Source organism: Psychroflexus halocasei (assembly GCF_900107595.1).
GTDB lineage: Bacteria > Bacteroidota > Bacteroidia > Flavobacteriales > Flavobacteriaceae > Psychroflexus > Psychroflexus halocasei.
Genome location: NZ_FNQF01000002.1, coordinates 115344 through 230686, shown reverse-complemented (window position 1 = coordinate 230686; position 115343 = coordinate 115344). Strand labels below are relative to the sequence as shown.

General features: G+C 33.3%; 93 protein-coding genes (1 of these 93 only partly in view). 50 read left to right on the top strand and 43 right to left on the bottom strand.

The window, feature by feature from the left end; genetic code table 11:
• Window positions 1-114: 114 nt before the first annotated feature.
• From fmt to BLV84_RS03060, 3 genes are read right to left on the bottom strand one after another with little or no spacing between them, the layout of a single operon-like run.
• Window positions 115-1065, bottom strand: coding sequence for a methionyl-tRNA formyltransferase (gene fmt / locus BLV84_RS03070; protein WP_093239375.1), 951 nt, complete (start codon window positions 1063-1065; stop codon window positions 115-117).
• Complete coding sequence (locus tag BLV84_RS03065; protein WP_093239372.1) at window positions 1062-2951, bottom strand: RecQ family ATP-dependent DNA helicase; 1890 nt, start codon at window positions 2949-2951, stop codon at window positions 1062-1064. The genes fmt and BLV84_RS03065 overlap by 4 nt, the downstream gene beginning before the upstream one ends.
• Complete coding sequence (locus BLV84_RS03060; protein WP_093239369.1) at window positions 2951-3484, bottom strand: AAA family ATPase; 534 nt, start codon at window positions 3482-3484, stop codon at window positions 2951-2953. The genes BLV84_RS03065 and BLV84_RS03060 overlap by 1 nt, the downstream gene beginning before the upstream one ends.
• Window positions 3485-3558: 74 nt before the next feature.
• Between BLV84_RS03060 and BLV84_RS03055 the strand changes: the two genes are divergently transcribed.
• From BLV84_RS03055 to murA, 3 genes are all read left to right on the top strand, one after another.
• Window positions 3559-3852 carry a DUF493 family protein gene (locus tag BLV84_RS03055; RefSeq protein WP_093239366.1) on the top strand — a complete coding sequence of 98 codons (294 nt, stop codon included), beginning with the start codon at window positions 3559-3561 and terminating at the stop codon, window positions 3850-3852.
• Between the two features lie 62 nt (window positions 3853-3914).
• Window positions 3915-4553, top strand: a complete 639-nt coding sequence (locus BLV84_RS03050) for a DUF4290 domain-containing protein (RefSeq protein WP_093239363.1) — start codon at window positions 3915-3917, stop codon at window positions 4551-4553.
• Between the two features lie 5 nt (window positions 4554-4558).
• On the top strand, window positions 4559-5872 hold the full coding sequence (murA, locus tag BLV84_RS03045; protein WP_093239360.1) for a UDP-N-acetylglucosamine 1-carboxyvinyltransferase: 1314 nt from the start codon (window positions 4559-4561) through the stop codon (window positions 5870-5872).
• Here the strand turns inward: murA and BLV84_RS03040 are convergent.
• From BLV84_RS03040 to tsaD, 6 genes are read right to left on the bottom strand one after another with little or no spacing between them, the layout of a single operon-like run.
• The gene (locus BLV84_RS03040; protein WP_093239357.1) at window positions 5869-7071 is read right to left on the bottom strand and encodes a THUMP-like domain-containing protein; all 1203 of its coding nucleotides are present in this window, start codon (window positions 7069-7071) and stop codon (window positions 5869-5871) included. The two genes, murA and BLV84_RS03040, sit on opposite strands and share 4 nt — an antisense overlap.
• A gap of 4 nt (window positions 7072-7075) precedes the next feature.
• Window positions 7076-7591, bottom strand: a complete 516-nt coding sequence (locus BLV84_RS03035; protein WP_093239354.1) for a TrmH family RNA methyltransferase — start codon at window positions 7589-7591, stop codon at window positions 7076-7078.
• A complete protein-coding gene (locus BLV84_RS03030; RefSeq protein WP_093239351.1) occupies window positions 7588-8229 on the bottom strand; it encodes a DUF4159 domain-containing protein in 642 nt (213 codons plus the stop codon). Before BLV84_RS03030 ends, BLV84_RS03035 begins: the two co-directional genes overlap by 4 nt.
• Window positions 8226-8936: a 16S rRNA (uracil(1498)-N(3))-methyltransferase gene (locus BLV84_RS03025; RefSeq protein WP_093239348.1), complete on the bottom strand. Its 711-nt coding sequence runs from the start codon at window positions 8934-8936 to the stop codon at window positions 8226-8228. Before BLV84_RS03025 ends, BLV84_RS03030 begins: the two co-directional genes overlap by 4 nt.
• The gene (locus BLV84_RS03020; protein ID WP_093239345.1) at window positions 8936-9565 is read right to left on the bottom strand and encodes a peptidylprolyl isomerase; all 630 of its coding nucleotides are present in this window, start codon (window positions 9563-9565) and stop codon (window positions 8936-8938) included. Before BLV84_RS03020 ends, BLV84_RS03025 begins: the two co-directional genes overlap by 1 nt.
• Before the next feature lie 6 nt (window positions 9566-9571).
• Window positions 9572-10606, bottom strand: coding sequence for a tRNA (adenosine(37)-N6)-threonylcarbamoyltransferase complex transferase subunit TsaD (gene tsaD, locus BLV84_RS03015; protein WP_093239342.1), 1035 nt, complete (start codon window positions 10604-10606; stop codon window positions 9572-9574).
• A gap of 106 nt (window positions 10607-10712) precedes the next feature.
• On the opposite strand from tsaD, the gene BLV84_RS03010 reads away from it, so the two are divergent.
• The gene (locus tag BLV84_RS03010; protein WP_093239339.1) at window positions 10713-15185 is read left to right on the top strand and encodes a translocation/assembly module TamB domain-containing protein; all 4473 of its coding nucleotides are present in this window, start codon (window positions 10713-10715) and stop codon (window positions 15183-15185) included.
• Here the strand turns inward: BLV84_RS03010 and BLV84_RS03005 are convergent.
• The 3 genes from BLV84_RS03005 to BLV84_RS02995 are packed head-to-tail and all read right to left on the bottom strand — an operon-like array spanning window position 15175 to window position 19934.
• Window positions 15175-16905: a sodium:solute symporter family protein gene (locus tag BLV84_RS03005; RefSeq protein WP_093239336.1), complete on the bottom strand. Its 1731-nt coding sequence runs from the start codon at window positions 16903-16905 to the stop codon at window positions 15175-15177. The two genes, BLV84_RS03010 and BLV84_RS03005, sit on opposite strands and share 11 nt — an antisense overlap.
• Before the next feature lie 7 nt (window positions 16906-16912).
• Window positions 16913-17296, bottom strand: a complete 384-nt coding sequence (locus tag BLV84_RS03000) for a Rid family detoxifying hydrolase (RefSeq protein WP_093239334.1) — start codon at window positions 17294-17296, stop codon at window positions 16913-16915.
• Window positions 17297-17300: 4 nt separating this feature from the next.
• Complete coding sequence (locus tag BLV84_RS02995) at window positions 17301-19934, bottom strand: putative LPS assembly protein LptD (RefSeq protein WP_234953083.1); 2634 nt, start codon at window positions 19932-19934, stop codon at window positions 17301-17303.
• Between the two features lie 153 nt (window positions 19935-20087).
• On the opposite strand from BLV84_RS02995, the gene BLV84_RS02990 reads away from it, so the two are divergent.
• The 7 genes from BLV84_RS02990 to bshA all read left to right on the top strand — a co-directional run bounded on the left by BLV84_RS02990 (window position 20088) and on the right by bshA (window position 28945).
• Window positions 20088-21185 (top strand): N-acetylmuramoyl-L-alanine amidase family protein, encoded by a 1098-nt coding sequence (locus BLV84_RS02990; protein ID WP_093239328.1) that lies wholly within the window; start codon window positions 20088-20090, stop codon window positions 21183-21185.
• Window positions 21186-21234: 49 nt separating this feature from the next.
• The gene (locus BLV84_RS02985; RefSeq protein WP_234953082.1) at window positions 21235-22170 is read left to right on the top strand and encodes an MlaD family protein; all 936 of its coding nucleotides are present in this window, start codon (window positions 21235-21237) and stop codon (window positions 22168-22170) included.
• A 12-nt stretch (window positions 22171-22182) separates the two neighbouring features.
• Window positions 22183-23532 (top strand): 4Fe-4S dicluster domain-containing protein, encoded by a 1350-nt coding sequence (locus BLV84_RS02980; protein WP_093239322.1) that lies wholly within the window; start codon window positions 22183-22185, stop codon window positions 23530-23532.
• Between the two features lie 29 nt (window positions 23533-23561).
• Window positions 23562-24353 (top strand): (Fe-S)-binding protein, encoded by a 792-nt coding sequence (locus BLV84_RS02975; RefSeq protein WP_093239320.1) that lies wholly within the window; start codon window positions 23562-23564, stop codon window positions 24351-24353.
• 3 nt (window positions 24354-24356) lie between these two features.
• Window positions 24357-24842, top strand: a complete 486-nt coding sequence (locus tag BLV84_RS02970) for an ABC transporter ATPase (protein ID WP_093239317.1) — start codon at window positions 24357-24359, stop codon at window positions 24840-24842.
• Window positions 24843-24846: 4 nt separating this feature from the next.
• Complete coding sequence (locus BLV84_RS02965) at window positions 24847-27747, top strand: serine hydrolase domain-containing protein (protein ID WP_093239314.1); 2901 nt, start codon at window positions 24847-24849, stop codon at window positions 27745-27747.
• Between the two features lie 67 nt (window positions 27748-27814).
• Entirely contained in the window at window positions 27815-28945 is a 1131-nt protein-coding gene (bshA, locus tag BLV84_RS02960; protein ID WP_093239311.1) for an N-acetyl-alpha-D-glucosaminyl L-malate synthase BshA, read from the top strand.
• Here bshA and BLV84_RS02955 read toward each other — a convergent pair.
• The 3 genes from BLV84_RS02955 to BLV84_RS02945 are packed head-to-tail and all read right to left on the bottom strand — an operon-like array spanning window position 28942 to window position 30695.
• Window positions 28942-29877, bottom strand: coding sequence for a mechanosensitive ion channel family protein (locus BLV84_RS02955; RefSeq protein ID WP_093239308.1), 936 nt, complete (start codon window positions 29875-29877; stop codon window positions 28942-28944). The two genes, bshA and BLV84_RS02955, sit on opposite strands and share 4 nt — an antisense overlap.
• An 18-nt stretch (window positions 29878-29895) precedes the next feature.
• A complete protein-coding gene (locus BLV84_RS02950) occupies window positions 29896-30366 on the bottom strand; it encodes a Dps family protein (protein WP_093239305.1) in 471 nt (156 codons plus the stop codon).
• Window positions 30367-30380: 14 nt separating this feature from the next.
• The gene (locus BLV84_RS02945) at window positions 30381-30695 is read right to left on the bottom strand and encodes a phosphoribosylpyrophosphate synthetase (RefSeq protein WP_093239302.1); all 315 of its coding nucleotides are present in this window, start codon (window positions 30693-30695) and stop codon (window positions 30381-30383) included.
• Window positions 30696-31041: 346 nt separating this feature from the next.
• Here BLV84_RS02945 and ychF point away from each other — a divergent pair, with 346 nt between their 5' ends.
• From ychF to BLV84_RS02920, 5 genes are read left to right on the top strand one after another with little or no spacing between them, the layout of a single operon-like run.
• A complete protein-coding gene (ychF, locus tag BLV84_RS02940; RefSeq protein WP_093239299.1) occupies window positions 31042-32136 on the top strand; it encodes a redox-regulated ATPase YchF in 1095 nt (364 codons plus the stop codon).
• Between the two features lie 12 nt (window positions 32137-32148).
• The gene (deoC, locus tag BLV84_RS02935; RefSeq protein WP_093239296.1) at window positions 32149-32811 is read left to right on the top strand and encodes a deoxyribose-phosphate aldolase; all 663 of its coding nucleotides are present in this window, start codon (window positions 32149-32151) and stop codon (window positions 32809-32811) included.
• A gap of 5 nt (window positions 32812-32816) precedes the next feature.
• Entirely contained in the window at window positions 32817-33515 is a 699-nt protein-coding gene (gene deoD / locus BLV84_RS02930) for a purine-nucleoside phosphorylase (RefSeq protein WP_093239293.1), read from the top strand.
• Between the two features lie 3 nt (window positions 33516-33518).
• On the top strand, window positions 33519-34358 hold the full coding sequence (locus tag BLV84_RS02925; protein WP_093239290.1) for a DUF1853 family protein: 840 nt from the start codon (window positions 33519-33521) through the stop codon (window positions 34356-34358).
• A gap of 42 nt (window positions 34359-34400) precedes the next feature.
• The gene (locus tag BLV84_RS02920; RefSeq protein WP_093239288.1) at window positions 34401-35033 is read left to right on the top strand and encodes a nitroreductase family protein; all 633 of its coding nucleotides are present in this window, start codon (window positions 34401-34403) and stop codon (window positions 35031-35033) included.
• 55 nt (window positions 35034-35088) lie between these two features.
• On the opposite strand, the gene BLV84_RS02915 is transcribed toward BLV84_RS02920, so the two are convergent.
• The 5 genes from BLV84_RS02915 to BLV84_RS02895 all read right to left on the bottom strand — a co-directional run bounded on the left by BLV84_RS02915 (window position 35089) and on the right by BLV84_RS02895 (window position 45684).
• Window positions 35089-36186 carry a Glu/Leu/Phe/Val family dehydrogenase gene (locus BLV84_RS02915; RefSeq protein ID WP_093239285.1) on the bottom strand — a complete coding sequence of 366 codons (1098 nt, stop codon included), beginning with the start codon at window positions 36184-36186 and terminating at the stop codon, window positions 35089-35091.
• Window positions 36187-36579: 393 nt separating this feature from the next.
• On the bottom strand, window positions 36580-39369 hold the full coding sequence (locus BLV84_RS02910; protein ID WP_093239282.1) for an alpha-amylase family glycosyl hydrolase: 2790 nt from the start codon (window positions 39367-39369) through the stop codon (window positions 36580-36582).
• A gap of 168 nt (window positions 39370-39537) precedes the next feature.
• Window positions 39538-40869, bottom strand: coding sequence for a SusE domain-containing protein (locus BLV84_RS02905; protein ID WP_159429385.1), 1332 nt, complete (start codon window positions 40867-40869; stop codon window positions 39538-39540).
• Window positions 40859-42751: a RagB/SusD family nutrient uptake outer membrane protein gene (locus BLV84_RS02900; RefSeq protein ID WP_093239977.1), complete on the bottom strand. Its 1893-nt coding sequence runs from the start codon at window positions 42749-42751 to the stop codon at window positions 40859-40861. The genes BLV84_RS02905 and BLV84_RS02900 overlap by 11 nt, the downstream gene beginning before the upstream one ends.
• Window positions 42752-42762: 11 nt before the next feature.
• Window positions 42763-45684, bottom strand: a complete 2922-nt coding sequence (locus BLV84_RS02895; RefSeq protein ID WP_093239274.1) for a SusC/RagA family TonB-linked outer membrane protein — start codon at window positions 45682-45684, stop codon at window positions 42763-42765.
• A 192-nt stretch (window positions 45685-45876) separates the two neighbouring features.
• Here BLV84_RS02895 and BLV84_RS02890 point away from each other — a divergent pair, with 192 nt between their 5' ends.
• From BLV84_RS02890 to BLV84_RS02835, 12 genes are all read left to right on the top strand, one after another.
• Window positions 45877-46932 carry a LacI family DNA-binding transcriptional regulator gene (locus BLV84_RS02890; RefSeq protein WP_093239271.1) on the top strand — a complete coding sequence of 352 codons (1056 nt, stop codon included), beginning with the start codon at window positions 45877-45879 and terminating at the stop codon, window positions 46930-46932.
• Between the two features lie 106 nt (window positions 46933-47038).
• Window positions 47039-48397 (top strand): MFS transporter, encoded by a 1359-nt coding sequence (locus tag BLV84_RS02885; protein WP_093239268.1) that lies wholly within the window; start codon window positions 47039-47041, stop codon window positions 48395-48397.
• Window position 48398: 1 nt separating this feature from the next.
• Complete coding sequence (gene pgmB / locus BLV84_RS02880; RefSeq protein ID WP_093239974.1) at window positions 48399-49061, top strand: beta-phosphoglucomutase; 663 nt, start codon at window positions 48399-48401, stop codon at window positions 49059-49061.
• Window positions 49062-49084: 23 nt separating this feature from the next.
• Window positions 49085-51379 (top strand): glycoside hydrolase family 65 protein, encoded by a 2295-nt coding sequence (locus BLV84_RS02875; RefSeq protein WP_093239265.1) that lies wholly within the window; start codon window positions 49085-49087, stop codon window positions 51377-51379.
• Between the two features lie 62 nt (window positions 51380-51441).
• Window positions 51442-53304, top strand: coding sequence for a glycoside hydrolase family 13 protein (locus BLV84_RS02870; RefSeq protein WP_093239262.1), 1863 nt, complete (start codon window positions 51442-51444; stop codon window positions 53302-53304).
• 14 nt (window positions 53305-53318) lie between these two features.
• Window positions 53319-55709: a TIM-barrel domain-containing protein gene (locus tag BLV84_RS02865; RefSeq protein ID WP_093239259.1), complete on the top strand. Its 2391-nt coding sequence runs from the start codon at window positions 53319-53321 to the stop codon at window positions 55707-55709.
• Between the two features lie 9 nt (window positions 55710-55718).
• Window positions 55719-57155 (top strand): alpha-amylase family glycosyl hydrolase, encoded by a 1437-nt coding sequence (locus tag BLV84_RS02860; protein ID WP_093239256.1) that lies wholly within the window; start codon window positions 55719-55721, stop codon window positions 57153-57155.
• A gap of 105 nt (window positions 57156-57260) precedes the next feature.
• Window positions 57261-58250, top strand: a complete 990-nt coding sequence (gene pfkA / locus BLV84_RS02855) for a 6-phosphofructokinase (RefSeq protein WP_093239253.1) — start codon at window positions 57261-57263, stop codon at window positions 58248-58250.
• A gap of 18 nt (window positions 58251-58268) precedes the next feature.
• On the top strand, window positions 58269-59267 hold the full coding sequence (gene gap / locus BLV84_RS02850; protein ID WP_200796250.1) for a type I glyceraldehyde-3-phosphate dehydrogenase: 999 nt from the start codon (window positions 58269-58271) through the stop codon (window positions 59265-59267).
• Window positions 59268-59333: 66 nt separating this feature from the next.
• The gene (locus BLV84_RS02845; RefSeq protein ID WP_093239248.1) at window positions 59334-60194 is read left to right on the top strand and encodes an N-acetylglucosamine kinase; all 861 of its coding nucleotides are present in this window, start codon (window positions 59334-59336) and stop codon (window positions 60192-60194) included.
• A 1-nt stretch (window position 60195) separates the two neighbouring features.
• Window positions 60196-61818, top strand: a complete 1623-nt coding sequence (pgi, locus tag BLV84_RS02840; protein WP_093239245.1) for a glucose-6-phosphate isomerase — start codon at window positions 60196-60198, stop codon at window positions 61816-61818.
• A gap of 123 nt (window positions 61819-61941) precedes the next feature.
• Window positions 61942-63480, top strand: a complete 1539-nt coding sequence (locus BLV84_RS02835) for a YifB family Mg chelatase-like AAA ATPase (RefSeq protein ID WP_093239242.1) — start codon at window positions 61942-61944, stop codon at window positions 63478-63480.
• Between the two features lie 13 nt (window positions 63481-63493).
• Here the strand turns inward: BLV84_RS02835 and BLV84_RS02830 are convergent, their stop codons facing one another.
• Window positions 63494-65335 (bottom strand): mucoidy inhibitor MuiA family protein, encoded by a 1842-nt coding sequence (locus BLV84_RS02830; protein WP_143521313.1) that lies wholly within the window; start codon window positions 65333-65335, stop codon window positions 63494-63496.
• A gap of 74 nt (window positions 65336-65409) precedes the next feature.
• Here BLV84_RS02830 and pxpA point away from each other — a divergent pair, with 74 nt between their 5' ends.
• Genes pxpA through BLV84_RS02815 form a run of 3 tightly spaced genes read left to right on the top strand, consistent with a single transcriptional unit; the run spans window position 65410 to window position 67711 of the window.
• A complete protein-coding gene (gene pxpA, locus BLV84_RS02825) occupies window positions 65410-66117 on the top strand; it encodes a 5-oxoprolinase subunit PxpA (RefSeq protein WP_234953081.1) in 708 nt (235 codons plus the stop codon).
• Window positions 66118-66137: 20 nt separating this feature from the next.
• On the top strand, window positions 66138-66857 hold the full coding sequence (gene pxpB / locus BLV84_RS02820; protein ID WP_093239234.1) for a 5-oxoprolinase subunit PxpB: 720 nt from the start codon (window positions 66138-66140) through the stop codon (window positions 66855-66857).
• Between the two features lie 2 nt (window positions 66858-66859).
• Window positions 66860-67711 (top strand): 5-oxoprolinase subunit C family protein, encoded by an 852-nt coding sequence (locus BLV84_RS02815; protein WP_093239231.1) that lies wholly within the window; start codon window positions 66860-66862, stop codon window positions 67709-67711.
• On the opposite strand, the gene BLV84_RS02810 is transcribed toward BLV84_RS02815, so the two are convergent.
• On the bottom strand, window positions 67694-69076 hold the full coding sequence (locus tag BLV84_RS02810; RefSeq protein ID WP_093239229.1) for an aldehyde dehydrogenase: 1383 nt from the start codon (window positions 69074-69076) through the stop codon (window positions 67694-67696). The genes BLV84_RS02815 and BLV84_RS02810 overlap by 18 nt on opposite strands.
• A 94-nt stretch (window positions 69077-69170) precedes the next feature.
• On the opposite strand from BLV84_RS02810, the gene BLV84_RS02805 reads away from it, so the two are divergent.
• The 3 genes from BLV84_RS02805 to BLV84_RS02795 all read left to right on the top strand — a co-directional run bounded on the left by BLV84_RS02805 (window position 69171) and on the right by BLV84_RS02795 (window position 73810).
• Window positions 69171-70889: a TonB-dependent receptor gene (locus tag BLV84_RS02805; protein ID WP_093239226.1), complete on the top strand. Its 1719-nt coding sequence runs from the start codon at window positions 69171-69173 to the stop codon at window positions 70887-70889.
• A 91-nt stretch (window positions 70890-70980) separates the two neighbouring features.
• Window positions 70981-72138: a hypothetical protein gene (locus tag BLV84_RS02800; protein WP_093239223.1), complete on the top strand. Its 1158-nt coding sequence runs from the start codon at window positions 70981-70983 to the stop codon at window positions 72136-72138.
• A 10-nt stretch (window positions 72139-72148) separates the two neighbouring features.
• On the top strand, window positions 72149-73810 hold the full coding sequence (locus BLV84_RS02795) for an amidohydrolase (RefSeq protein WP_234953080.1): 1662 nt from the start codon (window positions 72149-72151) through the stop codon (window positions 73808-73810).
• Here the strand turns inward: BLV84_RS02795 and BLV84_RS02790 are convergent.
• Window positions 73802-74530 carry a class I SAM-dependent methyltransferase gene (locus BLV84_RS02790; protein ID WP_234953079.1) on the bottom strand — a complete coding sequence of 243 codons (729 nt, stop codon included), beginning with the start codon at window positions 74528-74530 and terminating at the stop codon, window positions 73802-73804. The two genes, BLV84_RS02795 and BLV84_RS02790, sit on opposite strands and share 9 nt — an antisense overlap.
• On the opposite strand from BLV84_RS02790, the gene BLV84_RS02785 reads away from it, so the two are divergent.
• Window positions 74530-75024: a YkgJ family cysteine cluster protein gene (locus BLV84_RS02785; RefSeq protein ID WP_093239217.1), complete on the top strand. Its 495-nt coding sequence runs from the start codon at window positions 74530-74532 to the stop codon at window positions 75022-75024. The two genes, BLV84_RS02790 and BLV84_RS02785, sit on opposite strands and share 1 nt — an antisense overlap.
• On the opposite strand, the gene BLV84_RS02780 is transcribed toward BLV84_RS02785, so the two are convergent.
• Window positions 75014-76396, bottom strand: a complete 1383-nt coding sequence (locus BLV84_RS02780) for a pyridoxal phosphate-dependent decarboxylase family protein (RefSeq protein ID WP_317041000.1) — start codon at window positions 76394-76396, stop codon at window positions 75014-75016. The two genes, BLV84_RS02785 and BLV84_RS02780, sit on opposite strands and share 11 nt — an antisense overlap.
• An 84-nt stretch (window positions 76397-76480) precedes the next feature.
• Between BLV84_RS02780 and BLV84_RS02775 the strand changes: the two genes are divergently transcribed.
• Genes BLV84_RS02775 through BLV84_RS02755 form a run of 5 tightly spaced genes read left to right on the top strand, consistent with a single transcriptional unit; the run spans window position 76481 to window position 80557 of the window.
• Complete coding sequence (locus tag BLV84_RS02775) at window positions 76481-77008, top strand: cysteine dioxygenase (RefSeq protein ID WP_093239213.1); 528 nt, start codon at window positions 76481-76483, stop codon at window positions 77006-77008.
• Between the two features lie 11 nt (window positions 77009-77019).
• Complete coding sequence (locus BLV84_RS02770; RefSeq protein ID WP_093239210.1) at window positions 77020-77850, top strand: 1,4-dihydroxy-2-naphthoyl-CoA synthase; 831 nt, start codon at window positions 77020-77022, stop codon at window positions 77848-77850.
• 35 nt (window positions 77851-77885) lie between these two features.
• Window positions 77886-78491, top strand: coding sequence for a hypothetical protein (locus BLV84_RS02765; RefSeq protein WP_093239207.1), 606 nt, complete (start codon window positions 77886-77888; stop codon window positions 78489-78491).
• The gene (locus BLV84_RS02760; protein WP_159429384.1) at window positions 78484-79032 is read left to right on the top strand and encodes a PH domain-containing protein; all 549 of its coding nucleotides are present in this window, start codon (window positions 78484-78486) and stop codon (window positions 79030-79032) included. Before BLV84_RS02765 ends, BLV84_RS02760 begins: the two co-directional genes overlap by 8 nt.
• Window positions 79007-80557: a PH domain-containing protein gene (locus tag BLV84_RS02755; RefSeq protein ID WP_093239196.1), complete on the top strand. Its 1551-nt coding sequence runs from the start codon at window positions 79007-79009 to the stop codon at window positions 80555-80557. Before BLV84_RS02760 ends, BLV84_RS02755 begins: the two co-directional genes overlap by 26 nt.
• Window positions 80558-80623: 66 nt before the next feature.
• Here the strand turns inward: BLV84_RS02755 and BLV84_RS02750 are convergent, their stop codons facing one another.
• The 7 genes from BLV84_RS02750 to BLV84_RS02720 all read right to left on the bottom strand — a co-directional run bounded on the left by BLV84_RS02750 (window position 80624) and on the right by BLV84_RS02720 (window position 93760).
• Complete coding sequence (locus BLV84_RS02750) at window positions 80624-83032, bottom strand: alpha-ketoacid dehydrogenase subunit alpha/beta (protein ID WP_093239193.1); 2409 nt, start codon at window positions 83030-83032, stop codon at window positions 80624-80626.
• A 272-nt stretch (window positions 83033-83304) separates the two neighbouring features.
• Window positions 83305-86109, bottom strand: a complete 2805-nt coding sequence (locus BLV84_RS02745; protein WP_093239190.1) for a gluzincin family metallopeptidase — start codon at window positions 86107-86109, stop codon at window positions 83305-83307.
• Between the two features lie 9 nt (window positions 86110-86118).
• The gene (locus BLV84_RS02740; RefSeq protein WP_159429383.1) at window positions 86119-87273 is read right to left on the bottom strand and encodes an endonuclease/exonuclease/phosphatase family protein; all 1155 of its coding nucleotides are present in this window, start codon (window positions 87271-87273) and stop codon (window positions 86119-86121) included.
• An 86-nt stretch (window positions 87274-87359) separates the two neighbouring features.
• Window positions 87360-88046, bottom strand: a complete 687-nt coding sequence (locus tag BLV84_RS02735) for an LOG family protein (protein ID WP_093239184.1) — start codon at window positions 88044-88046, stop codon at window positions 87360-87362.
• A 6-nt stretch (window positions 88047-88052) separates the two neighbouring features.
• Window positions 88053-90911, bottom strand: a complete 2859-nt coding sequence (uvrA, locus tag BLV84_RS02730; protein ID WP_093239181.1) for an excinuclease ABC subunit UvrA — start codon at window positions 90909-90911, stop codon at window positions 88053-88055.
• A gap of 262 nt (window positions 90912-91173) precedes the next feature.
• Entirely contained in the window at window positions 91174-91587 is a 414-nt protein-coding gene (locus BLV84_RS02725) for a thiol-disulfide oxidoreductase DCC family protein (protein ID WP_093239179.1), read from the bottom strand.
• Window positions 91568-93760 carry an endonuclease MutS2 gene (locus BLV84_RS02720; protein WP_093239177.1) on the bottom strand — a complete coding sequence of 731 codons (2193 nt, stop codon included), beginning with the start codon at window positions 93758-93760 and terminating at the stop codon, window positions 91568-91570. The genes BLV84_RS02725 and BLV84_RS02720 overlap by 20 nt, the downstream gene beginning before the upstream one ends.
• A gap of 41 nt (window positions 93761-93801) precedes the next feature.
• Between BLV84_RS02720 and BLV84_RS02715 the strand changes: the two genes are divergently transcribed.
• Window positions 93802-94467, top strand: a complete 666-nt coding sequence (locus BLV84_RS02715; protein WP_093239174.1) for a uracil-DNA glycosylase — start codon at window positions 93802-93804, stop codon at window positions 94465-94467.
• A gap of 1 nt (window position 94468) precedes the next feature.
• Here BLV84_RS02715 and BLV84_RS02710 read toward each other — a convergent pair whose 3' ends face one another.
• The 4 genes from BLV84_RS02710 to BLV84_RS02695 all read right to left on the bottom strand — a co-directional run bounded on the left by BLV84_RS02710 (window position 94469) and on the right by BLV84_RS02695 (window position 97235).
• Window positions 94469-94648, bottom strand: a complete 180-nt coding sequence (locus BLV84_RS02710; protein WP_093239172.1) for a hypothetical protein — start codon at window positions 94646-94648, stop codon at window positions 94469-94471.
• Window positions 94649-94989: 341 nt separating this feature from the next.
• Entirely contained in the window at window positions 94990-95862 is an 873-nt protein-coding gene (locus BLV84_RS02705) for a nucleoside phosphorylase (protein WP_093239169.1), read from the bottom strand.
• Window positions 95863-95932: 70 nt separating this feature from the next.
• On the bottom strand, window positions 95933-96271 hold the full coding sequence (locus BLV84_RS02700; RefSeq protein ID WP_093239166.1) for a translation initiation factor: 339 nt from the start codon (window positions 96269-96271) through the stop codon (window positions 95933-95935).
• 7 nt (window positions 96272-96278) lie between these two features.
• Entirely contained in the window at window positions 96279-97235 is a 957-nt protein-coding gene (locus BLV84_RS02695) for an isopenicillin N synthase family dioxygenase (protein ID WP_093239163.1), read from the bottom strand.
• Window positions 97236-97374: 139 nt separating this feature from the next.
• Between BLV84_RS02695 and BLV84_RS02690 the strand changes: the two genes are divergently transcribed.
• Genes BLV84_RS02690 through cdaA form a run of 4 tightly spaced genes read left to right on the top strand, consistent with a single transcriptional unit; the run spans window position 97375 to window position 101543 of the window.
• Window positions 97375-99351: an alpha-ketoacid dehydrogenase subunit alpha/beta gene (locus BLV84_RS02690; protein ID WP_093239160.1), complete on the top strand. Its 1977-nt coding sequence runs from the start codon at window positions 97375-97377 to the stop codon at window positions 99349-99351.
• A gap of 41 nt (window positions 99352-99392) precedes the next feature.
• Entirely contained in the window at window positions 99393-99932 is a 540-nt protein-coding gene (locus BLV84_RS02685) for a hypothetical protein (RefSeq protein ID WP_093239157.1), read from the top strand.
• 4 nt (window positions 99933-99936) lie between these two features.
• Window positions 99937-100761 carry a dihydropteroate synthase gene (folP, locus tag BLV84_RS02680; RefSeq protein WP_093239154.1) on the top strand — a complete coding sequence of 275 codons (825 nt, stop codon included), beginning with the start codon at window positions 99937-99939 and terminating at the stop codon, window positions 100759-100761.
• Window positions 100762-100766: 5 nt separating this feature from the next.
• Complete coding sequence (gene cdaA, locus BLV84_RS02675; protein WP_093239152.1) at window positions 100767-101543, top strand: diadenylate cyclase CdaA; 777 nt, start codon at window positions 100767-100769, stop codon at window positions 101541-101543.
• Window positions 101544-101555: 12 nt separating this feature from the next.
• Here the strand turns inward: cdaA and BLV84_RS02670 are convergent, their stop codons facing one another.
• Both BLV84_RS02670 and truA read right to left on the bottom strand, forming a co-directional pair.
• On the bottom strand, window positions 101556-103340 hold the full coding sequence (locus tag BLV84_RS02670) for an ABC transporter ATP-binding protein (protein WP_093239149.1): 1785 nt from the start codon (window positions 103338-103340) through the stop codon (window positions 101556-101558).
• A 10-nt stretch (window positions 103341-103350) separates the two neighbouring features.
• Window positions 103351-104082: a tRNA pseudouridine(38-40) synthase TruA gene (truA, locus tag BLV84_RS02665; RefSeq protein ID WP_093239147.1), complete on the bottom strand. Its 732-nt coding sequence runs from the start codon at window positions 104080-104082 to the stop codon at window positions 103351-103353.
• An 83-nt stretch (window positions 104083-104165) separates the two neighbouring features.
• Here truA and BLV84_RS02660 point away from each other — a divergent pair, with 83 nt between their 5' ends.
• On the top strand, window positions 104166-104663 hold the full coding sequence (locus BLV84_RS02660; protein WP_093239144.1) for a metallophosphoesterase family protein: 498 nt from the start codon (window positions 104166-104168) through the stop codon (window positions 104661-104663).
• A gap of 83 nt (window positions 104664-104746) precedes the next feature.
• Here BLV84_RS02660 and BLV84_RS02655 read toward each other — a convergent pair whose 3' ends face one another.
• From BLV84_RS02655 to BLV84_RS02640, 4 genes are all read right to left on the bottom strand, one after another.
• Window positions 104747-104974, bottom strand: a complete 228-nt coding sequence (locus BLV84_RS02655; protein ID WP_093239964.1) for a hypothetical protein — start codon at window positions 104972-104974, stop codon at window positions 104747-104749.
• A 51-nt stretch (window positions 104975-105025) separates the two neighbouring features.
• Window positions 105026-106561, bottom strand: coding sequence for a cryptochrome/photolyase family protein (locus BLV84_RS02650; RefSeq protein WP_093239141.1), 1536 nt, complete (start codon window positions 106559-106561; stop codon window positions 105026-105028).
• A 2-nt stretch (window positions 106562-106563) separates the two neighbouring features.
• Window positions 106564-107874 carry a DASH family cryptochrome gene (locus BLV84_RS02645; RefSeq protein ID WP_093239139.1) on the bottom strand — a complete coding sequence of 437 codons (1311 nt, stop codon included), beginning with the start codon at window positions 107872-107874 and terminating at the stop codon, window positions 106564-106566.
• A 75-nt stretch (window positions 107875-107949) separates the two neighbouring features.
• Complete coding sequence (locus BLV84_RS02640) at window positions 107950-109050, bottom strand: alkene reductase (RefSeq protein WP_093239136.1); 1101 nt, start codon at window positions 109048-109050, stop codon at window positions 107950-107952.
• A 117-nt stretch (window positions 109051-109167) separates the two neighbouring features.
• Between BLV84_RS02640 and BLV84_RS02635 the strand changes: the two genes are divergently transcribed.
• Window positions 109168-110373: an NAD(P)-dependent oxidoreductase gene (locus BLV84_RS02635; protein WP_093239133.1), complete on the top strand. Its 1206-nt coding sequence runs from the start codon at window positions 109168-109170 to the stop codon at window positions 110371-110373.
• Window positions 110374-110461: 88 nt separating this feature from the next.
• Window positions 110462-110851: an acyl-CoA thioesterase gene (locus BLV84_RS02630; protein ID WP_093239130.1), complete on the top strand. Its 390-nt coding sequence runs from the start codon at window positions 110462-110464 to the stop codon at window positions 110849-110851.
• On the opposite strand, the gene BLV84_RS02625 is transcribed toward BLV84_RS02630, so the two are convergent.
• Complete coding sequence (locus BLV84_RS02625; RefSeq protein ID WP_093239127.1) at window positions 110848-111126, bottom strand: DUF3817 domain-containing protein; 279 nt, start codon at window positions 111124-111126, stop codon at window positions 110848-110850. The two genes, BLV84_RS02630 and BLV84_RS02625, sit on opposite strands and share 4 nt — an antisense overlap.
• Window positions 111127-111243: 117 nt before the next feature.
• Here BLV84_RS02625 and galE point away from each other — a divergent pair, with 117 nt between their 5' ends.
• On the top strand, window positions 111244-112266 hold the full coding sequence (gene galE, locus BLV84_RS02620) for a UDP-glucose 4-epimerase GalE (RefSeq protein WP_093239961.1): 1023 nt from the start codon (window positions 111244-111246) through the stop codon (window positions 112264-112266).
• A 73-nt stretch (window positions 112267-112339) separates the two neighbouring features.
• On the opposite strand, the gene BLV84_RS02615 is transcribed toward galE, so the two are convergent.
• Window positions 112340-113926 (bottom strand): peptide chain release factor 3, encoded by a 1587-nt coding sequence (locus BLV84_RS02615; RefSeq protein WP_093239124.1) that lies wholly within the window; start codon window positions 113924-113926, stop codon window positions 112340-112342.
• A gap of 117 nt (window positions 113927-114043) precedes the next feature.
• Here BLV84_RS02615 and BLV84_RS02610 point away from each other — a divergent pair, with 117 nt between their 5' ends.
• Window positions 114044-115343 carry the beginning of an SdrD B-like domain-containing protein gene (locus BLV84_RS02610; protein WP_143521312.1) on the top strand. 3200 nt of this gene lie beyond the right edge of the window, so only the first 1300 of its 4500 coding nucleotides appear in the window; it begins with the start codon at window positions 114044-114046; its stop codon lies beyond the right edge, outside the window.

Sequence of the window (115343 nt, the reverse complement as noted above, 5' to 3'; positions counted from 1 at the left end):
AAATTTATATGTAAATTCTAATTATGCAAGTCTTTTGGCTATAAATCCTATTGAATAGGGCGAATTTCTTTGATTTTAGCATTTTTTTTGAGTTATAAACCGTTCAAGATCTTCTCAAAGCTCCATTTTGTCAGCATTAGCTTGATTATAGCCATTAAGAAAATCTTGAATTTTTAGCATTTTCTTACCTGGATATTTTAATTCTTTAATTGAGATCCATTTAGTTCTTGACTTGATTAATAATTTATTTTTTTTTAAAATGAGTTCACCAACATGAGCTTCTTGGTCAATTTCATTTTCGATTTCCACACATCCAATCTTTATCTGAACTGTTTTTCCTTCCTCAATAAGTGAAGCCCAGGCTAAAGGATAAGGATTTAGTCCATTGACGAAATTGATAATTTGATCAGCATCATTATTCCAATTAATTTTTGTATTTTCTTTAGTTAATTTTGGAGCTTCTTTATAGTCTGAATCTTTGATTTGTTTTTTTGCTACAGCAGAACCTTCAGAAATCGCTTTTGCAGTTTCAACTGCTAGATCAGCACCTAAAACCATCAATTTATCGTGCAAACTACCGGCGGTTTCATGTTTCTCAATTTCTACTGAACGTGAATCGATAATTGCTCCAGTATCAATTTTTTCATCTAAATAAAAACTTGTGACACCTGTTTCCTTTTCGCCATTCATTACAGCCCAATTAATGGGTGCCGCGCCTCGGTAATTAGGTAGGAGTGAAGCATGGATATTAAATGTACCGTATTCAGGAAAGCTCCATACTTTTTTGGGAAGCATTCTAAATGCAACGACAATTGCTAAGTTGGGATTTAAACGATTGAGATCTTGCTGAAATTCATCAGACTTAAGATTTGTGGGCTGTAAGACTTCTAAATTCTTCTCTAACGCGTATTTTTTTACAGCAGATTGATTTAGCTTTCTACCTCTCCCTGAAGGTTTATCTGGAGCTGTGACAACACCTACGATTTCAAAATGCTGATGAAGCTTTGAAAGTGTTTCAACAGCAAAGTCAGGCGTTCCTAAAAAAAGTATTTTTAATTTTTTCATTTGGTTTTATATTTATTGTCTGCTGTTATTGTGATTTTCTCTAACTTAAGAAGTTCTCTTAAACTTGATAAAACAGCTTGATCTTTATTTTTGTATTGTGCTGATAATTCTTCAACAGAAGCAGAATCAACATTCTGGAGATATTTGTAAACGTCTTTCTTCAAGTCTAATTTCTGACCTTTATTATTTGAGCAATTCTGGCAATGGCCACAGTTTTTATAAGTTGCTTCACCAAAATAATTAAGAATTTGATTTTGGATGCAATCCTTTTGATTAAGTATTAAGTCAATGACGGATTCAATCTGATTAACTTTCGCTTTCTTGAGTGACTCGATACTTTTTTTATGTGGGTTTATCGATCTATCATTTTCTTTAGGGACAAGAAATTCAACATTCACATCATGCTTAAAATTTTCATAAGTCATCATGTCCTTCTTTTCCAATTCACTTAAAAGCTTTTTGATATTTTGTTTAGCAATACCGGTTTTGTAACTAATTAAATCTAGATTGATATTAATTTCTTGTTCATAAAGTCCGCCATAAGTTCTTAAAATGCTGTTGACAACATTTTGATAATTGATATTTTTATCTAAAAAATTAATCAGGTGAGCACTCGAAACAATAAAAGTAATTCTGATTTTCTCCTTAAAATTTTTGCTTAAACGAATCACACCTAAATTGTCTAAAACTTGCAGTCCGGCATAGGTTTGATTAAAGTTGAAATGATTGTGTTTGCAAAACTCACTGAAATTAAAATCAAAAACTTCATTTTGACCTTCGCCATAAGCGACACCAAAAAATTGATTTAAATTTTTATAAAGTGTCTTTATAAAAGAGAAATCAGGAATTTGATTTGAAATATAAGATCTTAAAATAAAGATGTCATTTTTATTGTAAAAAAGAAATGCATCAGCAGGCTTTCGATCTCTGCCAGCTCTACCGGCTTCTTGATAGAAGCTTTCTATGCTTTCTGGCGGATGATAATGCAAAACAAATCTGACATCGGATTTGTCAATCCCCATTCCAAATGCAGTTGTGGCGACAATAATTTTAGTTTTGTTGGCAATCCAATTTTTAAGAATTTTCTCTTTTAATCGAGTTGATATTCCAGCATGATAAGCTTCTGATTGAAAACCGATTTTATTGAGATAAGCAGAAATATCATGGCTAGATTGTCTTTTCCTTACATAAATAATACCGCTGTCATCTGAATGCGATTTGAGGTATTTAGCAATTGCGGCAAGTTTATCAGAAACCTTGAAAAAGCCAAAATTGAGATTTGGTTTTTTAAAACTACGTTGATAAGTTTTAGGTTTTTCCAAAGCTAAATTCTCTTTGATGTCTTTTAAAACTTCAGGTGTAGCCGTTGCAGTTAATGCTAGAAAAGTCAGATTTGGTAAATAGTCTTTTAAAATTCGAATTTGGCGATAAGCGGGTCTAAAATCGTGTCCCCACTGTGAAATTGAATGCGCTTCATCAATGGCGACAAAAGAAATAGGCAGCTTGATTAAATGCTCTAAAATTTCTTTATTTTGAAGGCGTTCTGGTGATAAATATAAAAGTTTATATCGACCATAAACACAATTATCAAGCAACTGATGTATATCTTTCAAAGACATACTACTTTTGATGTAATCCGCTTTAATACCTTTAGATTTAAGATTCTGTACTTGATCTTCCATCAAGGCTAATAAAGGAGAGACAACTAAACAAATACCATCTAAAGCGATGGCAGGAACTTGAAAGCAGATAGATTTTCCACCTCCAGTAGGTAATATTGCACAGCAATCTTCTTGGTTTAGAACACTTTTGATAACATCTTCTTGACTATCCAAAAAGTGATCAAAGCCCCAATATTTTTGAAGAATTTGCTGAACATCAGTCATTATAAATGCGCTAAAATAAAATCTATACGTCTGTTGATATCTGTTTTTGGGACTTCAATTAAATTATAACCAAGTGATTCATAAGTTTTCCTAAGAGACTTTTGCAGACCCTTAGCCAAATCAATTCCTTCAAAACGCTCACCGTCTGTTGTGTAAATCTCATCCCAAATAGGCAAGATAAAAATTTTATCGTAAATATACTTTTTGTTAGCCTCACTAAAAGACTCAGGATATTCTTGACCAAAATAATCCATATAAGCTGTGACATCAGGAATTCCTCTATCTATAAAAACATATTTACTGCTTAGCGTACTTGCGGCTTTAAATTGGTTAATTCTACCTTTTAATAACAACTCGCTGAATTTCAAGGGATCTGTCAAAAAAAGCTGTTCGATGCCATCTTCCTTTGCTCTACGTGTCACTTCACGTGAGATTTCTGGCATACATTGGTATTTGCAATGTGTTAAACTTTCAATAATAGATGATTTCCCAGTACTAGGTCCACCAATTAATACTATTTTTTCACTCCCCATAAGTGGTTTTTAATGTTCATTTCAGTAATTGTTATCGTTTTACCTAATAACTTTTATATTTGTAAAAAAAATTGATGCAAGATAAACAACAAGATGAATTCTACAACAAACTAAGACGCCAACTTGAAAAATTAGACAAGTGGCCTGGCCCTTATTTGTTCAAATTTATATTACCTACAACACACGAAAAAGAACTTCAAAAATTGAGCTCTTTATTTGATGATATGGGTGCTGTTATCAAAACAAAACAATCTTCAAAGGGCAAATATACAAGCGTTTCTATTCATGTAAAAATGAAATCACCTGAAGATGTTGTTGAGAAGTATAAAGAAGTCGGTCAGGAAGTTGACGGTGTAATTTCTTTATAAGTCATTTAGACTGCATTTTTTTATGTATTTTGCAATTCTCTTTTTAAATTAAAAATATCATTTTGACAAATTCACTAGAGTACAATTCAGAGCGAACTCAATTACGCATTCCTGAATATGGTCGTAATATTCAAAGAATGGTTGAACATGCGATCACCATTGAAGACAAACAGAAACGAAACAACACTGCTAAAGCCATTATTGATGTCATGGGCAATATGCAACCGCATTTAAGAGATGTGACTGATTTTCAACATAAATTATGGGATCAACTTTTTATTATCAGTGATTTCAAACTAGATGTTGATTCTCCTTTTCCTAAACCAACAGCTGAACTTTTGGCAGAACGTCCTGAACCTCTTGCTTATCCTCAAAATTTTCCGAAATACAGATTTTACGGAAACAACATTAAAAGGATGATTGATGAGGCAATAAAAATGGAAGATGGTGATTTAAAAGAGGCCTTGACTTTAACGATTGCTAATCACATGAAAAAATGTTATCTCAATTGGAACAAAGACCATGTTGATGATCAAGTCATTGTGAAACACTTAGCAGAATTAAGTGAAGGGAAATTGAGTTTAAAAGAGATAGAATCTAATTTAAGTGATGCTTCTGATTTGGTGAAACATAAACAACGTTACAAATCTTCTAAGAAATCGCATAGAAGTCATCACAGAAATAATCGTAAACGTAAGTAATTTATATGGCAACTTTTCAGATTGAAGGCGGACATCAACTCAAAGGTGAAATTCGCCCACAAGGCGCTAAAAATGAAGCTCTTCAGATATTGTGCGCTGTTTTAATGACAGATGAAAAAGTTTATATAGACAACATTCCTAACATTAGAGATGTTAATAAACTGATCGAAATTCTCAGTAATCTGGGTGTCAAAATTCAAAAATTAGGACAAGGAAGCTTCTCTTTTAAAAGTGACGCCCTTTATCTTGATTATTTAGAAAGCGAAAAATTTAAAGAAGAAGGCAGTAGCCTTCGTGGTTCGATTATGATTGTCGGTGCGCTTTTAGGTCGATTTGGAAAAGGATATATTCCTAGACCTGGAGGCGATAAAATTGGTCGCCGTCGATTGGATACGCATTTTGGCGGATTTATCAAGCTTGGTGCGAAATTTAGATATAATAAAGAAGAACGCTTTTATGGTGTAGAAGCGCCAAATGGTTTGAAAGGTGTTGATATGCTTCTTGAAGAAGCCTCAGTTACCGGAACTGCTAATATTTTAATGGCTGCGGTTTTAGCTAAAGGTAAAACCTCAATATACAATGCGGCATGCGAACCTTATATTCAACAACTTTGTAAAATGTTGAATTCGATGGGAGCGAAAATTAAAGGCATTGGCTCAAACCTTCTTCATATTGAAGGTGTTGAAAAACTATCTGGTTGTAAACATACCGTTTTACCAGATATGATTGAGATCGGTTCATGGATTGGTTTAGCTGCCATGACAAAAAGTGAATTAACCATTAAAGATGTGAGTTGGAAGGATTTAGGGATTATTCCTGAAACCTTTAGAAAATTAGGTATTACAGTTGAGAAAGTCGGTGATGATATCCATATTCCAGAACATAAAAGCGGTTACGAGGTTACAAGCTTTATTGATGGTTCTATTATGAATATTAGCGATGCGCCTTGGCCAGGGTTTACACCAGATTTACTGAGCATTATTTTGGTTGTTGCCACACAAGCTCGTGGAAGTGTTTTGATACATCAAAAAATGTTTGAAAGCCGTTTATTTTTTGTAGATAAATTAATTGATATGGGTGCAAAGATTATTCTTTGTGATCCGCATAGGGCAACGGTCATCGGTCATGATTTTGAGTCGCAACTAAAAGCGACAACGATGTCAAGTCCTGATATTCGTGCAGGTATTTCATTATTAATTGCAGCACTTTCTGCTAAAGGCGTTTCTACAATTCACAATATTGAACAGATAGATCGAGGTTATGAAGATATCGATGGAAGGTTGAGAGCAATCGGCGCTAAAATAACACGTTTTGATTAATTGATTTTATCACAAATCAAAATGATTTTTCTTTGAGAGATGGTGGTTGTTAAAAACGCATAAGTTTTGCCACCATCTTTTATTTTATATTTCTTTTTGAAGTCTTCCACTTTTATCGGAAAATTTCTTGCACTCAAATTTAGTTTTTTACCGCCCAATTCTTTCTTAATCAGCTTGGGTTTGTAGTCTAAAATTTGATTGATTTTAAATAGTCGTCCTGGAAAATTTTGATCTTTTTTAGATGTTGTATATAAATGCGAATTCACTTCAAGCTTCCTAAGATTAAAGTACTTTGAAATATATTGAAAAGCGCCAGACTTCATTATGCTTGCGTTAGGCTCATATAGATAATCATTTTTTTGAGGTTCAGCATAATTTGAAAATTCGATAGATTTATCTGACCTATTAAAATCAAAACTTTCTTGAGTTCCATTTGTTTTGATGTTAACCGTTTTTATGTTGATGTCTTTCTGACTTTCTTGACCAACCAACCACAATAATTCTTTAACTTCATTTTGCACTGCAACGATAGTGATGGATTCGACATTTTCTAGTTGTTGAATACCCAATTCAAGATCGAGAAGTGGAGAGGTTTTGATATAAACTTTTTCTGATTTTGAAAGATAGAAATTAAGCTCTCTTGATAGGTCTGGCTCGCAGTCTTGGAGTTTGAACACTTTGTTTTGAGAAGCATCACGCCGAGATGGATCAATAAAAAGGTAATCAAATTTTTCATGTTGAGTCTTTAAAAACTCCTCAGCTGTTGCAGCGTGACATTTAACATTAGTAACATTCAGCGAATCCATATTGTGCTGAACTATTTCAGAGAGTTCCGAGTTTCTCTCAACATGATCAACCTTAGAAAAAGATTGAGAAAAAGCATAAGTATCAATCCCGAATCCACCGGTTAAATCAGCTATTCTTTGTCCATTGATTTGTTTGGCTTTGTAATTTGCAGTGAGTTCAGAAGAACTTTGTTGTAAATTAATATTCTTCGGATAAATGATTTTTTGAGACTTAAACCAAGATGGTAGTTTTGATTTTGCTTTGCGTTTAGCTTCAACCTGTTGTGCTAAAGTCTTTGAATCAACATCAGTAAAAGGAGGTTTTGATAAAACGATACGCGTGATATCTGCATTGATGTTGGCATCAATATAATCTTGAACTTCTTTTTTTAAAATTGATTTTAAATTAGCCATCAGTCTAACTATTAAGTTGACGTGTTATTTCATACAGCCCAATTCCACAACTTTGAGCGACATTGATGCTGCTATTTTGACCGAATAAATCAATATGTAAACATATATCAAGTTGGGTGAGAACTTCATCTGAAATACCTAAACGTTCGTTTCCGAAAATCAAAATATAAGCTTCATTTGCATTAAACGAATAAGTGTTGATACCTTGACTTTCCGAAGTTAATTCAAGACCAATAAGCTTTTTGTTTTTAGATTTTAATTCTAAAATTTTTTCAGTGATATTTTTAAAGAAACAAGTCTCTACATATTTTTCAGTGCTACGACTTGTTCTTTTAAATCTCGTACTTGATTGAGTTTCTTTTAAATCTTCATGAAGGAAGATTTTTTGCACACCAAAAGCATCAGCTAACCTGAATATTGACCCCAAGTTTGCAGGACTGGCGACATCATCTAGTAAAATATAAATCTCAGCTTTAGAAGCTTTGTTTTTTAATTCAGTATGTGTGAGTTGATGGCTCATTTTGTAAATATGTAAAAAAGAATATTCGCACCCATTTTCAAGGCTTTTTGCCTAACTTCTTCAGGATCGTTATGGATATTTTTGTCTTCCCAACCATTACCTAAGTCACTCTCGTAGGTGTAAAGCAATAACAATCGATCACCTTCATAAATCCCGAAAGCTTGAGCAGGCTTACCATCGTGCTCATGAATTTTTGGCAACCCATTTGGAAATTTGAAATAACTTGAAAATATCGGGTGGCTTGCAGGTAACTCTTCTAATTTTTTATCAGGAAAAATTTTTTCTAATTCTTTATGAATATATTCATCAAGGCCATAATTATCGTCGATGTGGAGAAACCCTCCAGATAATAAATATTCTCTCAAGTTTTCAACGTCATTTTCCGAAAAGAAGACATTGCCGTGTCCCGTCATATAAATATAAGGGAAATCAAAAATCTCAGGATCATCAGGTGCAACTTCTTTAACTTGAGAAGAAATCTTTGTTTTAATGTTTTGATTTGAAAATGAAATTAAGTTTGGGAGAGCTGTTGGGTTGCTATACCAATCACCGCCGCCTTTATATTTTAAAGTCGCAATCTCTTGTCCGTAATTAAATTGCACAAAAAGCAAACATAAAATAATAATGAAGTTTCTCATATAATTTGCTTTAAAGAAACGATATGTGTTGCAACAATAGCTGCGGTTTCCGTGCGTAAACGCTCAGATGATAAACTGATTTCTTGATAATTATTTTGAACTGCAAGCTCAATTTCTTCTAAATTAAAATCCCCTTCAGGTCCAATTAATATTCTATAATTTTGATGAGAATCAATAGCGTTAAAAAGGAATTTTTTCTGATTGCTATCCTCACAATGCGCAATACACTTTTGTCCAGAAAATTCTTCTCTAACAAAATCGTCATAACTCGTTAAAGCATTGATTTTAGGTAAATGATATTTCAGTGATTGCTTCATTGCAGATTGAACAATTCTTTCGGAACGCTCTAAGTTAAGCTTTTTTCTTTCACTGTTTTTAGTCAGAAGTGGTGTTATTTCGTGAATGCCAATTTCTGTTGCTTTTTCCAGAAATGTTTCAAATCTATCATTAGATTTTGTAGGTGAAATAGCAATATGCAAATGAAATTTTGATTTTTCTTGATAGTCAAATTCAAGAATCTTGGCTTCACATTTTTTTTGATTGATCTGAAAAAGTTCAGCTTTTGCAGCTAAACCTTTTCCGTTAGTAATCCATAGAATATCTCTACTTTTTTTTCGCAGAACTTTGACAATATGTTTGCTTTCTTGAGGATCAAAAACGATATTTTCGTTTGATTTATCAAAATGTGGCTGATAAAACAATTGCATTATTCAACAGTTTTTAAAACTAAAATTTCTTTGATGTTTTTAGGCGTGTGACTTTTCTTAACTAAATAATACCAATCTCTTTCTGGAATGTCAACTCTAAAAACTTCATTGGCGTAATACATTGTATTTGTGATTGCATTTCCAAAATCTGGCATCACACTACCAAATTTAAACCAACCAGAATCGCCACCTTTATATTTGTTTAAATCCATAGAGTATTGACGTGCTAGGCTTTCAAACTTATAATTGCTGTCAAGTAACTTGATCATCTTTTCACGTTGTTCTTCTATCTGTTCGTAACTTTTTTTATTCCCGTCAAAAAAAATATAGTTGATTCTGTAGTGTTTGTTTTCAGCCTCAGCAATAACTTTATATTCTATTTTTCCTTCATGGTTTTTATTTTTTACTGATTTGCCTACTTTCTTGTTAAAAAGTTTTATTGCGAGTTTTGTGTTGTGTTTTTCTTTATTGAATACACTTAAAGAGCCTTCTTTTTGGTAGGCTTTAGCCTCACTTTTAGAAATACCGAAATCTTTATATTCGTCAAAACTATTTTTAAAAAGATTTCTCTGCGCATGCAGTGAATTAATACTGATTATTACTAAAATGAGTAAGCTAATTTTTTTCATAAAATTTTAATGTTCTGTTATTTTAAATCTCGCTTGTGCTATTGATGTTAAGTCTGAAAAATAACTGTATTTGTATTTGAAATAAGCCACAATTGCAATCATTGCAGCATTGTCAGTACAATATTCAAACGGTGGGATAAAAACATTCCAATCACGCTTTTCAGCATCTTCTTTCAGCTTTTCTCTGATGCCAGAATTCGCAGAAACTCCTCCGCCAATCGCGATTGTTTTGATTTGTGTTTGTTGACTTGCTTTTTTGATTTTGTCTGTTAAAATTTTGACAGCCGTGTATTGAAATGATGCACAAAGATCGTTAAGATTCTCTTTGATGAAATCAGGATTCTTTTTTATTTCTCTTTGTAAAAAATATAACACGGATGTTTTGAGCCCGCTAAAACTGAAGTCTAAATTTTTAACTTGCGGTTTAGCAAAAACAAACTTTTTAGGATTGCCCTCTTTTGCTAATTGATCAATTTCAGGACCTGCTGGATATGGTAAACCAAACATTTTTCCACATTTATCAAAGGCTTCTCCAATAGCATCATCTAAAGTTTCGCCAATCACTTCCATTTCAAAATGATTCGTCACTTTGACAAGTTGCGTATGTCCGCCACTAATTGTCACACCTAAAAAAGGAAAATCAGGAGAGTTTTCTTGATTTTCATCTTTAATGAAATGCGCCAATAAATGTCCTTGCATGTGATTGACTCCTATAAGTGGAATATTTAGACTCAAGGATAGTGATTTGATAAAGCTATTCGCAACAAGTAAAGATCCCATTAATCCTGGCCCTTTAGTAAATGCGACTGCGTCAAGATCTTGTAAAGTAATGCCTGCTTTTTTTAAAGCCTGATCGATAACAGGCACAATATTTTGTTGATGAGCGCGCGATGCTAATTCAGGAACAACACCGCCATAAATCTCATGAATCTCTTGTGTTGACACAATATTACTTAGTTTATGCTCGTTTTTAAAAACTGCTGCAGAGGTGTCATCACATGAGGACTCAACTGCAAGAATAAAAATTTCCTTTTTGAGCATAAGATTAGAGGCGAATATTGTTTTTTATACGGCAAATCTAAATAAATTTGTTGCTTTATAAAATCATTCTAATTGATAATTAATTATCTTTTGTAAAATTCAATAATTGAAGGCATTAAGAACACTTTTTTACTACCTCAAACGATTCGTCGTTTTGTTATTGATTCTAATAGTGATCTTGCTTGTCTTTTTCTCAATTCCAAGTGTACAAACGCGCATAGCAAAAGAGTTGACAACATCTCTGAATGACAATTACGGAACTGATATTAACATCGAAAAATTTAAAGTTGGTTATAACGGACGCTTTAAACTGGATAAGGTTTTTATCAAGGATCATAAAAAGGATACGCTTATTTATGCGGATCAACTATCGTCTTCGCTATTAGATTTAATCAATTTAGATTTTACACATTTGAATTTTTCAACCACAGAAGCAGATTCACTGGTTTTCAAATTGACACAATATAAAGGTGAAGATTTTTCAAACTTAGATTATTTTATCGATCAGCTTGATGACACTACTTCAACCTCTGAAAGCTCAACAATTATTGAGTTTGAAAGAATTTTGATGACAGATAGTCGTTTCCAAATTTTAAACGAAAACCTAGAAAATCCGAAAGCTTTAGAGCTGAACTATCTCAACCTAAACGCGTCTGATTTAGTGGTTGATGGCCCAATTGTAACTGTTGATATCAATCGTTTATCTAGCGTGATGGGACGAGGAATTGTGATTGAGGATATGCAAGCGCAATTCAGTTATACTTTGGAAGAAATGCAAGTCAAGAATTTAAATCTTTTAACGTCAAATTCATCGGTTATAGCCGATGTTCAGATGACATATGAAAGAGAAGACTTAGCTGATTTTGAAAACAAGGTGAACTTTAATGCACAAATACATTCATCTGAAATTTCATCATCAGATTTAAGGCGTTTTTATGATCAATTCGGTTATGGAAATAAGCTTTATGTGCAAGGAAATATGAATGGAAGTCTTAATGATTTTACATTGACCAATTTTTATTTGGATGGCTTGACTGGAACAAAATATCGAGGTTCTATTGATTTAAGAAATAGTTTTTCAACTGAAAATGGTTTTAGAGTTGAAGCAAATCATTCAACATTTCAATCCAACCGAAATGATATTATCAGACTTTTACCACCTTTATTGGAGGAAAATTTACCTGAATTTTTGGATCAGTTTGAGAATGTCAATCTCAATGGACAAACCATTTATGACAACGATAATTTGGCATTAAACTTTTATGCTAAAAATAAATTTGGAGACATTAGAGTTGACGTCGACTTTGAAGCTATCAGTGATCCTGAACAAGTCACTTATAAAGGAAGTTTAGGACTTATCGAATATGATTTATCATCAATACTTGATACGAAATTAATCAGAAGAGTCAGCTTGTCTGCCTTTGTGAATGGGAAAGGCTTTACACAAGAATCACTCAACACGCGTGTCAATGCCAAGATAAGTTCGATCAATATCAATAAATATGAGTACCAAGACATCGAAGTCTCAGGAAATTTAAAAGCGCCAATTTTTGACGGACAAATTATTAGTCACGATGATAATTTTGAATTCGACTTTAATGGCGTTATTGATGCTTCAAAAGAACTAAATAGTTATGATTTTGATCTCGATATAAAGAAAGCTCAACTTAATGAAATGAATATTGTTGATCGTTCTGAAAAATCAGAATTCTCTGGAAAAATTCAAGTTGATTTAAAAGGAAATACGATTGATGAAGCCGTTGGTGAACTTCGGTTTATTGATTTTGCTTATCAAGAAGAAGCAGAATCATATCAATTTGATACTTTGACTCTGAAATCGATTAATAAAAATAATAAGAAAATCATCACGGTTAAATCACCTGACATTATTGATGGTAAAATGTCTGGTGAATTTAGGATTACTTCATTGCCTCAACTTTTTGGAGATGCAATTCAAAACCTTTATTTCAGGGAAGATGATTACAACCAAAATAACTATCAGTATGTTGATTTTAATTTTAAAATTTACAATAAAGTAGTCGAAGTTTTCTTTCCTGACATCAGGCTCTCAGCTGATACTTATTTAAACGGAAGTTTGGTGGCTAATCAAAATGAGTTTAAGCTGAATTTTAAAACGCCATTACTTGAAGCTTTCGGAAACAGATTAGAGAATGTTAATCTTCAAATTGATAACAAAAACCCGCTTTATAATAGTTTTGTGAGGGTCGATAGTTTATCAACATCCGTTTATAATATCTCAGACTTTAGTATGATTAATGTGACGCTTAATGATACGTTATATATGCGATCAGAGTTTAGAGGAGGTCAAAATAATAAGGATAAGTTTAATTTGAGTTTATATCAAACCTTAACAGAAGATAATAAATCTGTGTTTGGATTTAAGCGATCAAGTTTGAAGTTTAAAGATAAATTATGGTGGATTAATAAAGATAATAATGAGAATAATCGCGTTTTGGTTGAGCGTGGTTTTCAGAATTTTGAATTTGATTCAATTTCGATGATTAACGAAAATCAAATCATTGATTTAGAAGGAGCTGTTAGAGATTCAACATACAAGAATGTCAATCTTAACTTCAAAAAAGTAGATTTAGCCAGCGTGACGCCTTATATGGATAGCTTAAATCTTGATGGAGAAATTAACGGAAAACTTCAAATTTTACAAGAGCGAAAACTCTATAAGCCTAATTTAGATATTAAAATAGACCAATTTAAATTAAATGATTTTGATTATGGTCAATTGATATTGGAAGCAGATGGCAATAAAGATTTGAATGAATTTTCAGTCTCTGCTAAATTATTGAAAGAAGGAACTTATCTCTTTGATATCGGTGGTCAAATTAAAAATAAGAACCAGAAACAAATTGCAGATTTAGATATTTCTTTTAAAGATTTTGATGTTCAAGCGCTGAGTCCACTTGGGGATGAAGTGATTAATAATATGCGAGGAACGCTTTATGGAAATGCAAAATTAACCGGTGATTTACAATCTCCTGATTTAAACGGCGAAATTCAATTATACAAAGCTGGTTTGGGTGTTCCTTATCTGAATGTTGATTATGCTTTTGCAAATGATGCCACAGTCAAATTTAATGATAAAGACATTGTTTTTAGCGATATCAATATTCAAGATACCAAGTACGATACAAAAGGTGTTTTATCTGGATATATAACTCATAATACACTTTATGATTGGGAACTTGATCTTGATATTTCATCAGAAAACTTAGTTGTTTTAGATACTGATTTTGAAAGAGGCGCTTTGTATTATGGAACTGCTTTTATCGATGGAAATGCACAAATTTATGGACCAATCGATGAGTTGAGCATTGATGTCAATGCGAGCACGCAACCCAATACAGTTTTTAAAATTCCGCTTGATGATACAGAAACAGTTGCTGATAATTCATTTATCTACTTTCTTTCTCCAGAAGAAAAAGCAGCACAATTAGAAGGTAAACAGGTTCAAATAAAAGATGTAACAGGTTTAAAATTGAATTTTGAACTTGACATCACAAGAGATGCTGAAGTTGAAATTGTTGTTGACCAAAGCACAGGAAGCCGACTCAATGGGCGAGGTGCAGGAACAATTTTGATAGAAATAAATACCAACGGAAAATTCAATATGTGGGGAGATTTCGTTGCTTATGAAGGATTCTACGATTTTAGATATGCAGGAAATTTAGTCCAAAAGAAATTTGAGCTTATTCCAGGTTCTAACCTAACCTGGAATGGTGATCCTGTTCAAGCAAATATGGATGTTCAAGCAAAATATACAACATCAGCAAATCCAGCTGTTATTCTTGAGAACCCAAGCATTAATCGTGAAATTCCTGTTGAAGTCATCACAAATTTAAGAGGTCAACTGATTCAACCAGACATTAGTTTTGAATTGAATTATCCGAATCTAAGTTCAGTGGTTAAAAGTGAACTGGAATATAGAATTCAAGGTGAAGAAACAGAATATCAAGCCTTGAGTTTAATTACGCAAGGAAGTTTTTACAGTCAAGAATTATTGGGACAAAATGCTTTAACAGGAAACTTAATTGAAAGTGCATCAGGTATTTTTGATGATATTATTTCAAGTGATGATAGCAAGTTTAAATTAGGCTTAGACTACGTTCAATCACAAAGAACGCCAACGCAAGATCAAACTGGCGATCGTGTAGGATTTACTTTACAAACACAATTAAGCAAACGAATTTATGTTAATAGTAGATTTGGCGTGCCTGTTGGAGGAACAACTGAATCTGTTGTGTTTGGTGATGTTGAAATTAGCTTTCTGCTCAATGAAAAAGGGAATTTAAGAGCGACAGCTTTTAACCGTGAAAGTGATATTCAGTTTATAGGTGAAGACTTGGGTTATACGCAAGGCGTTGGAATTTCTTACACAGTTAATTTTGGTTCTTTTAAAGAATTAGTGAAGAAAATTTTCGATGAAAACTATAAAGCAAAGGCAACTCGAAAAGAAATTGAAGACCTCGAAGATAAAGATAAAATCAAAATTCCTTCTTATATCAAATTTCCAAGATCAACAAGAAGTCGAACGATTAAAGAGTGATTTTTTTCCAGTATTTAATCAGAAAAATGCTTGATAATATTGCAATGACAAAAGCGATACTACTCAAAATATAATTGGCATAAAGCCAGTAACCAGTTCCAAAAAGTACAGCATAGATTCCTATTGTTGCAATAAAGAAAGCGGCTAATTTGTACTTTAAATAAATCAGTTTTTGACCTCCATCAAATATCAACTCGTTAAACTTTGTAAGTGTTTTTTGTTTAGGTTTCGATGTTAATAGAGTTGTGATAATCCATACCAACGTTGTGATGATCACGCCAATCACTAATTCCCAATAAGTAGGAATAGAAAACCAGGCTTCATCTAATTTTGAATTGAGAAAGAACAAACAAGCGATTGCAAAAGAAGAAATCATCGCCGATATTTCACTATACGGATTGATGCGTTCCCAAAACCATCTGAGGATAAAAAGCAAACCAGTTCCAGCACCAATTTGTAATAGCAAGTCAAAAGCTTCTTTTGCTTCTTCAAGTTTTAAAGCAAGTAATCCCGCCAAAACCATCATCACAATCGTTGATAATCTCCCAATCATAACTTTCTTTTTATCACTTGCGTTTGGATTGATAAAGCGCGCATAAAAATCATTCACAACATAACTACTTCCCCAGTTAAGGTGTGTTGAAATTGTACTCATAAATGCAGCAATGAGCGATGTGATAATAAGTCCTAAAAGACCTGCTGGCAAATAAGAAAGCATGGCAGCGTATGCTAAATCATTTTTGATGAAAGACGGATTTAAATCAGGATAAGCTTCAGCCAAACTTGAAATATTTGGGTAAATAATCAATGAAGCAAAACCGATAATGATCCATGGCCAAGGACGCACAGCATAATGCATAACATTAAAAAGCAAACTCGCTAATGTGGCGTGTTTTTCATTTTTTGCGGCAAGCATCCGCTGAACGATATATCCGCCGCCGCCAGGTTCAGCGCCCGGATACCAAACACTCCACCATTGAACAGCGAGTGGAATCACAATAAGTGGAATATAATTACTAGGATCAGTAAAATCAGGAAAAATACTTATTTTATTTTCTAAGTTAGGATGTGAAATTAAAGCTTCCAAACCACCAATTTCTGGCATATTGATTACATAAATAGAAGCCCAAATGCTTCCTGCCAATGCAATACCAAACTGTATGAAATCTGTAATTAAAACACCTTTTAAACCGCCAAGCATTGAGTAGAGAACAGTGATTGAACAGGCGATAAGTATGGCTTCAATTGCACTGAAATCAAAAAGAACATGGCCAATTTTTATGGCAGCTAAGCAAACTGTTGCCATGATGACGATATTGAATACAACACCGAGATAAATCGCTCTAAAACCTCTCAGAAAGGCTGCACTTTTACCATCGTAACGCAATTCGTAAAACTCTAAATCTGTTGTAATATTAGATTTTCGCCAAAGTTTAGCATAAAAGAAAACGGTGAGAAGACCTGTTAGTAAAAAAGCCCACCAAACCCAGTTTCCTGAAACGCCATCTTTCCTAACAATTCCTGCAACCAACCCAGGTGTGTCAGCGGCAAAAGTTGTGGCAACCATCGAAATACCAAGTAACCACCATGGCATGTTTCTGCCAGAGAGGAAGAAGTTTTCAGAACTTTTGCCCGATTGTTTGGCTACAATAAGACCAATCAATAAACTGATGACAAAAAAAGTAATAATAATCGACCAGTCAATTGCTTCTAAAACCATCGTAAAATTATTCTGCCGCGATTAGGCTGATTTCTATATTAGCATACTTTGGCAAGTCAGCGACCTGAACCATTTCTCGTGCTGGAGCAGTTTCTTCGTTAAAGTAAGTGCTGTAAACTGAATTAATTTCTGAAAATTTAGTGATGTCTTTGACATAAATTGAAACTTTAATGACGTTTTCAAAAGTCATATTAGCTTTCTTTAATATTTCAGATAAATGACTCATCACAAGTTTAGTTTCGTGAATTAAATCACCAAATTCTGTTTCACCAGTTTTGGGGTTGATCGCTATTTGACCTGAAGTGTATAGAAAACCATTTTTTAAAACACTTTGATTGTAAGCTCCTATAGGTTGTGGAGCTTCAGATGTATTGATGATTTTTTTTGACATAATTTTAAAGTTGTCTATCGCGTTCTCTATTTTTATCGTATTTGATATCACTAAGTACATTTGCTTTGATTCCGATAAAGAAAAACCATGATTTACGTGATCCAAAAGGTGTCCAATTGAAATTCATTCGCCATGTATTCAAATCTCTCGAAAACCGTAGTTGCGTAAATGTAAAACCTTTGTTTTTGATATCATAACCTGATGAAACACCAACCGACCATTTTGGTGATAAATCAACATCACCTGAAAACATGATTGAGTGAGAGCTGATTTCATTTTGCCTAGCTGTATTGTTATAAGTCATGGTATAAGCAAGGTTTAAACTCCAAGGTATTTTATAATTGTAAAGTGTTTCATCTTCATCATCTTCGTTCTTATCTGCATCAATTTCTCCTTGAGAAAGGTCATTTATAGAGTTATCACTTCCAAACAAGTCAGTATCATCAAAGCCTTTTTCATTCCTGTTTTTACCATTGTTAGATTTGTCTTTATCATCATCTTTATTTCCGAATAAATCACTTGATTTCAAACCATAATTAAAACTGACGTTTGCGCGTGTTAACCTAAATAAACTTCCGCCATTATTGATGTTAAGTTTATCAATAATTTGATTGTTATTGTCGAGCGCATACATATTTAAGGCACCAGAAGTATTGATGCTTAATTTGTCCTTAATAATAGGAATGCTTGCACGTAAAGAAATATCACTGAGTTTAAGTGAGTCTGCAGCTAAGTTGTAATTGGCACCTATGCTAAAATTGCTCAGTAACTTACGTTTTTCATATCTTTCATCGCCAACGAGGGTTGAATCCTTCTTTCTGACTTTAGCTTCAAAATCATTGGTTAAACTAAAAGATAAGTTATTTGCAAATCTATTACTCGGCGCACCATAAAGAGTTCCTTCAAACCTAGAATATTCGATTTCTTGATCATCAATGCCTGCAATTCCAGGTTTTGTATAAGAATCGTAATATTGGTCAAACCCAGGATTGATAGAATAGCCAATGCTTGGTTGCATCACGTGACGGATCGCTTTAATCTTTTTATCGTCTCCAAAATTAAACATTCCGTAAACCGTTGTTCCAACACTTGCGCTAAAGTTATATGTCATGTAGCGATCAAAAGTATCAGTTGTATCTCTCACAACAGTTCTGTTGATTTCATCAAAACTTTGGTCTATAGTTTTTAGAGTCCAAACTTCTTCAAGGTTTGTAGAAGCACTCACACTGAAGTGATCAAAGACTTTAAAGTTTGTACTCAAAGGAATGCTGTGTTTAGCCCCGATTTGCGCGTCTTTAAACATTTGAGGTTTAAAAAAGAGAGAGTCAGTTGTATTAATTCTATTTTCAGCTCTTACGTTGTATTGAAGGTTGACGTTATCGATAATTCCTTTTTTGATACCATCTTTAGGTGCAAAAGGATAAATCCTACCAACGCTAAATTGCGCAGTAGGTAAAGTCATATTAATTCGCTCTGTATTTGTATTTTGGCTGTGCGTTGCAGTGACATTCAAATTCATTTGTGGTTCTCCAGCAAATGTTTTTGAGTAAGAGATAGAAGATTTAAAAGTATTATTTAAAAAATTACCAGTGTTATTTTGATTAATCGATTCTCTGTAGTATTTGCTACTACCAAAATTAACAGAGGCAGAAAATCTTGAGTTTGGGTTAGATTTACTGTCTTGCTGGTGAGACCACCTTACATTAAAAATACTTTGTTCAGAAAAATTCGGAAATCCTCGTTCTTCATTAAGTAATTTTTCAATATTAAAATTGAAATTACCATTAAAGCGATAACGAACATTATAGTTTGACTGCGCTCTAAAACCATAACTTCCGTTAGAGTAATAATCTCCTGTTAAAGCTAAATCAACATAATCACTAATAGCGAAATAATAACCGCCATTTTGAAGGAAAAAACCTCTATTAACGTTTTCACCAAATGATGGAATAATAAAACCAGACGCTTGCTTATCGGTTAATGGGAAGTACCCAAAAGGAAGACCAAGAGGTGTGGGGACATCAGCGATATACATATTCACCCAACTTGTAACAATCTTTTTATCTGGAACAAATTTTATCTTTCTTGCTCTAAAAAAATAGTCAGGATTTTCCAAGTCATCATCTGTTGTAAAAATAGCATCAGCTGAATAATAAACGGAGTCATTAACCCTCTTTGAAGTTTTACTCTTGACATTAAAAGCACCTTGATTTGTTCTTGAATTATAGACTAAAGCTTTTTTGGTATTAAAATTAAAAACCAAACTATCAGGCTTAATTGTGTTTTTACCTTGATCAAAAACTGGGCTTTGTGTGTAAACTCCTGTTGAGTCAACAATACCTTTAGCATAGACTTCATTGGTGTTATTGTCTATAATAATGATACCAGCATCAATTTTGTAATCTTGATAATTCACTTTAGCTTCATTATAGAGGTAAAGTTTATTTTCTTTTCTGTCAAACCTTCTGTAATCAATAGCGCTAGTACTGATAATGTCAGTCAGCATTGATTGTTTAACTTTGATAGAGTCTTGAGAAATTTGAGTAGAATCTTGCAAGCTTTCTTTTGGATTTTGGTCAACGTTAATCGAATCATTAACTTGTGCGAAAGATTTTCCGGCAAAAGTGAGAAAGAACAAAAAAAGTATTTGAAGATGATTTGTTTGCAAGATTAATAAAACTATTTTTGTTGAGTTACTGGCTTGATTTTTGAAAGTTCAAAATTACATATTATTTTAGTAAGTGAAATTAAAAACGTCTTTTAATGTTCATGATTTTACAAAAGTAAACCTATGATAAAGAAACCTTTTATATTCCTATTAATTTTTAGTTTTTCGATAGTATTCTCATCACTTTATGCGCAGTCATCAAGCAAATTTAACATTGTCCTTGATGCTGGACATGGCGGTGAAGATTCTGGTAATACAGGAAACGGTTACTCTGAGAAAGATATTGCCCTCAAGATTGTTTTAAAAATGGGGGAACTTCTATCTTCTTATGATGATATTAATGTGATTTACACCCGTGATAAAGATGTGTTTATCCCTTTGCATGAAAGAGCCCAGATTGCTAATGAAGCGAAAGCTGATTTGTTTGTTTCAGTTCACTGTAATGCGCATACTTCTAATGCTTATGGCGCCGAAACATTTGTTTTAGGATTACATCGTAACAAAGATAACCTTGATATTGCGATGAAAGAGAACTCAGTGATTAAACTGGAAGATGATTACGAAGTGAAATATGATGGTTTCGATCCAGAATCTCCGGAATCATACATAGTTTTTAGTTTGATGCAAGAAGAATTTCTAGATCAAAGTATATTATTGGCAGATTTTGTCCAGAAACAATTTACAGGTGTTCTGAATAGAAAAGATAGAAAGGTAAAACAAGCTGGTTTTTTGGTGCTTCGAGAAACTTATATGCCAAGTGTTTTGGTGGAAACTGGTTTTTTGACTAATAAAGCTGAAGGTCGTTTTTTAAACTCAAAAAAGGGTCAAGAGAAAATGTCTAACGCGATTATAGATGGATTGATTAATTACAAAAACATTATTAACTTAACCAGCGTTGATGCTCAAGTTGCAGGAATGAATGTGAATCAACAAGATTTAGTTGAGGACAAGGTAGGCGTAAGTTTTAAAGTTCAGATTGCGGCCAGCTCAAATAATTTAGAGCCAAAACCTTATAACTTTAATAAACTCTCACCCATCAGTAAGCTTAAACAAGGTAAAGTTTATAAGTACTTTTATGGTGAAGCTAAAAACTACCTTGATGCCAAAAATCTGAAGGACAAAGCTAAAGCAAACTCATATAAAGGAGCCTTTATCGTTGCTTTTAATGAAAATAATGAGATGATCAGTATTAAAGAAGCTCTTAATTATACATCTAAATAATCAGACTTAACCCATAATTTATTACATTTGACGCTATAAAACAATTGATTTGAAACTAACACGAGAATTCAAAGCAGGACTTATCGCAGTTGCTGCTATCTTACTCTTTATATTTGGTTACAGTTACTTAGAAGGGACTAACTTACTAAAAAGTACTAGGTTTTACTATGCTGTTTATGATGATGTTGAAGGTTTAGGAACTTCATCCCCCGTCACAATTAACGGGCTTCAAGTTGGCAAAGTGACCAACATTAGTTTTTTAGATGAAACTGGCGATATCATTGTTGAGATGGGAATTGAAAAAGATTTTCAATTTTCTAAAACAAGCTTTGTTAAAATTTATGGCGGAGATTTTATAGGAGGGAAATCAATCTCTATTGTTCCTGATTTTAAAAACCCTGAAATCGCTGTCAGCAATGACACTTTAGAAGGTAAAACCGAAGAAGGCTTGCTCGAACTTGTCAATGAAAAACTATCGCCTTTACAAGATAAAGTAGAAGGAACTGTTGTGAGTATTGACACATTAATGAACGGAATTAATAGAATTCTTGATAAAAAAACTGAAGACGATATCAAGCTAACTATTGCCAACCTCAGTCAAACAATGCAGTCCTTGTCAGAAACTGCAAATCGCGTTAATGGCTTACTTGATAAAAATGCTTCAAATATCACTAAATCAGTAAACAATTTTGAAAAAACTTCTGATAATCTTTCAAAAATATCAGATAGTCTTTCTACTGTCGAGTACAAAAAAATGTTTGCAGAAGTTGAAGAAACGATTAATAACTTGAACGCTGTCAGTAAAAAAATAAATAGTGAAGAAGGAAGTTTAGGACTTTTGCTTAAAGACAAATCACTTTATAACAACCTAGACAATGCGACTCGAGAGCTTGAGCTTTTATTTGAAGACATCAAAGAGAACCCAAAGCGATATGTTCACTTTTCGCTCTTTGGAAAGAAAAACCAACCTTACCAAGAAGACTAAAAACTTTATAATATGCAATTTATCCCACAAATTTTATTTCTGTTAGCCCTAGCGTTCGGACTAATTTTCTTTGCGCGAAACGTCAAACGCCTTAGAAGAAACATAAATTTAGGGCGAGATTTGGACAGAAGCGATCATAAAAGTGAGCGCATGTCTAAAATGATGCGTGTTGCTTTAGGGCAATCCAAAATGGTGACTAAACCTATAGCTGGTGCTTTACACGTGATTGTTTACGTCGGTTTTGTAATCATAAACATAGAAGTCTTAGAAATTATTATCGATGGTCTTTTTGGAACACACCGAATTTTTGCATTTTTAGGTCCTGTTTACGATTTCTTGATTGGTAGTTTTGAAATACTTGCACTCTTGGTTGCTGTTAGCGTTATCCTTTTTTGGATCAGAAGAAACGTAATCAAAATCAGGCGTTTTGTTCTGAGTGAAATGAAAGGTTGGCCTAAAAATGATGCCAATTATATTCTATATATTGAGTTGGTCTTGATGGCTTTATTCTTAACGATGAATGCTGCCGATTTGCATTTACAAACTGTTGGTGCTGCAGGTTATGCGCACGAAGCTGGCTTGGCTGGTGCTTTTCCAGTAAGTCAATTCATCTCACCACTTTTTGACGGCATGTCCGTAGGAAGTGTTATCGCTATTGAAAGAGCAGCTTGGTGGATACACATTTTAGGAATTTTATTTTTCCTTAATTATTTATATTATTCAAAACATTTACATATTTTATTGGCTTTCCCAAATGTTTATTTTTCAAATTTAAAACCTCAGGGAGAGTTTAAAAACCTGCAAGCCGTAACAGATGAAGTCAAAATGATGATGGATCCTGATGCAGATCCTTTTGCAGAACCAGCAGAAGAAGAAGAAGATGATGAGATGCCAGCGAAATTTGGAGCTAGTGATGTCCAAGATTTATCTTGGTTTCAGTTATTGAGTTCTTATACTTGTACGGAGTGTGGTCGATGTACGGCTGAATGTCCAGCAAATCAAACAGGAAAATTATTGTCACCTCGTAAAATTATGATGGACACACGTGACAGATTGGAAGATGTAGGTGAAAAGTTAAATAAAAATAAAGATTACAAACCAGAAGAAGATGATAAGCAACTTCTTGATGATTATATTACAAGAGAAGAATTATGGGCTTGTACCACTTGTAACGCTTGTGTAGAAGCTTGTCCTGTTGGTATTGATCCACTTTCAATCATTATGGACATGCGTCAATATCTGGTTATGGAAGAAAGTGCAGCTCCCGCAGAGCTTAATAATGCGATGACAAATATTGAAAATAATGCAGCTCCTTGGCCTTACAATCAGCAAGATCGCCTGAATTGGTCAAAAGAAGCATAATGAATAAAAAAGAATAAAACGAACTGACGATGAGTGAAGAATTAAAAGTGCCAACAATGGCGCAATATATGGCAGAAGGCAAAGAACCAGAAGTCTTATTCTGGGTAGGTTGTGCTGGAAGTTTTGATGATCGTGCTAAAAAAATCACAAAAGCTTTTGTGAAAATCTTAAATAAAATTGGTGTTGATTTTGCCGTTCTCGGGACAGAAGAATCTTGTACTGGTGATCCTGCAAAACGCGCTGGAAACGAGTTTTTATTCCAGATGCAAGCCATGACAAATATTGAGGTTTTAAATTCTTATGACGTCAAAAAAATTGTCACAGCATGTCCACATTGTTTTAATACCATTAAAAATGAATATCCATCATTAGGCGGAGAATATAAAGTTGTTCATCATACACAATTCTTAAAAGGTTTGATGGATGAAGGCCGCTTAAAAATTGAAGGAGGTAAATTCAAAGGTAAGCGTATTACATATCACGATCCTTGTTATTTAGGTCGTGCTAACGGAGAATACGAAGCACCGAGAGATTTATTGAGAAAACTTGATGTTGAGCTTGTTGAAATGAAAAGTTGTAAACAAAAAGGTTTATGCTGTGGAGCAGGTGGCGCACAAATGTTTAAAGATGCTGAAAAAGGTGATAAAGAAGTTAACGTACTTAGAACCGAACAAGCTATTGAAACAAAACCTGATGCCATTGCTGCGGGTTGCCCATTTTGTAATACAATGATGACAGATGGCGTTAAAGGAAAAAACAAAGAAGACGATATTGAAGTTTTAGATGTTGTTGAAATGATTGCAAATGCAGAAGACTTATAATTTATGTTAGTAAATTTTGATCAATTACCAGAAGATGCTCGCGTATGGATTTACCAAGCAGATAGAAGCATTTCTGAAGAGGAATTAAAAACAATGAAGCTTGAAGTTGAAGCTTTTCTGAAGGAATGGACAGCGCACGGCCAAGAGCTTAAAGTAGGTTATAAAATCCCTTATAATCGTTTTCTTGTTTTTGGATTAGACGAGTCTATGAGCGCAGCAAGTGGGTGCTCAATTGATGCTTCGATGAGGTTTATTCAAGCGCTTCAAGAAAAATACAAAATAGATTTATTAGATAAAATGAACGTCAGCTATAAGCACGGAGAATACGTCGCTTATAAACCTTTAAATGACTTCAAAAAAATGGTTAAACAAAAATCTGTTTCACCTCGTACAATAGTCTTTAATAATCTCGTTAATACTAAAGCAGAGTTTGATGAATATTGGGAAGTCCCTCTTGAAGAAAGCTGGCACAGTCGTTTTTTAAAATAGATTTATGACAAAAAATTTTCTTTTATTGGCTCTTTTAGTAGCCAATTTTTTTTACGCACAAAATAAAAATCCTCTCATTGACGAATTAAATAAAGATGATCAACGTCAATGGGCTGACAGTATTTATAAAAACATGAGTCTTGACCAGAAAATTGGTCAACTTTTCATGTTGGATATTTTTTCAAGTGCTTCAGATAAGGACATTAACTTTTTAAAACATCGCTTAAAGAAATATCACATCGGTGGTATCATTTTCTCTAAAGGAACTGCAGAGAAACAAGTTAAATTGACTAATGAATTTCAGAATATGGCTGAAACACCATTGTTGATAGGTATGGATGCAGAGTGGGGTTTAGCCATGCGATTAGAAAACAGCTTTGCTTTTCCTTATAATATGACATTAGGTGCTATCGACGACAATAACTTGGTTTTTGATGTCGCTAAACAAATCGCTCAACACTCAAAACGCGTTGGTGTGCATTTCAATTTTGCGCCTGTTGTAGATTTAAATAGCAATCCAAAAAATCCAATTATCGGGAACCGAGCTTTTGGTGAAGGAAAACAAAATGTCACTTCGAAGTCAATCGCATTAATCAAAGGTTTTCAGAGTGAAGACGTCTTGACAAGTGCAAAACATTTTCCAGGTCATGGCGATACAGATCAAGACTCACATAAATTGTTACCGAGTATAGACGCTGATTCAACTCGGTTGATGGATACTGAAATTTATCCTTATAGGAAATTGATAAATTATGATTTGACAAGTGTTATGGTTGCCCATCTCAAAGTCCCTGCCTTAACAGATTCAGAAACTTTACCAACTTCTTTGTCTAAAAAAGTTGTGACTGATTTATTGCAAAATGAAATGAACTTTAAGGGTTTAATTTTTACAGATGCATTAAATATGAAGGGCGCAAGCCAATATGGTGGTCCTGGTGAAGCAGAGTTACAAGCATTTTTAGCAGGAAATGATATATTATTGATTCCGAATGATTTGGATGCTGCCTTTGATAAGATTAAAAAAGCATATAATGATGGTATCATCACGGATAAGCGTTTGTCAAACTCAGTAAGAAAGATACTATTTGCAAAGTATAAAGTTGGTTTAAAAAGTTATCAACCAATAAGTCAAGTTAATTTAAAGCAAGATTTAGCAACAGATCAAAATAAAGCAACACGTTTTAAAGCTTTTCAAAAAGCCATCACTTTAGTCAAAAATGACTTAGGCTTATTGCCAATCGCTGATTTACAAGATCACAAAATAGCTTATGTAAAATTAGGCGATGCTCAAGCTGAAAAATTCTATAAAACACTTACAGATTATACAGAGGTTGATTACTTTACCTCTGAATCTGACAAATTACTTGAGAAGCTTAAAGCTTATCAAACTGTAATTATTGGTCATCACAAATCTGATGAAACACCATGGAAATCTTATGAATTAAGAAGCTTTGAAATTAAACTCATTCAATTGATAGCTAAGCAGAATAATGTTGTGTTAGCCAATTTCACAAGTCCGTATGCTTTATTAGATTTGGATAGTTTCTTACCGATAGAATCTATTATTCAGTCTTATCAAAATGCTGATGAAGCACAACAAATAACTGCAGAAATTATTTTTGGTGCAAGCGAAGCTGTTGGTCAATTACCAGTTTCTATAACTTCAGCTTATCCTGAAGGGACTGGTTTAAAAACCAAATCTCTGGGTCGTTTAGGCTATGATTTTTTAGAAAATAAAAATTTTGATGCAACTAAATTAAGAAGTCAAATTGATAGCATAGCAAATGTGATTTTGTCTAATGAAATGTCACCTGGCTTTCAACTTTTAATCGCTAAAGATAAAAAAATACTTTTTGAAAAATCTTATGGTTTTCATACATACGATAAAAAGATAAATGTTAAAAATGATGACCTTTATGATTTGGCTTCCTTAACTAAAATTCTAGCAACATTACCGATTTTCATGAGGCTAGAAGAGGAAAATAAAGTTGATATTGAAGATCATATTAAGGATATTCTTCCCGATTACGAAAGTTCAAATAAAGGTGATATTTCTTTAAAGAGAATGCTTTCTCATTACGCTAAATTAGAAGCTTGGATTCCTTTTTATATCAATACTTTAGAAACTAAAAATGATTATTATAGAAATGAAAAGTCTGATGAATTTTCAATTCAAGTGGCAGAGAAATTGTATTTAAGATCTGATTATAAAGATTCTATTTATGAAAAAGTAAAGCGATCAGAACTAAGAACAAAAGACGAATATAAATATTCTGATTTACCTTTCTATATCTTAAAAGAGTATATTGAAAAAAGTTATCAAGATTCTCTAGAAAACTTAGTTCAAGACTTGTTTTATAAACCTATGGGAATTCAGAATTTGTTTTATTTTCCTAGAGATCACGCGCCATTAAGTCGTATTGTTCCTACTGAAAACGATGAGTTGTGGCGTAAGCAACTTATTCATGGTTATGTTCATGATCAGGGTGCAGCCATGTTAGGTGGAGTGGGAGGCCACGCAGGTTTATTTGGCAACGCTAAAAGTGTCGCTCAAATGATGCAAATGTATTTAAACGATGGTTATTATGGCGGGAAAAACTATTTTCTACCACGTACATTAAATACTTTTAACAAATGTTATTACTGTGATGAAGATGTTCGTCGAGGTTTAGGTTTTGATAAACCTCAGTTAGATGATATTGGTCCGACTTGTGGCTGTCTCTCAATGACAAGCTTTGGGCATTCTGGTTTTACAGGAACCTATGCGTGGGTTGATCCTTCAACAGATATTTTATATGTGTTTCTTTCGAATCGTATTTTTCCTGATGCTACAAATCGTCAGTTAATTACTGAAGATATAAGAACAAAACTTCAACAGTATATTTACGACGCTTTATATGACTAATTTTGCGATGACTTTAAGATTTATTAGTTTCTAAAAGTTGTAATTTAGCGACACAAATATATTTTGAATGAAAATAGCTATTGTCTGTTACCCAACATTTGGAGGAAGTGGTGTTGTGGCAACTGAACTCGGAATTGCTCTTTCCAAAAGAGGACATGAAATTCATTTCGTAACATACAAACAACCTGTTAGGCTCGAATATCTCTCAAATAAAATTAAGTATCATGAGGTGATTGTTCCTGAATATCCATTGTTTCATTATCAACCTTATGAATTAGCTTTATCAAGCAAGCTAGTGACAGTTGTTAAGGAGCATGATATTGACCTGCTGCATGTACATTATGCTATTCCGCATGCTTATGCTGGTTTTATGGCACAACAAATGTTGAAAACCGAAGGTATTGATTTACCTATGATGACAACTTTACATGGAACTGATATCACTTTAGTAGGAAGCCATTCTTTTTATAAACCAGCTGTCAATTTTAGTATTAATGAAAGCAATGTGGTCACTTCGGTTTCTCAGAGTTTAAAAGAAGATACGAAAGCTATTTTTGATATTCATAAAGAAATCCATGTTGTTCCAAATTTTATAGATTTTCAAAATTTACCAAAAAATATAGGTGAATGTCAACGTGATTTAATGGCTGAAGATGATGAAAGAATTATCACACATGTCAGCAATCTTAGACCTGTAAAACGTATAGATGACTTGATAAAAGTTTTTCATAAAGTACAGCAAAAGATCAAATCGCGTTTAATTATTATCGGTGATGGTCCTGAACGTGAAAATGCTTCAAAACTAGCTCATGAACTCGGTATTAGAGAGAAGATTATGTTTCTTGGAAAAAGTAATGAGATTGAAAAGATTTTATGCTATTCAGATTTATTTCTTCTACCATCAGAAAAAGAAAGCTTTGGTTTAGCAGCGCTTGAAGCTATGGCTTATGGCGTTCCTGTAATTTCAACTGATGTTGGCGGTGTGCCAGAAGTTAATATAAATGGTGAATCGGGTTATTTAAGTGCTTTAGGAGATATTAATGATATGGCAAATAATGCCATCAAAATATTAGAAAATACTGATACATTAGACAAATTCAAACTACGTGCTAGAGATATTGCATTAAATTTTGACATGCAAAATATAGTTCCTCAATATGAAAAACTATATGAAACAATGTTAAATGGTAACTCTTAATTTTCTTTCTTAGAATCCTTTTGCTCTATTTTTAAAGTCTCCTTCGGAAAATTACTTTTATTAAAATCCAAAGATCTTATAGGGTATGGGATATTGATGTTTTCTTTATCAAGCGCTTTTTTAATCAGTACAATCGCTTTATGCTGAGCTGTATAAATATCTTTTTGGTTAACGATATTTGTCCAAAAACGAGTGATAAATTGAATCGAACTTGTTCCAAATTCAGTGTAGAAAAACTCAATTTCTTCATTCCCAGATTGTTTGAAATTATCAGCTAAAACTTTTTTGACTAATTTTTCAGCTTGGTCTAAATCGCTGTCAAAGCTTACACGACTTTTAATTGTTATACGTCCGCGTTTAGTACTTGATAAGTTTTCAAAAACAGATTCAACTATTTTTGAATTAGGAACCATAACATGTGTGTTTGCAGCAGTTTTAATTACGACACTTCTCAAATTAACTTCAATAACATGACCTGCGTGATTATGAGTTCTTATCCAATCACCAATTTTTATATTTTTTATAAAACTGATGATGACACCAGAAAAAGTATTGTTTAATGAAGTTTGAAGTGCTAAACCAACTGCCAAACCAACGACACCAGCTCCAGCTAAAATTGTGGTTAATACTGTGTCGAGGTTAAGAATACCAAGCATCACAAAGAAACCAACGAGAACAATGACAACTTTAATGATTTTTACCATTACAAGTTGAAGTGAAAGTTCTGTTTTGTGACGTTTAAAAATTCTAGTCGCTAATCTGCCTATATATTTTGCAGCGAGTAGAAATAAAATAAAAACGACAATTGCAATAATCAAATTGGGTAAACTGTCGATAAAGCTATTGATCCAATTTGATATCTTATCGTAAAAAGAAGACCAGACATTTTTAGTCTGGTCTATAAATTCAGTTTCTTTTTTTGAGTCTTGCATGTGTGCTTAAAGGTTGTATTAATGTGTAGAAGCCCATGCATCTAACATCCAACTTGTTTTTTCAAGTTCACGAATATAAGCACCAACCAAATCAATTGTTCCTTCGTCGTCATTTTTATCCGCAACATCAATCACTTGACGCATTTGCTTAATGATCTTACCATGATCAGCTAAAAGATTTTTAACCATATCAGCATCACTGATGTAAGACTCAGATTCTTCTAAGTTTGACCTTTTTAAGTAATCAGATAAATTACTAACTGGACTTAAACGAAGTGTCAAAATACGCTCAGCAATTTCATCAATCTTTACCATTGCATCATCATACATTTCTTCAAACTTAATATGTAAGTCGAAGAAGTTTTTACCTCTAATATTCCAATGGTAATTTCTTAATTTTTGATAATATAATTGATAATCTGCTAAAAGTGTATTGAGTTCACCAACTGTTTTTTTGGTTTTCTCGTTATCTAGATTTAAATATCCCATTTTATATATAATTTTTATGAATTACGATTTGATGATAAATTTAATTTCTCTCTAATTTTTTTTGAAACTTGTCCTCCAGAAATGCCATAACCATCAACCAAAGTCCCTTTTACGCCATCAGTCGTTGTAATTGCATAGAGTATTGAGTTATCAGAGGGGTTCGACATTCCTTCAAAACGATAAACTTTATCCACGATAAAATCATCTCCTCCAAAAGAGTTTTTATCGTCTGTTGTTTGAAGGTGAGTTTCAGTGAGCTTAAAATCCATTGTATAACCTTCAGATTTTAATTCATTCATTCTTTGTGATAATGTATCAGGGGTTTTCATAATGTTTTTTGTTAAAACTAATAATAACTTAAGTGTTAAGCAATTTGTTTAGGGTATTTAAATAAAAATTAACGTTCAATTATTTTTGTCATTTTTATTCATAAATGAAAATAAACCCAGAGGAAATGCTAAGAAGATAAACAAAAACCTACCCGTCACTAAGCCATAAATTGTAACAATAGCAGCAAGAGCATATAGAATTGTTGTTTTTGAAAGTTTCATAAAATGAGTTTTATCAAATTTATTCAATTTTGATGACTTTTAATACTAAGTTCCTTTTCGTTTCTCAAGATAATTACTGACTTATTGCTTACATTTGCGATTCTAATTTTTAATTATTTTTTTGATGAAAGCAGGCATCGTGGGATTACCAAATGTTGGAAAATCAACTTTATTTAATTCACTCTCAAACGCAAAAGCTCAAAGTGCAAACTTTCCTTTTTGCACGATAGAACCAAACTTAGGTGTTGTAAATGTTCCAGATCCTCGCCTTCAAAAACTTGAAGAACTTGTTAATCCTGAGCGTGTATTACCTGCTACTGTTGAAATTGTTGATATCGCAGGCCTCGTGAAAGGAGCGAGTAAAGGTGAAGGTTTAGGAAATCAGTTTTTAGGAAATATTCGTGAAACTGATGCTATTTTGCATGTATTACGTTGTTTTGACGATGATAATGTTGTGCATGTTGATGGGAAAATTAATCCGCTTAATGACAAAGAAACAATTGATATTGAGCTTCAATTAAAAGACCTTGAAACTGTTGAGAAAAAAATAGAAAAAACCAAAAGAGCAGCTAAAACTGGGCAAAAAGAAGCCCAAAAAGAATATGCTATTCTTGAGAAACTAAAAGAAGGATTAGAAGCAGGAAAATCTGTTAGAGCTATCGATATTGATGAAGATGATAGAGCAGAATTTGTGACACCTTTACAATTTATCACTGATAAACCAGTTCTTTACATCTGTAATGTTGATGAAAACTCAGCCGTGAATGGTAATGCTTATGTAGAGCAAATTAAAGAAGCAGTTAAAGATGAAAATGCTGAAGTTTTAGTGCTTGCTGTTGGAATAGAAGCTGATATCGCTGAACTTGAAGATTTTGAAGAGCGCCAGATGTTTCTTGAAGATATAGGTCTTGAAGAAGCTGGAGCTTCTAAACTGATTCGTACCGCATATCGCTTACTAAACCAGCAAACTTACTTTACAGCTGGTGTGAAAGAAGTACGAGCTTGGACAGTAAAAGTTGGTGCTACAGCTCCTGAAGCTGCAGGTGTGATACATACAGATTTTCAGAAAGGCTTTATTCGTGCTGAAGTCATTGCTTATGAAGATTTTGTGAAATACGGAAGCGAAGCTAAAGTTAAAGAAGCAGGAAAGTTAAGTGTTGAAGGTAAAGAATATATCGTGAAAGATGGTGATATCATGAATTTTAGGTTTAATGTTTAATAATAAGATAGGATGAATATTAATAAATATATTGATCATACGCTGTTAAAGCCAACAGCTACGTTTGATCAGATTTCGAAGCTGTGTGAAGAAGCAAAAAAATATGAATTTGCAAGTGTTTGTATCAATCCTTGTTTTGTAAAATATGCAGCTGAGCAACTGAAAGGTTCTTCAGTTAAAGTTTGTACAGTGATTGGTTTTCCTCTTGGAAATACAACAACACAAGCAAAAGTTGATGAAGCAAAGCAAGCTTTAAAAGATGGTGCAGATGAGTTTGATATGGTTTTAAATCAATCTTGGATAAAATCAAATAAAATAGAAGATGCGCAAGCCGATATTGCAGCAGTTAGAAAAGCAATAGGAGACAAACTTCTTAAAGTAATTTTAGAAACTTGCAATTTAACCGATGACGAAATTGCAAAGGCATCGCAGATTTCAGAAAAAGCAAAAGCAGATTATGTGAAAACTTCTACTGGTTTTGGAAGTGAAGGTGCAACGCCGGAAGCTGTCAAAATTATGAAAGCAAACATTTCTGATCAAGTTAAAATAAAAGCTTCTGGAGGGATACGTGACCTTGAGACAGCTGAAATGTATATCAATCTTGGAGTGAGCAGATTAGGCGCCTCATCTGGCGTTCAAATCATGCAAGGAAAAACTTCAACTCAAAACTATTAATTATTATGGGAGTTCACATTAACGCAAATCCTGGAGATGTTGCAGAAATAGTCTTAATGCCAGGTGATCCCTTGAGAGCAAAATGGATTGCAGAAACTTTTTTAGAAGATGCTAAATGCTACAATACTGTCAGAAATATGCTAGGTTACACTGGTACTTATAAAGGTGTTCCTGTTTCTGTACAAGGGAGCGGAATGGGCTTGCCTTCTTTTAGTATTTACGCACATGAGTTAATTCATGATTTTGGTGCGAAAAAATTAATTCGTGTTGGGAGTGCAGGCGCGATGAAAGAGCATGTCAAACTTAGAGATGTTGTCATTGCAATGTCTGCTTCAACAACTTCATCGATTAACAGAAGCCGTTTTGATGGTGGTGATTATGCACCAACAGCAAGTTTTGATCTTTTCAAAAAAGCCTTAAAAATTGCTGATGAAAAAAATATTGATGTAAAAGCAGGAAATGTTTTATCGTCAGATTTATTTTACACAGATCAAAAAGATGATTATAAAAAATGGGCTGATTACAACGTGCTTTGCGTTGAAATGGAAGCTGCTGCTTTGTACACGATTGCAGCTAAGTTTAATGTTGACGCTTTGGCCGTTTTAACGATTTCAGATTCTTTGGTAACAGGAGAAGTGACTTCGACTGAAGATAGAGAAAAGACATTTAACCAAATGATTGACATTGCTTTAGGTTTAGCTTAAACAATGCAAACGATACTACAACAATATAAAGCGTTTTTTGAAACGCCTTTACTGATTAAGAATCCTGATATGTTAGACCATATCGGGATTTTTGATTTTGATAAAAAACAGATTTCAAAACCTGATATTGAGGATTTAAAAAGCTTTCAAAAATTAGGTTTTATCGGGAAACGCGCTGAGCTTTTTGCAAAATATGTTTTAGAAAACTCTTCTGATTATCGATTGCTTTCTCATAGTTTACAAATATTTGACGATAAAAAAACTTTAGGTGAATTTGATTTTATCTTTCAAGATTTAAACACTTCTGAAATTATTCATTTGGAAATGGTTTATAAAGTTTATCTATTTGACTCAAGACTTTCTAACAATCTTGATTTATGCTGGATCGGCCCGAATAGAAAAGATTCTTTTCATGAAAAATATGAAAAGTTGATGCAGCACCAGTTTCCATTATTATATCATTCTGAAACTGCAAAAGACTTATCTCAACTTAACATAGATTCAGCAGATTCAATTCAGCAAAAATTGCTTTTTAAAGCCATTCTTTTTAGAAGATATAAGGAAGATCTTCCTCAATCTGATTTTTTGAATACTGATCAAATTGCAGGAATTTGGTTGTATTGGGGCGAGTTTCTTAAAGACGAATGGCATGATGCTGTTTATTTTAAACCTGATAAAGTGAATTGGTTTAATACTATTGATATTGAAAATTCAGCCTGGATTAGTCATCAAGAAATTAAATCACAAGTGAAAGCTGAGCATGCCATTAATAGAAATCCGATGTTATGGGTAAAAAAAGATAGACAAATCTTAAAGATTTTTGTCGTTCAATCGGATTTCTAAGTAATATCAGAAAGCACTTCTTATATTTGCTCAAAAAATTCTATGAATACTTTAAAAGCTTTAAACTGGCGATATGCTGTCAAAAAGTTTCAGGCAGACAAAATAGTTTCAGATGAGAAGCTTGATATTATTACTAAAGCTTTTAATTTAACACCTACGTCTTACGGGTTGCAACCTCTTCGATTAGCCGTTGTCAGTGATCCTGATTTGAAGTATCGTCTTTATGAAAAAAGCATGCATCAAGAGCAGGTGAGGACAGCGTCGCATATTTTGGTGATTTGTATTGAAGACATTGTTGATTCAGCTTTTATAGAAAATAACTTTGAGTTGCAAAAAGAAATCAGAAATACACCTGATGAGGTTTTGGCGCCATTTCGTAATTTCTTGCTTGAATTCTTTAAGGAAAAAGATAAAAGCGAAAAAGATAAATGGGCGATTAATCAAGCTTATCTAGCTTTAGGAAACCTATTAACTGTTTGTGCTAAGGAAGAAATAGATGCTTGCCCAATGGAAGGTTTTCAGCCAGATGCTTATGGAGAAATTCTGAAGTTAAAAGAAAAATCATTAAAACCTGTTTTGGTTTTACCAATTGGTTATCGCGATGAAGAAGATCAATTTGCTTCTTTTGAAAAAGTGAGAAGACCAATAGAGGAAACAATTATTTATTATAAATAAAAAAGGTGGTTTTATTAAAAACCACCTTTTTAGTATTCTCAAAGAAATACAAATATTACTTTTCGTTCTTTCTTTTATCGATACGCTCTTGAGCAATTTTCATTGCTGCTTTTTGCGTAGTCATTTTGTTTTCTTCAGCTGTTTTTAAAATCTCTAAAGTTGTGTTGTAAATGTTTTCAGTTTTCTCCATCACTTCCTCGCGTTTAAAGCCTTTGAGTTCACCGTAAACATTAATTACACCTCCAGCATTTATCAAGAAGTCTGGTGCGTAAACGATACCTTTGTCAAGCAACATTTGACCATGTTTCTCCTCTTCAGCCAATTGATTATTTGCAGCACCTGCAATCACTTTAGCTTTCAGTTTATTAATTGTTTCGTCGTTAACAGTTGCACCTAAAGCACAAGGAGAATAGATCTCAACATCTGCTGTGTAAATATCATCACCTTCAAAGATTTTAGCGCCGTATTTGTTAGCAACTTCTTCTAAACGCTCTTTATTTATATCAGTGATAAAAACTTCACCACCTTCTTCACGAATGTGTTTAACGACAGTTTCGCCAACATTTCCGATACCTTGTACAAGCACTTTAATGCCTTTAAGCGTATCAACGCCAAGCTTAAATTTAGCAGCAGCTTTCATTCCCATGAAAACACCGTAACCTGTCACAGGTGAAGGATTCCCTGATCCACCTAAGCTTTCAGAAATACCAGTCACATGTTTAGTCACTTCACGAACTGTATCCATATCTTCAGTTGCCATACCAACATCTTCAGCAGTGATATATTTTCCGCTTAAAGAATCGACAAATTTACCGAAGCGACGCATTAATTCTGGTGTTTTTTGAGTTTTAGCATCACCGATAATCACAGCTTTACCGCCACCTAAATCAAGACCAGTAATGGCACTTTTAAAAGTCATTCCACGTGATAAACGTAAAACATCATTTAAAGCTTCCCATTCGCTTTCGTAGTTCCACATTCTTGTTCCACCTAAAGCAGGTCCTAAAGTTGTGTCATGAATTCCGATGATTGCTTTTAGTCCAGTTTCTTTGTCATAGCAAAAAACAACCTGTTCATGGTCATCAAAAGAAAGTTGTCCAAAAACTGGCGCGACTTTCTTTAAATCTTGACCTTTTATTACTTCTGCATCCATATGATTGATAATTTAATGTTATTAATTTCTCAATAGAGTATGCACAAAAGTAAGATTTGTTTGAAGATTAATAACGAAATTGTTCTTAAAATAAAAATACAATAACGATTAGACTGTAAAAGAAAAGTAGAAATTCAATTTCTTTGAAATTAAACTTTGATAATTCTAAATATTTTGTATTTAATTTAATATATAAGTTATATTGTTTTGAATGATTCAATAAAATAATTTCTGATTAACATTGTAATTTGCTAATAACCAGTTGCTTGTGTTTTTATCTGTTTGTTAAATTTTAAATCAGAATTAAATGATAAGCAAATAGGTTGCTTTTTCAATTATTTAGTGTTCTATTTAAAAAATGCAGCGCTTCATGTTGAAGAGCTGCATTGTCATTTACTCTTTAATAAGCTTAAGATCAAGTTCTTTACCTTCTTTGTTTTTTGCTTTGATAAAATAGATTCCTTTGCTTAAATCTTCAATAATATAAGGAGAATTGACAGCTTTTGTTTCATTAAAACTCTTGACTTCTTGCCCTAAGGTGTTGAAAATCATGACAGCTTCTAAAGCTTGATTAAAACGGATTTCATGACTTGCAGGATTAGGATACATCGAGAGTTTTTGACTGATTTGTGGTTGATCAGTTGATAAGCCCTGAGGTTCTTTATCCAGCAAAATCATAAATTCTCCTGCGTCTAAACTAATGCTTTGGTTTGTTTGTGTAATTGAAATATAACTGTCATCAACAAAATTATACCAATTGCCAGTTGAAGGAAATTCTGGAGAAATAGAAGTTTGTGTCACGCCAAAGTTTCCAATGATCACGATTTCTTCAACATCATCGTCTAAGGGATTATTGTGAGATAATTTGATGATTTTCTGAAAATCATGATTGGCATTTACACTAAAATTTGTTGTTTTAAAAATAGTTTCATTATTTCTGAGTTTGATTAATTCAGCCCAAAAATTATGTAAATCTGTTCTGTTATTGTTGTTTAAATAATCCCAAACAATAGGTTTTGGAGAGGTACGGCAATCACTATCAATGCTGCCATCTTCACAATGATTAATGCTATGATCATAACCTAATTCTCCAAATTGCCATATCATTTTTGGCCCTGGTACAGTCAAGAAAAAAGCACCTGCCATTTTCATTCGCTCTAAAGCTGTGTTGAGATTTGTGATGTTGTAACTTCCAGTATTATTTCCAAATTCTAAATTTTTATACATCAGGCGTTCTTCATCATGACTTTCCATGTAACTTACATTTGAAGCTGTTGTCCAACCACGATTTTGATAATTTACACCAGAAAAATCAGAATCAGTATAGCCTATTGTCGCTTGGTTATATTGAAAGTTCAGATTTTGCCAAACCATCATTCCTGGCTCATCACTTTGTGTTGTTGCACGGTGATTAATCAATTCTGTCTCTTCAGCATTAGGCGCAAAATGTTCTAAAATTACATAAGCATCACTATCAATAGCGCGTATCTGATTATACATTCTTTTTAATATTTCAATACGTGATGCATTATAAGTCCCACCATCTCCAGGCGTATTGGTAAAGCCCTTTGTGAAATCAAATCTGAAACCATCAATATTATATTCTTCGAGCCAAAAACGATTCATTTCATCTAACCAATTTTCAGTAAATGTTGAAGTATGATCAATATCATTAAAGAATTGAAAAGCTGTATTTGGATCATTTTGATTAAAAAGCGGATTATAAGCTGTTGCTTGTCCTTCATAACATCCGTTACAGTCATTGTACATTCTGAAATACGGACTTTGACCTGTTCCATGGTTATAAACAACATCTAAAATAACAGCAATTCCGCGTTGGTGTGCGGCATCAACAAAAGCTTTAAAACTTTCAGGAGGTCCATAATATTTGTCTAAAGCCATGTGAAAAGATGGATTATAACCCCACGAAATATTTCCATCAAACTCATTGACTGGCATGAGTTCTATAGCGTTGATACCTAAATTTTCTAAATAATCAAGTCGGTTTATCAAGGCTTCAAATGAATGATTTTGATCAAAATCTCTTAATAAAACTTCATATATGACTAAACCTTCTTGATCAGGTCTTTCAAAGTTTGTGAATTCCCAATCGTATTCATTATATCTAAACCAACTGACAATTTCTGTTGTTTCTGAGGGATAATCAGGAATGTTTGCAAAAGTTGTTTCATCGATATAAGTATCATTGTATGGATCTAAAACTAAAGTAGAATAAGGGTCTGCAACTCTGATTTGTCCTTCAATGAGATACTGAAATAAAAAGTCTGTTGACCAACTTGAGTTTTCAGGAATATCAATTGTTAACCAAAACTTATCTTCTGCAGAATCCTTTTTCATCAGAAAATCAGAATCCATTTCCCAATTATTAAAATCACCTATCACATGAACAAATTCTTTATATGGTGCTTCTAGAACTAATGTTATTTCGTTTGGTGTTGAAGCTTCGTAATTGATGCCATTTTTTAAGCCACTAGGAAGTGGTTCTTCAACAGGTGTTGGTGTAATCATTGCTGAAAACTGAAAGCTTTCACTCGCATTTGAATCTGTATGATTTGCAATCAGCTCGAAATCTGTATCAGAGTTAACAGTATAATTGTAAGAGAAATTTGTGTTTGCTGATTCTGAAGTTAACAGCGTATTATTCGCATATAATTCAAAATTAGAGGCTAGGTTTGATTCTGCAGAAATAGTGAATTGATCACCAGCTTCTAAAAGGGTTAAATCTTGCGTTGGTTCATTGAGATTGACTTGATATGTTCCAACAGGTATCAAATAATCTTGAGTTTTTTTATCGCCATTTGCATTTTTAGCTTTTGCTAAAACACCAATTTCAGAAATATCGGTACTATTAAATAGGGAAGTAGGAGTGAAAGTAAAAGAAAAGCTGCCATCACCATTATTTGTCATCTTTTGAGCTTCATCAGAGTTTGACCATTGCCCGTTTGAAGGAGAATCAGATTCTACGCCGTTTGAATTAGTGTACCACATCCATAAGTATAAATCAGATGTACTCCAAATATTTGGATTAACACCTTCAACAGTTATCGTGACTTCTTGGTCAGCATCAAAAAATTCAGGGTTTGTTGTGAATGTGCCTGTTTGTATTTGAGCATAATTGTAAAATGCAATGAAGCTCAAAATGAGTGTGTAAAAATATTTCATCTTTAAAGATTTTAAAATTAAAAAAGCTGCTTTTCAGGCTTCGTGTCAGTTTCATTTACGAAAGATGAATGAAGATCTTTCTGTTATTTGTTCTTTAAAAAAAGAACTTTAATGAATGACTTTTCAGCGACGAAAAGCAGCTTTGCATTATTGAGGTTTCAGTCTATTTTATTCTTCCCAAGGGTAAAATGAAATTGTTGGCGGATTTGCTGAAAAATCTATCTCAATATTATAAATACCAGGTGTATCAACAGGGATGTTGTCGCCACCTTCTTCTAAAGTTCCATCGTTTCCATTATCACCATAATCAATGTTCCACTCTTCATTTTGTCTAACTTTAACTTCACCAGCCATCAGTTCAACTCCATTGGCGTAAAATTTACCATCTTCAGTTCCAAAATCTGGTAAAAACTTTACATCAGGTGCTTCCCAGCCAAAAGTTGTTGCGTCACCAGTTAAGCCCCATAAATTAGTTTCTTCAAGATTATAAGTTAAGTTTTTAAAATCAACTGTAATGATATAATGTCCTGTTGTGACAGCGATATTATCACCACCTTGGGCAAGAGTTCCATTGCTCCCACCAAAATCGGTGTTCCATTCTTCATTTTGTCTGAATTTGATTTCGCCATCTGTTAATGTTACAGCTGCAACCCAATTGTCATTAAAAGAATTGTAATGTAATTTTACATCAGGTGCATCCCAGCCGTGGATAGTTGCATCACCGACAATTCCCCAAGAAAACTCTTCCATTGTATAGGTTAAATTATTGAGGTTTAAAGTGATTCTGTAATCACCAGCTGTGACTGGAATGTCCGCACCACCTTCATCTAAGGTTCCGTTATTATCATTATCACCATAATCAAAATTCCATTGGTTATTTTTTCTAAATTTGATATCACCATCACGTAAACTTGTATATGCGACAATGATTCCATCTTCAGAAGTTGTATAAAAAGGAATATCTTGAATTGGTGTTTCTGGTGTAGATGACCATCCACCAGGTGTTGCATCTCCAACAACTCCAAAATCTGTCGATAAATCTAAGATTGAAGAAAAAGCGGTGACTTGCAAAGTTGATACAGGAGAATAAATACTTTTTGCTTGACTTAAAATCACTTTTAAGCGCATCTCAACTTCAGTTTCTTGTAAAGGTGTGATGCCTATATTTAATAAAAGCTTGTTTAACTCATCTGAGGTAAAAGTTTTTGAAAGTTCTGAGCCAACAGCAACTGTTTTTGCGCTAGCAAAATCATTTCCAGCTAAGTCAATTTCAATGTTATAAGATGGTGCAGCAGGAAAACCGAAATTAGGCTCTTGCCATGTTACTTCAAGTATCTCTTGGTCTGCGTTATCTTCTGTCATCACTACAGTATCAGTTGATAGCTCTAAGCTTGTTGTTGCATTTTCGTTTAATACTGTAAAGTTGTCGTCATCCTCACAGCTGATAAAAATTGCTGCAATGAAAATGAAGAGAAATTTTGTATAAAATTTAGTAGCCATCATTTTGTGTAAGATTTGGGTTAATCGTTAATAAATCATTTGGGATAGGGAAGAGGCGTCTGTAAGTTGGAGCAGAAACACCATCTTTAACACCACCTTTAAATGGCCATAAATATTGATTAGTTGTGAATTGCTCATAACGAATCAAATCTGTTCTTCTCAGGCCTTCCCAATAAAGCTCGCGTGATCTTTCATCTAAAACAAATTGTAAATCTAAATCACCACTTGTGATGTTTGCTGAGTTATTTCCGTAAGCTCTTTCTCTTAATTCATTGATTAAGTTGACAGCACGTGAAGCGTTTCCGCCGCCGCCTCTTAATGTTGCTTCAGCATAATTCAAATATATTTCTGCTAAACGAATGACTGGTAAATCAGTATCAACAAAATCACCTGTTGAGTCACTTCCTGGATTACCATTCGAGTCAATATTTCTAAACTTAGTCACAGCGAAACCGTCTTCAAATGTAGAAACATCGTTGATTTCAAGCGTTTGTCCATCTGTATAGAACATCGCTCTCGCATCTGGCAAGCTTTCATAAATACTTTGTATTGTATAAGTATTATTATTTAGGTTAAGTGTGATGACAACTCTTCCAGTTGTTTCAACAATAATGTTATCACCATCAGGAATAAGGTTGCCATTTTCGCCACCAAAGCTTACTGACCAATCATCATTTTTTCTGAATTTGAGTTCGCCTTCGGTAAGTTCTGTGAAAATTTTAAAAACATTAGGAGAAGCTTCGTACATATCTGTATCAGGATCTGCCCAACCATTAGGAGTTGAATTTCCTATAATTCCCCAATCAGATACAGGTCCAATACTAGCATTGAGTTCAGCATTTGTTTTGACAAATTTATTAACAAAAGATTTTGTTGTTCTGTTTCCTGCCCAACCACCGTTGATACCGAACTCAGCTGGGTTCATTGTTCCACCAACAGCCGCATGAACTAAGAATGTTGTTCCACCAAAAGTTTGAGATTGAATACCATCAAAATTTAATGTAAAAATAAATTCTTTTTGAGCACCGTTTGTGTTGTTATCGGCCAAGAATAATTCATCATAAGCACTTCCGTTTCCATTTGCATCAGTTGTGTTGATGCTGTAACTAGAGTTGATAACTTTCTCTGAATATGTCACAGCATCGTTGTAGCGCGGTGTTCCTATAAAAGATTCAGCATTTAAGTATAATCTAGAGAGTAATGCCCAAGCTGCAACACGATCAACACGTCCATATTCATTTGCGCCACTATCAGCCAATTGATCTTCAATTTCTAAAAGTTCTTCTTCAACAAAATTAAAAATCTCTTCACGAGAAGCTTGTTGAGGTAACTCAGTTGAAATTTCAGTTGTTAAAGGTACATTTCCATATAAATCCATCAAGTTGTAATAAGCAAAAGCTCTCAAAAATCTTGCTTCAGCTATAAATTGATTGACTTCTTCATCAGCTAATAATTCAGCATTCGAGATAAAAGAGTTTGTAAATGAAACCTCTTGTGCTAAGCGATAATACATCGCTTCGGTAAAGTCATTTCCTGATGACCAAGATAAACCGTGTAAATCTGGTAAACCAGGGTCACCCCAACCAACAATTGCTTGATCAGTTGTAAGTTCATTTAGGTTAAACAGCATTCTAGAGAATTGTGAAAAACCTTCATCAATTCCTGAAATATCTGGTTGTCCTGCTGGACCTTGTTGTCCCGTTAATGCTAAACTCGCATAAAGTTTTGCAAGTGCTCCTTTAGCTTGGCTTGCATTTGCAAAAACGTCTTCTTCTGTCGTACTGTCTGGATCAATTGGTGTTTGATTCAAATCATCATGGCATGACACCAATGTGAAAAATGAGATCAGAGCGACTAATAAAGTATTAAATTTTATTTTCATCATTTCTTATTTTATAAGTCAACATTTAATCCTAAAACAAATGTTCTAGGGCGTGGGTAAAAATTGTTATCGATTCCTCCAGAAATCTCTGGGTCGATGCCGTCATAATCAGTTACAGTTAATAAATTCTGAACAGATCCGTAAACTCTAAACTGAGTATTTCCTGAAACGCTATTAAAGTTGTAACCAAGCGTCACATTATCGATTCTAAAGAATGAAGCATCTTGAATATGATAGTCACTCAGTAAACCTCTTTGTGTAATATTTTTAAAACCTGTATTAAAATAATCACTATGTAAGTTAGATAAAATTTGGTTTTCAGTCGCTTTACGTTCGTAACTATTTGCAGAAGCAACGTTATTATATGCATAGTTTCCTAAACTCACTCTTGACTGAACTGATAAATCCCAATTTTTATAGCTTAAGTTTGTATTGAAGCCCATGAGCACATCTGCATATGGATTTTCTTTAATGTATCTATCATCATCGTTAATTACGCCATCATTATTTCTGTCAACATAAACACCTTCAATCGGTCTTCCATTACTATCATAAACTTGCTCATAAACATAGTAACTGTATGGCGTTTCGCCTTCTCTATGAAGTTGAATATTGTTTCCTGTACCACCCGAAATTCCACCAACATTTTGCTCATCTGGAAGGTTGGTAATTTCGTTATCATTAAACGACACATTGTAACCTAAATTCCATGACCAATCATCAGTATCAATGGCTTTGTAATTGATTGCAAACTCAATTCCTTTGTTTTCCATATCACCGATATTTTTATCGATTTTGTTTCCAAAGTTTGTAAATGGATCAACGAGAGTAAAAGCGATTAAATCTTCAGTTTTTTTGATGTAAGCGTTAATAGAACCGCTTACTTTATCATCTAAGAAAGCATAGTCTAAACCAACATTTATCGTTGAACCCACTTCCCATTTCAAATCTTCATTGTAAGGTTCAGGTCTGTAAGTTTGATAAAAACTATTTCCGATTTGGTAATTTGCTGTTGATTGGCTTGAAGTGTATCGTGTCAAGAAGTTATAATCTCCCAAACCATTAACATTACCAACTTGACCATAACCACCTCTTAATTTTAAAACATTAAAAAAGTCTGACCCATCCATAAAACTTTCGTTGTGAATGTTCCAAGCTGCTGAGAAAGACGGGAAATAACCCCAACGATCATCTGGGTTTAATTTTGAAGAAGCATCAGCTCTTAATGATGCAGTCAATAAATAGCGGCTGTCATAATTGTAATTAGCACGACCAAAGTAAGATAAAAGAACGTTTTTTGAACGATCTATAAATTCTGCTGTGTTACCTTGTTCTTCTTTTTCACTATCATAAGAATAATTATCGTATTCAAATTTTTGATAAGAATAACCAGCAACTGCTGTTAAGCTGTGCACATCATTAAATGTATTTTCATAAGTTAGATACGCATCGAAAAGTTTATTTTTCTGAGTTTGGCTAAAAGTTGTTCTCGCGCCATTTCTTAAACCACCGACTTGATCATCAGTAGGCATTTGGTCTGAAGTAATTGTACGTCCGTTACTGTTAGATTCATCATAACCAACGTTTACAGTTGCTTTAATATGTTCAGTTAGATCATAATCAGCTTGTAAATTTGTAATGATACGTCTGACTTCTGAATGATCATCAACTAAATTCAATGAAGCAACAGGGTTAGTAGGAGCTAAAGAACGCTGTGCACCTGTTTGAGGGTCAATCCAGGCGAAATATCCGCCAAAAGGAGAGTTCGAATCGTAAATAGGTTGCGTTGGGTCAAAACTAACAGCTGAACCAATCGCGTCACGGTTAGCAAATATGTTTTCAACATAAGAGCCTCTGACATTTAAAGTAACCTTTAATTGATCGTCAAAAAAGCGAGGCGTTAAGTTAAGTCCTCCTGTATATCTTGTAAAGTTGTCACCTCTTAGAATACCATCTTGATTTGTATAGCCAATAGATGCTCGCATTGGCATGAAGCCGAAAGCATTTCCTAAAGCACTCATATTAAATTCTTCACCAGTGGCTTGCTCTGTATAAATCTGTTCTTGCCAATCAGTTGAACTATCACCTAATCTTCCGATTTGGTCTGGTGTTCCAACATTATTAACCAGGTTTTTAAATTCAGAAGCCGACATCACATCAACAGTTTCTAATCTGTTTCTGACAGTTCTTTTTAAAGAAACATCATATCTAAATTCTTTAGTGTCTTTACCTTTTTTTGTTGTAATTTGAATCACACCATTAGCTGCTCTTGAACCATAAATTGCAGTTGCTGAAGCATCCTTTAAAACTGTCATGCTTTCAATATCATTTGGGTTAATAATATTGAGTGGATTTCGAGATCCACCAACACCACCATTATCAATAGGAATACCATCAATCACATAAAGCGGTTGATTTTCTAGTGAAAGTGACCCTAAACCACGAATGGTAATTGTTTGTCCGTCACCAGGTGAACCACTTGCTGAAGTCACATTAACACCAGCAATTTTACCAGTAATTAACTCTTGAGCAGAGTTGATTGGACCTTTGTTAAAATCCTTAGAGCTAACCATGTCAACAGCACCAGTTAAATCTTCTTTTTTTGCAGTACCATAACCAATCACGAGGACTTCTTCGAGAATAGCTGTATCTTCACCCATGGTTACATTAATTTCGTTTTGTCCTACATAAGTAATTTCTTGACTTTTAAAGCCTAAGTAGCTGTAAACAAGAACTTGGCCTTGCTCGACAACGATTGCGTAATGACCATCGAAATCAGATGTTGTTCCTTTATCAGTACCTTTAATTATGATATTGACACCCGGTATTGCGCCACTATCTTCACCAATAACTGTACCTTTTACAGTATCTTGAGCAAAAATGCACAAGGGCAAAAACATGAGCAAAAAACTCAATTGTTTAATAGTTTGCATATGTTTTAAATTTTGTTAAAATTGATATACTTTTACTTCCACTTGTTAAAGATAGGTAAAGAGTAGGCATACTTTAAAATAAGAAATCAACTACAACGTTTGCGTGTTGAAAAGTTTTATAATAAATTGATAATTATCAGTTTTTAAAAAAATAAGCAGTTACTTTTATTGAAAATTATTGAGAATCTATCAATGAAACAAAAACCAACTTTAAAAATTATCGCTAAAGAACTGGATGTTTCTATCTCTACTGTTTCTAAAGCATTGAGAGACAGTAAAGAAATTAGTGAAGAGACAAAACAAAAAGTCAAAGCTTTTGCAAAGCTTTATAACTATAAGCCTAACAATATTGCTTTGAGTCTTAAAAACCGTAAAACAAAAACTCTGGGCGTCATTATTCCTGAAATTGTTCATCATTTTTTTACAACTGTCATTTCAGGTATTGAAAATTATGCAAATCAACGAGGCTATAATGTGATTGTTGGCTTATCCAATGAATCCTTTGATAAAGAAGTTCTTAACTTAGATATGTTAGCTAATGGTAGTATTGATGGCTTCATCATATCTTTGGCTAAAGAAACTTTACAGAAAAAGGACTATCACCATTTGAGAGAAACAATTGATCAAGGTATTCCAATTGTCATGTTTGATCGCGTTCTTGATGAAATTTCTTGTGATAAAGTAGTCGTTGATGATATTGAAACATCTCAGAAAGCCGTTCAGAAATTAATTGATTCAGGAGCAAAAAATATTGCAATAATTACGACTGAAGATTATGTCAGCGTAGGTAAATTAAGAACACGAGGTTATGTAAAAACATTAGCACAGAATAAAATTCAACTTGATGAAAGCTTGATTCTGAAAATTGATGATCACCTTAATGAGGAGAACCATTTAGAAAAATTAGAACATCAAGTTAAAGAATTTCTTCAATCAAAAAACATTGATGCAATTTTGGCAGTGAATGAATTATATGCCATTACTGCTATGAAAGTTGCACGTGCTATTGGTTATAGAATTCCTGAAAATTTACAAGTGATAGGATTTACCGATGGTGTCCTCTCTAAGCACGCTTATCCACCCCTTACAACTGTGAGTCAACACGGAAAAGAAATGGGAAAACAGACGGCAGAGCTTTTGATTGATAGATTGGAAAACGAGTCAAAAGAAGCTGATGATAAATACAAAACAGTTATTGTTAAAACCGAGATTATAGAGCGAGAAACTACAAAGTCTATTAATCCATAATTTTTTATATCTTTGTGAATTCACAAAACTTATACTTTTACTTCCACAACAAAAGATAAGTTTTGAATGATTTCTCAACTTATCGTTTTAACTTAAATAAAACGATATGCAGAAACGTAGATTAGGTATCCTTGAAATCTGGAATCTTAGTTTTGGATTTTTAGGAATACAAATGGGCTTTGCACTTCAAAATGCAAATGCTAGCCGTATTCTACAAAATTTTGGAGCCGATGTGCATCAACTCTCTTGGTTTTGGATTATTGCACCTTTAATGGGCTTGATAATTCAACCAATAGTCGGACATTACAGTGATCAAACTTGGACTAAAATAGGAAGAAGGAGACCTTACTTTTTAGTAGGTGCGGTTTTAGCTTCCGTTGGATTGGTTTTAATGCCACAAGCAGATATTTTCATTGCATTCATGCCAGCACTTTGGGTTGGAGCAGGAATGTTGATGATTATGGATGCTTCCTTTAACATTGCCATGGAACCTTTCCGAGCTTTAGTTGCTGATAATTTAAGGTCAGAACAGAGAACTTTAGGTTTCAGTATTCAAACTGTTTTAATCGGAATTGGTGCTGTTATTGGTTCGTTTTTACCTTATGCTTTAAGTAATTATTTCGGTGTTTCTAATGAAGCACCAGCAGGAAGCGTACCACAACATTTAATATTATCTTTCATTATTGGTGCAATTATTCTTATCATCAGTATTTTGATTACTGTTTTTACAACTAATGAATACTCGCCTGAAGAAATGAAAGCTATTGAAAAGGCTAAAGCTGAAGCAGATGAAGTTGATTATGTTGAAGAAGATATAAAAGAATCTAAACTCACAGATATTTTTACCGATTTTGTGAAAATGCCTGAAACCATGCGACAGTTAAGTTGGGTTCAATTTTTCTCTTGGTTTGCTTTATTTGGGTTATGGGTTTTTAGCGTGCCAGCCATTGCACAACATTATTATGGCCTGGCGCCAGACGATGCTTCAAGTGAGGCTTATAATGAAGCAGGTGACTGGGTCGGTGTTCTGTTTAGTGTTTATAATTTAGTTTCGGTTTTTGTCGCTTTATCATTGCCGAAAATCGCAAAATATTTCGGACGTAAAAAGACACATGCTTATGCGCTTTTTATAGGAGGATTCAGTTTGCTTTCTATTTACTTTTTACCCAATGAAAATTGGCTGATTCTTTCAATGGTCGGAATTGGTGTGGCTTGGGCAAGTATATTAGCAATGCCTTATGCAATTTTAGCAGGTTCTATAAATCCCAAAAAAATGGGCGTTTATATGGGGATTTTTAATTTCTTTATTGTGATTCCTCAAATTATCAACGCTTTAATTGGTGGACCATTAGTAAAATATTTATACGGAAATCAAGCCGTTTTTGCACTTGTGATGGCTGGTGTAAGTATGCTTTTAGCAGGATATTTAGTGACGAATGTAAAAGATGTTGACGAAAAAAAATAATATGGATAAGAATAAAAAAGCAATCATTTTTGACCTTGACGGTGTAATTGTCGATACTGCAAAATTTCATTTTTTAGCATGGCAAAATTTAGCTAAAAAATTAGGAATTGAATTTACAACAGAAGATAACGAACAATTAAAAGGCGTAAGTCGCGTCAAGTCTCTTGAAAAAATACTTGAATGGGGAAATAAAGAAATCTCTGAACAAGAATTTGAACAATTGATGCACGATAAAAATGAAGAATACTTAAGCTATGTCGATCAAATGACAACTTCTGACATTTTGCCAAAAGTTAAAGAAACCCTCGATTATCTAAAAGAAAATAATTACCCAATTGCTTTAGGATCAGCAAGTAAAAACGCAAGACGCATTTTAGAACACGTTGATTTACTCTCATATTTCGATGCAATTGTTGATGGAAATGAAGTGACAAAAGCAAAACCTAATCCTGAAGTTTTTTTAAAAGCTGCTGAATTGCTGAAAGCTCAACCTGAGCATGCAATTGTTTTTGAAGATTCCCTTTCAGGAATAGAAGCTGCCAATACTGCTAAAATGCTCAGCATTGGTATTGGTGATGAAAATATTTTAAAGGAAGCAAACTATGTTTTTAAAGATTTTGAAGACATGGGACTCGCTAAGTTCAAAGAAATCTTAAACGAATAATAGAATTATAAACTAACATAAATATGAATCGCAATTATATTATACCAGATGCTTGGTCGATTATAGAAGATAAATTTGAAGCAGATCATGTCAAATCATCCGAGAGCCTTTTTAGTATAGGAAATGGAGCGATGGGACAACGCGCTAATTTTGAAGAAGATTACTCGGGGCCTAGCTTTCAAGGAAGCTATATCGGTGGTGTTTATTATCCTGATAAAACCCGCGTTGGCTGGTGGAAAAATGGTTATCCTGAATACTTCGCAAAGGTTTTAAATGCGCCTAACTTTATAGGTATTCATATCAAGATTAACGATGAGGTATTTGATTTGCATCAATGTAAAGAAGTGAATAACTTCAGACGTGAACTCAACATGAAAGAAGGTTGGCATAAAAGAACTTTTATTTCAAAACTGCAAAATGACATTGAGATTAAAGTTGAAGCGCTTCGTTTTTTAAGTTTAGATCATGAAGAGTTAGGAGCGATTCAATATCAAATCACTCCGTTAAATTCTGATGCCAAAATTGAATACACGCCTTACATCGACTCTGGAATCAAAAATCAAGACACCAACTGGGATGATAAATTTTGGGAAACAACTGATGTTGATATTGACGATGAGCAAGCTTTTATTGAATCACATACATTAAAGACTGAATATAAGGTTTGTACTTTTATGCAATCACAATTTTTAATTGATGATGAAATTGTAAAACTTTCAGTTCAATCAGAAAAAGAAGATTTAAAAGCAAGCCTTTCTTATTCAAAAGAAATTAAAAAAGATCAAACTTTTACTATTCATAAATTTGCAGGTTATACAACTTCATTAAATCATCAGGAGAATGAATTGACTTCTGCTGCGAAAAATGTTTTGTCAAAAGCTGTAGATTTAGGTTTTGAGGAATTATTATCGAAACAAAAACAAGCTTGGGCAGAGATTTGGAGAATGAGTGACATTACTATTGAAGGTGATGTTGAAGCGCAACAAGGGATTCGTTTTAATATTTTTCAATTAAATCAAACTTATTCTGGCAAAGATGCACGCTTAAATATTGGTCCTAAAGGCTTTACTGGTGAGAAATACGGTGGAAGTACATATTGGGATACCGAGGCTTATTGCTTACCTTTTTATATGGCAACAAAAAATCAGCAAGTCGCCAAAAACTTACTGATTTATCGTTACAGACATTTAGAAAAAGCTATTGAAAACGCTGAAAAGTTAGGCTTTAAAAATGGAGCTGCACTTTACCCAATGGTCACCATGAATGGTGAAGAAAGCCACAATGAATGGGAAATTACTTTTGAAGAAATCCATAGAAATGGCGCAATTGCTTATGCTATTTTTAATTATCACCGCTACACGGGAGATTATTCTTACATTCCAGAAATGGGAATGGAGGTGTTAATCGCAATAGCAAAATTTTGGCAGCAACGTGCAAGCTTTTCTACTCATAAAAATAAATATGTCATCCTTGGTGTTACAGGTCCTAATGAGTATGAAAACAATGTCAATAATAATTTTTATACCAATTATGTAGCTCAGTGGTGTATTAATTATATGCTTGAAAATCTTAATATCTTAAAATTAGATTATTTTGATGATTACCAGCGCATTATTGAAAAGACAAAACTGACTTCTGAAGAGATTTCAGAAATGAGAAAGGTGGCAGCAGAAATGTATTTTCCTTATTCAGAAGAACATCAAGTTTACTTACAACAAGATGGATTTTTGGATAAAGAAATGATCAAAGTTGATGACCTAGATCCTAATCAAAGACCGATTAATCAATACTGGTCGTGGGATCGTATTTTGCGTTCGCCTTACATCAAACAAGCTGACACTTTACAAGGGTTTTATTTCTTTGAAGATCATTTTAGCCGTGAAGAATTAGAAAGACATTTTGATTTTTATGAACCTTTTACAGTTCATGAGTCTTCACTTTCTCCTTGCGTTCACAGCATTCAAGCTGCTTCATTAGATCGAATGGAACAAGCTTACGAGTTTTATTTAAGAACATCACGTTTAGATCTTGATGATTATAATAAAGAAGTAGAAGAAGGTTGCCATATTACATCAATGGCAGGAACTTGGATGAGTATTGTAGAGGGTTTTGGTGGAATGCGTATCAAAAATGGAAACTTACATTTTTCACCAAAAATCCCTCAACAGTGGAACTCTTATTCTTTTAAAGTGAATTTTAGAGGAAAAGTTTTAACCGTTAATGTTGAACAAAATAAAGTCGATTTTAAACTTGATGGCGCACCTAAAATGAATGTTTTCGTTAATGGCGAAAAACGTCAAATTTTAGATAAAGCATAAGGATTATAATTATCAATCAAGGCAGGATGCTTTTCCTGTCTTGATTTTTTAAAACTATTAAAATGAAAAAAATATTCTACCTTTTCATAATTTGCTTTAGCTTTCAAATGCTATCTGCTCAAGATGTAAAAGTTGAACCGCCACACTGGTTTGCAAATATGAAGTCTCAGCAGTTGCAACTTCTAGTTCATGCTGAAAATATTAAAGATGCTGAGGTTAAATTGAATTCTGATAAAGTGCAACTTCTTGAAGTTCATCAAGCCGATAGCCCTAATTATTTGTTTTTAGATTTGAAATTGGCTCAAACTTCTAAGGCTTACAATTTTAAAATTGATTTTAATTTAAAAAATAAAGAAAAACTAACTTATCAGTATAAAGTCAAGAAGCGTCAGAAATTAGCTGATGAATTTGTAGGTTTTGATAGCAGTGACGCGGTTTATTTGATCACACCAGATCGTTTTGCAAACGGAAATCCTTCTAATGATGTCATTAAGGGCATGAACGAAACCAAAATTGATCGGGCCGATACTTATGCACGACACGGCGGTGATATTGAAGGGATGATCAAACATCTTGATTATATTTCTGATATGGGTTTTACAGCAATTTGGCCGAGTCCTTTGTTAGAAAATGACATGCATCATGGTTCATATCATGGCTATGCGATGACAGATTTTTATAAGGTTGATCCGCGTTTTGGCGATTTAAAATCTTACAAAAAATTAGCAAAAAAACTACATCAAAAAGACATGAAACTCATCATGGATATGGTTGCGAATCATTGCGGCTCTGAACATTGGTGGATGAAGGATTTACCTTTTCATGATTGGGTGAATTTTCAAGAAGAATTTGTTAATCAAAAAGAGATTCCGCTTTCTAACCACCGAAGAACAACGAATCAAGATCCCTATGCTTCTGAAATTGATACAGATTTGAATCAAAAAGGTTGGTTTGTAGAAACCATGCCAGATTTAAATCATAAGAATCCTTTTATGGCTAAATACATTATCCAGAATAGCATTTGGTGGATCGAAACTTTAGGTTTAAACGGAATTCGTCAAGACACTTATCCTTATGCCAATAAAGAATTTATGGCTGATTGGGCGAAAGCCATCATGACGGAATATCCCAATTTTAATATTGTAGGCGAGGAGTGGAGCACAAACCCATTGCTCGTTGGTTATTGGCAAGATGGCGCTGAAAATAAAGATAAGTATGAGTCTTATCTAAAATCAACGATGGATTTTCCGATGCAAACAATGATTGTTAATGCATTAAACGAGGATGAAACATGGGGAACTGGTTTGGTTAAAATTTATGAAGCATTAGCAAATGATTTTTATTATACCAATCCTGAATCAATCATGATTTTTGCTGATAATCATGACATGAGTCGTATTTATACACAGCTTAATGAAGATGTTTCTAAAACCAAAATGGCTTTAGGCTTGGTTTTAACTTTACCGAGAATTCCTCAGATTTATTACGGAACAGAGATTTTAATGGATGATTCTGAGAAACCTGGTGATCACGGTTTAATCAGAACTGATTTTCCTGGTGGTTGGGCGTCCGATGAAGTCAATGCTTTTAAAGGAGAAGGTTTATCAAATAAACAAAAAGATTTTCAGTCATTTTTAAAAAGATTGTTGAATTACAGAAAAACTTCAAAAGCCCTAACTGAAGGTGAGACTAAGCATTTTGCACCATTTAATGCAATTTATATATTGGTGAGAACGACAAATGATGAAAAAGTTATTCTGTTTTTAAATAAAAATAAAGAAACTCAAAAAATTGATTTATCACGATTTGATGAACTTGATTTTAAAGGAAAAATATTTAAATCAATTATTGATTCACAGAGTTTTGAATGGAGTCAATCTTTAGATTTAAAACCAGGATTATCAATTTTTACAACTAAAAAGTAATAACTTAATAAGCTATGAAACCTACATTTTTCAGTTTTTTTTTGGTGTTTGTGCTCTGCGGTTTAAATCTAACTGCACAAAACCCTGATCGTATATTTCAGGATATTCAAATGCAAGATGATGCGATTATCATTCAAACATCAGACGGAAATTATCAGATGTCATATTTATTACCAGATATTGTAGAAACTGAATTTATCCCAGAAGGAAGCTCATCTATCAGTGAGTCTCATGCTGTTCAATTAAAAGAAAGATCATCTGATTTTACAATTTCTAAAAATGATAATTCTGTAGAAATTCATTCTGAAGGAATTGAGATCAATATTCAAAAATCACCATTTCAAATCACATATTTTTATGATAGTGAAAAGTTGATTTCAGAGAAAAATGGATACCAAGAATCAGATGTAGGTTTTGAAATTGACTTTAATCTTAACGAATCAGAAACTTTGATGGGTGGCGGTGCCAGAGCTTTGGGGATGAATAGAAGAGGACATCGTTTAAAGCTATATAACCGCGCGCATTATGGATATGAATCAAAATCTGAACTGATGAATTACAGCATGCCAATTGCTATTTCATCAAAAAAATACATGATTCATTTTGATAATCCTAGTACAAGTTATTTAGATTTTGACAGTCAGTTTAACAATCGTCTTGCCTATGAAGCGATTTCTGGTGCTAAGAAATATCAAGTTATCGCAGGTAATTCTTGGGAGAAAATTATTGAGAATTACACAGCTTTAACAGGTCGTCAGAAATTACCTCCGCGTTGGGCTTTAGGAAACTTTGCAAGTCGTTTTGGGTATCATTCGCAAAAAGAAACTCTAGAAACTATTGATCAATTTCGTAAAGAAAATATACCTGTTGATGCTGTTATTTTGGATTTATATTGGTTTGGAAAAACAGTGCAAGGCACAATGGGAAACTTGGCTTTTGATAAAGATTCATTTCCTAAACCCAAGAAAATGATCAAGAAGCTTAAAAGAAATAATGTTGAAACCGTTTTGATCACAGAACCTTTTATTTTAACAACATCAAATCGCTGGGATGAAGCTGTTCGCGCAGATATTTTAGCAAAAGATACTTTAGAAAATCCTGCAACTTATGATTTTTATTTTGGAAATACTGGGCTGATTGATGTCTTTAAACCTGAAGCAAAACAATGGTTTTGGGAAATTTACGATGGTTTAAAAAACAAAGGTGTTAATGGTTGGTGGGGTGATTTAGGTGAGCCAGAAGTGCATCCTGATTACTTACAGCATCATAAAGCAAAAGCGCATGAAGTACATAATATTTACGGACATCAATGGGCGAAAATTATATCTGAAGGCTACCGGAAAAATTATCCAGATGAGCGACCTTTTATTTTGATGCGGGCTGGTTACTCAGGATCCCAAAAATACGGAATGATTCCGTGGTCTGGTGATGTTAACAGAACTTGGGGTGGACTTGAGCCACAGCCAGAAATTGCATTACAAATGAGTTTACAAGGTTTGGCTTATATGCATTCTGATTTAGGTGGTTTTGCAGGCAATTTAAACGATGACGATCTTTATGTACGTTGGTTACAATACGGTGTTTTTCAGCCTATTTACAGACCACATGCACAAGAAGAAGTGCCTTCTGAGCCAATTTTTAGAAGTGAAAAAGCAAAGAATCTTTCACGAAAAGCGATTGAATTGAGATATCAGCTTTTACCATATAATTATCAATTGGCTTTTGAAAATCAACAAAAAGGCTTGCCTTTAATGCGACCATTATTTTTTGAAGAACCTGAAAATGCGTCACTTTACAATGTTTCTGAAACTTATTTATGGGGAAATGATTTCTTGATTTCTCCTGTTTTGAAACCTCACTTAATTTCTAAAGAAGTTTACTTTCCTCAAACTTCAAATTGGATTGATTATTACACAGGTGAAGTTCATCAAGCAGGCGAAACAAAAGAAATTCAGCTGAAAGAATCTCATATTCCGACTTTTGTAAGAGCTGGAAGTTTTATTTTAAAAACCCCACTCATTCAATCAACAAAAGAGTATGTTTTTAATGATTTAGATTTAGAGTTTTATCACGATTCTGATGTTGAAAAATCTCATAGAAGTTTCTATAATGATAATGGAAAACTTCAAGATGCTTTTGCTAAAAAAGCTTACGAAAAGCTAAATTTAAAGTATAAAAAAATAGATAATAATTCTTTTCAAATTCAAATTAATCATGAAGTCGGCGAAGCTTTTAAATCTGATTTACAAAAGATTAATTTGAACATTAAGAATATCAGTAAAAAGCCTGAAACGATTTCAATTAATGGCAAAAAACACAAATTTCATTTTGATGAGAAAGCTCAAGTAATCAAGATAAATTCAATTTCAATCAATAATACAAACACACTTATTCAAATCAAATAATTCTGAACAATGAAACAATTAACAATCTTATTTGCAATGACATTTTTAGTGATGTCATGTGCAGAAAATCAAACAAAGAAAAAAGATACAGCTCAAAAAGAAGATCAGTTTGAGCCAATTTCAAATGAAATTTTAGAATCTTCAGTGATTTACGAAGCCAACATTCGTCAATATTCACCAGAAGGGACTTTAAACGCTTTCACAAAAGACATTCCTCAGCTAAAGGAATTAGGCGTGAAAGTGATTTGGTTAATGCCGATTTACCCAATTTCAATGAAAAACAGAAAAGCAACGCCAGAGCTTTCTATTGAAGATATTGAAGATCCAAAAGAGAAAGAAAAATACCTTGGTAGTTATTACGCAATTTCTGATTACACGGCTGTGAATCCAAACTTCGGTACGAAAGCTGATTTTGATAAATTAGTGGAGACAGCACATGATAACGGAATGTATGTGATTTTGGATTGGGTTGCAAATCACACTGGTTGGGATCATAAATGGATTGAAACTCACCCTGAATATTACCAAAAAGATAAAGACGGAAATGTGACAGACCCTATTAACCCAGACACAGGCGAATCCTGGGGCTGGACAGATGTTGCACATTTAACTTATGAAAACAAAGATTTGTGGGATGCAATGAGTAACGAAATGTTGTATTGGGTAAAAAATCATAACATCGATGGCTTTAGATGTGATGTTGCTGGAAATGTGACAACTGATTTTTGGAACTTTGTCGTGCCAAAATTAAAAGAAGAAAAACCAGTTTTTATGTTGGCCGAGAGTGAAGATAAAGATTTATTTTATGAAGCTTTTGATATGGGTTACAACTGGGAAGGACACCACATTATGAACGAAATTGCACAAGGCAAAAAAACAGTTGCTGATTGGGATGCTTACATGCAAAAGATTGACACAACTTACCAAAAAGATGATTATTTGATGAGTTTTGTGACAAATCATGATGAAAATTCATGGAATGGAACTGTTAAAGAACGTATGGGTGAAGCTAGCGAAACCTTTTTAGCAATGACATATGCTCTACCAGGTATGCCTTTAATTTACAGCGGACAAGAATACGATATGGATCATCAATTAAAATTCTTTGAAAAAGATACAATTCCTAAAACAAAAGGAAAGGTTTGGCCATTATTAGAAAAATTTGGAGAACTAAAAAACACAAATCCTGCTTTGAATGGTGCTAAAAATGCTGCTGATTACAAGAGAATTAAAACATCATCGGATGAGAAGATTCTTGCTTTTTCACGTCAAAAAGAAGGAGAAGAAATTCTATTTATCGCAAATATGACTGATCAAGATCAGAGCTTTACAGTCGAAAAATCTGGAAGCTTTAAAGATGAAATTTCAGGTGAGAAAATGTCTTTAAAAGAAGGTCAAAAATTAAATTTTAAGGCTTGGAAATATAATATTTTAACAAAAAAATAAGCAATTAGATTTTTTCTCATAAATATTAAAGAAGTTATCAACCTTAAACGTTTTAGCTACGATATTGATTAGGATTTGAGCCTTTTTTAAATTAAATTTGATATAATGGAAAACAAGAAAATAAATAAAATTGCGGTTTTAACATCTGGTGGTGATGCACCAGGGATGAATGCGGCAATTCGTGCTGTTGTCAGAAATGCAGCCTATCAAAATATTGGTTGTGTTGGTGTGTATAGAGGCTATCAAGGTTTGGTTGAAAAAGATTTTATTGAACTTGATGCACGTTCGGTTAAAAACATTATTAATCGTGGAGGTACATTCTTGAAATCTGCACGATCAAAGGATTTTAGAACTAAAGAAGGTCAAGAAAAAGCATACCAAAACCTGAAAAATGAAAATATTGATGCTTTAATTGTTATTGGCGGTGATGGAACTTTTACAGGTGCTTCTGTATTTAGCAAGGCTTTTGATATACCCGTGATTGGAATCCCTGGTACTATTGATAATGATATTAAAGGAACAGATTTTACAATTGGTTACGATACGGCTTTAAACACAGTTGTTGAAGCGATTGATAAAATTCGTGATACAGCGAGCTCACATGATAGATTGTTTTTAATTGAAGTGATGGGGCGAGATGCAGGTGATATTGCTCTTAATAGTGGTGTTGGTGCTGGTGCAGAAGAAATTCTTATACCTGAGGAAGATAGAGGGATTGAACACTTGCTGGAATCTTTAAAAAAATCTCGTAAATCAGGTAAAACGTCAAGCATCGTCGTTGTCGCTGAAGGTGATCAAATCGGACAGAATATCAACAAGTTATCTGAAGACATTCAAGATAATTTACCTGAGTACGAAGTTAAAGTCACTGTCTTAGGGCATATACAACGTGGCGGTTCACCAAGTTGCTATGATCGTGTTTTGGCAAGCCGACTTGGCGTTTCTGCAGTCGATGCTCTTATTGAAGGTGAATCAAATGTGATGGTTGGTACGCGACAAAAGAAAATTGTTTATGTCGATTTCGATAAAACGATTGGCGGCAAGAAAAAATTAGATAAAGAATTAATTAGAGTTGCAGATATTGTCTCAACTTAATTTTTAAAAATGAAAACTATGAAAACAAAAATTGGAATTAATGGTTTTGGAAGAATTGGACGTTTAGCGTTCAGAATTGCTTCTGAAAATGAAAATATTGAAATCGTTGGAATCAATGATCTTTTAGATGTTGAGCATTTAGCTTATTTATTAAAGTACGATTCTGTTCATGGGAGATTTAAAAAAGATGTTGATGTTAAAGACGGTCATTTACTTGTTGACGGAAAAACTATCAGAATTACTGGAGAGAAAAATCCAGCTGATTTAAAATGGAATGAAGTTGATGCTGATATCATTTTAGATTGTACAGGGATTTTTAAAGATAAAAAATCTGCATCAGCACATCTAGATGCTGGCGCAAAAAAAGTTGTGATTTCTGCTCCTTCTAAAGATGCACCAATGTTTGTGATGGGTGTTAACCATGAAGATGCAAAAGCCGAAGACACTGTTGTTTCAAATGCTTCTTGTACAACAAACTGTTTGGCGCCTTTAGCTAAAGTTGTCAATGATGAGTTTGGTATTGTAGAAGGCTTAATGACGACAATTCACGCTGCAACATCAACACAATATACTGTTGATTCACCTTCAAAAAAGAATTATCGCTTAGGAAGAAGTGCAATTAACAACATTATTCCTACAAGTACTGGTGCTGCAGTGGCAGTTGGTAAAGTGATGAAAGAGGTTGAAGGAAAATTGACAGGAATGGCATTTAGAGTTCCTACGGCTGATGTTTCTGTCGTTGATTTAACTGTCAGAACTGAAAAATCTGCTTCATACGAAGAAATGAAAGCCGCTATGAAGAAAGCAGCTGATGGACCACTTAAAGGTATTATGAATTATTGCGACGATGCTGTTGTTTCTCAAGATTTTGTTTCAGAGGAAGCAACTTGTAATTTTGACGCAGATGCAGGTCTTGCACTAAACGATAATTTCTTCAAATTAGTTGCTTGGTATGATAATGAATATGGTTACTCAAGCAAACTCGTAGATCTAGCGATGCATATTGCTAAACTTTAATTGATTTACAAAATTAATAAAAGCCTATTCATGTTGTCGTGAATAGGCTTTTCTAATACATAGCTTATGATTTTAGTTGCAGACGGAGGATCAACCAAATGTGATTGGCTTTTACTCGATGATAAAGGTGAGATGGTTTTAAAAACACGAACGAAAGGTATTAATCCTGCAGTTTTTAAAGTTGATGTTCTTAAAGCCAGACTCAGAGAAAACGAAGATTTAGTCAAGCTTATTCCAAAAGTACATCGTGTTGATTTTTTCGGAGCAGGCTGTGGAACGGAATCACCTCGATTGCAATTGCTTCAAATATTACAGGAGTTTTTTAGCGAAGCTGAAGTTAATGTCGATGAAGATATGACAGCCGCTGCGCTTTCAGCAACTAATGAACCTGGTATTGTTTGCATTTTAGGAACGGGTTCAAACTCTTGTTATTTTGATGGTGAAAAAATACACATGGAAGTTCAATCTTTGGGTTATGTGCTTATGGATGAAGCAAGTGGTAACTATTTTGGTAAAAGGCTTATTCGGAACTATTATTACAAAACCATGCCTAAAGAATTGGACTTGGAGTTTGAAAAAAGATATGATTTAAGTGCCGATACTATTAAAAGAAATCTATATCGTGAAGATAATCCTAACACTTATTTAGCATCTTTTGCAGAATTTATTTTTACTGCTGAAGAGCGAAACGGTTATTTCTATAAATTGATTTCTGAAGGCATCAAAAAATTTATAGAAAGTCGTGTTTTATGCTACAAACAAGCTCAAAATGTTCCGATTCACTTTATAGGTTCTATCGCATATTTTTCAGAAGATATCATCAGAGATGTCGCAAAACCTTATCATCTTGAAATAGGAAACATCATCAGAAGGCCCATCGATGGTTTAATCGATCATTACAAAAATAATATTATAAAAGCATCTTAAAATGAATTTACCAAAGCACAATCCTCAAAATTTAAAAGCTTGGTCTGAACTTCAAAACTTAGCTAAAACTGAAAATCTTAACATTCAAGATTTATTTAAAAATGATTCAAATCGTTTTGAAAAATATAGTGTGAATTTTAATGACTTTCTCTTTGATTATTCTAAACACCGTATTTCTGATAAAATCAAATTTTCATTATTAGAATTAGCCAATCAAGCTGAATTAAAAGATGCAATTAAAGCTCAATTTGAAGGTGATTTGATTAATGAGACTGAAAATAGAGCTGTCTTACATACCGCTTTGCGAGATTTTTCTGAATCAAATTCAAATAAAGTACATCAAGCAAAGGATGCTTTAGGTAAAATGCAAAATTTTGTCACTAAAGTTCATAGTGGCGAATGGAAAACCTATGCTGATCAACAAATTACCGATGTTGTCAATATTGGTATTGGCGGCTCTGATTTAGGACCGCAAATGGTTGTCGATGCTTTAGATTATTACAAAAAAGACATTAAATGTCACTTTATTTCAAACGTAGATGGTGACCCAATTCATTCATTATTAAAAAATTTAAATCCTGAAACGACCTTATTTGTCATTGTTTCAAAATCATTTACAACCCAAGAAACTTTAACGAATGCAAATACAATTAGAGAGTGGTTTCTAACACATACTTCTGAAGAAAATATCAAGCATAATTTTGTTGCCGTTTCAACAAATCTCGATGCGGTTGAAAAATTCGGAATTGCTTCAGATAATATTTTCCCAATGTTTGACTGGGTTGGCGGGCGTTTTTCACTTTGGTCAACAGCTGGATTAAGTATTGCCTTAACCGTCGGAATGACGTATTTTAAAGAATTATTACGAGGTGCTGAAGCGATGGATCTTCATTTTAAAGAGACTGATTTTGATAAAAATATTCCGGTTCTTTCAGCTTTAATTAGCATTTGGTATAATAACTTTTTGGGTTCAGAAAGTGAAGCCATCATTCCTTATACAAACTATTTGCAAAAACTTACGCCTTATTTACAGCAAGCTTCAATGGAAAGCAACGGCAAATCTGTTGATAGAAATGGAGACAAAATTAATTATCAAACAGGGAATATTGTTTGGGGAGAACCAGGGACAAATGCACAGCATGCGTTTTTTCAGTTAATTCATCAAGGTACAAAATTGATTCCTGCTGATTTTATTGGTTTCAAAAAGTCTTTACATCAAGATCAAACGCATCATGATATTTTGATGGCCAATTATTTTGCACAAACAGAAGCTTTGTTAAAAGGTAAAGATAAAGCTGAAGTCGAGGGGGGGCTGAAAAATCAAAGTTTATCAGAAAATGAAATTGAAAAATTATTACCATTCAAAGTTTTTGAAGGTAATAAACCGACCACAAGTTTATTGATAGATCAGCTAACACCAAAGAGTGTAGGGAAACTCATCGCGATGTATGAACACAAAATATTTGTCCAAGGTGTGATTTGGAATATCTTTAGTTTTGATCAGTGGGGCGTTCAACTTGGTAAAGAGTTGGCAAACAAAGTTCTGGAAGACATTACCTCTGAAGATATTAAAAACAAACATGATCAATCGACAGAGGCATTGCTGAGAGCTTATAGAAATTAACCTTTTATGTAAGTTAATTCATGATTTAAAATTATTAAATAATTTATATTTTATTGAATTAACTTTTGAGTTGATATATTCATATTTTTTTATAATTTTAAGAGGCTAACCAATATTTTGATTATGCTTGTTAAAGTTTATGGAAGTGCTGTTTTTGGCGTTGATGCCACCACAATTACAGTCGAAATTAATATGGAAAGAGGAATCGGCTATCATTTAGTCGGTTTGCCTGATAATGCTATTCGTGAGAGCAGTTACAGAATCCAAGCTGCTTTAAAAAATAATGGCTATAAATTTCCTGGTAAAAAAATCATCATTAATATGGCGCCTGCCGATCTTCGTAAAGAAGGTTCGGCTTACGATTTAACTTTGGCACTCGGCATTTTATCAGCTTCTGATCAAATTAAAGCTGATGATATTGGAGATTACATTATCATGGGTGAACTCTCACTTGACGGAAGTTTGCAACCCATAAAAGGTGCTTTGCCAATTGCAATTAAGGCGAAGGAAGATGGCTTTAAAGGTTTTATTTTACCTAAACAAAACGCTAACGAAGCTGCGATAGTCTCTGGTTTGGATGTTTATGGTATTGAAAATATTACCGAAATTATTGAATTCTTCGATCAAAATAAAAAACTTGAACCAACAAAAATTGATACCCGTAAAATGTTTTACGAAAATTTGACGCATCCTGAATTTGACTTCGCTGATGTTAAAGGTCAAGAATCTATTAAAAGGTGTATGGAAATTGCAGCTGCTGGTGGTCATAACATCATTATGATTGGTCCGCCTGGGTCTGGAAAAACAATGTTAGCAAAGCGATTACCAAGTATTTTGCCACCTATGTCGCTTCATGAAGCTTTGGAGACGACTAAAATTCATTCGGTTGTTGGAAGAACAAACGGTCAAATGGGTTTAATGGCTGAACGACCTTTTAGAAGCCCACATCACACGATTTCAAACGTTGCCCTTGTCGGAGGCGGAACTTATCCGCAACCTGGCGAGATTTCTTTGTCGCATAATGGTGTTCTTTTTTTGGATGAACTGCCAGAGTTTCAGCGGACAGTTTTAGAAGTGATGCGTCAGCCTTTGGAAGATAGAGAAGTCACAATTTCACGAGCTAAATTTACGGTGACTTATCCATCGAGTTTTATGTTGGTAGCCAGTATGAATCCAAGTCCGAGTGGTTATTTTAACGATCCTGATGCGCCTGTAACTTCTTCGCCAGCAGAAATGCAACGTTACTTAAGCAAGATTAGCGGACCACTTTTAGATAGAATTGATATTCATATAGAAGTGACGCCAGTTCCTTTTGAAAAGTTGAGTGAAAAACGTCGAGCTGAAAGCAGTGTTGATATTAGAAAACGAGTGACAAAAGCGAGAGAGAAGCAAACTGAAAGATTTCAAAACTATGAAAATATCCACTACAATGCACAAATGGATGTGAAGCAAATCAAAGAATTTTGCGAGTTAGACCAGGCCTCAAATGATTTGTTAAAAACTGCGATGGAGCGTTTAAATTTATCAGCAAGAGCTTATGATCGCATTCTGAAAGTCTCTCGTACAATTGCAGATATTGAAGATTCTGTAAATATAACAGGCCAACACATCAGCGAAGCTATTCAGTACAGAAGTTTGGATCGTGATGGCTGGCTTGGTTAAATACATGTGAGGTTTAATCTCTAATGTTGATTGATTTTCCCTTTGGGTATTTGACTTTATAAGAATACTTCAATGTTTTCTGTGATTGCGAATCTAAAGTCAACTCCCAATTTAAGAACCCTTTGTCTTTATCGTAAAATGTTGCATCATGTTTGATATCTTCAACTTTGATTTCATCATTCTGTGAGATTGGTAATCTTTCCTGAACAAGTAATGAAATGCTTCTGTTTTTGTTATTCTTCATTTTAATATCATAAGCTTTTTCAACGATGCGTGTTCCTCCAAAAAATGATTTTGAACTCATTTTTTCTGGTTGCTCGCGCTCCAAAGTAATTTGTTGATCACTGCCTAAAGATATTGTCAGCTTTTCATCAATGTTTTGCGGAAGGATAGAAGTTGTACCGACATAAGTATTATCAAAGTAAATTTGTGCTTCACCAGTTAGTAAATCAATTTCTTCCCAATCGCTGACTTCTGCAATTAAGAAAACAGATGAAGAAAGTTCAGGCGCAGCAAAATATTGGTATTTGGTTTCTAAAGATTGTTTGTCAAGTTCAAATTGTTCGGCATCTCGACTACTTTTTAGATTAACTTTTTGAGGAATTTTAAAGTTTACAGCTGTTGTAGTATAATTTTTCTCAACAACAATTTCTTCTGCTTCAATATCTTCAATCACCATGTCATTTCTTTTTGCTGAAGCATAGCCAGTGACAACCACTTCACTAAGCATGGCACTATCTTCAATCATTTGAAAGCTTATGTTTGATGCGTAAATAGGAATATTTTCTGTTTTAAAACCGACATAACTAAATTCAAGACTTTTTGAATTATTAACTTGAATAGAGTAATTTCCATCAAAATCAGTTTGCGTTCCTTTTGATGTTCCCTTTAAAATAACATTGACACCAGGAAGCGGTCTGCCAGCTTCATCGTAAACTGTACCTGATACTCTTTTGATGCTTGGGTTGTAAGTTACATGAGAAAAACGGTTTCTTGAATTTCTATAAGTTCGATTAAAGTTTAAATAATACGGATTTAATTCAGGCTTTGTTTCTGTGCGATTTGGTTGTGCAGATGATAAGCTCAAATCAATATCAGACCAATCAGCACCAGTTTGTTGAAAAACATTGGCTTTATAAGTCAACTCAATGTCACTTGAAATATCTTGACTTTTTAAGTCGTAACTTGGGTACCAACCAGCATCATTCACAAAATATGAAAGCTCTAAATTTTTAAGCGATGCCTTAGTTACATTAAGGTCTAATGTGATTTTACCTCTATATTGTTTTTGATTTCCTCTTAATTTGTGAAGCTCATTTTGAACTTTTTGAACTTCTTCTTGTTGCTCTTTAAGTTTGATATTTAAGTCAAAAATAAGATTATTGATGTCTTCAATTTTATTTCTATAAAAATTAGCATAAGTATTCACTTTTGCAATGCTGATGTCTGATTGCTCACCAGTTAGCTTTTGGTTGTTTTTAAGTAATTCAAGCTCATTCTGGTAAGCTGTTATTTTACTTTGCGTTTGTGACTGATTCTTTTGAGCTTCTTCCAACTGATTTTTTAAATCATCGATTCCCCGACTTGTCTGATCTGTAATAAGGTAGTCACGTTCGTAATTGATTGAGTTGAGATCAATATCTTTTAAGCCTTTAATCATGATGCTTTCAGAAGAAATAGAAGGGGAGAGGTCTTCAAAAACAATGCTATGTTGACCTTTGGAAAGTTTTATGTTTGCTATTGCTTTAAGTTGTGCGCCTTGGTTGTAAACTGTTGCTGATTGAAGTTTTAAATCTGGAGTGACTACTTGAGCATTTGCACAAATAAAAGTGAATAAAATGAGGAAATATTTCATTGTTAAAGGTTTTGTGAAATTTAGTGAATATATGACTTCCACGAAAGAAGTTTGTATCTTTTCAAAAAAAAATTGTGATTGACATTAATTGTGATTTAGCCGAAGGCGGAAATCAAGATGCAGATATTATGCCACATATTTCAAGTTGTAATATTGCTTGCGGAGGACATTTTGGAAATATGTCAACTGTAGAAAAAGCAGTTCAGCTTGCCAAAAAAAATAAAGTTAAAATTGGAGCACATCCATCTTATCCAGATTTTGAAAATTTTGGAAGACAAAAAATAAATATTTCTTCTCAAAAATTGAAAGATTCTTTGAAAGAACAAATTCAACTTGTGATAAATTCTTGCCAGAAAAATAAGGTAAATTTACATCATATTAAAGCACATGGTGCACTTTATAATGCGATGGAAAATGACGATAAACTATGTCAAATTTTCTTTGAAGTTCTTCAAGAAATCGATCAGAAATTGATTGTTTTTGTCTCGCCAAAATCCAAATTGAGAGTTTATAAATCTTCTTTAATAAAATACTGGATTGAAGGATTTGGAGACCGAACTTATCAAGATGATTTAAGCTTAACATCGAGGTCAGAAAATGATGCTTTGTTGACAAAACCTGAAGATGTTTTGAACCAAATTTTAGCTCAAAAAAGGGCTTATATTGTCACTCAAAATAACCGTAAAATAACTCATAAATTTGATACAATTTGTTTGCATAGCGATACGCCAAATGCATTTGAAATAATCAAATATATAAGCTCAAATTTAGAGATCAATTAATATTAAAAAATTATGTATTTATGTTAGAAAATAATTTTGAAATTTCAGTCTTTAATGAGCATTCAATTTTAATACAATTTGACTTTCATATTGATGAAAAAAATGTAGATTTACTTTTGTTTTATAGAAATTTAATTATTGAAAAAAATAATAAATCTATACTTCAGGTAATCAATACATATAACTCATTATTAGTTATTTATGTTTTTGATATAGATAAAATCTATAGTGAAAAAGAGAGCTTAAAAGAGCTTATTTTATCTACTGAAGCTAACCAAGAATTCAATAGTGAAGTTTTTGAAATTCCAGTATGTTATGATGCAGAATACGGCTTCGATTTAGAACTTATATCTGAGCAAAATAATATAGAAATCAGTCAAATATCAGAGCTTCATTCTGCACGTCAATATCGTGTTTTTTTTATTGGCTTTTTACCTGGTTTTCCTTATCTCTCCCACGTCGATCAACGACTTGAAATTAAGCGTAAAAAAAGACCTCGGTCAAGCATCCCAAAAGGTAGTGTTGGTATTGCAGGTTTACAGACAGGGATTTACCCAGAATCTTCTCCTGCAGGATGGCAAATAATCGGTAAAACGCCTCTACATCTTTTCGATAAAATCAATAAAAAATCACTGTTATCTGCTGGTGATTATGTTCGGTTTAAACCTGTTTCTAAAAGTGAGTTTTTAGAAATAGAAGATCAAGTTTTTCATGAATCGTATCAAATACAAATTTCTTAATTATGGCAATTCAACTTTTAAATTCTGGGCCACTTATTTCAGTTCAAGATTCAGGTAGATTTTTGGGATTGCAAGATGGAATTCCACTCTCAGGTGTGATGGATAAAAATTTATTTTTTGAAACAAACCGTATTTTAAAAAATGAAATAAATTTACCTTCTTTGGAAATATTTATGCAAAATTTTCAAATTAAGTTCACAAAAAATACATGTTTTAGCGTTGGTGCTTATGATGCAGAAGTTTATTTGAATAAGGATAAAATTGATCTTTTAAAAGCTTATTCTGTTAAATCTGGCGACATATTAAAAATTAAAAAAATTAATAAAGGTGTTTGGTCTTATCTTTCAGTCAAGGACGGCTTCAAGTCTTCATCTGTTTTGGGAAGTTGTAGTCGTTATGAAAAATTAAACATGCAGGCATTTAAGAACAAAAATGATTTGTTAGACTATGATGCTTTCGAAGGAGACATACAGCCATCTGTTGTTAAGCTCAATGATTTTGACCATTTTCGCATTGAGCTTGATTGTGTTGCTTTACCAGAGTCTAAGTTTTTGTCAGAAACAGTTAAATATCAATTGTTTAATGCTGAGTTTACATTATCACGGAATTCAAATCGGCAAGCTTATCAACTTAATGAACGTCTTAATAATACGCTGTCTGAGATAACAACTGGTGCTGTTTTACCAGGTACAGTTCAGTTAACATCAGGTGGTCATTTAATGATATTAATGCGTGATAGTCAAGTGACAGGCGGATATCCAAGGGTTTTACAAGTTAAAGAAAATTCACTTTCGCGGCTATCTCAAATGCGACCTGATGCCAAAATTAAATTTAGATTATCTAAAGAATTTTAAAAGCTTTTTAAATAAAACTGTTTTATTGTAGGGTGGATATTTAATAGGAACATCTAAATATGTTTTTCTGTTAACTACAGACTTTTGACGTGTAAATACATTAAATGAATGTTTTCCGTGATAATTACCAACACCACTTTTGCCAACACCGCCAAAAGGTAGTTTATCATTAACAAAATGTACAACTGTGTCGTTGATAACACCGCCACCAAAATCATATTTTTGAATCATTTTGTCTTGAAAGGTTCTATTTTCTGAAAAAACATAAAGAGCTAATGGTTTGTCGTTTTTTAAACTAATCTTTTCTAAATCTTCCTCATTTTTATAACTGATGATTGGTAGAATTGGTCCGAAAATTTCTTCTTTCATTAACTTACTTTCTAAATCAGGGTTTAAAACAAGCGTCGGCTCTATGAAAAGTTCGTTGTCTGCATACTTGCCACCTGAAATAATATTTTGATTTTCTAGTAAACCCACTAAACGCTCGAAATGCTTTTGGCTAATGATTCGTGCGTAGTTTTCTGATTCTTTTGCATCTTTACCATAGAATTCATGAAGATTTTTTTGAAGACTCTCTATAAATTCATTTAAAATATTTTCATGAACGAGAAGATAATCAGGAGCGATACAAGTTTGGCCAGCATTAAGAAATTTTCCCCAAAGAATGCGTTTTACACTTGTGTTTATTTTAGCGGTTTTATCAACAATACAAGGATTTTTGCCACCGAGTTCTAAACAATGCGGTGTCATGTTTTTCGCTATTTTTTGAGAAACAATTTTGCCGACATTAACGCTTCCTGTAAAGAAAACAAAATCCCACTTGAGATCTAAAAGATAATCAGCAGTTTCGGCATCGCCTTGTATGACTTGACAAACTTCTGGTTTAAATACTTCAGAAATGAGAATTTCTAAAATTTGTGCAGTTTTTGGAGCGTATTCAGAGGGTTTTAAAATCACAGTATTCCCTGTTGCAATGGCTCCAATTAGAGGTGTTATTGCTAATTGGAAAGGATAATTCCAAGGTGAAATGACCAATATATTTCCCCAAGGAACGTGAAAGATTTTATCAGAAGAAGGGAAGTTAATCAAGTCGGAACTGACTCTTTCAGGTTTTTGCCATTTTTTTAAGTTCTTGATAAAGAGATTAATTTCCTTGTAAACGACGAGCAATTCTGTCGTCAAAGTCTCGAATTCAGGTTTTTTAAAATCCTCATCAAGTGCAGCAATGATGTCTTCTTCTTTTTGCTTTATGTTTTGTTTTAAAACCTTTAAAAGTTTTATACGTTCAGGAACAGAAGCAACCGTCTGATGATTAAAGTATTGTTTCTGCGATTGATAAGCTTTTGTGATTTCTCTTTTGTCCATAAATTCTGATCCTGATGAAATAAATTAGTCTTAAATTAAGTTATAGTTATAACAAAGTTTAGTTTATTTGTTGAATCTAAAAATTTTTCACGAAATGCATCTAAAGTTTAATTTATTCTTAGGGTTTTTAATACTTTCAAGTGTTGTTTTTGCACAAAATGACACCATTAAAACAGAGAAATTAATTATTGTAAAGCAGTATTCACCAACAGTTAATGATGCTTTTAAAATTAAACAACGTCCTACAGAAAGTGATAGTGTTTCGACTGAAGTCAAACGTATTGATTATACTTTCTTAAATGTGCCAGTTGCTTCAACATTTACTCCTGCAAAAGGTCGTGCATCAAGAGTTATTTTGCCAACAAAAGCTGACATGTATGATAATTATGCGCGATTAGGTTTTGGTAATTTTACCACATTATTAGGCGAGCTTTATTCAACTTTTGATCTAAATAATGGTAAAACTTTGGACCTTAACTTTTCTCATTTATCATCTCAAGGCGGAATAGATGAATTGTTGATTGATGACAAATACTATAACACACATCTTGATGTTGGATTGAGTTCTGAAACGCGAGATTACGCATGGTCAGGTGCAGTTCACGTGAATCATGATGTTTATAATTGGTATGGTTTACCAAAGGATTTTGATAAAACGAGTCTGATTGATGATACACAACAAACCTATATGAACTTGGGTTTTAATGGAAAAATTGAACCTTTGGGAAGAACTTTTATTCGTTCAGCTCAATTGAGATACGATATTTTTTCTGACGATTTTAAAGCTATGGAGCATGATTTCAATTTTAAAGTTGATTCAGATTTAGACCTTGGTTATGATGATATCTTATCAACAACACTTGAAGTGGATTACCTTTCGACTGGTTACGGAGAATCTTACACACCTATCGGGTTTCAGGACTATTCATTTTTCAATATAAGTTTATATCCTAAAATGAGATTTGATATATCAGGATTGGATTTAAATGTGGGAGCAAAAGTTGCTTATAGTTCTGATATCGAGTATTCTGACAGCGAATTTTATATTTATCCGAAAATTAGTTTGAATTATAATTTAACGGAAGACTTCAATGTTTTTGCTGGTGCAAAAGGAGATTTAAATCAGAATACATACAGAGAGTTTGTTGATGAAAACCCTTTTGTGTCTCCTAATTTACCAATTACGCCGACGAGTACTTCTTATGATGTTTATGGAGGAATACAAGGGAAATTTGATAAATTAAACTACTTAGCAAAAGTGTCTTATGCTCAGCATGATAACTATGCTTTATTCCGCCATAACACAATGCCTCCACTAAATATAGGTGTTTATCCTTTTGAACAGAACAATAGTTTTGGTGTTGTATACGATGATATGTCTCAACTCAATTTTAATTTTTCTTTAAATTATACGCCTCACGAGGATTTAGACTTGGGTTTTGATGCGAATTACAATGTTTATGATACAGATTCTCAACAAGAAGCTTGGAATTTACCAGAAATAGAAGCTCAAATTTTTGGTTATTATGAATTCACTGATCAATGGAGGTTTGGTGCAACAGCATATTTTGTTGGCGAACGCGAATCTTATGATTTATCTTTAAATTCTAATATTAATGCTTTTGAATACAGGTCAAAAACCCAAGATGCGTTTGTTGATTTAAATGCTGAAATTGAGTATCAAATCAATCCTCAGTTTGCTGTGTTTATTAGAGGCAACAACCTTTTAGGAAGTGATAAAGAGCGATGGAAAAATTACGAGGTTCAAGGAATACAGGTGCTTGGAGGTTTAACATACAAGTTTAATTGGTAATAATGAGTTCTTCATAACTTAACATACAAGAAACATTTGATTATGGTGTCTTATTTAGTTTTGCAATTAAGAACCATGCTTAATTAATATAATGAGTAAAAAATCAAAGAAAGCTAAAAAGGCAAAAAAGTTTAAAAGGTATGACAGGAGTCGGCCATATCTAAATATCCTAGACTTTTTAACTGTTGAGAAAAACTTTTTAGCAATTGTTATTGTTGGGATTATCGTTGCTGCAATATCTACATCACACACATCTGTTGCAATGTGGGTTGGATTCTTTTTCGCGGCTTACGCTGCAGTTGCTAATGACAGTATCCAATCACTCGGAACCTTTATTGAAAGTAATAAAGCCAAGAAATGGTGGGTTTTATGGCTTTTTATTGGAGGAATTTTTCTAGCTACAGTCGCCTTTAGTTGGGTTTATTTTGATGGAGATGTGACTTATCAAAGGTTAACGAATCCAGATGGAACCTCAGATTACCCGCACCCAGATCAATTTACGTTTTTCCAAATTATAGCACCTCTGGTTTTGCTGATTTTGACAAGACTCAGAATGCCAGTGTCAACGACATTTTTACTCTTAAGTGTTTTTAGTGCTGATACATCAGGAATTACATCAGTTGTTTTTAAGAGTTGGACGGGCTATATTATGGCATTTGTTCTTTCATTTACAATTTGGTATCTCTCTTATAAAGCAATTCGAAAGTATTTTAAAAGTAGGAAACATAGCAATTATTGGACAGCAATTCAATGGGTTGTTAGTGGCTCACTATGGGCAACATGGGTAATGCAAGATGGTGCAAATATTGCTGTATTTTTACCTAGAGAACAAACATTTGCACAGTTCTCGATTTTTTCAATTTCAATATTTCTTGGCTTAGGTTTACTTTTTTACCTTCGAGGTGATAAAATCCAAGGTGTTGTTAGTGAAAAAACACGTATTTCAGATATAAGAGCCGCGACCTTAATCGATTTATCTTATGTGGTTTTATTAATATACAAACTTTTTATTTCTACAGTTCCAATGAGTACAACTTGGGTTTTCTTAGGAATTATTGGTGGTCGAGAAATAGCGATTAGTTTATCAAGACGTAAAAAAGGTAATAAACATAAAAAGAAAGCAATCCGAATGATTGGTCGTGATTTTGCTTCTGCAATGACAGGTTTAGCGATATCGATTATTCTCGCAGCAAGTGGAAATAAAGCGATTAGAGAAGAAATATTTAATTCGATTGTAAATTTATTTTAAATATTTAAACTTGAAAAATACTCTATTTTATTTGTTTGCAGGAATAACCGTTTCTCTAAGTGGTTGTCAATCTAAACAGAAACAAAGCATAGATAAAATCATTCATAATGCACTGATTTACACAGTTGATGAAGATTTTTCAAAGGTTTCAACGATTGTGATTAATTCAGATACCATAGTTGAAGTAGGTTCTCAAGATTTACTGAATAAGTACAAAGCAAATGAAATTATAGATGCCAAAAATAAAATTATTTTACCTGGGTTAATTGATGCACACGCACATTTTTACGGGTTAGGTTTACAACAAAGTCGAGTTGATTTAGTTGGAGCTCAATCTTTTGAAGAAGTGCTTTCTAGGTTAAATGATTTCAGACTTAACAATCCCGAAGTTGAAATTTATTCAGGTCGTGGTTGGGATCAAAACTTATGGGAAAACAAAGAGTTTCCTAATCGCTCACTTTTAGATAAAGCTTTTCCTTTTAAACCAGTTATTTTGACTCGTATTGATGGTCATGCTTTACTTGCAAATGAGAGGGCTTTAAAAATGGCAGGAATCGATGAAAATACAAAAGTATCTGGTGGAGAAATCATTAAAAATAATAAAGGAGAAATCACAGGTGTATTAATCGATAATGCGATGGATCTTGTCTATGATATTATCCCTGAACCTGATACAAAACAAATTTCTAAAGCTCTATTTGAAGCTGAAAATATCACTTCTCGTTATGGTTTGACTTCAGTTGTTGATGCAGGATTAGACAAATCTGTGATTGATATTATTGATAGTTTACAACAAAAAAATGAGTTAAAAACGCGTTTGTATGCAATGCTTTCTAATAAACCTGAAAATATTGATTACTATATTGAAAATGGCAATTACAAAAGCAAGACATTAAATGTTCGTAGTGTAAAAGTATATGCTGATGGTGCTTTAGGCTCACGTGATGCAGCTTTAAAAAAACCTTATAGCGATAGGGAAAATCATTTTGGTAGCTTGATTATTGGTCTTGAAGAATTTAATGAATTATCAAAAAAACTGACTGATTCAGATTTGCAGATGAACACACATGCCATTGGCGATTCTGCTAATTATGTAGTTCTAAATCAATATAGTAAAGTTTTAAAAGATAAATCTAATAAACGTTGGAGAGTTGAACACGCACAAATTCTAGATGCGTCAGATTTTGATTTTTTTGATGGGGACAACATCATAGCTTCTGTTCAACCAACGCATGCAACGAGTGATATGTATTGGGCTGAAGATCGATTAGGTGAAGAAAGAATCAAAAATGCTTATGCTTATAAAAAATTACTTGATCAATCAGGAAAAATAGCACTTGGAACAGATTTTCCAATTGAAAAAGTCAATCCAATTCTAACGTTTTATGCAGCAGTGAGTCGTCAAGATGTAGAAAATTATCCTGAAGGTGGTTTTCAAAAACAAAATGCTCTATCACGTGAAGAAGCGCTTAAAGGAATGACAATTTGGGCTGCATACGCAAACTTTGAGGAAGGTGAGAAAGGAAGTCTTGAGCCTGGTAAATTTGCTGATTTAACGATACTTGATCGAGACATCATGAAAATTCCATTATCTGAAATTCCTGAAACTAAAGTTTTGAGAACCTATATTGGTGGCAAACGTATTTTTCCAAAAGAGCTAAAATCAGAATAGTTTTAATTCTGCTAAATAACTTTCATGTTCTTGAATTAAAAAACGGCAAGCAAAGCCGTTTTTTTCTGCACTAATTTTTAGTTTTTCAAAATCGAGATATAACCAATCAAATTTTTCTGAACAGTAATTTTTGTAAGAAATTTGATAGTTCATTTCTCCATAATAATGATCAAACTCATCTTCATCAAATAGATATCTGAGATTAGTGGAATCAAGATAAATACGAGCTTCAGGTTTAATAATTTCTTTCAGTTTTTTAAAAAATTTATCAAGTCGATCTACTTTTCCGACAATGCCGATGCCATTCATCAAGAGTAAAACAGTGTCAAATTCTTTATAACTTGAATTGTCAAGCGTGAAAAAGTTCTCTTTTATAACGTTTTTTAGACCTCTTTGTTGGCAGACTTGAACAGATTTTTCTGAAATATCAATACCGTAAACATCATGATTTTTTTTATTTAAATCTAAAAGATGTGAACCTGTACAACAACCGATATCTAATACTTTTTTCTCAGACAAATCGATTGCTGTTTTTTCGATCATTGGCATTTCATCATAGTTTCTAAAAAGGTAATCAACAGGAATGAGATCAGTGTCAAAGTCTTTAGCATGAACTTGAATCGGACTTGTGTCTTGGTTTTTATAAAAGGCTTCTACAGCTAATCCAAAAACATCTGTATGTAAATCAAAAGTTTGATTATTTAAATTAATTTTGCGCAATGGAGGAATTTTTAAACGACTTGCCAAAGTTAGCAAAAGAGAAGCATAAGGTGCATAAAAAGTTTTTGAAAAAACTAAAACAAAAACCACCAAAATCTCTGGATCAACAAATGCAAGAATTGCATGATGAAACTTTCGAAAAAATCGACTGTTTAAACTGTGCAAATTGCTGCAAAACCACGGGGCCACTTTTTACGAATAAGGATATAGAAAGGATTGCGAAGCATTTCAAGATGAAACCTTCGCAATTTATCGAAACTTATCTACGCATTGATGAAGACAATGATTATGTGTTGGAACAATTACCATGTCCTTTTTTAGCTGATGATAATTACTGTTTAATTTATGATGTTCGACCAAAAGCTTGTGCTGAATTTCCACATACTGATCGTAAAAAGTTTCATCAGATCAACAATTTAACACTTAAAAATACAGAAATTTGTCCTGCTGCTTATCAAATTGTTGAAAAAATGATGGAACGTCTTAAACGTTAACTTCTGCTAATTGTTTCTTTTCTACATAAGCTTCTAAAACCTTAAAGAAATTTAAGATGTCCTCTTCTTCATTGCAAGTGTTAACTGTCACTAATCTTACAAATGTATGTTCATTGAAACTACCATAACCAACCATCAATTCAGCATCTTCATAGAGTGAATTGCAAAGTAGTTTTGGGTTGATCCCTTTGTAATTAAAACAAACAGAAACTGAATCTTCGTCACTGTAAACTGTGTAATCAGAATTGTTTTTCACATAATCAAGAGCAACATTAGCCAAGTGAAATTGTTTATCAACCAATTGCTCTAATCCTTTAGTTCCTATAGATTTCCAGAGTGTCCAAAATTTGAGAGCATCGTTACGCCTTCCACATTGAATCGATGTTTTGCCCAAGTTGTAATCATCACCATCAGTTTGGTATAAATAGTTAGCATCACATGCAAATGAATGTTTTAGATTTGCTTTGTCTTGAGTGACAATGATTGAGCAAGAAAGCGGAACACCAAGCATTTTATGAGCATTAAAACTAAATGAATCTGTTAGTTCTAATCCTTTTAAAAGATGTTTATATTGATCACTAAAAATCGCTGCTCCACAATATGCACCGTCAACATGTAGCCAAATATCTTTAGATTTGATGACATTGTGTATTGCTTTAATATCATCAAAAACACCTAAAACTGTTGTTCCAGCGGTCGCATTGACAAAACAGGGTTTATAGCCTGCTTCTTCGTCTTCAGCAATTTGTTGAGCTAATGCATCAACATCCATCTGTCCATTCGCATTGGTTTTAATATTCCTAATTTGATTTATACCAATTCCAGCAAATGTTGTATTTTTTTGAATAGAATAATGTGAATCTTCAGACGTGTAAACAATCATTTTTGACGAAACACCTTCGTTTTTAATTTTGCGATTGTGGGCATCTCTGGCCATAATTAAGGCCATGAAATTACTCATTGATCCGCCTGGAGGAAAAGTACCATCAGCATTTTCACTGTAGCCAATCAATTCACAAACTTTTTTGATAATATTTTTTTCGATACCAACTTGAGGTCCACCAACTTTATAAGTATACATGCTATTGTTAAGCATAGCAGCGATAAGTTCGCCTAAAGTTCCTTTAGATTGACGTCCGCCAAAAAGTTGATTAAAAAATAAGCTAGTTGACGTTCGCGGTGTATTGTAAACGACATCTGTCAAGGCTTTTTCGAAATTTTCTTCTGATAATGCTTCATCTTGAAGCTCTAAATCGAGTTGGTTTAACAATTCTTTTGGCGGTATAGGTTTTACGACGCCGTTTTCTTTTTCTTTTTGGAGAAGTTTAGTCGCTATTTTCTGAAATAATGATAAGTCTTCTTGCATTTGCATGTTCTGAAATTTATATTTACGAAAATATATAAATCAAAACCCTTTTTTCGTTAAATAGATTTAAAATTTTAAAAACGCATTACTTTGAAACAAATAACATCATTAAACCAACTTTTAGAGGAACTCCCAAAATGTGAAGGAAATGATTATGTACAAATTGCAAAAAATATGGATATTTCACCAGAAGATTTGAGTGCTTACGCTCATTTTTCTGATCAAACTTACACGAGAAATTGCATCATGAGAACTCAAAATTTTGAGTTGCTTTTGTTATGTTGGAATAAAGGTCAAAAGACTTCTATACACAGTCACGATGGTGAGGAATGTTGGGTTTATTTAGCTGAAGGTAAATTGCGTGAAAAGCGTTTTAAAGAAAGTGCTGATTCAATTGAAAAAATTGATGATACCAAAATGTCTCAATCTCGTTTATCTTATATGAATGATCACATGGGATACCATTCTTTAGAAAACATTGCAGATGATAAATCCATGAGTTTACATTTATATGTTTCGCCAATTGATGAGTGCAAGGTTTATGATGAAGAGGAAAAAATGTTTAAGGATAAAAACTTGAAATACTATTCTTACGAAGGAAAAATTTTAGATAATTAATATCATTTAATATGAACTGGACAACAGTTAAAGAGTTTGAGGATATCACTTACAAGAAATCCAATGGTGTTGCAAGAATTGCTTTTAATCGCCCTGATGTGAGAAATGCTTTTCGTCCGCAAACAACAAAAGAGCTTTATGAAGCTTTTTATGATGCTAATGAAGATACGTCAATAGGCGTTGTTTTACTAAGTGCTGAAGGCCCTTCTTCCAAAGATGGTGTTTACTCTTTCTGCAGCGGTGGTGACCAGAAAGCCAGAGGACATCAAGGTTATGTTGGTAATGATGGTTACCATAGGCTAAATATTCTAGAAGTACAGCGATTAATCCGTTTTATGCCTAAAGCTGTCATCGCAGTTGTACCTGGTTGGGCTGTTGGTGGCGGGCATTCTCTTCATGTTGTTTGTGATTTAACTTTAGCAAGTCAAGAACATGCTATTTTTAAGCAAACAGACGCTGATGTAACAAGCTTTGATGGTGGTTATGGTTCGGCTTACTTGGCTAAAATGGTGGGACAGAAAAAAGCGAGAGAAATCTTTTTCCTAGGAAGAAACTACTCAGCTCAAGAAGCTTATGAAATGGGAATGGTCAATGCTGTTATTCCTCATGAAGAACTTGAAGACACAGCTTATGAGTGGGCACAAGAGATTTTAGCAAAATCACCAACATCAATTAAAATGCTCAAATTTGCGATGAACTTAACTGATGACGGAATGGTTGGTCAACAAGTTTTTGCAGGAGAAGCAACCCGTTTAGCCTATATGACTGAAGAAGCCAAAGAAGGACGCAATGCATTTTTAGAAAAAAGAAAACCAAACTTTGAAAAGAAGTGGATTCCTTAAAACTTAAGTATATTTGTTAATCAAACACATGAAATATGTCACCAATTTTAACAGAAGAGGAGTTAGCAAAATATAAAAATCAATCAGCTGATTATGAAAAACAAATCGCTGAACGAGATGCTGCCATTAAACGACAGCAAAAAGAAAATGAAGCTGCCGAAAACAAAAAACGCACTGCAACGACAATTGCTGTTATTTTATTAATTCTTCTTTTATTGGTGATAGGTTTGGTTTACACAAGTCCTTCTACATTAGGGATTTCTACTGAGAATGCAACTACAGAAACCTCTCAACAAGATGAAGTTGTTACTTTAAAAAAAGAGAATGAAAATCTTAAACAAGAAGTTTCAGCTTTAGAAAGTCAGTTGGAGCAAAAACAAAGCTCTGTTGATTTTGAAGAGCCTGAAACTTATTTTTCAGTTCAGATAGGCGCGTTTGAACGTTATGAAGCTCCGACACTTTCCAAAGATTTCTTGGTTTTAAGAGGTGATGAAAATTATTATTTAAACTCATATTCTATCGGTGTTTTTCAAACTTTAGAAGAAGCACAAAAACTAAGATCAGCACTCGAAAAAATGGGATTTGATGATGTTTTTACTGCTAAATATAAAAACGCTAAACGCATTGACATCATTGAATAATATAACAGATCAGGAATTTGAAAATGTCTCATTAGATATTTCTAATTTGCCTGATTTTAAGGCAGTAGATACGCAAGGTTTAAACAAACGATACCTTATTTTTTTACGCTCTCGTTTACTTTTATTTTTTGTGCTTTATCTTACAGCCGCTGGACTTATTTATTTTTTGTCTAATATTCAAACGATAAACCTCATTTTGGTTTTAGGTGTCCCGTTTGTTATTTTTTTAATTTCCTTTATTGAAATTGAAATGGGCTTTCACAAACGTCAAGTTGGGGTGAGAGAGCATGATTTATATTACGCAAGAGGTTTTTTATACCATAAAGAAACACTAGTTCCTTTTAAAAATATTCAACATGTTGAAGTCAGCCAAAACCTGATTTTAAAATGGTTTAAATTATATGAAGTGATATTTTATACTGCAGGAGCTTCATCTGGAGATTTAAAAATTAAGGGCTTAGATGAGCAAACATCGCGAAGGCTTAAGGCTATTGTGATGCACAAAAACGAATCAGTTGAGGAAGGAAACCAACAACTTTAGAGAATCTAGACATCAGTCTTTTAATGGTGTTTTTTTAATATTTTTCGCTGATTTAATCAAACGCATCAAACAAAATATATATCTAATTGCGTTGCCTTTTGTTAGTGAAAGCGTTAGAGATTATATTCTTTATTTTTATTTGGGACTCATCGCCTTAGTCGTTCTTCAGTTTATTTATACTTATGTTCTTTTCAGAAAATATACATTTTATATCTCTGATGATGCTTTTCATCTTCATAAAGGCTTATTTAAAAGGCGTGAAATAGAAATTCCTTTTGATCGTATTCAAAACATCAATTTACAACAGAATTTTTTACAGCAGATACTATCCGTCGTAGGTTTAGATATTGAAACAGCTGGGGAATCAAAAGCTGAAGTACAAATAAGAGCTTTACGCAAAGAAGATGCAGAGGAACTTAAAAGATTATTGTTGGTCAGAAAGCATGAAAAGCTGTCGGAAGATGATTTGGATGATCAATTTATTTCTCAAGACGAAAGAAAGGATAAGCTTAATGACAATTTAAAATATAATGAAACTGTTGTATTTCAACTCGGTTTTTTTGAATTATTAAAAGTCGGTTTGAGTTCGAATATTTTGAAAGGGTTGAGTCTTGTTTTAGCCTTCATAGCTTATGCCTTTAATACTTTTTCAGATTTTCATAAGCAAAATTATGATGAGTTTTTAACTGAACAAATTACGACAAACAATCATTATTTCACCGGTCAATTATTGTTGATCTTTTTAGCTTTTTTTGCTTTTATTGCAATCGGATTTATAGTCACGGCCATATTTACCATCCTCAAGTATTTCAATCTCAGGGTTATCGAGCTTGATCAAGATTATGAAGTTGAGTATGGTCTTTTTAATCGATTCAAAAAAGTTTTGAAATCCTCAAAAGTGCAAACATTAGAGTTTAGAACAAACCCAGTTAGAAAACTATTTGGTTTTGAAAACGCTTTTGTAAGTCAAGCGAGTGCAGAAGAAACTTCAGAGAAGAATAAAATTGGCTTGGTGGGTTTACCTGCCGATTATGTGAAGCTTTTTTTTAAAATTCTATTCAATGGGAGAGTTTTAAATGAACAATCTTTTATAAAATTGAAATGCCAACTCTTTAGACTTCGAGTTGATTTATCACGTCTATTTTTTGTGATAATTGCTCTTATCTCATTATTTATTTGGCATCAATCTTCTATTTATTCATTTATCATCTTGCTTTTTTTATCAGTATTATTAGCTGTATTTTCTTATCTGAGAGTCAAAAAATCTTATGTTTCATTCTCTGATGATATGCTAAAAATTGGAAGTGGCATCATTGGAACCAGAACAACATATTTAGAAATCCATAAAATACAATCAATAAGAGTAAGCCAAAGTGTTTTTCAGAAAAGAAGAGGTCTATCAAGCTTAACAATTTATACCGCATCAGGAAGTTTGAAGGTTAAATATTTAGATGCTGAACATGTCAATAAATTAACGAACTACCTCATGTTTAAAATTGAAACTTCAAAACGAGAATGGATCTAATATAAAAAGGGCTTTGATTATTAATAATCAAAGCCCTTTAAGCAATATATAAATTCGATTTATAACTTATCTAATCGCTGGGAATTTTTGAGGATTGAATTCATGCATAATTGCATAAACTTTCTCAAAAACATCTTCTGCTGATGGTTTGGAGAAGTAATCTCCATCAGTTCCATAAGCAGGTCTGTGTTCTTTAGCTGTCAACGTTTGAGGTTTACTATCTAAATATTGATAAGCATTTTGCTCATCGATAATTTTTTGTAAAATAAAAGCAGAAGCACCTCCTGGGACATCTTCATCAATAACTAGCAAACGATTTGTTTTCTCAACGCTTTTAACGATGTCGTGATTTAAATCAAAAGGTGATAAAGATTGTACATCTATCAATTCGATATCAATACCAATTTCAGCTAATTCTTCAGCGGCTTGCTCTATAATTCTTAGCGTAGAACCATAAGAAACAACTGTTATATCTTGACCATCACGGATTGTTTCAACTTGACCGACAGGTGTTCTAAACTCACCTAAGTTAGATGGTAGCTTCTCTTTAAGTCTATAACCATTTAGGCATTCAACAATTAATGAAGGTTCATCACTTTCTAGCATTGTGTTATAGAAACCTGCAGCTTTAGTCATATTACGAGGAACAAGCAGATTGATACCACGAACAAGATGTAAAATTCCGCCCATTGGTGAACCTGAGTGCCAAATACCTTCCAGTCTGTGACCACGTGTTCTTACAATTAATGGTGATTTTTGTTTGCCTTTTGTTCTGTAAAGTGTTGTTGCTAAATCATCACTCATGATTTGTAAAGCATACAATAAATAATCGAGGTATTGGATTTCAGCAATTGGTCTTAAACCTCTTAATGACATCCCTATGCCTTGACCTAATATTGTTGCTTCACGGATTCCAGTATCAGAGACTCTGAGTTCTCCATACTTTTCCTGAAGCCCTTCTAAACCTTGATTAACATCACCAATTTCACCAGCATCTTCACCAAAAATTAGAGTCTCAGGCTTATTTTTGAAAATTGCATCAAAGTTATCACGCATAATGATTCTTGCATCAACTTCTTCTGAGTTGTCATCATATGCAGGAAGAACTTCAGCAATGTTTTTTGCACTTCCTTCATAGTCGCTCCATAAATGTTGGCTATAATCAGGTTGAACTTTCTCACTAAAATCTTCTAGCCAATTGATTAGATTTGATTTTGCTTTGTTTTGTTCGTGACGAGCATAACGTAAAGCTTTACGGCAATCAGCAAAAATTCTACTTTTAATTGTATCTGTATCTTCTTTTAATCCGTTGATTAAAGATTGAATTTTCTCATTCTCGTCTGAAGTATTTGCTAAATCTTCAAGAAGTTCTAGAGCTTCTTTCTTGAAGGTTTTGGCTTGTGTTCCAAAAGCTTTAACTGCAGCTTTCTTTCCATCGCGCACTTCTTTTTTGATAGATTTTTCAAGATCGCTTAATTCTTCATCAGTCGCAATTCCTTTGCTAATCATCCATTCGCGCATCTTTAAATTACAGTCATGCTCAGTTTCCCACTCTAAACGTTCTTTACTTTTGTAACGTTCGTGTGAGCCAGAGGTAGAGTGACCTTGCGGCTGAGTTAATTCAATAACATGTATTAAAACAGGAACATGTTCCTCTCTTGCTATTTTTTCGGCTCTTTGGTAAGCATCGATTAATGCTGCGTAATCCCAACCTTTAACTTTGATGATTTCGTAACCTTTATCTTCGTTATCTCTTTGGAATCCGCTTAATATTTTTGAAATATTTTCTTTTGTTGTCTGGTGCTTGGCGTGTACAGAAATTCCATACTCATCATCCCAAACATTAATGACCATAGGAACTTGTAAAACTCCGGCTGAGTTGAATGTCTCCCAGAAAAGGCCTTCACTCGTGCTCGCATTACCGATTGTTCCCCAAGCAATTTCATCTCCATTTTTAGAGAATTTTTCAGTGTCAATTCCTTCAACATTTCTGTAAATCTTTGAAGCTTGTGCAAGACCTAAAAGTCTTGGCATTTGCCCAGCTGTTGGAGATATATCAGCACTTGAGTTTTTTTGTTCAGTGAGGTTTTTCCATGAGCCATCCTCATTTAAGCTGTGTGTCATAAAGTGTCCACCCATTTGGCGGCCACCAGACATTGGCTCATCTTCAATATTTGTGTTGGCGTATAAGCCAGAAAAAAACTGTTCTATTGTCAGTTGGCCAATAGCCATCATAAATGTTTGGTCACGGTAATATCCTGATCTGAAATCACCGTTTTTAAAAGATTTTGCCCAAGCGAGTTGAGGTACTTCTTTCCCATCACCGAAGATCCCGAATTTTGCTTTACCTGTAAGCACTTCGCGTCTTCCTAATAAACTGCATTCACGACTTGTGACAGCAATTTTGTAATCTTCTAAAACTTCTTTTTTGAAGTCTTCAAATGAAATATCTTTATTTTGTGCGACGTCTTGCATTCGTATGAATTTTAGTTCTTGCGAATGTAAGAAAAATGTAGTAAATAATCAAGTACTGAAAGCTGGTTTGACTGATGATTTTTGAATAAATGTCAGTTAGAATACTTTTTGTTAATAATTTTACATCAAATTTAACGATTTCGTGATTATCTTTTAACGAAGATAAGTTTTGAAATTTATTCTAAATGAAGTTTTTCAGTTCTTACTTTATGATATTATTTACCAAAAAATAGTTTTTAATGTTAAATTTTTAATGTTGATTATTATGAGTTTTAATACCATTTTCTTTTAAAAAGCCCTAAAAGTGTTTTAAAATCTAATGTGACAATAAAACGGATGTTTTCATCATAATGATTGTCAGAAACCTCCCAACCATTATTTGAATATATAGGGAGATAGAGTTCAAAATAATCTTCGACTAAATTTAAACGAATGCCTGAATCATAAATAAAGTTAGCAGATTCTCCCATATCTTTATGGAAGCCTAAATCTGCGTAAGCAAAAATCCAATTCCAAATGGTTGTGCTCACATTCGTCGTTGCTATCCAGCGATCGGCATATCTGTTTTCAAATATTGATTTAAAACCTCCTTCTGCTTGAATATATTGCTGGCTAAATAAACCGTCATCTTCGCTTCTTCCGTAGTAGTTGTAATCAAACATGTAGTCTGAAGGTCTGTCGATTCCGAAACTGAAATAATCAGAATCATTTGTGTCATTATAGAGAAATAAGCCTGCAAATAGCCTGATGTTAATCTGTCTGTTATTCTCAAAAAGTTTTCTATACCTCACAGAAGCTGAGACTTTACTGAACTTCTTGGAAATTTCGTAATCAATTTGAGTAGTGAAAAAATGATCTAAATTTTTATCCTGAAAAGCATAACTGATATTAAAAACATTATAATTTGGCTCATCTGTTTCAATAGTTTCACTTTTATCTTGATCCACATTGACCGTTCTTAAGGTTAAATAGTGGCGTTTATTACTTCTTAAATCAACAGGTCTGTAAACCATTTGCATAAATGCAGAATAACGTTTATAAAACAAGTCGGTGTTATATGAATACCTAGAACCGCTCGCACCGTATCTTATTCTAAATAAATCTTGTTGTTTAAAATATTGTGTGTAATCAAAACTAATTGAACCGACAATGGCTTGACTCCCAAAGCCATATTTTGGGCCAATATCATAACTGAAATTTTTTGGTAGGAGAGAAGTGTTGTAAATTTTTGAACCAATTGCAATGCCGTCATAAAGGTTGTAAGTAAACTCGGGCATTACAAATACTTGATTGTATTCTGGATCTTCAATATCTTCTAATAATCGGATTTGAATCGGCTTATTGAAGATTTTGTTTTTGCGTTTAATATTATTTCTAGGATTATATTCAGGTAAATTGTAATCGTAATTAACCACGAATTTGTTTGCTTCCGGCGTATTGACTTGTAGAGTTTTTGAGCGATCTTCAAAATCTTCAACCCAGATGCTTTTGATAAAATCATCATCTTTGTAAAGTCCTAATTTAACTGGCATAGGACTTTCTGTTTTGTTAATAACTTCAACCTCAAAACCTTGATCGTTTCTTGAAACTTTTCCAACTTTAAAGTCGATGTCTTTGTAAGAATTGAGATAGTTATCTTTAAACCAAGTTATATTTTTATCTGTGTTTTTTTCTAATGTTTTTAGAAATAATTCAGACGAAGCATGGCTTAAATTCTTTTCTTTAAAAAACTCACGAATACTCTGATTTAGGTTTTCTTGGCCAATATAGTCACCAAAATATTTCAGGCCTAAGCCAGCTTGGTATGGGCTAGATAATTGCCTATTAAACTTGAGCATCTCGTCTTGAGGCATGTCAATAGGTTGCTTCAGGTTTTGACGTATCATTGTTTCATGAATAAATCTATATCTTTCATTAAACATCAAATCTGAGGCATGAAACCAACGTACACCAAAAAATTTACTGAAGCTACCCAGAAGCTTCATGTCAGGATAATATTTGTTGATGTAATCCATCATCACCTTAACGGTTAAGGCATCAATGAGCCACTTATCTTTTCTTGTATTTATCGCGATTTTTGTTTTCAGATGTTTAAGCGTCATCGTTTTGAGAAGTTTGACATCATATTGAAAACCATCAGGAAAAGGTCGAATAAAACTCGGTAGTTGATTCAAACCATAAACAGGAGAGAGGCTATAATCGAGTTCTGAAACCAATAAATGTGGATGTGGAAATTCACCTATGTTTTCATTCAAGAAAAAGGCAATTCTATCTGTTATTAATGCCTTGATTTCTGGGCGAACAGATTCTGATTCTAAATTTGATAACACTTCAACTAAATCTGTTTTAATAGAAGAAAACTCATCTCTTTTCGTTAAATAAACATCATTGTCTAAGATTTGTTGACCTGAAAGCTTAAATTTATTTTTTTGATAACCTATTTGAAGTTCAGTCATGTCAAAGCTAGATTTCAAAAAGATACCTTTAGGGATTTCAAAGTTCAAATTATAATCTAAGAATTGAGTTGGATAATCATCAAGAGCTTTGTTGCTATATAAAACCCAATCATTTTGATGTTTTGCAGGTGTAATAAGCCAGTCTTTTAGCCTTAATTTATCTGCAGACCATCCTGACTTTATGAGACCTTGTATAGGAATATTAAGATGATAGTTGAGTTGAAGATTTATAGAATCTCCAACTTTCAAGGGAGTTTCTAAAATGGCAAGAAGTATGTCCGGTTGATTATCTTTATAAAACCAACTTATATTTTGTGAGTTTGTATAAAAATCATTTATCTGAGTATAGCCTCTTAATTCTTTAGAAGTGAAATGAAATTTCCTGGCATATTCTTCAGCAAAACGTTTTGCAAGTGGACTATCTTTATCAGAAAAAGCATTATTCCAATCATAAAAATAGAGTGTGTCAATCTCAGTTTGAGTTGTATTTATAAAATTGATTTGAGAGTTGACATCTAAACGTTTTAAATTTTTAGACACAGAAATGTCAGCCGATATATTATGACGTTGACCATAACAGAGGCTTATTCCCAAAAGAAAGCAAAAAATAAAATGCTTCATTTGGTGTTTTTAGCGTTTGATTATCTTAATATGACCTTCTAAATCAGTTATTTTAAGCATATAAATTCCATTTGGATAGGTTGAAATGTCATAACTCTTGAAAGTGTTATTTATTGTAAATCCACTTATTTTTTGACCTAAACTGTTATAAATATATGCTTTTTCACCTAAAAGTGAGGAGTTAAACTTGAAATCTACGATATCATCAATTAAATTTCCATTTATAAGAGAGACGTTATTTTTGATTTGATACTTCTTGACTTTTAAGAAGTTTGAATCAGTTTCTAAACTCATCACGACTGGTAAATGATCACTCATGTTGTAAAGTTGATTTCTTAGGTCTTGATCAAAATCTCCAGTACAATTAACGTAATTTATATTATCATTGAAACAGTTAGCATTATTACCATAGGCTTGATAGGTGTCCTCAATATATCTTATATCGTTAGATTGATTTTTGAGGTTATCAGAGATAAATATGAAATCAAACCTATCATCTAATCCACCGCCTGCACCAAAGCTACCAAAGTCATTGTTGCTTATTCTTGTGCTTTGAGAATGAACATCTTGATAGTTAGAATTATTATGCCATTCCCCAATTCGATTAAGAGGATCAAGCATATCAATTGCTAACGTAGCATATTGAATAACAAGAAAACCTGGTTCACTTGCAGAATAGAAATTAAAATCTCCTCCAAAAATAATATTAGCATTAGCATCTAATTCAGAAATGTAATTGACAAAATTCACAGCTTCTGAATAGCGTTCTTGTACGTTGCTATCACCTTGTGAAGCTTTAAAGTGAGCAACAAAAACATGAAGAATTTCCTCATCAATCGTATTCATTTGAAATTTGTAATGGTTGATATCTCTTATGTTTGTCTGTATTTGGTGGGTTTCTAAAAGCTGCATTTTTTCATTTTTAAAAAATACAAGCTGATTAATATTTCCTCCAAAACCAGAAGTGTTATAAACAAAAGGAGCTGCAGAGACAGGCTGTTCAGTATATTCAAAAGATTGATTTAATATCAAGTTCATATCTGCTTCAGTCTGTAATTCTGAAACCATAAAGATATCAGGATCATAGCTTGCTAAAATCGAGTTTAGAATATCAGACCTGTCAGTAGGTGGTGCTTCTGAAAAATTAAGCAAATTATAAAACATGGTTTTGATTGTTTCTTGCGAATAGCTCTGTAACGAAAAAAAAATCATCAAACTTAAACTAAATAGGAATTGATACTTTGTTTTCATTAGAAATTAGGACTTAAATCAAACTTATCATAGAAATCGTCTAAAATATCTGCTACCTCTTCTTCAGAGTCAACAAGTTGAATCAAATCAAGATCTTCAGGATTGATAGTCTCGTAATCATCGCTTAAAGTTTTCTTGATCCAATCTAATAAACCACTCCAATAATCTTTTCCGACAAGAATAATTGGAAACTTATCAATTTTACGCGTTTGGATAAGGGTGATTGCTTCAAATAATTCATCTAAAGTTCCGAAGCCACCAGGCATCACAACAAATCCTTGAGAGTATTTGACAAACATTACTTTTCTGACAAAAAAGTAATCAAAATCTAAAACTTTATCTTTATCGATATATGGATTGTCATGTTGTTCAAAAGGTAAGTCAATATTAAGACCAACTGATGTACCGCCGCCCTGGTGAGCACCTTTGTTTCCAGCTTCCATAATGCCTGGGCCTCCGCCAGTAATGACACCAAAACCTTTTTCGACAATTTTCTCGGAAACCTTAACTGTTAATTCATAATATTTGTCACCAGGCTTCATACGTGCTGAACCAAAAACAGAAACACAAGGTCCTATTTCGCTCATACGCTCATAACCGTGAACAAATTCACTCATTATCTTAAATAAAGCCCAACTATCGTTGGTTTTAATTTCATTCCAGTTTTTATAATGTTTAGGCACCATATCTTTTTAAAAATTTGAGGATTGCAAAAGTAGCTCTTTTTTTAGAAACTTTGCCGTATAACTTTTTTTGTCTTTAATCAATTTTTCAGGCGTTCCCTCTGCAACAAGTTGACCGCCATTTTTACCGCCTTCGTAACCAATGTCAAAGATGTAATCAGCGAGTTTAATGACATCCATATTGTGCTCAATAATTAGAACAGTATTACCTTTAGTTACAAGTTTTTCAAGGACATTCATCAAGATTTTAATATCTTCAAAATGCAAACCTGTTGTGGGTTCATCGAGAATATAAAATGTTTGTCCAGTACTTTTTTTGGATAGTTCAGTTGCTAACTTAATTCTTTGTGCCTCACCGCCAGATAATGTGGTGCTTTGCTGTCCCAATGTGATATAACCTAAACCAACATCTTTAATCGTTTTTAGTTTTCGGTAAATTTTTGGAATCGGTTCAAAAAAATCGGTAGCTTCATCAATTGTCATTTCTAGCACATCACCAATAGATTTGCCTTTGTATCTAATTTCTAAAGTTTCTCTATTAAATCTTTTTCCCATACAAGACTCGCATTCAACATGAACATCTGGCAAAAAATTCATTTCAATAACTTTTACGCCAGCACCTCCACAAACTTCGCAACGACCACCTTTAACATTAAAACTGAAACGTCCTGGTTTATAACCGCGAATTAACGACTCAGGAGTTTTCGCAAATAAAGATCTGATTTCGTCAAAAACGCCTGTGTAAGTTGCCGGATTTGATCTTGGCGTTCTCCCAATAGGCGATTGATTGATGTCAATCACTTTATCAATATGCTCTAAACCTTTAATGCTTTCATAAGCTAAAGGTTCTTTAACGCCGTTGTAAATATGGTTATTGAGAATTGGGTAAAGCGTTTCATTAATTAAAGTTGACTTTCCGCTTCCTGAAACGCCAGTCACAGCGATCATTGTTCCTAAAGGAATTTTGATAGAAAGGTTTTTAAGGTTATTTCCTTTTGCGCCTTTAAGTTTCAAGAAATTACCATTTCCTTTTCTACGGCGTTCCGGAATTTCGATTTGTCGTTTGCCAGAAAGGTAATCGGCGGTCAGCGTTCTTTGTTTTAATGTTTCTTTTGGCGTGCCTTCACTGATGATTTGTCCACCATTTTTTCCTGCTTTTGGACCGATATCAATCACGTGATCAGCTCTTTCAATCATGTCTTTATCATGCTCAACCACAATAATTGAGTTCCCAACATCGCGTAAAGCAATTAACGAATTAATCAGTTTTTCATTATCGCGTTGATGCAAACCAATGCTCGGTTCATCGAGAATATAAAGCACGCCAACAAGTTGAGAGCCAACTTGAGTTGCTAGCCTGATGCGTTGAGCTTCACCGCCAGATAAACTTTTAGAAGCTCTATTAATATTCAAATAATTAAGCCCAACATCTAATAAAAATTGAAGTCGAGTTGAAATTTCTTTAATAATTTCTCCTCCAATTTTTAGTTGCTTTTGATTTAGTTCTTTTTTAGATTTTTTAAAAAATTCACTTAATTCATCAATATCCATATTGATGAGATCCTGAATTGTTTTGTCATTAAAACGATAATATAAAGCTTCTTTTTGAAGTCGAGATCCATTGCACTTATCACAAAGCTTATCGTTCATGTATTTTTTTGCCCAACGTTTTAAACTGGCAGAAGATTCTTTCAGCGCATAAGTTTTTTCTATAAAATGCGCAATTCCTTCAAAGTCATAAGATTTTTCAGCTGTGACTTTTGCAGCCTCACCATATTTTTTAAAGCTCGCTTTTCCGCCGTATAAAATTGTGTCAATCGCTTCTTGAGGAATGTCTTTAATTGGCGTGTCTAAACTGAAATCAAAATGTTCAGCGATAAGAGCGATTTGCTTGAATATCCAGTTTGTTTTTTTGTACTTTCCTTGTGGTTCTAAAGCACCTTGCCGAATTGATAATTCTTTGTTAGGAATTATTTTATCTGGATTAGCAATATAAACTTGACCTAAACCATTACACTTTGGGCAAGCGCCTTTTGGTGTGTTAAAAGAAAAATTATTTGGCTCAGGTAGCGGATATGAAATTCCAGTTGTTGGACACATTAAGTTTTTACTGAAGAATTTTGGTGTTTTACTTTTGTGTTCTAAAATCATCAAAACGTCATCACCACGTTGCATCGCTGTCGAAATACTTTCAGATAAGCGTTTTTGATCTTTTTCATCTTTAGAAACTTTCAATCTGTCAACAACAATTTCAATATCATGCGTTTTGTAACGCTCGATTTTCATACCTTTTTCAATGTCTCTGATTTCACCATCAACACGTACTTTTAAAAAACCTTGTTTAGCAATTTGTTCAAAAAGTTCTCTATAGTGTCCTTTTCTAGATTTGACAATTGGCGCTAAAATGTTGATGCGTTTTCCGTCAAAATCTTGACTTATTTTATCAAGGATTTCTTCCTCGGTAAAACTGATCATTTTTTCATTGGTTTTGTAGCTGTAGGCAACACCAATTCTTGCATATAACAAACGGATGAAATCATAGATTTCGGTGATCGTTCCAACTGTACTTCTCGGACTTTTTGAAGTTGTTTTTTGTTCGATAGAAATAACAGGAGAAAGGCCATCAATTTTATCAACATCTGGGCGTTCAAGACCACCAAGAAATTGTCTTGCATAAGCTGAAAAAGTTTCAATATATCGCCGCTGACCTTCTGCATATATTGTATCAAACGCAAGTGAAGACTTTCCTGAGCCAGATAAGCCAGTGATGACAACCAACTTATCACGAGGTATTTTGACATCGATATTTTTTAAGTTATGAGCTCTCGCACCATAAACTTCAATATATTCTTCAGGATTTTTTTTCATAGCTGGCAAATTTACTCAAATTAAGCCTGATTTTGAATAATCAATTGATAAGAGATTATTAATATTATTCACTTTATTTTTTAACAATGTGCTCAACATATTTGGGTAATAATTAAGTTTTGGAAAGGACAATTCAAAGTAAATTTGTAAGTGTAATTATCTTTAATTACAATTTAGTTTTTATCTCATTGAGATATTTTGGTTAGGGAGGAAGTCCGTCAGTTATGGCGGACTTCTGTTTTTATATTATTTCTGAGATAAACTAAGATAAAAACTTTTCTCTTTGTGCTGGAGAAGGCAACGGACATTCTTCCTTTTTTCCAAAAATGCGATACCTATTTTTTGCAATTAAATCGTAAACAAAATCTCTGAAAGCTTGAGGTAAGATTGAAAAATAACTAAATATAGGATAGATACTGGATAAAGATTTTGATATTTCTAAGGCTGCATCTGATTTGATGAAGTAAGCGTCATCTGGAATAATCAAGACGATTGAATCAATTTTGCTTCGATCGATATGTCGTTCAGAAAGTAATTTTTCACCAATTTCACTATCTAGCGAAGCAAAAACAAATTTATTTTTAGGATCTCTTTTAATGATGAACTGAACAGCATTATGGCATAAATTACAAACACCATCGAATAAAACGATTTGTTTATTTTTTGGTATTTCCATGATTGTTGCGTTTAACGAGTTCTAATTCTTCAGGAGAAACTGAGGTTGTAAAAGCACCATAATTAACTATGGCCTTATTTTTTTCAAATTTGTCAAGTGTACCAACAGCTCTTCCGTTGATGATTCTGACACTGTCTCCTACGTAAATTTCAGCTTTTGGCTTTTCTTGATTGTTCTCTTTTTTTGCTTTTTCTTTCTCTTTCTTCTTTTTAGTACGAATATTTTCGACCTTCTTCTCAACCTCTTTTTGGATCTTTCTTTCAGCTTGTTTTTTACGCTTTTCTTCTTGTTGGGAAAGTTTAATTCTTTTAGAGTTTTCTTTTTCAACTAGTTTTAAAAGATTTCCAATCAGTTGTTTTCTATTTTTATTATTGAAATATTGTTTTGAAAGACTATTGACTTTCTCTCCGATGTTAATCAATCTTTGATTGGCATCATAAAGTTCTTGATAGCTTTCTAATTTTTCTTGAATACGCGTATTCTTTTCATCTAATTTTTTCTGTTCTTCATCCGCTTGAGACGCCGCTTCCTGTAGCTTGTTTTTTGTTTTTGAAAGTTGTGATCGCTCCTGTTGAAGCTTTGCAATACTTTTATCAAAACGCAGTTTTCCGCGTTCTACTTTCTTTTTTGAACGATTGATCAAGCTGTATGGAATACCGTTTTTTTGTGCAACTTCAAAGGTAAATGAACTACCAGCTTCACCTAATTTTAGCTTAAAAATTGGCTCTAAACTGTTATTGTCAAACATCATGTTTGCATTGACAATAGCCGAATTTTCATTTGCCATCGTTTTAAGATTGGCATAATGTGTTGTGATAATGCCGTAAGCGCCTTTTTCATGAAAAACTTCTAAAAATGTTTCAGCTAAAGCACCGCCGAGCTCAGGATCGGTTCCGGTACCGAATTCATCTATTAAAAATAAAGTTTTTGCATTGCAGGCTTTGATAAATTTACGCATGTTTTTAAGTCGATAACTATAAGTACTTAAATGATTTTCAATACTTTGGTTATCTCCAATGTCTGTTAAAACTTTATCGAAAATACTCATACGAGAAAACTCATGAACAGGAATTGGCATGGCAGATTGATACATGACTTGTAACAAACCAACGGTTTTAAGCGTGATACTTTTACCACCAGCATTAGGTCCTGAAATCACGATTATCTGCTGTTTTTCATTGAGACTAATGTCTTGAGGATAGGTTTTTTTATTGTTCTTATTATGGTTGATTAAAAGGAGTGGGTGGTAAGCATCCTTTAAGTAAATCTCTTTGGTTTCTGAAAGTTTAGGAAGCAAGCCATCATAAAGTTCAGCATATTTTATTTTAGCAGCAATCACATCGATTGCGCTTAAATAGTTTTGATAATCAAGAAATAACTCAGAAAAAGGTCTTACAAATTCAGTGAGTTCTTTTAATATTTTGTTGATTTCTTCTTTCTCTTCATGAATCAAATGGCTTAAGTCTCGCTCAGCTTCATGCGTTTCTTCTGGTTGAATGTAAACAATATTACCAGATTTTGAACTCCCCAGCGTACTGCCCTTAACTTTGCGTTTATGCATTGCTGGTACTGCCAAAACACGATAATTATCGACAACAGATTCCTTGATGTCGCTTAAATAACCATAAGAATTGTATTTTGCTAAAGCTTTGGCGAAGCTTGAATTTAACCGACCTTTAATTTGATTGATTTGCCTCCTGATACTTTGAAGTTGAGGAGAAGCATCATCACGGATTTCACCAAAACGGTTAACAACCGATTTGATTTTAACCACTACAGCCTCAGTGTATTCTACTTCACTTGATTTTTGATATAACCTCGGATAAAGTGGTTGATATTTTTTGAAAAATAAAAGATGATTATTTGTTGTTTCAGATATGTTCAGAAACTTCCTAAATGCAACGAGTTCAAGTTTTGAACCTTCAATTTGAAGGAGTTTAACTTCTTCGGTAATAGCTTCAAACCCATGATTGGGTATTGGTTTTTCTTCAAACTCAGATGATTTATATTCTTTTGTTAATTCGATTTCGTTAAGCAGTCTACTCTTTTTTTCATAGGGCTTCAATGAAAGCGCTTTCTGCAAGCCAATATCTGTGACACAAAACTCACTCAACTGTTCTTTAACTTGATCAAATTCTAAATCTTGTAAACTTTTCTGTTTAATTTTTATCATAAGTTTGAATACATTCGCAACGCACAAAAATACTGAAAATCATGGATGTTAAGATAGAGACAAGTTGGAAAAAAAACTTAAAAAATGAATTTGATAAAGAATATTTTGAATATTTAGTTGCTTTTGTGAAAGATGAATATCAAAATTATCAGTGTTTCCCTAAAAGTTCAGATTTATTTAGAGCTTTTGATTTGACAGCCTTTGATGATGTGAAGGTTGTTATTTTAGGTCAAGATCCATATCATAATTACAACCAAGCTGATGGTTTATCTTTTTCAGTGCCTAAAACGACAGCCGTGCCACCTTCTTTAAAAAATATTTTTAAAGAAATAGAGACAGATTTGAATATCAAACCTCAAACGCATGGTAATTTAACGCATTGGGCAGAACAAGGCGTACTTTTATTAAATGCAATCTTGTCTGTGAGGGCACACAACCCAGGAAGTCATAGAGATAAAGGATGGGAGAAATTTACAAACCAAGTTATCGAGACTTTATCAAGTGAAAGAGAAGGTTTAGTGTTTATGCTTTGGGGTGGTTTTGCTAAGAAAAAAGTAAAACTTATAGATCATAAAAAACATCTGATTTTAGAATCTGGTCATCCATCGCCATTATCAGCAAATCGTGGTTATTGGTTTGGAAATCAGCATTTTTCAAAAGCAAATGCTTATTTTGAAGAGAAAAATAAGTCAAAAATAGACTGGTAAGTTACTTATCAGCAAAAACAATGTGCTTGCTTTTGCTCTTGCTTAAACCTTTTGGCAGAATAGGTTTTTTCTTTGAGGTTTTAGTTTTTATATCATCTTCAGGAGAATTACAACTGAATATCAAAAGCAAGATATTCACCAAAACTAAAACGCCTAAAATGATAGCAATAGTCAAAAGCATTAATAATAGATTTACACAGTAGATGCAAATCTAATCAAAAGGTTGCGTCATACTAAAAGAAAATATAAATTTTAAATGAGATTTTTTATTTTAATTAAATTCATTGCTTGGTGAATTAGCGTATAATTATTTGATTTTCAATTTATTATATAAATTACAAAAACTATAAAAATAAAATTTGTTTTAATTATAAATCTTAAATGTTAAATTTTTAAGATAATTTCATGGTCTCCGACATATTTTTTGATTGTATGTACTCTAAATTTTACCATTTTAAAAAGAGAGCATAAAAAAGCCTGATACAAGATCAGGCTTAAATTATTTAACTTATCAAGGTTATATTACAACTGAACTAACTTATCAAGCGTAAATTCAATCAATGATTTGACAGCTGCTTTTGGGTCTTCGCTAAATTCTCCATCAGCTCTGTTGGCAACAATAGCATTCATTGACAATGCACCATGGCCAAGAATTTTTGATAAACTATAAATTGCACTTGTTTCCATTTCTAAATTCGTGATGCGTTGGTCTTCATGTCTAAAATCAACTAACTGATCAATAAAATCAGCATCTTTAAGTGGAATTCTTAGTTGACGGCCTTGTGGTCCATAGAATCCTAAGTTTGTACCTGTGTAACCAGAAATAACTTGTTCATCATTTTCAAAAAGTGCAGCCAATTCTGGATCACAATCAACGATATAAGGTTCAGGTTTTTTTGAACAAATATCAAGGTGTTCAATTAAAGCCTTTGTTGCTTTTTCATTAACAACGCCTGAATGCTCATAATAGTGAAGCAAACCATCAAAGCCAACTCCTGCTTTTCCCATCACAAATTTGTCAACACCAACACCTGGCTGTATACCTCCAGAAGTTCCGATACGAATAATATTTAATTTATGATGTTCTTTCTTTTCCGTTCTTGTTTCTAAGTCAATATTGACCAAAGCATCAAGTTCATTGATGACAATATCGATGTTGTCAATTCCAATTCCAGTTGAGATAACAGTTAATTTCTTGCCTTTGTAGTAACCTGTTTGCGTTTTAAACTCTCTTTTTTGAGTTTCAAAAATCACTTCGTCAAAAAAAGAGGTGATACGCTCAACACGATATTGATCGCCAACAGTAATAATTGTATCTGCAATATCTTCAGGTTTTAAATCTAAATGGTAAACAGTTCCATTTGGATTGATAATTAGTTCAGAATCTTTAATCATAATTTTAATTTTTAAATTAAAGATCGAGCACATGGCTCGATCTTGTCAAGTTTTATATTTGAATTGAAGGTTAACCTCCAACACGTTTTGTTTTAAAGCCTATTTCATTCAAGAGTTCCATCACTTTATCTCTAGAATCTCCTTGAATTATAATTTGTTCTTTTTTAAAACTACCTCCAGTGCCACATTCTTTTTGAAGGAATTTAGTCAGATTTTTAAAATCTTTTTTCGCACCTTGATAGCCATCAACAATTGTATTCGCTTTGCCTTTTCTTTTTTCAAATTTACAAAGTAAAGGGTCTTCTTGAAGCCAAATGTCAAGTTCATCATCTTTGTTCGTTTCTTCTTTTTCAGAAGAATCAGGTTCGTGATCTGGAAATAAATCTTTAAGTTGGTCTTTGAGATCCATGTTAAATTTACTCTTTAATTAAACCAATTTCGACAAGACGTTGATGTAAAAATTCACCAGCAGTAATGTCTTCGTAATGTTTTGGATTGTCTTCGGAGATGCATTCTTCTAAACAATCTAAAGGCATTTCTGAGCGCGGATGCATGAAAAATGGGATTGAATATCTTGGTTTATCCCAATCTTCTTTTGGCGGATTGGCAACTCTATGTATTGTTGATCTTAATTTGTTATTTGTATGTCTTTCAAGCATATCACCAACATTAATCACAAGTTCATCTTCATTTGGGATGGCATCAATCCATTCGCCATCTTTTCTTTGTACTTGTAAACCTCCAGTAGAAGCGCCCATCAGAAGAGTGATTAAATTGATATCACCATGTGCACCAGCTCGTACGGCACCTTTAGGTTCTTCTTTAATTGGTGGATAATGAATTGGACGCAAAATTGAGTTGCCATTTTTTGCCCAATGATCAAAATAACTTTCCTCCAAGCCAATATGCAAAGCAAGAGCTCTCAGAACATGAATTCCTGTTTTTTCTAGGAGCTTGTAAGCTTCCATACCTACTTTATTGAAATTTTGAAGTTCTTTAACTTCCACATTTTCATGATACTTCTCAGTTAAATTCGCATCAGCATCTGTTTCCTGGCCAAAATGCCAAAACTCTTTTAAATCTGCGATTTCACGACCTTTAGCTGTTTCTTTTCCAAAAGAAATATAGCCGCGTTGACCTCCAATGTCTTCACGTTCATATTTCTTTTTAATATCGTCTGATAAAGCGAAGAAAGCTTTGATTTCAGTATATAATTGATCGACCAATTTTTCACTTAAAAAATGATTTTTCAAAGATACAAAGCCAATCTCTTCATAAGCTTGACCAATTTCATCGACAAATTTTTGTTTTCTTTTTGGATCATCAGATAAAAAATCTGCAAGATCAACACTTGGTATATTTGTGAAAGACATAAGATGTTTTTAAAGTAACTCACAAATTTAATGAAATAAAATTACTTTTTGATTCTCTTTCTTAAAGATGTCAAAAGGGTAGATTTTCAAGAAGTTTTTTAATAAACTTGTAATCTTTAATTTTTGAATAAAATCACAAATGGAATTTCAACTTGATAAAATTAATCCAACGAAAGCGATTGATTTATACCGTGGCATGTTAAAACCGCGTGTTATTGAAAATAAAATGTTAACTCTTTTGCGTCAAGGCAAAATCTCAAAATGGTTTAGCGGCATAGGCCAAGAAGCAATTGCTGCTGGCGTGATGCAAAACCTAAACAATGATGAATATGTGCTGCCAATGCACAGAAATCTTGGTGTTTTTACCTCTCGTGAAATTCCGCTTTACCGTTTGTTTGAGCAGTGGCAAGGCAAAGCTAACGGTTTTACAAAGGGTAGAGATCGTAGCTTTCATTTTGGAACGCAAGAATATCATGTCGTCGGTATGATTTCTCACTTGGGACCACAACTCGGTGTTGCTGATGGGATTGCACTTGCTCATAAACTTAGAAATGAGAAAAAGCTAACTGCAGTTTTTACGGGTGAAGGCGGAACAAGTGAAGGAGATTTTCATGAGGCACTGAATGTCGCTTCTGTCTGGCAACTTCCTGTTTTATTCTGTGTCGAAAACAATGGATACGGACTTTCTACACCAACTAATGAACAATATAATTGCGAAAACATTGCTGATCGTGGTGTTGGTTATGGTATGGAATCTCATATTATCGATGGTAATAATGTCGTTGAGGTTTTTACTAAAATGAAGGAAATCACAGAAAGTGTGAGGGAAAATCCAAGACCGATATTGATAGAGTTTAAAACTTTTAGGCGTCGCGGACATGAAGAAGCAAGTGGGACGAAATATGTTCCAGAAGATTTAATGGCTTATTGGGAAAAACGCGATCCTATTGAAAATTATGAAAAAGCATTGATGGATGCTGATTTGTTGACAAAGGATGATCAGAAGAAATTTACTGATGAATTTAATGAAGAAATTAAAACACATCTTAAAAAAGCAAATAATGCGCCACCTATAGAATCATCAATAGAGAAGGAGTTAGCTGATGTATATCAAAATTTTGAACCAAAAAACTTACCAGCTTCAACAGAAACAAATCACATTCGTTTTGTCGATGCAATTTCTGAAGCTTTAAAAATGGCAATGCAAAAAAATCATAATCTTGTGATTATGGGACAAGATGTCGCAGATTATGGCGGTGTTTTTAAAATAACTGAAGGCTTCGTCGATGAGTTTGGGAAAGAACGTGTCAGGAATACGCCAATTTGCGAATCAGCGATTGTATCAGCAGCAATGGGACTTTCAATCAATAAAATGAAAGCGGTTGTCGAAATGCAATTCGGAGATTTCGTTTCTTCTGGCTTTAATCCGATTGTGAATTATTTAGCTAAAATTCATTATCGTTGGAATCAAAATGCCGATGTTGTGGTCCGTATGCCTTGTGGCGCTGGCGTTGGAGCAGGACCTTTCCATAGTCAAACCAATGAGGCTTGGTTCACAAAAACACCAGGTTTAAAGGTTGTTTATCCAGCTTTTGCTGATGATGCTAAAGGTTTATTAATTTCTGCTATAGAAGATCCAAACCCGGTGATGTTTTTTGAACATAAAGCACTTTACAGAAGTCAGCGCAGTGATGTTCCAACTAATTATTACACAACAGAGCTAGGTAAAGCCAACTTGCTGAAAGAAGGTAGTCAAATCAGTTTGATTACTTTTGGAGCTGGCGTTCATTGGGCTTTAGATGTTTTAGAAAATAATCCTGATCTTTCAGTAGATTTAATTGATTTACGTTCTTTAAGTCCGCTTGATACTGAAGCGATTTTGTCATCAGTAAGAAAAACGGGAAAAGCTTTAATTTTACAAGAAGATACAAGTTTTGGAGGTGTCGCTTCTGATATTTCAGCTCTGATTAGCAAACATTGTTTTGAGTCTTTAGACGGGCCTGTTGAGACTGTAACAAGTCTGCCAACACCAGTTCCTTTTGCTGGGCAATTGGAAGATCAATTTTTAGCAAAGTCAAGATTAGAAAAGGCTTTGATTGATTTAGCGAATTATTAAAAAATTCTTGATTATCTTTGAAATGTCGATATAACACAATTATGAAATTTAATCAATTAGGAATTCTTGTTTTCAGTGCGTTTGTCTTATTCTCTTGTGGAACAAAAAAAACTGCATCAGATAAAAAAGATGATAAAGGTCCAAAAGTAGAAGAGCCCAAAGAGGTTGCTGAATCTCCAAAAGAAAAGAAGGTTTTAGCGCATTTATCTTACCGAACAATTGGTGGTTCATCAGGCGCTTTTATTGGTAGTGTCATGGATAATTACGCTTCACAAATCCAGAAAGGCTTACCTTCAAATGCACAAATCACACGTGTTGGTGAAGGCATAGAAGTGATGATAGACTCTGCGGATAAAAGAAAGCTATTAACTTTTTTGAGAGCTACAAAAAATCCTGGTTATTACGATATTGTTATTCCTAAAGGTGTTTTAAGTCAATCAGATTTAAGTTATTTTAGAAATTCTGAAGAAGAAACGATTGGTTTCGAAGAAATCAATGCAGAGATCAAACCAAATAAAATTCATTTTGGCGTTGTTGCAACTAAGAAACTGATGAAGGAAGCGGTTTCTAAAACAGAATAGGTTTATGCAGATAAACATCAAAGGAGAATTGGTTAGCTTAGAGGAACCACAGGTGATGGGAATTCTGAATATCACACCTGATTCATTTTACGATGGTGGTTTTCACAAGAATGAAAAACAAATTTTAAATCAGGTTGAAAAAATGTTGACTGAAGGCGCATCTTTTATAGATATAGGCGCTTACAGTTCTCGACCTGATGCGAATGACGTTGATGTTGAAGAAGAACAAAAAAGGTTACTTCCTTTTTTAAAAAAAATCAGGAAAGAATTTCCGAAAACATTTCTATCAATTGATACTTTTAGAAGTGATGTTGCTCATGCTTCTCTTGAAGAAGGTGCCGACATCATCAACGATATTTTAGGCGGTCAACTCGATGAAAAAATGTTTTCTGTTGTTGCTAAATTCGGTGTACCATATATCATGATGCACATGCGTGGAACTCCTAAAACCATGCAAAAGCAAACGGAATATGATAATTTAATTGTTGATATAAGGCATTATTTTTCAGAACGAATAAGTTTGGCAAATAAGGCTGGAATTAAAGACATTATTCTTGACCCTGGTTTTGGTTTTGCAAAAACAAGAACACAGAATTTTGAACTTTTACGTAATTTAAATTCACTTAATATTTTTGAATTACCTCTTTTAGTTGGTGTTTCTCGAAAATCTATGATTTATAAAACACTTGGATGTGAAGCTATCGAAGCTTTAAATGGAACAACTGCACTGAATATGTTTTCATTACAGCAAGGTTCAAAAATTTTGAGAGTTCATGATGTTAAAGAAGCTGTTGAAACCGTTGAACTTTATAAAGAGTTATCCAAATAATTGATATGGGTTTAGATTTTCTAAAAATAAGTTTTTTTGATATTCTCGACATTATACTTGTCGCAACAATGCTGTATTATTTATACAAGCTCGTTAAAGGCACAGCTGCGATTAATATTTTTATCGGAATTGTCATCATCTATCTTTTAGGGAAGCTGACACAGCTTCTTAATATGGAGATGTTGAGCAGTGTGTTAGGCGAGTTTATAGGTGTTGGTATGATTGCTCTTGTTGTCGTTTTTCAACAAGAAATTAGAAAATTTTTACTGATGTTGGGTTCAACTAATATCACAAGTAAACACTTATTTTTAAAATCTTTTAAATTTTCAACAACTACAGAAAATTTAGAATATGTGGATGAAATTATTGAAGCGGTAAAAGATTTTTCACAAAAAAGAACAGGCGCTCTGATTGTCATTCGTCGAAACAATAAACTTGATTTTGTCAAAGATTCTGGTGATGAAATGGATATATTGGTCAATAAGCCAATTTTAAAATCTATTTTTTATAAAAATAGTACACTTCACGATGGTGCCATTATTATTGAAGAAAATAAAATTACCGCCACTCGAGTTATTTTACCTGTGAGTAATAGTCGAGAAATCCCGCTGAGGTTTGGGCTAAGACACAGGGCTGCCATTGGTATTACTGAAAAAACAGATGCAATAGCGATTGTTGTTAGTGAAGAAAATGGGCAAGTGTCGTATCTTAAAAACGGTGAATTTTCAATTTATGATAATTACGATGATCTTCAGAATAAAGTAAAAGCTGATTTACAATAAAGAAACTTAAAATTAAGCTTCTTGGATATCATGGTCTTGATTTTCAAATTGAGCTTCGTAAAGTTTTTTGTAATATCCTCCTGAGCCTAACAAATCATCGTGGCTTCCCATTTCTACAATTTCACCTTGCTCCATTACGATAATTTTATCAGCATTTTTTATTGTCGCTAATCTATGCGCAATAATGATAGAAGTTCTTCCTTTTGTTAGTTTTTCAGTCGCATTTTGAATGAGTTGTTCACTGTAACTATCAATAGATGAAGTGGCTTCATCAAGAACCAAAACAGCAGGATTTGTTACATAAGCTCGTAAAAAAGATATCAATTGCCGTTGTCCAGAAGATAACATCGCTCCGCGTTCTTTAACGTTATAATCATACCCATTAGGCAAACTCATTATAAAATCATGAACACCAATATCTTTTGCTGCTCGTACAACATCATTTTCATCAATATCGGGATTGCTTAGAGTGATATTTTTTTGAATACTATCAGCAAACAAGAAAACATCCTGTAAAACAACGGCGATTTCATTTCTTAAGCTTCCTAATTCATAATCTCTGACATTGTGATCATCAATGATAATTTGACCAGAATCAATGTCGTAATAACGGCTTAGTAAATTAACGACCGTACTTTTACCAGCACCTGTCGCACCAACAATAGCAATTGTTTCGCCAGGATTGATATCAAAACTGATTCCTTTTAAGATTTCTTCATTTTCAATATAACTAAATTTAACATCTTTAAATTCAATCTTTCCTTTAATGTCTTTTGCAATTAATTTGCCTTGATTCGGAATACGAGAGTCTGTATCAATAATTTTAAAAACACGATTGGCAGCAACCATTCCCATTTGAAGTGAGTTAAATTTATCAGCAATTTGACGTAAAGGCCTAAATAACATTTGTGTTAATTCAATAAACATGATAATGATCCCTAGCGAAAGCGCATCGGATTCAACAACGCGTAAACCGCCAAACCAAACGATAAGTCCAATTGTGATTGAAGTTGACATTTCAGCAATCGGAAAGAAAATTGCATTATACCACACAGTTTTAATCCAAGCTTTTTTGTGCTTTTCATTTATTTTTTTAAAGTTTTGATATTCAGTTTTTTCTCGATTAAAGATCTGAACAATCTTCATCCCTGTAATTCTTTCTTGAACAAAAGTATTTAAGTTTGAAACCTGAGTTCTCACTTCTTCAAAAGCGATTTTCATCTTTTTTTGAAAAACACGCGTTGCATAAATTATGAAAGGTAAAACCGTTAAAATCAATAATGTTAACTGCCAGCTCTGATAAAACATAACGATAAGCACTGCAATCATTTTAAGCAAGTCACTGATAATCATAAATAAGCCTTGGCTGAAAATACTCGCGATGGTTTCAATATCACTGACGGCTCTTGTGACAAGGCGACCGACTGCTGAATTGTCAAAATACTGTTTTTTGAAACCCATCATGTGTTCAAACAATTGAACTCTTAAGTCACGTATCACTTGTTGACCAAGCCAATTTGCAAAATAAATAAAACTAAACTGAAAAATAACTTCACCAATTAAAACAACTAACATCATGATGATGTAAAACTGAGTTGTATCCAAATCTTGTGCAACAATCCCTTTATCAATTGCTATTTTTAATAGATAAGGACGTAAAACGCCAAGTGCTGATAGCATGATCGCTGCAAAACCGACAAAATAAAATGTCTTCTTATAAGCTGAAGTATAACTGATCAGTCTTTTAAAAAGTTTTAGATCAAAAGCGTTTCCTGTTGTTGATTTTTTATTCTTCAATTATTCTTTTTTAGTTGTAGCCAATATCAGTTAAAAACAATGCATGCGCAGGTACTGATTTTCCTGCATTTCTACGATCTTGAGAAATAATGATCTTTTCAAAATCATTTAAATTAATTTTGTGTAAGCCAACTTCAATTAATGTTCCGACAATTGCCCTAACCATATTTCTTAAAAATCTGTTTGCTTTTATTTCAAAGATATAATAATCATCTTTCGCAAACCATTTTGCTTCATAGATTTCGCAATTAAAGGTGTAAACGTTGGTTTTAACTTTTGAAAAAGCTTTAAAATTTGTGTGCTTTTTCAAAATCTCACAAGCCTCATTCATGATGTCAAAGTCTATTTTATTTTTTATAAAATAAGCAGAGTCTATTAGAAACGGATTTTTTAATTGGGTCACTTGATATTGATAAGTTCTTTCATTAGCATCAAATCTGGCATGAAAATTATCACGTGTTTTTTCAATATTTTGCAAAGCAATATCGGCAGGTAAAAGCGTATTGATTTTAAAAATAAATTTGTCTTTATTATTAATCGTTTGATCTGTATCAAAATGAGCGATATATTTTTTCGCACTCACACCAGTATCAGTTCTCCCCGCACCAACAATATTTATTTTTTCCTGAAAGGCAAGCGATAAAGCTTCTTCAAAAGTTTGCTGAAGATTGACTTGGTTTGGCTGAAATTGCCAGCCATGATAATGCTTACCCCAATAAGATAATGTAATTTTGTAGCGCAAGAAAAAGATTTTTTGCAAATATAAAATTTCTCAGTGGTTGAGTCTCTTAAGACTTTGCCATATTATTTAAAATTGAATTTTACATGAAAATTTTACTTTTGAGTGACACACACTCTTATATAGACGGCACGATTCTTAAATATGCTAAGCAGGTTGATGAAATATGGCATGCCGGCGATATAGGTGTATTGAAAGTGACGGACGAATTAAAAGATTGCGCTGCTTTAAGGGCCGTTTATGGAAACATAGATAATGACGAAGTGAGAAAGGAATTTCCTTTACATCAGCGTTTTAACATTCAAGGAATGGATATTTGGATGACGCATATTGGCGGTTATCCCAATCGTTATTCAAAACCAATTAGAGATGTGATTAAACAAAATCCACCTGATTTATTTATCTCAGGACACTCACATATTTTAAAAGTGATGAGAGATAAAAAGTTAGGCTTGATGCATATGAATCCAGGCGCTGCTGGTATTCACGGTTTTCACCAAGAACGCACCATGTTACAATTTGAAATTAATCAAGGCAAGCTAGAGAATTTAAATTTAATAAAATTGGGAAAGCGAGGGCAGTAATTGAAATGATATAAAGGATTATCTAAAACAAAAAAGCTATCGATTAATATCGATAGCTTTTTAATTTTTAAAAAAGGTAGAAATTAATTTTCAACACCTTCTTTAACTTCTTCAGCACCATCTTCGATTGCATCGCCAGTATCTTCAGCGGCATCCTCGATTGCGTCACCAGTATCTTCAGCTGCATCTTCAATAGATTCACCAGCCTCTTCCATTTTGTCTTCTGCTTTGTCTTGCTTTTTTTCTGTACAGCTTGTGAAGCCAAAAGCTAAAACTGTCGCAAGTCCGAATGTTAGAAATGTTTTTTTCATGATCATAAATTTTATTTGTTCAAGCAAATATATAAGCATTTATGAGATAAATCAATATGCGTTAGGGTTTTTTATAATTTTTTTTGCTTGTTTTTTGTGATTCTTTAACTTTTCGTCATCCATTTTATGAAGAAGGTTCATCATCATGTTCATTCTTTGGTTTGATTTAAAGTGTTCTTCTTTTTCTGATAAAAAGTTCCAATATAAATGATTGAAAGGGCAGGCATCATCTCCTTCTTTTTTAGAAACTTTATATTGACAAGATTGACAATAATTACTCATTTTATTAATATAATTCCCGCTTGAAATATAGGGTTTTGTGGCTATAATTCCGCCATCAGCAAATTGGCTCATGCCACGTGTATTTGTGATTTCCACCCATTCAACTGCATCGATATTTACGCCTAAATACCAGGCATCAACTTCATCTGGATCAACCATATTCAGCAATGCAAAATTTCCTAAAACCATCAATCTTTGTATGTGATGTGCATAAGCGTGATCTAAGCTTTGGTTAACGGCTTGCTTTAAACAATTCATCTTGGTTTCACCTGTCCAAAATAAGTCTGGAAGTTTATTTGTGTTTTGAAGTTTATTTTTTGATTTATAACCTGGCATTTGATTCCAATACATACCTCGCATATATTCTCGCCAACCCAAAACTTGCCTTACAAAGCCTTCAACTTGAGAAATGTCTATATCATTCATATGTTCATGATAATGTTTAACAACTCTTTCAATGGTTTCTTTTGGTGAAATCATTTTTGTGTTTAAGGCAAAGGATAATCTAGAGTGAAATAGCATTTTTTCTTCAGTATGCATCGCATCTTCATAATCTCCAAAATGAACTAAAAGCTCATCACAGAAAAACCTCAGGACTCTTAAAGATTCTCTTCTTGATGTTGGCCAAGGGAATTTCTCGGCGTCGATATTGCCGAAATAATTGATTTTTTGATCATCGATTTCTTTTAAAATATCAGAAACATCATGCTCAAAGTTAAGGTAGGAGGGAACTGCTTCTTTTTTCTTTGTCCACTTTTTTCTATTTGATTTATCAAAATTCCATTGTCCGCCTTCAGGTTGATTGGCATCCAACAAGATGTCATGTTTTTTACGCATATCGCGGTAAAAATACTCCATGACTTTCTCTTTCTTGGATTTATAAAACTCGGTTAAATCTTCTCTTTTTGTATAGAAATGTTCAGTATCAAAAGCTTCTTTTTCTATTGAAATATCATTGCAAAGTTCTTTCAAATACATATCAACTCTGTATTCGTCTGGATGTTGATATTCAAATTTATCAATCTTATTTTGTTTAATGAGACTCTTGATGTTTTTCTGTAGGTTGTGTTTATTTTCTTTTGAAGAAATTTGATAGTAAATAAACTGATGACCTTTATCTTCAAGTTCATTTTTAAATTGACGCATTGCCTTGAAAAAACCAACAATTTTCTGGATATGATGTTTTGTATAACCAGTTTCTTGTTTTGTTTCTGCCATAAAATAAATGACATCTTTATCAACTTCATCAAACCATGAATGGTTTTTATTGAGCTGATCGCCTAAAATCAGTCGTAGTTTTTTCATACTTAAAAAAGATTATTTTGTAACCATTGACGTTGATATTTTCCCTGTCCATCATAACGTTGTGCCTGCGATTTAATATTAAATTTTCTGTTTCTCGGATCATTACCAACACCACTATTATACATCCAGTTTCCCCAGTTGCTGTGAACGTCATAATCGATAAGCATCGCTTCAAAATAAGCCGCACCAGCACGCCAATCTTGCAACAACTCCTTAGACCAATAACTGCAAACATTCTGTCTGCCGCGATTACTCATAAATCCTGTTTCTTTGATTTCCAGCATATTCGCGTTTACAAAATCCTCTTCAGTTTTACCATCAATCCATTTCTGAAATATTTTTGGATTAAAATGCCAATCGTATTTTTCTGTATTGATACCGTCAAGTTTAAAAAAAGCATTTCCGTGTTTAAGTGACATGTATTTGAAAAAATCTCTCCAAATCAATTCAAAAATTAACCAGTAAGTATCTTGATTTTTTGTGATCTTTTTTTCAAAAAGTTTAACTTGGTGATAAATGCTCACTGCGGAAATACTACCGTTCGCCAACCAGGCGGAAAATTTACTGCTGTAATCTGTCCCTAATAAACCATTGCGTGTTTTTTTATAAACCTGTAATTTTTTTGTTTTCCAGAAATAATCATTAAGTCGATCCCATGCGCTGTCTTCTCCACCTTGAAAAGGGAAAACACTTCTATTATCAATGTCAAAATCTTCAAAACCTAAATCTTTTAATCGGGGGACTTCACTTTCAAAATCAATTAAGTTTGCATCAGTTTGATCAGATGGAATAGGCGTTTCGAGATTGATTTTTATTTTTTTCTCACAAGCTTTTCTAAACTGTGTGAAAACTTCAGGAAGGTCTGCATAGTTTTCATAAGGAATTTGATCTGGTGAAAACAAGAATTGATTATCATAAGAATTGATTTCACATTCTTTAAGTTTTTTCAACAAATTTTCTTCAACACACTTCTCCTCTGAAGTCCATTCATTTTGGAAATATATATTTTTAATATTGAATCTGTCAATTATTTCATCAATTGCTTTTTCAGGTTTTTCGTGAAAAACGACTAAATTGATGTTGAGTTTTTTAAGGTTTTCTTTTAAATTCTGAACTGTCTCAATTAAAAATTTAGCTCTAAATTTTTCAGTTTTTTTAAAGCCATATTTTGTTTTTGCAAAATGTCGTGGATCTAAACAGTAAAATGCGAGAGTTTTCATGTTATTTAGAAGGCAAGCTTCTGATAAACTTTTATTATCCTTAACCCTCAGGTCATTTCTGAACCAAACGAGATTGATATCTTCTTTTTGCATAACGGCTTAAATTTTATTTTTTTAAAAAGCTGCAAAATCTTATGGCTAAAAATCTTGCAGCTTATGTCATTTGGCTTATTCTTCTTCTAAGGTTGGATAATCTGTATAACCCTTTTCTCCTGGTACATAAAAAGTGTCTTTATCCCAATCAGCGAGTTTTGCGTTTTTTTCAAAGCGTTTTGGAAGGTCAGGGTTAGAAATGAAAAGTTTACCATAAGCAACTAAATCTGCATCACCGTCTTCAATCACTTTATTTCCTTTTTCTTGATCAAAATTTGAGTTGATCATCAAAGTTCCATTATATAATGGTCTGAAGTGTTTAGCAATATCTTTCACCAAGAAATCAACATCGCTGATGTCATTAAAAGGTTCAGATAAGTGTAAATAGGCTAAGTCATAATCGTTTAATCTCTTAACAATATATTCAAAAGTTGGGATCGTTTCTTCATCAGCAGTCATTCCAAAAATCTTGTGAAGTGAAGGATTTAAACGAACACCAATTCTGTTTTCTGGAAAAAACACTTTGACAGCATCGAAAACTTCAAATAAAATTCTGGCTTTATTTTCATCGCTACCACCGTATTGATCTGTTCTTTTATTGGAAGAATTATTGAAAAATTGATGAAATAAATATCCATTAGATGAATGAATTTCAATGCCATCAAAACCAGCATCAACAGCATTTTTAGCAGCACGTTTAAATTCCTGAACAGTTTCTTTGATTTCGTCACGCGTCATTTCTTTTGGCGTGACAGTGTCTTTAAAACCGTCTGGCGTGTAAACTTCTGCATTTGGATTGACAGCGCTTGCTGAAATAGGTTTATCACCATTGTGGAAATCTGGATGCGAAATACGACCGACATGCCATAATTGCATAAAGATTTTTCCATCTTCATCATGAACAGCTTCGGTTACTTTTTTCCAACCTTTAATCTGTTCTGGGTTATGGATACCTGGCGTGTTGATGTAACCTACAGCTCTTTTAGAAACTTGCGAGCCTTCAGAAATAATCAGTCCAGCCCCAGAACGTTGTTTGTAATATTCTGCATGCATATCAGTCGGTGCTGAGTCTTCATTATCGGCACGACTTCTTGTCATCGGTGCCATGACAACACGATTTTTGAGGGTGATATCACCCATTTTATATTCCGTTAGTAGATTTTGTTTATGAGACATAAATTTTTTTAGTAAACTTAAAAAGATTCATCAGGGACATTCGTTAATTTAATTGTAAAAAATTATCTGAAATTAGAAGTCTTTTTGCTAAGTTTATGCCGATTTAAAAAGATTTTCATGAAAATAGGATTAATTAAAGAACGCAAAACGCCACCAGATCGTCGAGTCGTTTTTACACCAGAACATTTAGAAAGATTAGAAAAAAAATATAAAGATTTAAAATTTATAGTCGAACCATCTGATATTAGGATATTTACAGTTGATGCATACATGGAAAAAGGAATTGAAGTTAACGCGGATCTTTCTGATTGTGATGTACTTTTAGGTGTTAAAGAAGTACCGATTGATGCGTTGATTCCTGATAAATCATATTTCTTTTTTTCGCACACCATTAAGATGCAGCCTTATAATCGTAATTTACTAAAAGCGATTTTGGATAAAAATATCAAACTTTACGATCATGAAGTGATTACAAATAAAAACGATTCTCGCTTGATTGGTTTTGGTCGATATGCTGGTTTAGTTGGTGCTTATAATGGTTTTAGAGCTTTAGGTTTACGCGATGGCCTTTTTAACTTGAATAAAGTTGAAAATTTACCGGATTTAAATGCAGTTAAAAATGAGCTTGATAAAATATCGATTCCTACAATGAAAATTTGTTTAACAGGAAAAGGTAAGGTTGGTTATGGCGCTAAAGAAATTCTAGATTATTTAAAAATCAAAGAAGTTTCTGCAACTGATTATCTGAATAAGAATTTTGAAGAAGTTGTTTACACTCATATTGACTTTTTAGATTACAACAAATTAAAAGAGACGACTGGCGCAAGAAAAGGTAAATCTCATTTTTATGAACATCCAGAAGCTTACAAATCTGATTTCATGAAATACGCAAAAGTTACTGATTTCTTTATCGCAGGGCATTATTATGGAGAAGGAGCACCTTATTTAATTACTAAAGAAGATACGAAATCAGCAGATTTTAAAATCAATCTGATTGCCGATGTGAGTTGTGATATTGATGGTCCTATAGCAAGTACAATTCGACCTTCAACAATTGCAGATCCTTTTTATGGTTATGATGCTGAAAAAGAGAAAGAAGTTTCTTTTGATGCTGATAATGCAATAACTGTGATGGCTGTCGATAATTTACCATGTGAATTGCCAAAAGATGCAAGTGAAGGTTTTGGTGATATGTTTGAAAAACATGTGATCCCTGCTTTTTTTAATAATGATAAAGATGGTATTTTGGAAAGAGCCTTAATGACATCTGAAGGTGAATTAACTCAAAGATATTCTTATTTACAAGAATTTGTTGATGAATAGATTTTAATGATTCGTCAATCACTTATATCGATTAAGAATAAGCTTTTAAACCTTATTTTGATCTTATCTTTGATGTAAAATTTGTACTATGAGATTTCACACAAGAAAATGGGTTAAGCCCGAAGATTTAAATCCAAACGGAACTTTGTTTGGTGGACGATTATTAGAGTGGATTGATGAAGAGGCAGCTTTGTATTCAATTATTCAGCTCGAAAACCAGAAAACAGTCACTAAATTTATGAGTGAAATAGATTTTAGAAGCTCAGCTGAACAAGGTGATATTATCGAAATTGGTATTGAAGTGATCAAATTTGGTCATGCCTCATTAACATTAAAATGTGAAGTGAGAAATAAAATGACTCGTAAAACAATTATCACAGTTGATCGTATCGTTATGGTAAGCCTTGACGAACATGGTAAAGCCAAAGCTCACGGAAAAACTGAAGTAGAGTATGTTAAAGACAGATTAAATGATTAACTTTTTGGTAAATATTTTTTGTCAGCGTAAAAAGGTCCAAATGGTAAAACAGAACAAAAAATAACAATTAAAAGTGTTTTGCCAGACCAATCAAGTTTTTCATACATGAAATATGCACCAATGATATATAGAACAAATAAAATACCGTGCGCCATACCTACAGTTTGAACATATTCAGGCATATTAAACATATATTTTAAAGGCATTGCGATTCCTAATAAAACTAAAAAAGAAACTGCTTCTAAAATGCTAATAATCTTAAATGCTTTAATCATTTTATTTAAATAATAGAGTTTAAATTTTAATTTGAAAGCTTAAAAACATGAAACATGATTTAATTGCTTTAAATTTGTGCAAAATTAATGCTTTTTAGTCAAAAAACACATCTAAACATGAAAATATTAGTTACTGGAGGATTAGGTTTTATCGGTTCACACACAGTTGTTGCGCTTCTTGAAAAAGATTATGATGTTCATATCATTGATAATCTTTCAAACTCTTCATTAAGTGTTTTAGAAGGTATTGCAAAAATCACTCAAAAAGCTCCTAGTTTTTATAATTTTGATTTAAGAAACGAAGAAAAAGTAGACGCATTTTTTAAAGAACACGATGATATAGATGGCGTTATTCATTTTGCGGCTTCGAAAGCAGTTGGTGAAAGTGTTGAAAACCCTTTGCTTTATTATGAAAATAACATCAATGCGCTGGTTTATTTATTGAAGAATATAACAAAGCTTAATCATAAGAATTTAATTTTCAGTTCATCATGTACGGTTTATGGTGAAGCAAATCAATTGCCAATTACTGAAGAAGCGCCAATTAAAAAAGCAGAATCACCCTACGGTAACACAAAACAGATTGGAGAAGAAATAATCAGCGATACTTGCCGAGCATATGATAAATTTAAAGCAATTTCACTAAGATATTTTAACCCGATAGGCGGACACTCATCAACCTTAATAGGTGAGTTGCCTATAGGAACACCACAGAATTTAATTCCATACATGACACAAACGGCTATTGGGCAACGTGATGAACTGTCAATATTTGGTGATGATTACCCAACTGCAGATGGAACTTGTATTAGAGATTATATTCATGTCATGGATTTGGCTGAAGCTCATGTAGTTGCTCTTGAAAGATTATTTGGAAGTGAAAAAGATGGCCTTTATGAAGTTTTTAACCTCGGAACAGGCAAAGGAAGTTCTGTGAAGGAGGTTGTGGACGCTTTTGAAAAAGTAACCCAACAAAAATTAAATTATAAGATAGTTGGCCGTCGTCAAGGTGATGTTGTTGCAGCTTATGCCGATACGGAAAAGGCAAAAGATGTTTTGGGGTGGCAAACAAAATTAACTTTGGAAGATGCACTTCAAGCGGCTTGGAATTGGCAAATTAAACTTAAAGAAGAAGATTAAAAAGTTTAGTTTAAACGATAAAAAAATGGTTTCAAACTCAATTGAAACCATTTTTTTTGATTTAAGTTTTAAATTAAAATTCGGAAGTGAAATGAAATTTAATAGAAGGATATTTTTGCTGAGTCATTTGTAATGAGAATGGAGAATCGGCAAGAAATACAAGTTGATCATGCTTGTCTTTTGCTAAGAATTTAGATTTAACGCGTTTAAAGTCTTGAAATTCTTCACTTTTTTCATTATCGGTTTCTATCCAGCAGGCTTTGTGAACATTGATGTTTTCATAAGAACATTTAGCGCCATATTCATGCTCTAATCTATACTGAATCACTTCATATTGTAATGCACCAACAGTTCCGATAATCTTTCTGTTGTTGAGTTCAAGCGTAAAAAGCTGTGCAACACCTTCATCCATCAACTGCTCGATTCCTTTATAGAGTTGTTTAGACTTCATAGGATCTGCATTATTAATATATCTAAAATGCTCAGGTGAGAAACTTGGTGTTCCTTTGTAATTAATAATTTCGCCTTCGGTTAAAGTATCACCAATTTTAAAATTCCCAGTATCATGTAAACCAACAATGTCACCAGGAAACATTTCATCAACAATCTGTTTTTTTTCGGCAAAAAAAGCACTTGGGCTTGAGAATTTTAAATTTTTGCTTAATCTAACGTGTTTATAAGGTTTATTTCTTTCAAATTTACCAGAAACGACTTTAACAAATGCTAGTCTATCTCTGTGTTTGGGATCCATATTTGCATGAATTTTAAAAACAAAGCCTGTAAATTTATCTTCATTAGGTTTAACTTCGCGTTCTTCACCTTCTTTTGGCTGTGGAGGAGGAGCAATGTCAATAAAACAATCAAGTAATTCACGAACACCAAAATTATGTAAAGCCGAACCAAAGAAAACAGGTTGTAACTCACCTTTTAAGTATTCTTCTTTATCAAATTGTGGGTAAACACCTTCGGCTAGCTCAAGATCTTCACGTAAAGTTTCAGCAGCAGTATCACCAATAAGCTCATCGAGCTCTTTGGTGTTGAGATCTTTCACTTCAACTGTGTCTTCGATGTCTTTTTTAGGATCGCCAGTAAAAAGATTAACATTCTGCTCATATATATTATAAATTCCTTTAAAATCATATCCCATACCAATAGGATAGCTTAAAGGTGTCACTTTTAAATGAAGTTTTTGTTCGATTTCATCGAGAAGCTCAAAACCATCTTTACCTTCACGGTCAAGTTTGTTAATAAAAACAATCATCGGAATGTTTCTCATTCGGCAAACTTCAACAAGTTTTTCAGTTTGCTCCTCAACACCTTTTGCGACGTCAACGACAACGATAACGCTATCAACAGCAGTTAAAGTTCTGAAAGTATCTTCTGCAAAATCCTTGTGTCCAGGTGTGTCAAGAATATTGATTTTTTTGTCTTTATATTCAAAACCAAGAACAGAAGTTGCCACAGAAATACCTCGTTGACGTTCGATTTCCATAAAGTCACTCGTCGCTCCTTTTTTTATTTTGTTAGATTTTACTGCGCCAGCTTCTTGAATTGCGCCACCAAAGAGAAGTAGTTTCTCCGTAAGCGTAGTTTTACCTGCATCTGGATGTGATATAATTCCAAATGTTCTTCTTCTTTTTATTTCGTCTTCAAATTTCATTTCGCAAATGTAATTTTTTTAAAATATAAAACCAATGTTAAAAAATTTCATATTTTTGTAATTATATTGAGATGCATTTGAGTTGATCTTTCTAACTTGTTTTTTAAAGCTATTTTGATGATAAAATTACATTATTGTCTATTATTTCTCCTTTCTTTTATTGTATTCCAACATGCATATTCGCAAGATGAAAAATTTGATTTTTACCAAAGTATTTTAAACGAAATAACATCCCAAAAAGGAACTCTTGTTGGTAAAGTATATAGAGATTTAAATGGTAATGGTAACGAAGAGTCTGGAGAGCCAGGTATTGGAAGCGTTAGTGTAATTTTTGTAGATTCTAATGGTAACGGTCAGACTGTTCAAACTGATGTTAATGGTTATTGGACAGTGGAAATTATACCTGGAAATACATTAATTCTTATCGATAATACAAGTCTTCCAAGTGGAGCTTTGCTTACTGAAGGTGCTGAGCCTACCTTTGTAAATACAATTTTAGAGGGTGTTGTCAATACTGGTAAATTAGGCTATGCTTTTGTAGGTGATATTTCTGGTCATGTTTATTATGATATTAATGGTAATGGTATTCAAGATAGTCTAGAAGCCGACATGGAAAATGTTGAGCTGATTATTGAAGATGAATTTGGAAATAGTCAGACAACATTTACTGATGCTAACGGAGATTGGTCTGTATTACAAGTTATTAGCGGATTAGTTACGGTTAGTATTAATGAAAATGATCCAAACTTTCCTACAGGGGCCTTTCAAACAGAAGGTAGTAATCCTTCAATACATCAATTAGCTGCTGGATCATCTTTATTTACAGAAAATGATGGTTTTTATGAATCAGGATTGATCGAAGGAATTTTATATAATGATTTAAATGGAAATGGCACACAAGACTCAGGTGAGCCAGGAATTCCAGGAGTAGAGATTCAAGTTTTGACATCATTGGGTTATCAAGATAATAGAATTACGGGATTAAATGGACAATATGATATTCGAGTTCCAGAAGGGACAACGGTTGTAGAAGTTAACGAAGCTGATAATGACTTCCCAACAGGCGCTGTTCAAACAGAAGGAACAAACCCAACAACGATTCAAGTTGTTAATGGTGAAACTTATGAAGAGATTGATGGATATATGCTTCAAGGAGAATTAGAAGGCCATGTATATTATGATGTTAATGGTAATGGCATTCAAGATGGTTTAGAAGCAGATATGGTCAATGTTGAAGTTGAAATTGTTGATGCATTAGGAACAACATATTCAGTAATTACAGATGCCAATGGAGATTGGTCAGTAGTTTTACCAGAAGGAGATGCAACATCGACAATCAATGAAAGCGATCCTAATTTTCCGACAGGAGCTTATCAGTCAGAAGGGACAAATCCAACAACATCAACAATAGTTGCAA

Coding starts and splice junctions, on each gene's coding strand:
- fmt (WP_093239375.1), bottom strand. CDS start 1,065: ATGAAAAAATTAAAAATACTTTTTTTAGGAACGCCTGACTTTGCTGTT.
- BLV84_RS03065 (WP_093239372.1), bottom strand. CDS start 2,951: ATGACTGATGTTCAGCAAATTCTTCAAAAATATTGGGGCTTTGATCAC.
- BLV84_RS03060 (WP_093239369.1), bottom strand. CDS start 3,484: ATGGGGAGTGAAAAAATAGTATTAATTGGTGGACCTAGTACTGGGAAA.
- BLV84_RS03055 (WP_093239366.1), top strand. CDS start 3,559: ATGCAAGATAAACAACAAGATGAATTCTACAACAAACTAAGACGCCAA.
- murA (WP_093239360.1), top strand. CDS start 4,559: ATGGCAACTTTTCAGATTGAAGGCGGACATCAACTCAAAGGTGAAATT.
- BLV84_RS03040 (WP_093239357.1), bottom strand. CDS start 7,071: ATGGCTAATTTAAAATCAATTTTAAAAAAAGAAGTTCAAGATTATATT.
- BLV84_RS03035 (WP_093239354.1), bottom strand. CDS start 7,591: ATGAGCCATCAACTCACACATACTGAATTAAAAAACAAAGCTTCTAAA.
- BLV84_RS03030 (WP_093239351.1), bottom strand. CDS start 8,229: ATGAGAAACTTCATTATTATTTTATGTTTGCTTTTTGTGCAATTTAAT.
- BLV84_RS03025 (WP_093239348.1), bottom strand. CDS start 8,936: ATGCAATTGTTTTATCAGCCACATTTTGATAAATCAAACGAAAATATC.
- BLV84_RS03020 (WP_093239345.1), bottom strand. CDS start 9,565: ATGAAAAAAATTAGCTTACTCATTTTAGTAATAATCAGTATTAATTCA.
- tsaD (WP_093239342.1), bottom strand. CDS start 10,606: ATGCTCAAAAAGGAAATTTTTATTCTTGCAGTTGAGTCCTCATGTGAT.
- BLV84_RS03005 (WP_093239336.1), bottom strand. CDS start 16,905: ATGGTTTTAGAAGCAATTGACTGGTCGATTATTATTACTTTTTTTGTC.
- BLV84_RS03000 (WP_093239334.1), bottom strand. CDS start 17,296: ATGTCAAAAAAAATCATCAATACATCTGAAGCTCCACAACCTATAGGA.
- BLV84_RS02990 (WP_093239328.1), top strand. CDS start 20,088: ATGATAAAGAAACCTTTTATATTCCTATTAATTTTTAGTTTTTCGATA.
- BLV84_RS02980 (WP_093239322.1), top strand. CDS start 22,183: ATGCAATTTATCCCACAAATTTTATTTCTGTTAGCCCTAGCGTTCGGA.
- BLV84_RS02975 (WP_093239320.1), top strand. CDS start 23,562: ATGAGTGAAGAATTAAAAGTGCCAACAATGGCGCAATATATGGCAGAA.
- BLV84_RS02970 (WP_093239317.1), top strand. CDS start 24,357: ATGTTAGTAAATTTTGATCAATTACCAGAAGATGCTCGCGTATGGATT.
- BLV84_RS02965 (WP_093239314.1), top strand. CDS start 24,847: ATGACAAAAAATTTTCTTTTATTGGCTCTTTTAGTAGCCAATTTTTTT.
- bshA (WP_093239311.1), top strand. CDS start 27,815: ATGAAAATAGCTATTGTCTGTTACCCAACATTTGGAGGAAGTGGTGTT.
- BLV84_RS02955 (WP_093239308.1), bottom strand. CDS start 29,877: ATGCAAGACTCAAAAAAAGAAACTGAATTTATAGACCAGACTAAAAAT.
- BLV84_RS02950 (WP_093239305.1), bottom strand. CDS start 30,366: ATGGGATATTTAAATCTAGATAACGAGAAAACCAAAAAAACAGTTGGT.
- BLV84_RS02945 (WP_093239302.1), bottom strand. CDS start 30,695: ATGAAAACCCCTGATACATTATCACAAAGAATGAATGAATTAAAATCT.
- ychF (WP_093239299.1), top strand. CDS start 31,042: ATGAAAGCAGGCATCGTGGGATTACCAAATGTTGGAAAATCAACTTTA.
- deoC (WP_093239296.1), top strand. CDS start 32,149: ATGAATATTAATAAATATATTGATCATACGCTGTTAAAGCCAACAGCT.
- deoD (WP_093239293.1), top strand. CDS start 32,817: ATGGGAGTTCACATTAACGCAAATCCTGGAGATGTTGCAGAAATAGTC.
- BLV84_RS02925 (WP_093239290.1), top strand. CDS start 33,519: ATGCAAACGATACTACAACAATATAAAGCGTTTTTTGAAACGCCTTTA.
- BLV84_RS02920 (WP_093239288.1), top strand. CDS start 34,401: ATGAATACTTTAAAAGCTTTAAACTGGCGATATGCTGTCAAAAAGTTT.
- BLV84_RS02915 (WP_093239285.1), bottom strand. CDS start 36,186: ATGGATGCAGAAGTAATAAAAGGTCAAGATTTAAAGAAAGTCGCGCCA.
- BLV84_RS02910 (WP_093239282.1), bottom strand. CDS start 39,369: ATGAAATATTTTTACACACTCATTTTGAGCTTCATTGCATTTTACAAT.
- BLV84_RS02905 (WP_159429385.1), bottom strand. CDS start 40,869: ATGGCTACTAAATTTTATACAAAATTTCTCTTCATTTTCATTGCAGCA.
- BLV84_RS02900 (WP_093239977.1), bottom strand. CDS start 42,751: ATGAAAATAAAATTTAATACTTTATTAGTCGCTCTGATCTCATTTTTC.
- BLV84_RS02895 (WP_093239274.1), bottom strand. CDS start 45,684: ATGCAAACTATTAAACAATTGAGTTTTTTGCTCATGTTTTTGCCCTTG.
- BLV84_RS02890 (WP_093239271.1), top strand. CDS start 45,877: ATGAAACAAAAACCAACTTTAAAAATTATCGCTAAAGAACTGGATGTT.
- BLV84_RS02885 (WP_093239268.1), top strand. CDS start 47,039: ATGCAGAAACGTAGATTAGGTATCCTTGAAATCTGGAATCTTAGTTTT.
- pgmB (WP_093239974.1), top strand. CDS start 48,399: ATGGATAAGAATAAAAAAGCAATCATTTTTGACCTTGACGGTGTAATT.
- BLV84_RS02875 (WP_093239265.1), top strand. CDS start 49,085: ATGAATCGCAATTATATTATACCAGATGCTTGGTCGATTATAGAAGAT.
- BLV84_RS02870 (WP_093239262.1), top strand. CDS start 51,442: ATGAAAAAAATATTCTACCTTTTCATAATTTGCTTTAGCTTTCAAATG.
- BLV84_RS02865 (WP_093239259.1), top strand. CDS start 53,319: ATGAAACCTACATTTTTCAGTTTTTTTTTGGTGTTTGTGCTCTGCGGT.
- BLV84_RS02860 (WP_093239256.1), top strand. CDS start 55,719: ATGAAACAATTAACAATCTTATTTGCAATGACATTTTTAGTGATGTCA.
- pfkA (WP_093239253.1), top strand. CDS start 57,261: ATGGAAAACAAGAAAATAAATAAAATTGCGGTTTTAACATCTGGTGGT.
- gap (WP_200796250.1), top strand. CDS start 58,269: ATGAAAACAAAAATTGGAATTAATGGTTTTGGAAGAATTGGACGTTTA.
- BLV84_RS02845 (WP_093239248.1), top strand. CDS start 59,334: ATGATTTTAGTTGCAGACGGAGGATCAACCAAATGTGATTGGCTTTTA.
- pgi (WP_093239245.1), top strand. CDS start 60,196: ATGAATTTACCAAAGCACAATCCTCAAAATTTAAAAGCTTGGTCTGAA.
- BLV84_RS02835 (WP_093239242.1), top strand. CDS start 61,942: ATGCTTGTTAAAGTTTATGGAAGTGCTGTTTTTGGCGTTGATGCCACC.
- BLV84_RS02830 (WP_143521313.1), bottom strand. CDS start 65,335: ATGAAATATTTCCTCATTTTATTCACTTTTATTTGTGCAAATGCTCAA.
- pxpB (WP_093239234.1), top strand. CDS start 66,138: ATGTTAGAAAATAATTTTGAAATTTCAGTCTTTAATGAGCATTCAATT.
- BLV84_RS02815 (WP_093239231.1), top strand. CDS start 66,860: ATGGCAATTCAACTTTTAAATTCTGGGCCACTTATTTCAGTTCAAGAT.
- BLV84_RS02810 (WP_093239229.1), bottom strand. CDS start 69,076: ATGGACAAAAGAGAAATCACAAAAGCTTATCAATCGCAGAAACAATAC.
- BLV84_RS02805 (WP_093239226.1), top strand. CDS start 69,171: ATGCATCTAAAGTTTAATTTATTCTTAGGGTTTTTAATACTTTCAAGT.
- BLV84_RS02800 (WP_093239223.1), top strand. CDS start 70,981: ATGAGTAAAAAATCAAAGAAAGCTAAAAAGGCAAAAAAGTTTAAAAGG.
- BLV84_RS02785 (WP_093239217.1), top strand. CDS start 74,530: ATGGAGGAATTTTTAAACGACTTGCCAAAGTTAGCAAAAGAGAAGCAT.
- BLV84_RS02780 (WP_317041000.1), bottom strand. CDS start 76,396: ATGCAAATGCAAGAAGACTTATCATTATTTCAGAAAATAGCGACTAAA.
- BLV84_RS02770 (WP_093239210.1), top strand. CDS start 77,020: ATGAACTGGACAACAGTTAAAGAGTTTGAGGATATCACTTACAAGAAA.
- BLV84_RS02765 (WP_093239207.1), top strand. CDS start 77,886: ATGTCACCAATTTTAACAGAAGAGGAGTTAGCAAAATATAAAAATCAA.
- BLV84_RS02750 (WP_093239193.1), bottom strand. CDS start 83,032: ATGCAAGACGTCGCACAAAATAAAGATATTTCATTTGAAGACTTCAAA.
- BLV84_RS02745 (WP_093239190.1), bottom strand. CDS start 86,109: ATGAAGCATTTTATTTTTTGCTTTCTTTTGGGAATAAGCCTCTGTTAT.
- BLV84_RS02740 (WP_159429383.1), bottom strand. CDS start 87,273: ATGTTTTATAATTTGCTTAATTTTTCAGAAGCACCACCTACTGACAGG.
- BLV84_RS02735 (WP_093239184.1), bottom strand. CDS start 88,046: ATGGTGCCTAAACATTATAAAAACTGGAATGAAATTAAAACCAACGAT.
- uvrA (WP_093239181.1), bottom strand. CDS start 90,911: ATGAAAAAAAATCCTGAAGAATATATTGAAGTTTATGGTGCGAGAGCT.
- BLV84_RS02725 (WP_093239179.1), bottom strand. CDS start 91,587: ATGGAAATACCAAAAAATAAACAAATCGTTTTATTCGATGGTGTTTGT.
- BLV84_RS02720 (WP_093239177.1), bottom strand. CDS start 93,760: ATGATAAAAATTAAACAGAAAAGTTTACAAGATTTAGAATTTGATCAA.
- BLV84_RS02715 (WP_093239174.1), top strand. CDS start 93,802: ATGGATGTTAAGATAGAGACAAGTTGGAAAAAAAACTTAAAAAATGAA.
- BLV84_RS02710 (WP_093239172.1), bottom strand. CDS start 94,648: ATGCTTTTGACTATTGCTATCATTTTAGGCGTTTTAGTTTTGGTGAAT.
- BLV84_RS02705 (WP_093239169.1), bottom strand. CDS start 95,862: ATGATTAAAGATTCTGAACTAATTATCAATCCAAATGGAACTGTTTAC.
- BLV84_RS02700 (WP_093239166.1), bottom strand. CDS start 96,271: ATGGATCTCAAAGACCAACTTAAAGATTTATTTCCAGATCACGAACCT.
- BLV84_RS02695 (WP_093239163.1), bottom strand. CDS start 97,235: ATGTCTTTCACAAATATACCAAGTGTTGATCTTGCAGATTTTTTATCT.
- BLV84_RS02690 (WP_093239160.1), top strand. CDS start 97,375: ATGGAATTTCAACTTGATAAAATTAATCCAACGAAAGCGATTGATTTA.
- BLV84_RS02685 (WP_093239157.1), top strand. CDS start 99,393: ATGAAATTTAATCAATTAGGAATTCTTGTTTTCAGTGCGTTTGTCTTA.
- folP (WP_093239154.1), top strand. CDS start 99,937: ATGCAGATAAACATCAAAGGAGAATTGGTTAGCTTAGAGGAACCACAG.
- cdaA (WP_093239152.1), top strand. CDS start 100,767: ATGGGTTTAGATTTTCTAAAAATAAGTTTTTTTGATATTCTCGACATT.
- BLV84_RS02660 (WP_093239144.1), top strand. CDS start 104,166: ATGAAAATTTTACTTTTGAGTGACACACACTCTTATATAGACGGCACG.
- BLV84_RS02655 (WP_093239964.1), bottom strand. CDS start 104,974: ATGAAAAAAACATTTCTAACATTCGGACTTGCGACAGTTTTAGCTTTT.
- BLV84_RS02650 (WP_093239141.1), bottom strand. CDS start 106,561: ATGAAAAAACTACGACTGATTTTAGGCGATCAGCTCAATAAAAACCAT.
- BLV84_RS02645 (WP_093239139.1), bottom strand. CDS start 107,874: ATGCAAAAAGAAGATATCAATCTCGTTTGGTTCAGAAATGACCTGAGG.
- BLV84_RS02640 (WP_093239136.1), bottom strand. CDS start 109,050: ATGTCTCATAAACAAAATCTACTAACGGAATATAAAATGGGTGATATC.
- BLV84_RS02635 (WP_093239133.1), top strand. CDS start 109,168: ATGAAAATAGGATTAATTAAAGAACGCAAAACGCCACCAGATCGTCGA.
- BLV84_RS02630 (WP_093239130.1), top strand. CDS start 110,462: ATGAGATTTCACACAAGAAAATGGGTTAAGCCCGAAGATTTAAATCCA.
- BLV84_RS02625 (WP_093239127.1), bottom strand. CDS start 111,126: ATGATTAAAGCATTTAAGATTATTAGCATTTTAGAAGCAGTTTCTTTT.
- galE (WP_093239961.1), top strand. CDS start 111,244: ATGAAAATATTAGTTACTGGAGGATTAGGTTTTATCGGTTCACACACA.
- BLV84_RS02615 (WP_093239124.1), bottom strand. CDS start 113,926: ATGAAATTTGAAGACGAAATAAAAAGAAGAAGAACATTTGGAATTATA.